Here is a 108,968-nt window from a genome sequence, read left to right as displayed (position 1 = left end):
CCGATCGAGACGTACAGCGACGACATCGACTGGATCGCCGTTCAGCGGGTGGTCTCCGGCGACCTCCCTCGACCCGCCCTCACTCCCCTCGAGCGCAAGACCGCAGCCCTTCTCCTGATGGCCGCAGGACGCACGGGGATCGAGACGGCCGAGCTCGTCGGAGCCGACAAGCGGCAAATCTGGCGGTGGCGAGGCGACGCAGCCGGAAAGCAGGGCCGCCCCTGCACCCTCGACGGCTGCGACAAGCCGGTCAAGGGGCTCGGACTCTGCAGCCGGCACTACCGGGAAGACGCGGAACGGCGGAACCCGGAAACCGCCAAGCCGCCGAAGCCTGCCAAAGCCGCCTGCCGGCGAGGCCACGCCTACCCCGAGAGCCTCGCCCACCGGCCCAGCGGAAAGCCCTACTGCCTGCCCTGCGACCAGGCAACACGCAAGGCCTACCGGCAGCGAGAGCGCGACGCCCGCAACGCCTGCCAGGACGACATGCGAAAGGCCGCCTGATGACCAACCTCTCCCTCTGCTCGGGTGCCGGAACCCTGGACCTGGCCGTCGAACAGATCACCGGCAACAAGACGTTCGTCTACGCCGAGAACGATCCCTCCGCCTCCCAGGTCATGGCCGCCCGCTTCCCCTGGGCCACCAATGCCGGCGACATCACCACCGCCGACTGGGCCGGCATCGCCCAGCAGTACCGCATCGAAAGCCTGTCGGCCGGATTCCCGTGCACCGACATCTCCAACGCCGGACCGAGGATCGGAATCCATGGCAAGCGCTCAGGCATCTGGAAAAACGTCGCTGAAGCTGTTCGCGTCACTCGACCGTCTCTCGTCTTCCTGGAAAACGTGGAGGCGCTCCGGTCGCGGGGGCTCGACGTCGTCCTCCAAGACCTGGCCGAGATCGGGTATGACGCGCGGTGGACTGGCGTACCAGCTAGTGAAGTCGGGGCGCCGCACCTCCGCTGGCGCTGGTTCTGCGTCGCGTATCCCGCTACTCAAGACCCCGACATCGCAGCTTGGCGTGAACGGTGGGCCGCAGCACCCGGACAAGCGGAAGGCCGGGGGCCATGGGCCGACCTTGGAGGACGAGGTCGTGTTCCTGCTCCCGCCCAAACCGTAGACGGCCTGGCGCTCCTGCCCACCCCCGCAGCCCGCGACTGGAAGTCCGGCGCGTCGAACCTGATGGGCAAGAACAGCCGGCCGCTCAACGAGTTCGCCGTCAACTACCTGGCCCGGCGCACCGACTGGGTTGCGACGAACGGCGTCGATTACGGGCCCGCGATCCGCCGCTGGGAGGCCATCACCGGCCGCCCGGCGCCGGAGCCCACCGAGCCCGGGGAGCGGACGAACCGGCGGCTCTCGACACGGTTCACCGAGTGGATGCAGGGCTGCGAAGAGGGCTGGATCACCGGCCTGGCCCTCGGCCGCAAGCCGGAGCTGACCATCCTCGGCAACCTCGCCATGACCCGCCAGGCCGTCGAGGGATACCGCCGGCTCCTGTGCGCAGACCTCGACGCCATGGCCACCGCCGCCTGACCGCGACACCACCACCCGCACCAGCCAGAGAGAAGCCTGCCGTGACCTTGGACGCCATGCACTGGGTGTGGAACCACTCCCAGTCGAGGGGGAACACCCGGCTCGCTCTGCTGTACATCGCGGACCAGGCGCGTACCCCGGCAGCCGAGGCCCGCGTCAGCTACCCGGGGTTCATGCGAGCACTGAACGCCGGGTCGAAGGCGACCATTCGCGGGTTGCTTGAGACGGCCGAGAAGCTCGGAGAGCTGGAAGTAGCTGAGCCGGCAGCTGGCCGCCGACCTCCTCTGTACAGGCTCCCGAAGGCGGCCGGGTACGTCCGCTCCACCGGTACAGAACCTGTACCGCAAGGAATCGCTAGCGGTACAGAACCTGTACCGCAAAGCCCTGAGGCCCCCTCCGCTAGCGGTACAGGTTCTGTACCGCAGGAACCCCGTAGCGGTACAGGTTTTGACCGTAGCGGTACAGGTTCTGACCCCCTTCCCCATTACCCAAAAGAGCTAGCTAGCGAGGAAGCGGGCCGGCCCGACGCTTTCACCCGCTGCCAGCCCCTCGTGAAGGCGATGACCGAAGCAGGCATCGTCGTCAGCTGGAGCATGAAGCCCGACGACTGGCTCGACATCGCCGCCATCGTCGAGCGAGCCGGCAGGGACGCGATGGTCCGCTTCGCCCTCGACACCAAGGCGACTGCCCGGCAGCCCATTCGCTACGCCACGTTCTTCCTCCGCGGCGGCTGGAAGGGCCTCCCTCCGGCCAGCGCAGCCGTACCGCAACCGCGTCCCGCCTCCGGTAAGCCGCCCTACTGCGGTGACCCCGACTGCGACGAGATCAGCCGCACCCGCGAGATCGAAGACGACCGCGGCATCCGCAGCCTCGAACGCTGCCCCGACTGCCACCCCGCCAGCAAAGGACGCGCAGCATGAGTGAACCCGCGTGGGAGTCCGACGCCCTCGTCGAGGCACCGCCCCACAACCGCGACGCCGAGATGGCCGTACTCGGCGCGATGCTCCTCGACCGGCGTGTCATCGAACCCATCGCCGCCGTCATTGCCGGCGCCGACGACTTCTGGCCCGTCCAGCACCGAACGATCTACCGCACCATTACCGACCTCTACGGCGCCACCCGCGACCCGAAGATTGACCCCATCACAGTCGCGGCCGAGCTTCTCGCCACCGGGGAGCTCACGAAGATCGGGGGCGCCAGGTACCTCCACGAGCTCGTCCAGTCCGTACCCACCTCGGCCAACGGCGAGCACTACGCCGGGATCGTCCGTGAGCACGCTCAGCTCCGGGCCGTCCTCACCGCCACCCGACGAGCCACCCAGCGGGCACTCACAGCCGTCGGTACCGCCGCCGAGATCCTCGACTCAGCCATGGCCGACCTCCAGGCCGCAGCCAGCGGGCAGGCCCCAGCCGAAATCCGCCTCGCAGTCTCCGACCGGTGGATGGGCTTCCTCGACGAACTCGAGACCGGCGCCGACCCCAACGCCCTCGACACCCCTTGGCACGACCTCAACGAGGTCATTGAGCTCAAGCCCGGCCAGCTCGTCACCGTTGGCGCCGCGACCGGCGGAGGCAAGTCCCTGTTCGGAATGAACCTGGCCGCACACGTAGCCCTCACCCGGGGCAAGCCCGCCCTCGTCGCCAGCATGGAAATGGGCGGCAGCGAACTCATGGCGCGCCTCACCGCAGCTGAAGCCGGCGTCCCCCTCGACCGGCTCATCCGCCGCAAGCTCGACGACAACGACTGGGCCAAGATTTTCAAGGCGGCCCCGGCCATGCAGAACGCCGCGAACTTCATCCTCGACGACTCCGCGAACCTCACGCTCGGCAAGATCCGGGCCCGAATGCGTTGGATGGCCTCCCGCGGCACCCCGCCCGCCATCGTCGTCGCCGACTACCTCCAGCTCATGACTCCGGAGAAGAGCAAGGCCAACGCCACCCGGGCGAACGAAGTCGCCGAACTGTCCCGCGGACTCAAGCTCCTCGCCATGGAGTTCGAGATCCCGGTCGTGGCCCTCGCCCAGTTCAACCGCAACGCCGCCGGCCGTCAGCCCGTCGTCACCGACTTCAAAGACAGCTCGGCCATCGAGCAGGACTCCAACGTCATCGTCCTCATGCACCGGCCCCTCGCCGAGGACGGCTCCGACACCGGACCCCGCGCCGGCGAGATCGACCTCATCGTCGCCAAGAACCGCAACGGTGCCGCCGGACGGACCGTCGCCCTCACCTTCCAAGGCCACTACGCCCGCCTCCGCTCCATGGGCCGCGAACTCTGAGGGAGCCCTCGTGCAGCACGGCAGCAACGACCCCCGTCAACCGTTCGGCGCCCTCTTCGACACGATCGCCACCGCCGAGGCCCGCGCCAACGACACGGATGCCAGCGGCTTGGCCATCGAGGCCCGGCCGACCGTCTACCGCGGCACCACCTTCCGCTCCGCACTCGAGGCGTCATGGGCGGCCAGCCTCGACAACCTCGCCATTGCCTGGGAGTACGAACCCACCACCGTCACGCTCCCGTCCGGCATCCGCTACATCCCCGACTTCCACCTGCCGGAGACAGGGACCTGGCTCGAAGTCAAAGGCACAGGCGTCCCGCGGATCGAGAAGGCCTACGAGTACGCGGAAGCCCTCGCCTGCAACTGCCCCCGCTTCCGATGTACCTGCCGCTGGCCGGGAGGCGAACTCGTCGTCATAGGCCGCCCTCCCGTCACCATCCGGGACCACGACGAACGCGGCTTCGTCCGCCGCCGCACCCTCTGCCTCGAATGGGCCTCGGCCCGAAACCGTGGCGCCTGGCTCACCCTCTGCCCCGACTGCCTGCAGATCACCTGGTTCGACGCCCCGAGATGCCGAGCCTGCCAGGGGCCGCTGGCCGGCGCCCATGGCCACCAGACCGGATCCACGGCGTTCCAGTTCACCCGCATCACCGGACCTGCAGCACCGACCACCGACAACCCACACCGAAAGGCCGCCTGATGAACACCAACCCGCTTCCCCGCCTCGGCGAATGCCCCGGCTGCACGCAGGAGATCCGGCTCCGTACCGACGGGACTCTGTACCAGCATCCCGGCCTCGGCCGCCCCCACTGCCCCGCTGGCCGGCGTCACGCCGTCCCGCTGGAGCCGACGTTCGTCCGCTGGCTCCACGCCAACGCGCCGCGTCGGGATGGGCGCACAGACCGGGTCACGTCGCTCGCGCAGCAGATGTTCCACGGCTGCACCCGTAGCCCGAACCGCACGCCAGCCGACGTGCCGTGGACCACCGCTGAGGAGCTGCACGACGCGCTGCACCGGCAGCAGCTCCGGCTTACCGGCTCGGAGAACCGGTCCGGGTACGGCGGCACTGAGCGCTGCGACTGGGTGTGCCGCGACGTCGAGACCGCCAGAGCCGCCTACGCCGACCTCCGCACCCGAAAGGCCGCCTGATGCTCCCGCTCCCCGACCGCGAACCGAACGGCCTCACCGTCCTCGACACCTACAGCTGCTCCGGCGGCATGGCCATGGGCTACTACCTCGCCGGCTTCAACGTCGTCGGCGTCGACATCAACCCGCAACCCCACTACCCATTCCCGTTCATCCAGGGCGACGCCATCGAGTACATCCGAGCCCACGGCCACGAGTACGACCTCGGCCACGGCTCCCCGCCCTGCCAGCTGTACACGCCACTGAACGCCTACAACCACAAGGTCTATCCCGACCTGATCGGCCCGACCCGGGAAGCGTTCGAGGCGGTAGGCCTGCCCTACGTCATCGAGAACGTCGAAGCGGCGGCACCCGAACTCCGCGATCCGACCCTCCTGTGTGGGCCGATGTTCGACCTCCGCGTCTACCGGCACCGGCTCTTCGAAACCAACTGGCCACTGACCGCCCCCGCGCACCCGGCGCACTCGGCAATCTGCACCCGCAACGGCTACTTGCCCACCGAGGCCAAGCCGTTCATGACGATCACCGGCGGCCGCCATTCCCGCGCCTGGCAGAACGCCGCCTGCGACGCCATGCGCATGCCGTGGATCAAGGTCCCGGCTGGCGGTGACATCCCCCTCGGCATCCGCGAGGTCTGCGAGGCCATTCCGCCGGCCTACGCGCAGTGGATCGGGCGCCAGGCCGCAGCCCGCATCCCAGCGCGGCTCCCGTCAGCAGCCTGAACGCAGGACGGACGCCCTCGAGGAAAGCGAGGGCGTCCGCACCGAAGAGCATCCCACGAACGGAGAACGACATGGCCAGCACCGTCCTACGGCTGATCGCCACTGCGCGGACCGCCGACATCCTCCGCCGCTACTACGCCGGCCAGCGTCCCGCCGACGCCCTCCAGCGGGCCCTGCTCCTCCTCGCCACCGCCGACGGCCACCTCGACGCCACCGGGACGCCGATCGCGGAGCGGTACCGGAGGCAGCGGTGACCCGGCGCCGCATCCTCACCCGCCGACAGATCGAAGTGCTGACCCTGGCCGCCAACGGCAACACGGCAGCGCAGATAGCCGCCTGGCTATGGGTCACCCCCGACACCGTGAACACGACCCTGCAAAACGCCTACCGCAACCTCGGCGTCCACGACCGGGCCCAAGCCGTCGCCGTCGCCCTCCGACTGCAGCTGATCCCGCTCACCGAAATCCGAATCCCGGACGAACTCTTGGAACGAGTGCGACCGCAGGAGCCCCGAGAAGCCGCGTAAAGGGGGCCAGGAGGCCCGAACGCCCCGAGATAGCCCCTCGGCTTCACCCACGCCTCCGAGCGGCCCACAGGGCGGCACGTGACAGTCCGCCGCAACAACCGACCGAAAGGCCCGACATGACCCAGTCCGAGAGCCAGCCGCCCATCACCCCCGACGAAGGCATCAACGACTTCCGTCAAGGCATCCAGCGCATCCTCACCGTCATCTTCGACCGCGTCCCGCGCGCCGAACTGAACCCCGAGCAGATCGCCGACGACCTGACCGACGCCCTCTCGGACGAACTGGACCGCCTGTACAGCCTCGAAGCGCTCCACGACACGGCTCGCCAGACGGCCCTTCGCGAGGCCAACGACCTGGCCCACAACGAGGGGCACCGGCTCGAAGCCCTCATTGGGATCGAGGCCGCGCGCGGCGCCCGATGCGTAGCCCACCTGATCCGCCGTCTTGCCGAGACCGAACATCGCCCCGGAGAGCTGTCCGAAGCCGACTACGCACGGCTCGCGGAGCAGCGCGTCGCCACCCGCCGCGTGCTCACGCCGAACGAGTACTCGGGCGCCTGGTGGGCCGTTGAGGGCGCCTCCGGTGAGGAAGGCGCCGACCCCGGAAGCGTCCTGAACACGGTGCTCCGCGCGCTCCACATTGACCCGCCCGCCGCCCCGTCCGCCTGACCCGCCCACTGCCGTCGGCCCGCAGGCAGCGCGGGCCGACGGCCACCACGAGCATCCCACCCACCAAGGAGCAGACCGTGAGCCCGACCGAACTGGATGACCTGCCCGTCGAGGTTCACCGCCTCATCCACGCTGTGGACCGGATGCGCGACGACTGGGCGGAGAGCAATGCCGAGCGCCGCGCCGAGCTGTGGACCGGCGTACACGACGCCTGCGACGCCGTATGGAACCGACCGTCCGCGGCCGAGCAGCAGCGCGCCCGTGCCACCGCCGAAGAGGCCAGCCTCGTCCCGCCGTCCGAGCGCCGCGCCCAACTCCTGGGCGAGATCAGCGTGACCTTGGAGACCTGCCTCCGCGACATGGGCCACGGCGCCGCAGCGGACGAGATTGTCGGCCTGCTGTGCGGCATGGCCACCGAGGGGGCCGGGGCATGAGCCAGCAGCCCGCGCCCGCCGCCGAGGAACTCAAGGCCGCAGCGTTCCAACTGCGCAACCCCTCCCGCCATCCCGGCCTGAACATCGGCATCGATGTCGAGCTCGGCTTCCTGCTCGCCGATTGGCTGGAACGCGAAGGCCGCCAGGAGGCGTACACGCTCGCCGAGTTCGGGCACCGCAGCGCCTGCCCCGAAGCCATGGCCGTCGCGCGGGCCATCAACGGGAGCCAGCCCGACGGGAGCAGCCGGTGACCGCCCGACCCCGCAAGCCGTGGCGCGTCACCCTCACCGGACCCGACGTCCACGCCACCGCCGACCACACCAGCGAGCGCAACGCCTACGCCTTCCTGCTGGCCGCCCTTCACGGCGACAGCCCCGCCACCGACGCCCGCGTCGACTACTGGGAGGGAGGCCGGTGGGGCCACTACGAGGACATCCACGGCCGCGACCTACCGCCCCGAGCATGACCGGCCAGCTCGAGCTGTGGTGGCCCGGCTGGGACATCGAGCCCTGCGACACCGCAGCGCCTGCTGTCCCGGCCGGCCGCCACCCCTACGCCAACATCCCCGACGAACCGCGCGCCTACCGGAAGACGATCACCGTCGGATCCGTCGATGCCTACGAACCCGGAGACCTGCCGTGACCGACATCCCCACCCTCCGCGACCAGGCCATCGACGCCGCCAAACAGGCCATCAACACCCTCGGGATGTGGCTGCCACCCGCCGGCCGAGAAGCCGTCGTTGACGCGGTCCTCGCCCTCTCCACCCCCGCAGCGTGCTGCGTTTGCGGCGGTGGGCCGGTCACCTACCGGAACTACCGCGAGCAGCCGTTCTGCTGGCCGTGCGCCGACTGCCAGTGCGGCGAGAACCCGTGCATCCGGACCGGCGGCAACGACCCGGCCGTCAGCGCGGAAGCCACCGGCTACTGCCCGCACTGCGGACGCGGCGACGCCGGACCCACCGCCGACCAGTACGACGCCAGCCAGCGACGCACGGTCCGCATCCAGCGACTCCTCGACGACACCCGCGACCGCTCCCACAAGGACGCCGCCGCCAGCCGTGAGTCCGAACGGCAGCTCCAGCAGCAGATCGACGCGCAAGCCAAGGAGATCGACCGACTGCGGGACGAGCTGGCCGCCCTCCACGAGGGCGAGGAGGAGCCCGCCGGCCCACGGCACCCGGCTCCCACCCCCGCGGAATGGCTCTGGTCCTGGAACCGGGGCACTCCAGCGCAACGCCTCGAGCAGGTCGGGCGGATCATCGACGCAGGCATGCGGGCCGGGACCTGCTTCCAGGCCGATCATGAAAGCGTCATTCAGCGGCTCCGCGCCGACCGGGCCGCAGTCGACCGAGTCCGTACCCAGCTGGACGCCATCGAGTTCGAGGGGCAAGCCAGGAACCCCTACGACCGCGACCCTGTCGCCGAACTTGGTCGCATCCGCTCCGCCCTTCACCAGCCGAGGGAAACGCGCGATGCCTGAGGCGTACCCGGAAGTCCAAGGCCGCTGCCCAGCCTGCGGAGGCGCGTCGCTGTTCCTCGGCGACGGCGGCTACGTCACCTGCTCCCGCATCGACTGCCCCGACCCCGAAGCCGCCACCCGGATCCTCGAGCGGCGCATCGACTACTCGAAGATCCGCGTGATCGGCGTGGGGCCGGAGACGGTCAAGCTCGACAGTCCCGCCATGCCCGCCGCCCTCCGCGGCCCGAACTGGAAGGCCCAGCCGTGACTCTCGACCAGCGCACCCGAACCCACCTCAAGGCCATCGTCGAGGAAATCACCCCGATGACGTCGGACGCGAACAACCCGACAGCGCAGGCGTTCGTCACCGGCCTGATCGCCGGCATCGGCGCCGCCGCCCAGGTCGCCGCCGGCACCAGCGCCGAGGACGCCATGGAGGGGATTCTCACCAACCTCCAGGCCTCCATCGGCCGCGCCTACCTCGACGGCTCACTCACCGGCCAGCCGCCCACCGCCTGACCCACCGCACCGCCGCACAAGGAGCACGCCGTGAACTCGCTTTGCTGCATCTGCACCAGCACCCTGTGGGACGACGAAGCCGGCCGCACCATCTGCCGGCCCTGCGAACGGCGCATCGCCGAAAACCTGCTCGCCCTCTCCGGCCCCGGCGGCCTGTACGCCCGCCTCTGCCTCCGCATCCACCCCAGCGGCAGCGCGAGCAGCGGCCCGGCAGTCTCCGGCACCCGCGGCGCCCCCATCCCGGCCAACCTGCAGATCCTCGACCTCACCGCCAATGGTGGCCTGGTCACCACGCTTGAGCAGTGGGTCGAAGACTGGGCCAGCTACGGACTCGCCCAAGTCGGCATCGGCGGCCGGCTTCAGTACCGGGTCGACCGGGCCGTCGCCACGCTCCGGCTCAACCTGCCGCAGGCCGCGAGCCGGCATCCGGCCCTCGACGAAGCGGCGCGCGAGTTCTGGAGCATCAGGCGGCAGTGCGAAGCCCTCATAGCCGGTGGCCGACCGCCCATCAAGATCCCCGTCAAGTGCCCCTGCGGCAGCACCATCAAAACCAACATCGACACCCACGGCGAAACCTGCCCCGGCTGCGACACCCAGTACGGGAAAGCCGAAGTGCTGCAACTGCCCATGATCGAACGGACTGCGGCGTGAAGAAGGCCCCCACCGTCGAGGTGGGGGCCCTTTCGTGCGTCCGGGGTCAGACTTACTCAGCCGGCGGGATTGGGATCGTGTACGAGAGCGCATATCGATGAGCGGCAACCACGATGTCGCACGTCTCGACTGGCAGCTCGTCAGCGTAGTAGGTGCGCGTGACGACGATCACCGGAACACCAGGCGGAAGCTCCAGGCTCTCTGCCTCTTGAGGCCGCGGCGCTCGGGCGCTCACCTCTTCGATCACCTTGGTGATGTGGAGATCGATGAGGTCGAAGCGTGGCACGACGCCTGTGACAGGGCTGGCTTCGGGGTGCTCAATCGGTGTGCCGCCCGTGAGCGCTAGAGGCTCATACGAGGTCGACATCTTGATCACGTCGGAGTCAGCGAAGAACTTGTAGGTAGTGCGCATGACTTCGTCGCCAGGCTCGATCGCCAGACGCTCAGCGATGGCCTTAGTGGCCACGGTTCGCCGCGTCGTCGCGTCCCATTCGGATCGTCGCCCGCCAGCCTCAGTCGCCGCCTTCACAGGAGAGCTAGTAGGCCGCTTGCCGTAAAGGTCGCCCGAGATTCGCTTCTCCAGACGCCGCTGCTCGCGGACGAACGTCCCTTTCCCCTGCTGCTTGACGATCAGACCCTCGTTCTGAAGAGCTTCTATCGCCCCGCGGACCACGATGCGTGAAACGCCGTACTCGGCCATGAGGGCAGCCTCGGTGGGCAGCTGGTCCTCAGCCTGCAGGGCGCCGTCGTGGATCTGCTGCCTGATGTCGTTGGCGATCTGCTGGTAAGCCGGCTTGCCCTGAGGTGCCATTTTGTCCCTTCCTGGTTATTGGTCACAACAAGTGAACCATGGGACTGACCTGCGGGACTACAGCAGATCGGGTGACGAGTCGCTCACGCCCTTGCGCTCAGACCGACATTCGTCATAACCTTTAGCCATCGGCAACTTCGGCAGAAGCCGCAAGTTCCGCAATGCCCTGGAACGCGCAAAGGCCCCAGCAGGGTGATCCCGGTGCTACCAACACCGGGCCCGCCAGGGCCAGCGCATCAGAGATTGGGTCTCAGCGATGCAGCACAAGCGTACCGTGCCTGCCCCCAGGAAGGGCCAGGACAATCCCCTCCACGTCAAGGTCATCGCCGACGCGCTGCGCCTTGACCGGGCCACCATCTACCGCGAGATCACCGCAGGCCGACTCCCCTCCTACCGAGTTGGCTCCGGCCGCGGAACGATCCGCGTCAGCCGAGTCGCGTTCATGCAGTACCTCGACGACCGGGGCATCCCGGCGAGCGACCTGGCGGTGATGCTGTGAACGCCACGGCCCTCCTCGCGAAGCCCACGCAGCCCACCCTCCGCCTGGTCCCCAGCCAGCGCCCGACCCTCGACTACGTCTTCGAGGCCCCGCTCGCCGAGCTCACCACCGAGCTGCACGTCGAGGTCATCACCTCCACGATCACCGACGCCGACTTCTTCGGCTGCGTGGTAGTCCGGGGCGCCCGCATCGTCGTGATGCTCTCCCCGAATCTCGGTGAGTATGAGACGGACTTCTTCACCCGCTACCTGACGGCGCAGGCGTACAAGCTCGAGATGGAGCCGCTGCCGACACCGTTCGACGTCGAGCTCAGCCCGATGCTCGAAGGGGTGCCCGCATGAGCGCCTCCGCCTCCGCTGCCCCGTCTCGCCTTCGGATCGTCGTGGGTCGCAAGACCGGTTCAGGCCCGCTCGTCCTTGAGCTGCCGCCGATGTCGGACGCCGACCGGGCCGCCCACGTCGAGGCGTCCTACGTCCGCCGCCAGCCGAGCGCCGCCTGATGGCCGCCCTCAGCCTGAGCAGCGGGGCCACCGTCAAGACTGCCCGCGAAACCCTGGCCACGTCCAAGGCCATGACCGGCGCGGCCAGCGACAGCGAAATCTGGCGGACGCTCGGCGCCCTCGAGTACACCGTCGAAGCCCTTCTGCGGGTCATCGACGAACTCGCAGGGACGGAGGAGTGATGACCGCCTCCGCCCAGTCGGGCCACAGCATCATCGACCAGCCGGCGACCGTCGAGCAGTGCGCTGCCGAGTACAAGGCAGCCCAGCCGGACGACGACGACGGGCCCGGCTACGCCCGCGTTCAACTCGGCGGTCTCGGCACCGGCCAGCAGCACACCCACCGCTGAACCCATTCCCGCCTGACCAACGAGGAGCACCGTCATGTCCGGACCCGCCTGCATCAACTGCGACGCCCCCGGCGGTTACCCGTACTGCAGCACCGGCTGCGAGATCGCCGACAACCCCGACGACGAGTTCGCCCCGTCCGCCGCCGACATGGAGTCCGAGCACTACGGCCTCCTCGTCGCCTCCTTCGACCCCGAGGCCGGCGTGGACGGCTGCATCGTCACCGGTACCGGTCTGACCGACCGGCGGGTGCTGGCCGCGATGTCCGCCTACACCCGCCTCACGCTCGGCGCCGACGACCACCACCAGCTCCGTGTCCAGCTCGGCGACGGCAGCGTGACCGTCGCCGTCACCCCGACCGTTTTCACCCGCGACGGCAGCGGCTGGACCGCCCGTCGCCAGGACGGCGCCGAACTCGCCGCCTGGATCTCCTGACCATCCCGCCTGACCACCGGAAGGACCACCGCTATGCGCTTCACCCTGATCAAGACGCCGACCGAGACCGAAGCCGCTTGGGCCGAGCACCAGGCCCGCCAAGGCATCAAGGACCGCTACTTCGCCGCCGTTGCCCTCGGCAACCTCGACACCGCCGCCGAAGTCTGGCTCGAGGCCACCGCCTACGACCGCATGAACCGTCGGTCGTCCAGCCTTCGTGACGAGCTCGACGACCAGCCGGTCGCCATCGCCGCCTGATGGCCGCCAGCTTCATTTCGGGAGGAGAAACGATGAAGTGGATCAAGGGTCTAAAGCCCTTCCCGATCCTCGAGCAGGTCTTGACCGCAGCGGCGCTGGTACTGATGGCTGCGACCCTCGGCGGCCAGCTCGGTCAGATGATCGGCCTGCAGGGCAAGGCCGCCCTCGTTGTCGGCTGGTCCATCGCCATCGCCTACGACGCACTGTGGATCGGCTCCCTGCGCATGTCGGAAGTCGCAATCCGGCAGCGTTCCAAGGTCGGCATGGCCGTCTTCCTCGGACTCGCGGCCATCGCGATCGGGGTGTCGGTAGCAACCCTGCTGCTCCTGGGCCACGCCAAGGTCTACGCCGGCGTCCCCGTGGCCGCAGCGGCGTTCATGGGACTGCGGCTCTTCGCCGACAACATGCTCGCCGACAGTGCCACCGCCGACCTGATCGCCAAACAGTCGGCCTCTGCCCGCAATGCCCGAGCCCTTGCGGCAGCTGACGCCCGCCACCTCCGATCGGAAGCCCGCACCGAGGTCCTCGACGAGACCGCCGGGCACCTTGCCGAACTCGACCGCCAGACCGCTCGTGCTGAAGTCCTGACTGACGCCCAGAAGAAGATCAGCAAGGCGCGAGCCAAGGCCGAGAAGACCCTCGCCGCAGCCGACAGGAAGCACGGAGTGAAGGCCGCCGCGTTCATGTCCCGGGAGCTCCTGGCCGTCGGGCCGCGCCCCGTGGCCACGGGTATTGGCCGCACGCCGCCTGAGCAGGGTGGCCACGCGCTGGCCACGCAGGTCACCCCGGAGATCGAAGCCGTGGCCATCCCGTCCGTGGCCCCTGACGTAACGGACAGCGAAGTTGGAGCGGAACAGGCCTTCGTCAAAGGCGCCATGACCCTTGAGGAACTCGCTGCCGCCGCCGGCGTCGAAGTTCCCGAGCCGAAGACGACCCTCACCGACGAGCAGCTCGAAGTGGTCGTGCGCTGGCTCCGCTATGCGATGGAGCCCCCCCGCTCCTACCGGCAGGCATATGCCGCCTTCAAGGAAGCCGAGTTCCAGGCCCGTGAGAACCGCGTCCGCCGGACTTGGGGCGAGATCGAGACCCGCGAACTCGAAACCGTATCTGTCTAACCGCCCCCGGCACCGCCAGTGAGGCCCAGCCCGCACCCAGCTGGACCTTGCTGAGACTGCCGGAAGCAGTCGGAACCACAAACCCGCAGGCCAGCCGAGGAGTGACCCGGGGAGCGGAACGTTCGCAGACCCGGCAAGCAGACCCGGCGGGCTTCGACCCACCACTACGGCAGGAGGCAGTTCCATGGCGGTCCGGACCAAGCAGGCGCGTACCGCAGCGCAGCAGGCCCGGACCGCCGCCTTCTGGGGAGACCGGCGTAAGCAGGCCGCCCAGCAGGGGCCGGCCGCCGAGTACGCCGCGGCCGCCGATCAGCTCCGCGCCACCATCGCCCGACTCCCCGAAAGTGAACGTCCCGCCGCTACCCGCAAGGCCGTCCAGCTCCTGGATGACCTGCGCCAGTCCCTCGCCGACCAGTAACTCGGCGTGATGGCTCAACGGCTCGGCTCAAGCCGGCCGAGCCAAGCCGGCGAAACCCAAGGCGCGGCCGCGCGTGCACGCGCACGCGAGGAAACCATCAACTCTCCGTAACCGCAAGGGGGAACCCCAAAATGCCCGCCATCGATGCTGGAATCTCCGTCGCCACCGGCGGAACCTGCCTTGGAGCTGCCGGCGTCCTGTACGTCGCCGACCGCCTTCCATGGATCAGCCGCTTTGCCGCGAAGGTGAAGAGCCCACAGATTCAGGTCGTGCTCGTCCTCACCGCGTCCGTCGGGCTGATCTCCACCCCCGTCGGACAGTTCCTCAACCGGACGGTCACGGCCCTCGATGGCGCGGTGTCCGGGCTCGTAGGCCAGTACACGGGCGTCGGCATCAGCTTCGCCCTGGCGCTGGCCGCGATTCTCTGGCTGGTCTCCGACTTCGCCAACGGCGTGCAGCCCCGCACGCTGGTCCTCGCCGTGGCCGCCCCGTTCCTCGTCGTCATGATCCCTGGCTCCATCGGATCAGGAGCCGCGAGCGCGTTGGGATTCATCGCCACCCAGGTCGGATCCTTCGTCGGCTTCCTTCTGGGGGTCTGACGTGCTCGCCCTCATCCTGCTTTTCGCGATCGCCTGGACCAGCGCGAAAGCCATCGACAACGCCCTCGGCGACGTCAGCGACAAGCACAAGAAGCGGTCGGCGAAGGCCGGCAAGAAGAAGGGCCGCAAGCTCGGCGGCAAGATCGCCGCCTACACCGCGACCGGCGCCACCTTCGCCCACACCTTCACCAAGGGCTTCGTGCGCGGCTGGAAGCGCGAATGGCCCAAGGCCCGCAAGCGCGCCGCAGACCGCTTCAACAAGGCCGCCCCGGCAGAGATCGGTGACGACATCAGCACCGACGGCGCCCCTGGGCCCGACCTGGCACCCAAGCCGACGAGCCCCACCCCGCCGCCCGCCCCGGCGGCAAAGCCCGCACTTGTCCTGATCAAGACGCCCGAGAGCACCGACACCACAGGAGACAACGACATGGCCCTCGCCACCATCCCCGAAGTCACCGGCGTCAACACCCTCAAGGCGGCCGTCGCCCGCTTCGCGTCCGAAGCCAACGTCACCGCCGAGGAAGCCGCCGCACTCGCCCAGCGGGCCGCCGAACAGCTCGCCGCCATCGAGTCCGCCATCGAGCAGGCCGGCGCCCTCGAATTCGGCGACGACGGCGGCACCATGCAGGAGCTGTACGCGCTCCGCGACCAGTACACGGCCGCCCTCAACAGTGCCCAGCAGCACCAGAAGGCCGCCCTGGACAGTGCCGCCATCGCCTCGCAGTCCAGCAAGAACATCCACGAACGCCACACCCACATCCAGGAGGCCGTAGCCGCCCAGGGCGGGCGGATGGCTGCCAAGGAGGCCTACACCAACGACGTCTAAGCCCCGCCCGCGGCCCCGGCGAACACCGGGGCCGCCCCTTTTCCCGCAGCGACACACGGAGACACGGCCGCCATGTCGAACACCAGCACAGTCGAGAAGCCCGCTATCGCCGGCACCTCCGCACGGAAGGCGCCCAAGCGTGCCAACAAGCGAGCCCGCCGAACTATGCGTCTCGCCTACCGCACCCGCCGCAGCATGGCCCCTCTCTACGCCACCACTGCCCTCGCTCTTTCCGGCAGCGCACTGTCGATGCCCGTGGACGGCTGGAAGACCGCAGTTGCCGCCACCGTGACCAGCGCGGCCCTTACCGCCGCATGGGGACGCTGGGACGGGCGTGTCGGCAAGCGGCGCCTGCGTAAGCGGCTGCCGGCCCGCCGCGACTTCGTAGCTGGCGTCTCCGCAGTCCTCACCGGCGGATCGCTGCTCACGTCGATGGCGGCCACGGGCGGGCTGCAGCTCGGAGACAGCCCCTATCCGGGACTCCTCGCAGCCTGGGGTCTCGGCCACGGCATCTACTGGTGGCGCCGCGGACGCCGCACCGTAGCCCCCGTCAGTGACCTTGGCGAGCAGATGAAGGCCTGGCAGGAGAACGTCGCCTCCGCTGACGGGTCCCTGCCCGGCTCGAAGCTCGTGGACGTCGTCACCACGGACTACGGCTGGACTGGCGTCATCGTCCTGAAGAAGGGCAACTGGCGCCGCGCGGCCGCCGCAGTCGCCGACATCGCCGGCGACCTCGACCTGCCCGAAGAGATGATCCAGGTCGAGAAGGCGACCGGAAAGTCCGCCCGCCGCGCAATCATCGCGATCTTCGATCACAACCCGCTCGCCGCCGGCACCGACTACCCGGGCCCGCACATCCTCAACGTGAAGCTCGGCCAGGCCGCCGTCGGCATCTTCTACGACGGGGACCCCGCCCACTACGCCTTCTGGAAGCCCTCCGGACCTGTGCACTCCGTGGTCTACGGAGCGACTGACGGCGGCAAGTCCCGCTTCCTCGACATGCTGCTCGGCACCGAACGCCACAACGGCATCGTCAGCTTCGTCTGCGACCCCCAGGGCGGACAGTCCCTGCCGCGCTGGCGTGAGTCCGTCGACTGGTACGAAGACACCGCCCTCGGCGGCATGGCCATGCTCTACGAAGTCCGCAAGATCATGTACGAGCGGTCCGCCCGCTACTCGATGATGCTCTTCACCGACCACAAGGGCCGCACCCTGCGCGGCCGCGACCACTTCGTCGTCGGCGACCCCGACCCGCTGATCTCCGTCACCATCGACGAAGCCCACCGCGTCCTCGCCCTGCCCGGCGCGCCCGCCCTGATGCTCGAGATCGTCCTCATGGCCCGCAAGTGCGGCATCAAGATGCGCCTCGTGTTCCAGGGACCCAAGGCCAACATGTACGGCTCCGGACCCGAATCCACCGACATCCGCGAACAGCTCCAGTCCGGCAACACCGTCATGTTCCGCACCGCCAGCAGCCTCACCGACTCCATTGGCCTCCCCGGCTGGGACGTCAACCCCAGCCAGCTGCCCATGTACTGGCCCGACAAGACCTCCACCGCAGGCCTTGGCTTCATCAAGGGCCCCGACAACCGGCAAGCCCAGTTCCGCGCCCACTTCGACCGCGACCCCGCCCACTGGGCGCTCAGCGGCACCACCCCCACCATCGAAGCCTCAGCCGCCGCCTGCACCGGCAAGGCGTACACCGAACGCCTCGCACGCCTGGCGGCCCGGCTCCGCGGCGAAACCGTCGTGCTTCCCGACGACGCCATCCCCGTCACGCTGCAAGCCGCCTCCGGCGACCCGGTAGCGGCCGCGACAGCCGCGATCGAAGCCGAAGCCCCCGCAGGCAGCGACGACCGGGTGGCCGCCTTCCTGCTCCAGAAGGGGCGCGCCGTCGGCCGCAACGTCATCGCGCAGGAAACCGGCCTCACCGTCAGCGCGGTCAAGAACTCCCTCAGCCGCCTCAAGAAGACCGGCCGAGCCGTCGACGTCGACCGCGGCGTCTGGGCCCACCCCGACCACGCCGACACCCTCGTCGACACACCCGGCATCGCCGAAGCCGCCTAGGAGCCCGCCATGATCGCCGTCCCGCCCAAGTACGAGTTCATCGCCACCAACGCCCAGGAGATCTACACCCTCCTGCAGGCCGCCGAACAGCTCCTCGACGCCCACCTGACCATGCTGAACCCCGGCGGCTCGGGTCTCCGCGTCGAGCTACGCAAGGCGACCCCTGCACACATGACCCTGCGCCTCGACCTCAGTCCCATCCTCGACAAGGTCACCGAGGTTGCCCAGCTGAACGAGCAGCTCAACGCCCTAGCCGCCGAGCACAAGGACTGAACGGAGTTCACCCGCCATGACCAGCCAGCCCGATCCTCAGCTCGTCGCCGCCATCAACGAAGCCATGCAGCAGCCGACCACCTACCGCGACCCGAGCCCGCTGCCCCCGATTGGTTCCACCCCGCCCGTACCGCAGCCCGGCCGGCCACCCATGTCCCAGCGCGCTACCGACGCCAGCGCCCTCATGCTGTGCGCCGGAGCCGCCTCGCTCCCGATCGGAGGGGCGACGTCTCTCGTGCTCTACACCCTCGGCCACGTCGATCCTGCCGCCCTCGCCATCGGGGCAGTCGGCCCCGTAGCCCTGGTCCTCGCCATCGGGGCGCTGATCCGCTCCGCCGGACGTGGCCTACAGGGCATGCACACCGAGAACCACTTCCACGGGAACGTCAACCAGGTGGACCGCAGTACCAGCAGCGAGACCCGCGGCTTCTTCGCCAAGACGATCAACAAGAAGTGAGACCCGCTACCCGCGGCCCTGGCCTTCACTGGCCGGGGCCGTCGGCGTTGGCACGGCCCGCGCGATCCACCGGTCGCCGCACAACTGCGCCGGCAGCAGCGTGACGTCGACGCCCAGCTCGCGGAGCAGCGCCAGACCCTCGGCGCACTCGCGCTGACTGTCGGCCATCACGGCGAAGCGGAGGGTCATGCGCACAGTGTGCCGGGGCGCCGAGCCACGCTGCAGGAGAACTCGATGTCAGTACCCAGGAGGAGGATGAGCGCGTGGTTCGACACATAGGGCAGCTGCCTGAATGGGCACACGAGAATATCGGCGATCGGATACCCCACTCCGACAAGGTCGACCGTGCGGACCCCGCGCGCGCCGACATCCTGATCATGCTTCACCACATGGAACTCGCAGGCGTAGAGATAGACAGCCGTGCCGTCGAGATAGCCGCCAAGCTCTGCCACTTCCGGCGAGACCAGGCCCCTGAACCGATTCCGGATCCAGCCGTCACCCCTGACACCGACCCTGTGGGTCGAAAGCGCTGGGTGTACTACGTCCGATGCGGTCACCTCATAAAGATCGGCACCACGATCAACCTGGTAGGCCGCTTCGAGTCCATCCGGCCAAATGAAGTCCTCGCCCTAGAGCCTGGAGGGCAGGAGTTGGAGACAGCGCGCCATCGGGAGTTCCGCCCACTACGGGCCAGTGGTGAGTACTTCCATCCCGGGCCAGCTCTTCAACTGCACATCGTCGAGATGCGGGATCGCCTAGGCCCTCCCAACTGGGCCGGATCGCTCGTGCCGGATGGCCGGAACTTCTTCCCTGTCAATCAAGCTTGACGGTCTGACCTTGGCGAACGTAAGGTGTCTCTCACTGGACATCTCTGGCTTTGAGGCCCGCCCACCGTGGTGGGCCTCAGTCGTTTCCGGGTGGAGGTGAATATGGCCCTCCGAACAGCCCTCGTCACCGAGGACGCTGCCGCCTATTACGCAGGCCGACCAGGAGTCACCATCCGCCGTTGGGCACACGAAGGCCGCATTCAGCGATACGGATCCGGCCGCGGAAACGTCCGCTACAACGTGTTCGAGCTCAACAAGGCCGACCGTGACGAATGGACCCGCGAGCTCATCGCGCCCGGTGTAGCGCCGTCGATTCCCCAGCGGAACCCCAAGGCCGCCTGAGCCAGACGGAGGTGCCCATGCCGACGATCCTCCGTCCCGAGGACTACGGCGCCACCCTCGGCAAGGACGCGACGTCCGCCTTCCAGCGCATGTTCGCCGACGTCGACAAGAAGGTCCGTGCCGATGCAGGCGGGGGCGTACCGGTGTCGACCGTCGAGGTCCAGCTGGCAGGCTCCTACTCCGTCACCGACACGATCCTCCCGCCCGTAGCTGGCCGAGCCCAGGGCTTGACCATTCGCGGCACCGGCAAGAGGTCTACCGAGATCGTCATGACCGGCAAGACGCCCCTGATGATCAACCAGGACCGTTGGATGGGCGTCCGCTTCTACGACCTGTCCTTCCGCTCCACCAACCCGGCTGCGGTCGCCCTCACCTCCTACGGTGCGGTCGGCGCCCAGGACTGGGGCTGGACGAACTGCGAATGGCGCGGGAGCTGGCTGCGGGGGATCGGCCTTGATGGCGGCGACAAGTCCAACCTGAACTCCGAGTTCACGTTCGACCGCTGCACCGTCACCGGCACCTACGAGGACGCCTGGTTCCACTCGGGACTGTCCCCGCAGTACCCGCAGCAGGACCAGTTCCTGAACTACAGCTTCCGGGACTGCAAGATGGAGGCCCGCTACGGCGACATCCTCCGCTTCGACAAGGGCGGCGCGATCAACGTCTCTGGCGGCAGCTGGATCCACGTCGACAAGCGGCCCGACGGGCGCCCGAGCCGGTTCTTCTACATGCCGGCTGGCACGCACTACGACAGCGTGCAGAGCCTCACCGTAGTCGGCACCCGCTTCGAGCCCCGTGACCCTGCGAACCAGGTCATCGACTCGGCGTGGAAGGGGCAGGTCCAGTTCATCGGCTGCATGGACGACGCCTGGGCCTTCAAGCCCGCCTCGGCCGCCGACGACTACGCCCCCCACCGCTACACCAACGCTGGCGGCGTCCGCTACCAGGGCTGCCAGCTCACCGGCCGGCACCAGTACACGCAGACCGTGGCACCGAGCAGGCAGGCGATCGTCTACGACCAGTGCGGACGGACCGCCGCTTCACGGCGCAGCCGGGCGTTCTACGACCTGCGGGGCGCCTACGCGTCGTCGGTACGGATCGCGCACCGGGACGACCGCGACGGAATCAGCTGACCAGCGAGGAGGTGCACCGTGGCCTTCCCCGCCGGCACCCCCGTCGTCACGTTCACCGGCACGCTGCCGTCCGCAGTCGCCGGAACCCCGTTCAAGGGCAAGGTCGTCCTCACCCCGTCGGCCCGCCTTGTCGACTCCGGGCGCAACGCTGTCTACACCGGCGGCGGAGGTGTGCCCCTCGACGACGCGGCGCACTTCAGCGTGCAGATTCTCCCCTGCGACGCGGCAGGTATCGAGCCCGCCGGCTGGCGCTGGTGGGTCGACGTGCAGCCCTCCCGCGGGCAGCGGTACGGCTTCTGGGCCAACATCACCGGGGCTAGCACGGTCGACCTGGCCGCCCTCACCCCCGTACCGGCCCCTGGTGGTGGCACGGGCAGCGGCACTGCTGGGCCTCAAGGTCCTGCCGGCCCGCAGGGCGCGACCGGTGCGACCGGTGCGACGGGATCGCAAGGCGCAACCGGACCGGCGGGTGCGACCGGCACCCAAGGTCCTGCTGGCGCGACTGGAGCTACCGGGCCTGCCGGGGCCACTGGGCCTCAGGGCGACGCCGGTCCTACCGGAGCGACAGGCAGCCAAGGCCCTCAGGGCACTGCGGGCGCTACGGGTACGGCCGGGGCCACGGGCGCGCAGGGCGCGATGGGCGCCTCGGGCACGGTCGTCACGGCGGCGCAGGCCAACATCACCGACGGCTCCGTCACCGACCTGCCCTCGTCCACGCCGTGGATCATCGTCCAGACGAGCGCGGGCACCCCCCTCCAGTGCTCCATCCCGGCGGCCGTCGGGGACCGCATCGATGTGGACCTCGCCATGATGTACAACGGCGGCCACTACCTGGACGTGGCCCTCCTGACCAGCGCAGGCGCCATCTCCGTCTACGGGTCGTCCAACACCAGCAGCCCACTGACCGAGGGCGCCCCGTGGCTGTACCCCAGCGTGTCCTTCTCCAAGGTCGCGAGCGAGATGTTCACGGTGCAGGCCGGGCACATCGACGGCTCCGGGAACATCACCATCGCGCTCGTACACAGCGGTACGAGCACGGGGAGGGTGTACGCCAACACCCAGTACCCGTGGTGCATGCGCCTGTGGAACTTCGGCTCCGTGAACGGGAGCGCGGCCGGGTCCTGGCTACCCCGCCCGTCCGAGCAAGGGCTGATCACGTGGACCGGCGACCCGAACGATGCCGGGCACGTGACCGCGCAGTCCAACGCGGGCGTCGCGGGCCGGATCACACTCGTCAAGATCCCGATCAGGGAGCAGATCACCTGGTCGAACATCTGGATCGGGCTCAGCGGAATCGACGCGGGCGCGACGTTGGTGAACTGCTACCTCGGCGTGTACGACGCGGCCGGCACCCGGGTGGCCGTCACGGCGGACATTTCGGCGTCTCTGATGACAGGCGCTACCCCGAAGGCCTTGCCGCTGGCCACCCCGTTCGTCGCGGCGCCCGGGTTCTACTACATCGCGATGCTGCTCAACGGCACGTGGACGACCAACAGCCTGACGTTCAAGGGGACCGGCGCCGGGATTTCCGTCAACGCGGGGCTGTCCGCAGGTGCGCTGCGCTACAGCAACATGCTGAGCGCGCAGACATCCCTGCCTTCGTCGCTCACTCTGTCCGGCCAGCTCACCACGATCATCAACACCGGCTGGGGTTCCCAGTGGTACGGCGTCTCCTGACCTGCTCACCACGGCGCCACCTGTTCACTCAGGCTTGCGCTTCCCCCATGGCCTGTCGCCCGGCTCCCACGTCTGCTCGGGCTTCGGGAACTCGACGCGCTCCCCACCGGTGCCGGCTGTGGCCACACCGACGCATAGCAGGATCAGGCCGCCGAGGATCATCGGCAGTAGCAGGAAGCCCAGCACCGCCCCGAAGGTCAACAACGCCAGTCCCACCGCTGCCAGACCGCGCGCCCAGTTCGGCCTCTGCTGCTCCTGCATCCCCACCCCTTGGCTCAGGCGCCACAGGCTAGACCCACGGAGGTGATCACCGTGGCCAGACGGACAGGATGGCGGGTGTGCAGCCAGCCCGGCTGTCCCGAGTACACGGACCAAGGCGGACGCTGCCCTGACCATCGGGCCCAGGCCGAGGCCAAGCGCGGCACGGCGCGGCAGCGCGGCTACGGACGCGGACACGAGCAGCGGTTCAGGCCGGGCGTGCTGGCCCAGCATCCGACGTGCGTGCTCTGCGGCCGGGCGCCCAGCGTCCACGCCGACCACCACCCGCACAGCCGGCGCGAGCTCGTCGCGCAGGGCCTCGACCCTGACGACCCGAAGCACGGGCGTGGCTTGTGCGGCCCTTGCCACAGCAGGGCGACTGCCGACCACCAGCCCGGCGGCTTCAACGCCTGAACTGTCAGTGGAGGTTGCGAGAATGCAGCAACGAGCCCCGGCGAGTGCGTCAACACTCCCGGGGCGTGGCCGATCTGATGGAAGCAGGTCGACATGGTCGAGCGTATATGCAGCGAACCTGAGTGCGGAAAGGCCCACCGCGCCAAGGGCTTGTGCTCCACGCACTACAACCAGCAGAAGCCTGAGAGGCACAAGCCGCAAGCCGCGGCATGCAGCGTTTGCGGTACCGAGTGCAGCAAGGGAAGGAGCCGCGAACGTGTCGTCTGCTCCTACGCCTGCCGCTGGTTCCTGCAGAACGAGCGGTACAGCAGCCCCGTATATTTCCCCACCTGCGACTGGTGTCGCGCCATCTTCGCCGACGGAACCGGTGTGGAGCGTTGGTGCTCTGACCCTTGTCGGAGCGTTGCCACGCGTGAGACCTGGCCGTCGTGGCGCGTGTCCTTCCCGATCTGCACCGTGTGCGGGAACCTCTTCGCCACTCCGTACAACAGGGTCACGTGCTCGCTCAAGTGCGAGATCATCAAGCTCCGTGACGATAAGCGCGAGGCCAAGTACAGGTACCGGGCGCGCAAGCGGAATGCGTTCGTTGCGCCCGTCTTGCCGCGCGCCATCTTCGAGCGCGACCGTTGGCGTTGCCACCTGTGTGGACGGGCGATACGACGAGGGGCCGTCGTGCCGGCGCCGCTCGCTCCAGTGCTGGATCACGTCATCCCGTTGGCCCAGGGTGGAACACATGAGCCGGCCAACGTTCAGGCCGCTCACTACCTGTGCAACTCGATCAAGAGCGACGGCTACGTCGATGGTGGCGAGCAGTTGATGCTGATCGGTTGATCATCACGGTATGTGATGACTACCCACCCCTCTACCCCCCTTCGGTGATCTCCAGCGGACCGCCGGGGAGGTGGCTCGGGGTGTCTACGGGTCTGGCACCCTCCGCGATCTTGAAAGTCATCACAGAACGTGACACCAGCGCGGGCCGCAACGGCCGGCGCCGACGTGCCGCAACGGCGCGAGGGGATGATCACATGTCAGGATTTGGACCGCCTCCCAAGCCGGCCGGGCAGCGACGGCGGAGCAACGCCACGTTCGCGATGACCCAGTTGCCGGCCGAGGGCAGGAAGGCTCCAGCTCCCAGGTACCCGCTGCCGCCAGTTGTCGTGAGTGATGACGAGGTCGGCTCTGAGGTGGCCCGGGAGCGCGAGGCCGAACTCTGGGACTCGCTGTGGGAAACGCCGCAGGCTGTGATGTGGGAGCGGACGCATTCCGAGCTCACTGTCGCCCGCTTCGTTCGCTTCTCGGTGCTGGCGGAAGCGGGCAACATCAAGGCAGCCACGGAAGCCCGTCAGCTCGAGGACCGTCTCGGGCTCAACCCGCAGTCTCTGCTTCGGCTTCGGTGGGAAGTGGCCGCCGACGAGGTTGCCGAGCAACGGCAAGAGCGCAGTTCGCGGTCAGCGCCGAAGTCCGCTCGGCAGCGACTGAAGATCGTAGATGTTGATGCGGCTGGAGGCTCCTGATGGCGCAGATCTTGACTGTAGAGCCGGGCGACGTACTGGTGATCGGCAGGCAGGAAGGCTTTTCAGCCGAGCATTCCCGGCTCGCCATGGAGCAGCTGAAGGACATTCTCGGGCTTTCGATGATCGTCGTCCTTGACGGGCCTGCCGACTTGGCGGTCGTCCGCAGGTCCCTGATTGAAGGCAGCGCCGATGCCGTGGCGGGGCCCTGACCACGCGGGCGAGTTCCCCACCCTTGGCTGGGCTGTCGGAGAGTGGATCGAGGAGTACTGCGTCATCCCGGACGGGGATCGTGTTGGCTCTCCGTACAGGCTCACGGACGAGATGTGGACGTTCCTCGCCCACCACTACCGGCTGAAGCCGACGGCAGATTCGGGGCAGCGTGCTCCGGCGTTCTCCTACCGTCGCAGCCAGCTGGTCAGGCCGCAGAAGTGGGGCAAGGGCCCCTTCTCGGCGGCGCTGATCTGCGCCGAGGCGGTCGGCCCTGTCCTCTTTGACGGTTGGGACGCGGCCGGCGAGCCGGTCGGCCGGGAGTGGCCGACCCCGCTGATCCAGATCGCGGCCAACTCCGAGGACCAGACGGCCAACGTGTACGCGGCGCTCCAACCGATGATCGAGTTGGGACCTCTGGCTGACGTCATCACCGACACCGGCGACACCCGCATCAACCTGCCGAACGGCGGCCGGATCGACCCGGTCACCTCGCGCGCCCGAACCCGCCTGGGGCAGCGCGTCACGTTCGTGGTGCAGGACGAGACAGGCTTGTGGACCGTCACGTCGGGCATGGTCGCGGTCGCCGAGACTCAGCGCCGCGGCCTCGCCGGCATGGGCGGCCGGAGCGTGGAGACCACGAACGCATGGGATCCGTCGGAGGATTCGGTGGCCCAGCGGACGGCGGAGTCGCGGGTCCAGGACATCTACCGCGATCACCGGATGGCGGATCCCCGGCTGCAGTACAAGCTGAAGGCGGACCGCCGCAAGATCCACCGAACCGTGTACGGCGACAGCGCCGGCCGCGGCGGCTGGGTCGACCTCGACGCCATCGAGGGCGAGGCCGCCGAGCTCATCGAGAAGGACATCGCCCAGGCCGAGCGCTTCTTCGGTAACCGGATCACGGCTGGTACCGGCACCTGGCTGGAGCGGGCCGTCTGGGAGACCCGGGCCGCCCCAGAGGAGCTGCCCGACAAGCCGCGGGTGGTGCTGGGTTTCGACGGCTCAGACTCGGATGACTGGACCGGCTTCCGGGCGGAGACACTCGACGGCTACCAGTTCACGCCCACCTACGGCCCCGACAACCTGCCAACGGTGTGGGATCCGGCTGAGTGGGGAGGCCAGGTGCCTCGCCTCGAGGTGAATGCGGCCCTGGATGACCTCATGGCTCGCTACGACGTGGTCCGCATGTACGCAGACCCGCCGTACTGGGAGACGGAAGTCGATACGTGGGCCGACAGGTACGGGGAGAAGAAGGTCGTCCGCTGGTACACGCAGCGGACCGCACAGATGCATTCGGCCGCCGAGCGTCTCCTGACCGACGTCACGAAGGCCGACTCGACCTTTCGGCACGACGGGTGCCCCACGGCGACCGCCCACATCGGCAACGCCCGGAAGGCGGCGCGACCTGGGGGGCGGTACGTCTTGGGGAAGGCGTCTCTCACTCAGAAGATCGACCTCGGCATGTGCTCAATCCTCGCCCACGAGGCCGCTGGTGACGCTATTGCTGCCGGTCAGGCCAAGACCAAGCGCCGTAGGGCGCGCGGATTCTGAGAGGGGGCCGGATGCCTCAGCAGCACGCTGTCCAGTCCCCGGAGTGGTGGCGAGACCGCTTGTACGGAGCTCTGTGTAAGAGGACGGCGGAGACGAACGTCTTCGACGACTACTACGAGTGCGAGCACCCGCTGCCCTTCCTTCACGAGAAGGCCCGTGAGCCGTTCCGCCGTCTGCTGAAGATGTCGCGGGCCAACTACATGGAGCTGGTCGTCGATGCCTTGGTCGGCCGCCTGGAGGTGGCCGGCTTCCAGTCGGATGTTGAAGGCGACTTGGATGATCAGGCGTGGGCACTGTGGCAGGACAACAACCTGGATGGCGGGAGTCAGCTGGGATTCCTTGAGGCCGCAATCCGGGGAACCTCGTACCTGATGGTGTCGCCGCCAGGGGGTGCTCAGGCCGGGTATCGGATCACGCCGGAGCATCCAACGCAGGTCATCACGGAGGCGATGCCCGGGGCGCCCGGCGACCTGGCTGCCGCGCTGAAGCTGTGGATGGACGACTGGACGGGCCGCATGTGCTGCACGGTCTACCTTCCCGGCAACATCTACAAGTTCGACGCCCCGGAGCCGAAGACGGGCGGCAAGCCGGTCTGGGTCCAGCGGGCCGTGGCTGGCGAGGAGTGGGGCGGCAAGAACGCCCTGGGCGCGGTGCCATTCGGTGAGCTTTCGAACCGGCCGCGGATGCTGAAGCCGGGTGCCAGCGAGCTCCGTTCGGTCATCGGTATCCAGGACCGGATCAACAAGACCATCGCCGACCGGATGATGACCCAGGAGTTCGCGGCCTTCCCGCAAAAGTGGGTCACCGGGATGGAGATCCCGGTCGACGAGAACGGCCAGGACATCGAGCCGTTCGACGTCGCCGTGAACAAGATCCTCATAGCTGAGGAGAACGGCGCCAAGTTCGGCCAGTTCGCCGCCGCCGATCTCACCGGCTACCTCAAGGGCAAGGAGGCGGACGTCCATGACATTGCGGCGATCACCTCTACCCCGCCGCATTACCTCCTCGGCTCCATGGTCAATCTCAGCGCCGAGGCCCTCAAGGCCGCCGAGGCGGGGCTGATCCACAAGATCTACCAACGGTGCCGCTTCCTCGAGGAGGGACTAGAGCGGACGATGCGGCTGGCGGGCATCGCATCCTCGCAGGCCCGCATCGTCTGGAAGAGCCCGGAGTGGCGGACGGAGGGTGAACTCACCGACGCACTCGTGAAGATGTCTAGCCTCAGTGTCCCACGTGAGGTGCTGTGGGAGCGCTGGGGGGCTACGCCGCAGGAGATCGAGCGGTGGCGCCTTCTCAACGAGTCCGCTCTGCAGCGGGCCATGGGCGGCGATCTGGCAGCCGAGTACGGGCCCAAGCAGCCTCCCGGGGCCGAGCCTGCTCCCACGGAGGGGTAGTGCCGGCCGCAGAGGACATCGCACTCGCCTTCTATCTGCGGCAGCAGCGGATCGTCCGCCGGTCCGTGAATCAGGCCCAGTCGGTGTGGCGCATGCTCAACCTCTCAAACTGGGAGGCTGCGTGGCAGGGCGCGGTGGCTGCCGGTCTGGTCGGTGCGATCTCGGGCGGGCAAAGCGAGGCGGCGGCTCATGCTGACGCCTACGTCGCGGCAGTCATCGCCGCCGACGGGATGGACTCCGACCCGGGCGGCAAGCTGAATCCGGGTGCCTTCGCTGGCGTGGCAGCCGACGGCCGCCCCCTGAAATCGCTCGTCTACGAGTCAGTCCTCGAATCCCGGTGGCTCCTGGAAGAGGTCGGCCAGAGCGAGATCGACTCCATGATCGGTGGCCTTGAAAAGCTCCTGAAGGCCGTCTCCACGGAAGTCGCGGACGCCGGTCGAGCCGCCACGGGGGCCTCGATCACAGGCAACCGGACGATCAACGGCTACATCCGGGTGGTCAACGCGCCCGCTTGCTCCCGGTGCATCATTCTGGCCGGCAAGGAGTACGGCTGGAACGCCGGCTTTCAAAGACACCCCAAGTGCGACTGCGTCCACATGCCCGCCAAGCTAATCAAACGCGGCCGGCATCACCCCGGCGCTTTCGACGCCAAGGACTACTTCGGCAGTCTGTCGGCGGCCGAGCAGAACCGGATCTTCACCAATGCCGGGGCGCAGGCCATTCGGGATGGCGCCAGCCCCTCAAGTGTCGTCAATGCCCGCCGCGGTATGTACACGGCGGACGCCTACGGCCGCCCGGTCCGCGCCACCCGGGACTCCGCGACGCGCCGTGGCGCCTGGTTCCGCCAGGAGCGCCAGCGGGCCATCCAGCGAGGCCTGGTGCCGCGCTCGGGTGCAGGGTTCCGGCTCATGAGCCCTCGGCTGATGCCGGAGGAGATCTACCGGCTGGCCGGCAGCCGCAGCGAGGCCATCGCCATGCTGCACCGATTCGGCTACCTCACCTGACCACGCGAAACGCGCCGGTCGACCCTCTATCCCGAAACGGGAGTGCCCCATGTCCGAACCCAGTACGGAACCGTCCGCCACCCCGGCCCCGGAGCAGCCCGCAACGGGCTCGGAATCCACGGCGGAGGAACGACTCGCCTCGCTCGAAGCCGAGCGCGACAAGTGGCAGTCCATGTCCCGCAAGCAGGAGGAGCGGGCCAAGGCCAACGCCGAGAAGGCTAGGCGCTTCGACGACCTCGAGGCCGCCTCCAAGACCGAGGCGGAGAAGCTTGCCGAGCGGGCGGCCGCCGCGGAGGGCAAGGCGACCGCCTTGGTGCAGCGCGCCGTGAAGGCCGAGGTGCGGGCCCTTGCCGCGAAGGCCTTCGCCGACCCTTCCGACGCGGCGGCCTTCCTCAACCTCGGTGACTACGTCGACGAGTCGGGCGACATAAACGAGAAGGCCATCGAAAAGGACCTGGCCGATCTCCTGAAACGCAAGCCGCACCTGGCCAAGGAAGGCAACGCGCCGTCGTTCGACGGAGGCGCGAGAACCACTGCGGCTGCATCCACCGACATGAGCTCCCTGATCCGCCAGAAGGCGGGACTGGGCTGATCCCACCCCCGGCTCGGCATGGTCCGACCGGCTTGACTCAAGAAGGGCTGGACCATGGCCTATAACAACCTGACGTCCCGGACGGACTCGGCAGCGCTCATTCCCGAGGAAGTCTCCAAGGAGATGCTCGGCAAGGCGACCGAGCAGTCCGCCGTCCTCAACATGTTCCGCAAGGTGCCGGTCGGCCGCGCCCAGGTGCGATTCCCGGTGCTGAGCGCCCTGCCGGTGGCCTACTTCGTGGGCGGCGACACCGGCCTGAAGCAGACCACCGAGCTGAACTGGCAGAACAAGTTCCTCAACATCGAGGAGATCGCCACGATCATGCCGGTGCCGGACAACGTCCTGGCCGACGTGGACGCGAACATCTGGGACGAGGCGATGCCTCTTCTGACCGAGGCGTTCGGCCGGACCCTGGACGCCGCGGTGTTTTTCGGTACGAACGCTCCGTCCAGCTGGCCGTCGGACATCACGACCGCCGCGGCCGCGGCCGGCAACAGCGTCACGGAAGCTGCGACTGCCGCGCAGGGTGGCTTCTACGGCGACCTCGACAACCTCTACGAGAAGATCGAGCTCGACGGTTTCGAGGTCAACGGTTTCGTCGCCGCTACCTCCGCCAAGAGCAAGCTGCGCAAGGCCCGTGACAGTCAGGGCCGCAAGCTGGACGAGGCCCGCGTCTCCGGAAGCCTCGACATGATCGACGGCTACCCGGTGGCCTACTCGATGCGTGGCCTCTTCCCGGCAACTGGGGGCGCGGGCGCCAACACGCGGCTGTTCGCGGGCGACTGGAACCAGTTCGTGGTCGGCGTCCGCCAGGACATCACCATGAAGGTGCTCACCGAGGCGGTCATCCAGGACAACACCGGGGCGATCATCTTCAACCTCGCCCAGCAGGACATGACCGCCGTGCGCCTGACGTTCAGGGTGGGGTGGCAGGTCGCGAACACCATCAACAACGAACAGTCCGTCGAGGCGAACCGATACCCCGCCGGAATCCTCAAGTACTGATCCGACCCCCACGACGAGAGAGGCAAAATCATGGCAGACACCGCTCCCTACGTGCGGGTCCTCGAAGCAGACGTCCCGGCGGTCTCGACGGCAGGCAACAGCGACGACAGCGTCGTCGCCCAGGCCCCGTTCGACTGCACGGTCACCAGCATCGTCTACGTGCCGGAGGCCGCGATCACCGGTGCCGATACCAACTCACGCACCGTGTCTATGGTCAACAAGGGGCAGGTCGGGTCCGGCTCGATCACGGTCGCAACGCTGGCACTGACCAGCGGCGTGAACGCGGTCGCCAACGACGACAAGGCGATCACTCTGTCGGCCACGGCCGCCAACCTCGTGCTCGCGGCCGGCGACACCCTGCTGTGGAGGTCCGTCGCGGTCGGTACTGGCATCGCGGACCCCGGCGGCCTGCTTCGCATCACCGTCTCCCGGAACTGAGGAAGGAGCCAGCCATGGCTACCCGAAACGAGAAGCCCTCGGTGCCTGCGGACGCGGCGGCTGCCGAGATCCAGAAGGTCGTCGACGAGGCCGAGGAGCGCGGCTTCCTGGGCGTGGAGGTCGACCAGACCCCGAACGAGAACTACACCGTGGCCGGGGTTCTGGCAGGCAAGCCCACCCCGGAGACGAACCCGGAGCACGCCCGGAAGATCCGGCAGCAGCTCGACGACGACGCTCGCTCCCGCTGACGAAGGGAGGTCGTCGTGGCCCTGCCCGCATTCGCGACGGCGGCCGACCTCGCCGCCGCCACCCAACGATCCGACCTCGACGCGGCCTCGGCCGACCTCGCTCTGGCGTCGGCGTCGGCGGTCATCCGTCGCTGGACCCGCCAGTCGATCACGCGAGTGGCCGACGATGTGGCCACGCTGCGGGTACTGCACGACGCCGAGCTGATCCTTCCGCAGCGGCCGGTGGTCTCGGTGTCACAGGTCCGGGTGAACGGCCTGATCCTGTTGGACTGGGTCCTCTCCGGCGACCGGCTCCTCCGCACAGGCGGCTGGCGTCGGCTGCCTGGTACGACGACGTACACGGACCCGGGGTTGGTCGAGGTCACCTACACCCACGGCTACGACGAAGTGCCTGACGAGGTGCGGGCCGTGTGCCTGGACCTGGCGTCGATGAGCCTCACGAACCCGGGCGGCCTTCGAGAGGTCGCCATTGACGATTACCGCCGGGTCTTTGCCTCCGAGACCCTCGGGTCTGGCGTCATGTCGCCGGCCCACCGCGAGATGCTGTCCGGCTACCGGCGCCGCATCGGAACGGTGGGCTTGCGGTGAGCGATCTCGAAGCGACGCTCGCTGCCGCCCGGACGGCGGCGCTGGAACTGCAACGCGAGACGATCACTCTGTTCCGGCCCGGCGGCGACGGCTTCGACTGGGACACCGGCGCCGACACCCCAGCCGCAGCCACGGTCATCTACGCCGGCCCGGCCCGGGTGAAGCCGTCGGCCCAGTCGCGCGGCGAGGAAGTCAACGCCGGCGAGAACCCGACGACGCTCCGCGAGTACACGATCTCCGTCCCCTGGGGAACGGAGGTCGACGTACTGCCCACCGTCGGCGACTTCATCGACGTCACGACCTCACCCGACGCCCGCATGGTCGGCCTGCGTCTTTGGGCGACGGGCATTCAGTACAGCTCGACGGCCACAGCCTGGCGGATCACAGGGGAGGACCGGTCATGACAGCCGACACCCGCGAGCTCAACCAGCTGGCCGTGGCCCTCGAGCAAAACATCCCGGAGGCTGAGCGCGGCATGGTGGCCATCGTGGCCCGCGGCGCCCTGAACGTGAAGAACGACTGGCGGGCGAACGCGATCGCCACCGCCGGCAAGCATGCCCGCCTCTACCCGTACTCGATCTCCTACGACCCGCTGCCCTTCCCCGGTGGCGCCCAGGCGGAGATCGGTCCGGACAAGGGGCGGCCCCAGGGCGCCCTCGGCAACCTGCTTGAGTACGGCTCGTCCAAGAATCGGCCCCACAATGACGGCGGCAGGGCTCTCCTCGCCGAGGCCCCCCGCTTCGCTGCGCAGGTCGAGGCACTCACGGACCGCCTGGGGCGCCTGTAGTGGCGGCCCCCGATATCAAGCCCCACGTCGATGCCGTCGTCACGGCTCTGGCCGGCGCCGGACTGGTAGTCGGCGACGGCGTCGCACCGGCACCCGTGCCGTCCACCGGCATCTACGTGGTCGTGTACTTCGACCCCGGCCAGGCCCTCACCGAGTCCCTGGCCGACGCTCGCACGGACTTCACGCTGTCCTTCCAGGTCACCTGCGTGGGTCCGACGCCGGAGAAGTGCCGCTGGGCTACCCAGCGGACCCGCACGGCCTTGCACGCGCCCTTGGCGGTGGCCGGCCGTACCGCGTGGCGGCCGGAGGAACTGGGCGGCCCGCCGATCCAGCGCGATGACGACGTCTCACCGCCGCTCTACTTCCTGCCGGTGCAGTACCGGCTGCAGTCCACAGCCTGATCGGAGAATTTCCATGGCCCTCCTGGCCCAGCAGGTCGTTTCCCGCGCTGGCCTGACGCCGACCTATTCGGCGGCTGCCGCGTCCACCACGGTCACCACCGGTGACCGAAGCTTCCTCCACGTGAAGAACGCCAACGGAAGCAGCATGACCGTCACGATCACGTCGACAGCGATCGTCGACGGGCAGGCCGTGACCGACCTCGTCATCACGGTCCCCGCGACGACCGGCGACAAGATGATCGGCCCGCTGTCGACGCGTCTCTTCGCGGGCGCCGCGGATGGCGTGAGTGCCGCCATCACCTACTCCTCGACGACGTCCGTCACCGTGGCCAACCTGGTCATCTGACCTTCCTGCCGCTCGTCCATCCCCGCCCCGCCTGGGGCTTTTTTCATGCCCTGAGGAGGGCCCAATGGCTGACCTGATCAGTGATGGCAAGACCCGCGTGGCGTGGCTTGCGACCGTCTCCAACATCAACGCCCCGACCGTGGCTGAGCTGAACGCGGGCGCCGACTACACGCAGCGCATCACCCCGGACGGCCTGAAGGTCGAGCCGAGCACGGCGAGCGTGGACACCGGGTCGCTGGCCTCGACGTTCGATACCTCGACCGTGGGTCGCATCGGCTTCGAGAACGAGATCACCTTCAAGCGGGGTGACACCGGCCCGGACGACGCCCCGTTCACCACGCTGAAGTACGGGGTTTCCGGCTACCTGGTCATCCGTCGAAGCGTGGCGTACACCACCGCGTGGACGATCGGCCAGAAGGTCGAGGTCTACCCGATCACCTGCGGCGAGCCCAAGCACATCCCGCCGGCCGCCAACGAGGTCGCGAAGTTCGCGAGCCCGATGATGGTGACGGCTCAGCCCGCGACCTCCGCGACGGTGGCCTGATGGCCGATATCTCGAAGATCCTCAAGCAGGCGACAAAGCGCCGCCGGTCGGTGTACCTCTGCCTGGCTGGCGACCTCGTTGCCGAACTTGACCGTCTGGAGCACCAGCTCGCAGCACTCGGCGGCAAGGCCTGGGAGCCGAGCAGCCTGGCCGACGAGGACCCCCGCACGGGCCTCGCCAAGAAGGTTGCGGCTGCCCGCAAGGCAGTTCGGGCCGCCGAGACCGAGTTCGTCTTCCAGGCCCTCGATGACAGGGCGTGGTCCGACATTCTGGCTGCTCACCCATCCAAGGATGGAGGCCAGTCATGGGACCCGGAGACGTTCGGGCCGGCTCTCGTCGCGGCCTGCGCGGTCGATCCGGTGATGACGCCGGAGCAGGTCTCCGAGCTGTTCAGCATCGCGAATCACGCCCAGCGTGAGGACCTGTTCAGGGGCGCCTGGGAGGTCAACACGGAGGCCCCCGGGATCCCTTTCTCGTTGACCGACTCCGGGATCCTCGAGTCCCTCATCGCCGCGAAGTAGAGACGGCGCGGGCCTGGGGCGTTCCCCGATCGGTGTTCCTCGGCCGGGTCCTCGCCCCAGGTGAGCCGCTGTGGCTGGACGAGGATCGCGCCTGGGCGCTGGCGCTGGCAGAGGTCGAGGCCGACCAGTGCCCGGACTGCCGTCAGCCCTGGTCGGAGGTCTCTCTCCCCTCGGCGGAGGGCGGCTACGAGCCGCACCTGATGCGCTGCCATGCCTGCTCGGCGGGTGCCAGCAAGCTCGCCGCCTATGAAGGGGCCGGCGGGGACACCCGCGGCCTCCATGTCTCCATCACGAAAGCGGGGTGAGCCGTGACGACTCGCACTGTTCGGGTTCTGCTGACCGGCACTGTCACCCCGTATGTCAGCGCGATGCGCACCGCAGCTGCGACGACCACCTCGACGGCTCGCCGTATCGAGGGGGACATGCGCCGCGCCGCGTCCACCTCCTCGACGGCCCTGTCGGGTATGGCCCGCACGGCGGCCGTCGAGGCTGGGCGCGCCGGGGCCAGTATCCAGCGGATGGCGGCGCGGTCGTCTTCTGATCTGCAGCGACTTGGGGCGACGGGCAGTACGTCGCTAGCGCGCGTCGGCGCATCCGCTTCGGCGGCGGCCACCACGCTCGGGTCGCGCCTGCCCGGCGCCGCCAGTACGGCAAGTTCGGCGCTTTCGGCGCTTGGCGGCCGGGCGACCTCGACGTTCGGCGCGCTCGGCTCGGCCTCGTCCTCAGCCGCGGGTGCCGTGTCTTCGCGCTGGTCGTCGGCCGCTGCCGCCGCCGCTTCCCGCTGGCCTGCGGCGGCTTCTGTCATCCGAGGTTCTCTTACCGCCGCTGCGGCGGCCTCTGGTCCTGCCGCCGCAGCGCTCGCCTCCCGCTGGTCCTCGGCTGGCGCGACAGTCTCTGCGCGCTGGGCTCCGGTGGGGGCCGCCATCGCGAGTTCCCTTTCCGCAGCCGCGACGATCTCCTCGCCTGCCGCTGCTGCAGTGGCTTCTCGATGGGCGGCCGCGGGCACGGCAATCTCCGGTCGGTGGGCTGCCACTGGTGCGCTGATCACGTCCGCGATGGCCGCGGCGTCCGCGTCCGCTTCGGCGACGGCCGGCTTCGTAGCGACCCGGTGGGCCGCTGCAGCGGCTGCCGTCTCGGGTGCTTTCGGATCCATGCGTCTCGCGGCATTCGCCGCCGGTGCCGGAATCCTGGGCGTGGCGACGGATGGACGCAGGAGTCTCGAAGCGATGCGCATGGCCTCGATGGGCCTGGTCGCCGTCTTCGGTCTCGCGGCGTTCGCTGCCGCGCGATTCGACAAGGCCATGTCGGAAGTCCGTGCTGTCACCGACGGCTCGGCATCCGACATGAAGAAGCTGTCGGATGCGGCTCTTCAGGCTGGTCAGGCGACCATCTACTCGGCGACGCAGGCCGCGAATGCTGAGGCGGAGCTGGCTCGAGCGGGTATCTCGACCGCCGACATCATTGGCGGCGCCCTCAAGGGCTCGCTGGACTTGGCGGCGTCCGGGCAGCTGGAACTCGGCGAATCCGCGATCATCTCCGCGCAGGCGATGAACGCCTTCAAGCTGAAGGGCCAGGACGTCGGACACATTGCCGATGTCATCTCCGCCGGTGCGGGCAAGTCGGCCACGAACGTCCACCACATGGGCATGGCTTTTCGGCAGGCGGCACTCCTCGCCAGCCAGACCGGCCTGTCACTTGAGGACACGGTCGGCACCCTGTCCCTCTTTGCACAGAACGCGCTGACCGGCTCTGATGCAGGTACTTCACTCAAGGTGATGCTGCAACGCCTTGTCCCTCAGTCCAACGAGGCCGCGGCGGCCATGGACGCAGTGGGCTTCAGCGCCTACGACGCCAGCGGCAACTTCATCGGACTGTCAGCCCTGTCCGCACAGATGAAGAGCAGCTTCTCCAAGCTCACCCCCGAGGCGCGTAACGCAGCGATGGCAACGATCTTCGGAAGCGACGCCGTTCGTGCCGCCACAATCCTCTACGAAGCCGGCGCCCAGGGTGTCGACGGGTGGGTAAAGGCGGTCAACGACTCGGGCTACGCGACCCGCGTGGCGGCCACGATGACCGACAACCTCGCGGGTGATCTGGAGCGGCTGAAGGGCGCGCTGGAGACGGCTCTGATCAGCTCCGGCAGCTCGGCCAACGGCGTACTCCGCGACATGGCCAAGGCTCTGACCAGCGTCGTCAACTGGTACGGGCAGCTCAACCCGTCCACTCAGTCGACAGTCACGATCATGGCCGGACTGGCGGGCATCGTCGGCGTCGTCGGCACCGGCCTGCTCCTCATGCTGCCCCGCATCATGGCGGTCCGAGCCGAGCTCGTCGCCCTGGGCCTGACGGCCGCGCGCACGAGGGCTTTCATGATGGGCCTCGGTCGGCTGTCCGTCGTAGTGTCCGCGATCGCCGCAATGTCGATGGGCGTCAGCTGGCTGACAGAACGCTTCCGCGACGCACCGCCCAACGTCACCCGGCTGACCAACGCGCTGGTCGACTTCGCCATGAAGGGCAAGGCGACCGGCGAGCTGTCCAAGACGTTCGGCGCAAACCTGGACGGGATCGGCGAAGCCGCCGCACGCCTAGCCCACCCGGGCACCCTGGACCGGATCGGCGACTCCCTCTACGAAATCACCCACCTGGGCATGGGCACCGACGAAGGCCTAGAGAAGGCCCGCGATCAGATCAAGGCCCTCGACGAATCCCTGTCGTCTCTCGTCTCGTCCGGCAACCCGGACATGGCGGCCAAAGCCTTCGAGCGCATGGCAACCGAGTCGGAAAAGCAGGGAGTCTCGACCGAGAAGCTGCGGACCCTGCTGCCCCAGTACTCGGCTGCCCTCACGACCACCGACACAACGACGAAGCTGGCCGCAGATTCGCAGAAGAAGCTGGGTGACGCGACCGCCATGACGGCGGACGAGATCGCGGACACCCGCACCGAGACCGAGAAGTTGAAGGACGCACTGAACGCCCTCAACGGGGTGGCTATCTCGGCAGCCGAGAAGGAGATCAGTTTCCGGTCGAGCCTCAAGGAACTCACCGATGCCGTGAAGGAGAACGGATACTCGCTCGACGTCACCACGGAGAAGGGCCGCGCAGTCAAGGGCGCCTTCCTCGACGCGGCGTCCGCCGCCTTGGCGCACGCCGAGGCGACGGCCCAGCAGAAGGACTCGGTCGCGGCAGGCAATGCTGTCCTCGAGCAGGACATCGCGATCCTCAGGCGCCAGATGCAGGCGGCCGGCTTCTCGAAGCAGTCGATCGACAGTCTGATCGGCGCCTACGCCCAGATCCCGACGAATGTGACCACCGCCGTCACGGCCCCCGGCGCCCGGCAGGCCACAGCGGAGATGGAAGCCCTTAAGCAGAAGATCGCCTCCACGCCCGCGGGTAAAACCGTGATCGTTCAGGCGCCCACCGCCGGCGCTATCAGCGAGCTGGTAAAGCTCGGCTACAAGGTCAATACCCTGCCCGACGGCCGCGTCGAGATCACCGTGCCCACCGCAAACGCGGTCGGGGCGCTGAACGGGCTGCAAGCCCGCATCAACTCCATGCACGGCACGAGCATCGACATCACCACGCACTACAAGACGACCGGCAGCCCCTACGCCCCGTCAGGCGGACGGGCCAACCGTGAGGCCAACGGCGGCTACATCCGCGGGTACGCAGCCGGCGGCGGCGTGCAGTACATGCCCATTGGCGGGCCGGTCTACGGACCGGGAACCCCGACCTCCGACAGCGTGCCCACCTGGCTGTCGACCGGCGAGTATGTCATCAAGGCCGCCTCCGTGCGCAAGTACGGGCACGCGATGTTCGACCGGCTCAACGCCGGCCGATACGCCGGTGGCGGCTCCCCTGGGTACACCCCGTCCGAGCTGCCCGTACTGGGCGGCGCCGGAGAGGCCAGGCGGCGCTACGACGAGCTGACCGGCAAGCTCCGGGATGCCTGGTCCGACTACCGGCGCGCGGTCGACGAGCTCAACCGGTTGAAGGCCGACAAGAAGTCGTCGGCAGGCGACAAGAAGGCCGCAGGCAACGCGGTGAATTCGGCGTTCGCCCTGGTCAAATCCCTGGACCGGACGCTCGGGCTGCCGTCCGGCGCGCAGGCGCCTGGCAGTTTCAATCTGGGTGTCTATCAGCGCATGCTGAACAACTCGCTGGGCGACACCGAGAAGTGGCGTGCGAGCCTGACGAAGATCGGGCAGAGGGGAGGCGAGGAGATCCGTGACCTGCTGGAGGGGATGGGGTCGGAGGGGTACGACCTCGTCAACTCGCTGGCCGGGGCGAGCGACAGCATGTTCAAGGACATCGTTGCCAAGATCAAGAAGACCGGTACGGCAGCAACGGCAACCCTGGGCGACTTCACCCGACAGCTCGGCGCCAGCACCAAGGAATCGAAGCAGTTCGCCTCCGACTTGCAGACCCTGGCGGCCCGCGGGTTCGGCGACCTGGCCCAAGCCCTCGCGGCACAAGGCGGGAGCATAGGCGCGCAGCTCGCACGTCAGGCCGTCACCGGAAATCAGGCTGATACGAAAGCAGCCAACTCCGCCGCCGGGTCAGCGGGCTCGGCGCTCGAGGGTGAGGAGCTCACGCAGTCGCTCGTCATGCTTTCGACACTGCGCTCCGGGCCGAACCGGGGCTTCGCGGAGCTGATCGCTGCGGGGCTGTCGCCGAGCGCGATCAGGTCCCTGGCTCCTCGCATCATGGGCCAGATCAACAGCCTGCCCGCCGAGTTCAAGGGCCACTTCCTGGCACAACTGGTCGGGCAGGCCGGCGGGACCGCGATGGCGAGGGGCGGCATCATTCGCTCCCCTCTGGTTCTGGCCGGCGAGGCCAAGGTGCCGGAGGCGTACATCCCGCTCAACGGATCGGTCCGCTCCCGCGACCTGCTGGCCACCACCGCCCGTCTCATGGGCTACGACGCGCGGCCCGCCGGGCATTTCGGTCCCAGCGGCGGCGGGGCGGGGGCACCCGTCCAGCAGATCACCCGGCACACCGAGGTACACCTCCACGGTGCCAAGCAATCCGCGGCCAGCCAGGCCGCAGACATTGCCCGGCACCTGCAATTCGTGGGTTGAGAGAGGGGCGGGTGAGCCGTGGCCTATGTCCCGAGCACAGACCTCGGCGGCCGGCGGGCCGACCTCGGCAGCGTCCCCCTCGGGGGGGTGGACGCTGCCGGGGTGGCCTGGCATCTCCAAGAGATCGAAGGGTGGGACGGATCAGAAACCCGGTCCGAGTACCAGGCGCGCGCGGCCGATCACGGCGCCTGGTCCGGGCGGGTGTACCTAGGCGAACGGCCCATCGTCCTGGCCGGCAAGATCGAGGCGCCCGACTTGATGGCGCTCGACGATGCGATGGAGCAATTGCGGGCCGCCGCCGCGCTGACCGCGACGACACTGACCGTGTACGAGACGGTGCCAAAGCAGGCCGTGGTGCGCCGATCGGGGAAGCCGCTGATCCGGCCGATCACCGACCGTATCGCGGAGTACTCACTGCTGGTGACCGCGGCAGACCCGCGCCGGTACGCGACCTCATTGCAGTCAGGTACGACTGGCCTGCCGTCCACCACGGGCGGCCTGTCCGTGCCTCTCACACCCCCGCTGACCCTGTCTGCCGTCACCGTCTCCGGTGCCTTCAGTGCGCCGAATGTCGGGACGATCGCAACCAGGCCCGTCTTCGTGGTCTCGGGCCCGGTCACCCAGCCGCAGATCCTCGTCCAGCAGCCGGACGGCACGGTGCAGTCCCTGCTGTACAGCCAGAACCTGACTGCGGGCGAGCAACTGATCATCGACTGCGACTCGCACTCCGTCGTCCTCGACGGCACGGCATCCCGGCGCCGTTGGATCTCCACCCCGGCGGGCTGGCCCGAGATCCCCGCAGGCTCGACGTCCACGATCCAGTTCCAGTCCATCGCCTACGACGCCAGCGCCATGCTCACCGCACAGTGGCGCTCGGCATGGCTCTGACCTCGAGGAGGCACCGTGCCTGATCCGCTGTGGGAGGACTCGCTCACCTACTCCGGGCTGGAACTGCGACAGTCCGACTCCGTTCTGGCGATGTCCGATGGCACCGCCATGGGCTCACGCGCGGGCGTCCGGCCTGGCGACACTGGCCTCACCGTTTCGCTGGCAGGCTCTACCATCAACGTCTCCGCAGGAGTGGCCCTGTTGTACCGGTCCGGGCAGGGCGTGTACCGGGCCGCTATGCCGTCCTCCACCAGCCCCGGCACCGTCAACGCCGCGCACGCCACGCTCGCCCGCATCGACCTGGTCTATCTGCGCGTATGGGATACCGACGTTGATGCCTCGGGCCTTCGCAAAGTGGAGGCGGTCTACCTGGCGGGCACCGCAGCTGGCAGCCCCGTCGCGCCAACGCCGGCCGGTACGGTCATCTACGTGCCGCTGGCCACGATCAGCGTTCCCGCGTCGGGCGGCGGCTCCCCGACGGTGTCGACGACGGTGCGGCCTGTCACTGTGGCACCGGGCGGGATCCTGCCCGACACTGCGCTTGCCTCCGGCTACTACGTCGGCCAGTGGAGGGACAACTCCTCGACGGGCGCCCTGGAGCGCTGGGACGGATCGGCTTGGCGCCCATGGTCATCGGCACTTCGAGGGATCGCGCCTGCCGCCTACGCGACGGGTACGTACACCGGCCAGTACCGAGACAACACGACGACCCTGGTCCCGGACCGGTGGGACGGGTCCGCGTGGACGACGACGGAACAACCGACCGCGGGCCTTTTCAGCGCAACCGTCTCCCTGGCGTCCAGCGCTGGCACGTACTTCGCACTGAGCTTCACCAGCGGCGGTCTGGCCATGTCCAACCGGTCCGGGATGTGGGTCGTAGGCCAGCCCACCAGGCTGGTCATGCCGCTGGCCGGCACTTACGTCCTCGACGGATACATCAACTGGCCGGGCACCCTGGGCGCCGCGGAGGGTCGCGGTGAACTGCGGCTCAACGGGTCCGGGACTGCGTCGACCACGGCGCGTGTCAACATCGCCAAGGGGTCGGTAGGTAACGCCCCGGCGGCGATATCCGGCCGGGTCATCGCGACCGCCCCGAATCAGTACCTGGAGCTCTTCGGCAACCAGGCGTCCGGGTCATCGGTCACCTTGAGCGTCGCCCTCGGCATCACCCGGGTCTCGGCGAACACCACGTGAGCGACCTCCTGGGCGGCAGCGATCCGGATCCGTATGAGCTGGCCTGGTACTCGTGCGACGCCACCACCGGCAACGTCATCGAGGAACTGCGCAGTCTCACGCCCACGCAGGCGCTGTCACGGAAGCTGGGCACGGCCACGACCGCATCCCTCAGCATGCACCTGGGCGGCGCGCCCGCGGACTGGGAGGCATGTACCACTCCGGGCCGCACACTGCTGGTGGCCGTGGACGTTGTCACCGACCTGCCGATCTGGTCGGGAGTCATCCTCACCCGCGAGGGTGGGAGTGACGAGATGCTGAGCCTCGGCGCCATCACGCCCGAGGCGTACCTGGACCGGCGGTACGTCGATGACCACAGCCTGATCCAGCAGGATCAGGCCAACATCATCACGGCGATGATGGCCACCCCACTAGCCGGCGGCCTGCCGTTCGTGATGGACGCTCCCGCTACCGGCGTGCTCATGGACTCGTACATCCTCGCCACGGACGACCGAACGTCGCTGTCCGCGATGCAGCAGGTCATGGCCATGGACGGCGGCCCGGAGTGGACGTGCGACGTCGAGTGGGCGAGCGCGGCGAAAACGGGGTTCATACTCCCGCTGCGCGTCCGGCCAAAGATCGGCCTCACTCTCTCCGACCCTGAGGCGGTCTTCGATCTGCCCGGGTGTATCGCGTCCTACAGGCTCATCGAATCCTACGAGTCGGGTAGCGGCGCCACGGTCGTCACGGCCCGCGGCGAGGGCGAGGGCGCGTCCCGGCTGACGAGCGACTCACAGATCGCCGCCGACCTGGAAGCGTCCGGCTGGCCTCGCTATGTCTACCGGTTCACCCCCGCGTCAGGGATCACCGACCCTACTGAGCTCAACGCCCACGCAGCCAGGGCCCTCGCGCTCATGCGTACCGGTAGCAACGTCTGGTCGGTCGAGGGTGTGGCGTCCCGCAGCCCGCGGCTCGGCCGGGACTGGGCGCTCGGCGACACCGTCCGCGTCGCGATCGAGGAATCCCCGCGGCACCCAAACGGCGCGGACGTCGTCGCGCGTGCCTGGTCGTGGGAGCTCGACGCTGACTCGGACCGCATCCGCCCGATCCTTGTCGAGGAGGACTGATGCCCACTCCCGCCGACAGGCTGCCCCCGGGCGTGAACGGGCTGGCCTTGAAAATCCAGGCCTTGGAACGCGAGGTACGGGAATTGCGGGCGGCCCGCCGGCTGGAGTCGGCGAGCATCTCCTCCGGCCGATTCTCCGTAATCAGACCCGGCGGAACCACGGTCTTCGGCGTCGGCAAGCTGCCCAGCGGACTGTACGGAACGGAACTCCGGCGCGACGACGGCACCCTCGCTGTGTCGGTGTCCGGGCAAGACGCGGGCACCGCGGACACGGTCCGGGTGCTGTCGCGTGACGGGAAGACCCTGATCACTGACGACGAGTACGCGGACGGATTCCTCGGCCGCCCCTGGGTGCCGGTGCCCATGATTCCCGCGGTCACCGTGACGGCCGGGTCCTGGGTGACGACGCACATCGGGGTGTGGCTGGTGCAGCACCGCGTCCTGGACCTTCGCGCCTCGGTGGTTGCCCCCGCCTCGACAACCGGGCAGGTCCGTATCCGGGCGCTCTGGGACAGCGCGTACATCCAGCTCGGGCCGACGATCTCGGCCACGAACGAGGAGACATTCCTCGACTACCGGGCCACGGGCACTGACCTCGCCGGGGTCGAGTACGGCGACCGCGTTGTGATCACCCAGGAATGTCAGCGGACATCCGGCGCGGGCACCGTCAACTCCTGGAGCCACGGCACCTGGGGATCCAACACCTACGACTCAGGCGAGGCCTGACCCACACGCCTTGGAGGCATCATGGCCTGGTATGCAGGCGCCACGAGGATGGAGCTGCAGCCGGAAAGCGACAGCCAGCCGGCCATCGTCCCGACGCAGTTCATCCTCCACTCGATCGCTGCGCCGTGGACCAAGGAGCGCGTGTTCGAGTACTGGCGCGATAGCACGAATCTTGACAGCCACTTCGGGCAGTCCTTCGACGGCAGCATCGCTCAGTACATCGGCACCCAGACCCGGGCCGACGCCAACTACCTGGCGAACAAGCGGGCAGACGGCACGGGCGCCGTGTCGATCGAGACTGCGTCCAACAGCAACCACAGCGACCCGTGGACGGCCGAGCAGGTCGAAGGTCTGATCAGGCTCGGCGTGTGGCTGCACCAGCAGCACGGGATCCCGCTGCGGATCTGCCGCACCGCGTCCGACCCTGGCTTCGGCTATCACCGCCTGCATTCCGACTGGGCCGTGAGCGGCACTGCCTGCCCCGGCGATGCCCGTGTCGCCCAGTTCAGGACCATCGTCTTCCCGGGCATCGTCGCTCGGGCCAATGGCCAGACCGCCCCTACGGAGGAACCCGACATGGACGCCAACCAGGCCAAGCAGCTCGCCGAGATCCACAGGGCAAACGTCCCGTACATGGGCTGGAGCTACAGGGGAGACGGCGCGGACAGGGACGCCTACGGCGACCTCCGTACCGCCGTGGCCTCCGCCGGCGCCGCCGACGCCAAGGCCGCCCAGATCCTCCAGAAGCTCGCCACCGCGCAGCCCGTCGCGCTCACTCCCGAGCAGGTCGCAGCGATCGCGGACAAGCTCGCCGCGTCGCCGGCCCTCGCCGAGCAGATCGCCGAGAAGGTCGCCGCCAAGCTCGCCACCCGCCTCCAGTCCTGAAAGGGAACCCATGAAGCTCTTCAATCGTGAGCCGGCGCTCTGGCTCGGCCTCGTTGCCATCACCGTCAAGCTCGTCGCCGCGTTCGGCGTGGACGTCACTGCCAACCAGCAGGCCGTCATCAACGCGGTCGCCGCAGCCCTCGTCGGCCTCATCCTCGCGATGGTCGCTGGCGATGCGATCGGCGCCGCGGTCCTCGGCTTCGCGCAGGCCGCCCTTGCCCTTGCGGTGGGCTTCGGCCTCGACTGGTCGGCCGAGCAGCAGGCCGTCGTCCTCGCCGCTGCTGCCGCGGTAGTCGCGATGTGGGACCGCACGCAGATCACCGCGCCGGCCCCGGCCCCGGCCCCGTCAGGCATCGCCGTGTCCCGCCCGACGGCCGTCTGATCGGAGCAGCGCGTGCCCGAAGAGCTGAGCGTCGGCGAACTCGGGCGCACAGTGGACGCCTTGAGACACGAGATCCATGCGCTGGGCCAGGGCATCAACGCCCGGCTCGACAGGGTCGTTTCCACCGAGGTGTACTCCCTGCAATCGGCGTACACCGACCAGCGGATCACGGCCCTGTCGCAGGATGTTCAGAAAGTGAGAGACGAGCGTGACGCGTTGGAGACGGCGTTCGAGCAGTATCAGCTGACGGAACGGGATCGCCGGGAGCGGGAACGGCAGGCGCGCCTGTACCAGCTGATCGTGCCGATGCTGCTGGCCCTCCTGTCCGCAGCAGTCGCAATCTGGGCGGTGGTGTCGTGACCCGTGCACGCGCTCGCCGACTGTGGCGGTGGCCGCGCGCCGAATGGCTCGGCGTGCTCACCGGCCTGCTCATGCTTGCGTTCCTGGCGTGGCTGGCAGTACAGGTCGTCACCCTGACCCATGACCTGCGCGGCGCCAACACCGCGCGGGACGCGCTGGCCCGCCAGGTCATGGACATGGGCGGTACCCCCGTGGCCGGCGAACCCGGCTCCCGTGGCGACGTCGGCCCGTCCGGACCTCCCGGCGAGCAGGGAGAACCCGGCTTCACAGGCCCGTCCGGTCCTCCGGGACCGTCCGGTGCGCCGGGCGAGAGCGGCGCTCCGGGCACGCCCGGGGTCGACGCGTCGGGTACGCCAGGCAAGGACGGGGCGTCGGGCCCGGCTGGCCCGGCTGGCCCGCAGGGAGAGGCAGGGCCTGCCGGGCCGCAGGGACCTCAGGGCGAACAGGGACCTCAGGGCGAGCCCGGACCCGCGGGTGAGCCCGGCCAGAGCGGCTCCATGTGCCCGGCGGGCTACACCCTCCAAGCCCCGGCCGACGACCCCGATGCGCTCGTGTGCCGTCGCACTGGGGTGCCGCAGCCGACGGAATCGCCCAAGCCGTCTGCTGCCGCACTGGATCCGGCCCGCCGCCAGTACCCGTAGGGGGCCGTCGGATCAAGCTCACCTCGACCCGAAGCCGAAAGGGAAGCAGCCCCCGCCCTTCTGGGCGGGGGTGTTTTGCTGTCCCAACTCGCCTGCTCTGCCCACGATAAGATGCCATACGGACCTTGCCCCCACTGCTCTCGCAGTGGGGGCTTCTTCGTGTTCGACCTGTTCATCAATCGGTCGGAAGCTGAACATAGGCCCGGGCCCACTCTGAATTAGGCCGACCAGTAGTGCAGTTGTTCAGAAACTCGTTCATCAACCTGCTAGCGTTCAGATAGAACATGAAGCGTTTGATGAACGAAGGGGAGTTGAATGGCCCTCATCGGGCTCGTCCGCGTCAGCACCGACAAGCAGAACACCCAGCGACAGCACGACGCCCTGATTCCGATCTGCCTCAAGGTCTTCGAAGAGAAGATGAGTGGCAAGCTCCGCACCGAGGAGCGCCCCGGGCTCCTGGCCGCAATCGAGTATGTCCGCAACGGCGACATGCTCTGCGTGCAGGAGGTCGACCGGCTCGGCCGCAACCTCCTCGAGGGGCTCATCGTCCTGAACGACCTCTTCGAGCGGGGCATCTCAGTCAAGGTGCTGGAAGGGATCGGGGCCGGCGAACACAAGGAGCGCTCCCTGATCCTGGACCTGGCGCTGGCTCTCGCTGAAGACCGGCGCCGGGACATCGTGCGCAAGACGAAGGACGGCCTCGATGCGGCTCGCAAGCGTGGCCGAGTCGGTGGACGCAAGCCGGTGATGACGGAAGCGCTGACGATCCAGGCCGCGGCCCTGCGCGAGCGCGGCTTCACGATCCGCCAGATTCAGCCCCATCTCCGCATCGCCGAGGGCAAGAGCAAGGGGAGGAACCCAAGCGTCGGCGCCATCTCGCAGGCCCTCAGCGCTCACGACACTCGACAGGAGGAGCAATGACCTTGTCTCCGGCGGAACTCGCCTTGCTGCCGACAGCCCCAACGGTGTCCAGCGCGCTGCGTGAAGCATCCCGCCACGCCGCCCTGGGGCCTATACCCGCACTCTGCAAGGCCGTCTACGGTTCGGCCGACCCGGACGACTACGCCGCCGTCATCAGTCCCGAGCACGTGCTCGCCTGGGGGCTCGCCATCATTGCGTCCGCCCGCGTCATCGATCCGGCTGTCAGCGCGGCCTGGCCCGACCAGTCTTGGCCTGCGGGGCGGACAGCCGACACGGTCGGAACGGCCCACCGACTCCTCACCGAGTGGGCTGAACTCAGGAACAAGCGCGACCTCGCAGCCCTGTTCGCGGCTGCTTCCCGGGAGGTCCGGGAGGCCGAGTAGATCCAGGTTGGTACGCAACGCCCGCCCCTTCCGGAGGCGGGCGTTCGCATGTACGGACAAGCGATTTGTGACATCACCGGTTTCGCATATTCACCTGCCATGCCGCTGTCATACTCGTGAATATCCGGTTAAGTCCTGGCCACGGATCATCCGCAGAACGGATCCGCCATGCCTGAACAGCCTGCGACTCCACCCCGACGCCTCTTCAACGCAAGCGAGCGGGTAGCGCTCTACCTCGCCGCTGACGGCCAGTGCACCAACTGCCGAGCCACGCTCGCTCCCGGCTGGCACGCCGATCACGTCGCTCCGTACTCGCACGGCGGAGCCACCGACGTCATCAACGGGCAGGCGCTCTGCCCAACCTGCAACCTCCAGAAGGGCAACAACGTGGCCAACAGCGCCCGCGAATGGCAGACCCACGCCCGCGACCTGTTCCTGTCCCAGCCCAAGAAGAACTTCACGGTCGCGGCCACACCCGGCGCCGGCAAGACCTGGTTCTCGCTGGCCCTGGCGAAGCTCCTCAAAGAAGAGGGGACGATCGAGCGGATCATCGTGGTCGTCCCCACGGATGCCCTTCGCAGCCAGTGGGCCGACGCGGCCGAGGAGACAGGCCTGTCACTGATGCCCGTCACAGGGCCGGACGACTACGACAAGGCAGGCTACGACGGCTGCGTCGTCACCTACGCGCAAGCCGCCCGAGGAGTCGGCTCGAACCTCCTGCGCCGTATCACCCGTCGGCCAACCATCGCCCTGCTCGACGAAATTCACCACGCCGGCGAGAAGCGAGCCTGGGGCGACGGCCTCACCGACGCCCTCGAACACGCCGTCCACCGCATCTGCCTGACCGGAACACCCTGGCGCAAGGACGCCACCAGCCCCATCCCGTTCGTCAACTACGACAACGACGGCAAGGTCGTGGTCGACTTCGCCTACGAGTACGGCACCGCAGTCTCGGACGGGGTCTGTCGCCGTATCGAGTTCCACGCCTACGACGGCGAAGCCCGCTGGGCCGACTGCGGGAAGATCAGCAGCTCCAGCCTCGGCAACAACCTGGCCGAAGCCGACGTCTCGGCCGCCCTCGACACCGTCCTGCAGCCCAACCAGCCATGGATGCCAGCACTGCTGGCGCAGGCCGACCGGGCCCTCGACGAGCTCCGGCAGGAGATCCCGGATGCAGGAGGGCTCGTCGTCGCCCACGAGATGTACCACGCCCGCGCCTACGCCGAGATCCTCAAGCACGTCACCGGCCAAGAGCCCACCGTCGTCCTGTCCGACGATCCTGAGGCCAAGACGAAGATCGATACCTTCAGGGGTTCCAGCACCAAGTGGCTCGTTGCCGTCCGCATGGTCTCGGAAGGCGTCGACATCAAGCGCCTTGCCGTCGGCGTATACGCGACGAAGATCCGGACCCCCCTCTTCTTCCGCCAGGTAGTTGGCCGCTTCGTCCGGACCCGCAAGGACGAGGAGTTCAACGCCCGCCTGTACATCCCGGCCGTGCCAGCCCTCATGGACCACGCCCGTGAGATCGAGGAGGAACTCCGCCACCAGCTGGCCATCGAATTCGAGCGGGAGCGGAAGGCCCGCGAAGACGCCGGCTACAGCCAGGGGGCCTTCGACTTCGACCGGCAGCCCCTGTCGGCCACCGAGGCCACCTTCGACAGGGCCATCCTCAACGGCGACGAGGTGACGCCCGAAGAGATCGGCCGCGCAGAGATCTGGTGCAGGGCAAATGACATCCCGATGACGTTCGCCACCAGGGTTGCCCGCGGCCATCGATCGATGCAGCAGGACGGCATCGAAGTCATCTCACCTGAAGCCGTGCCTGTGGTGGCGATCCCGCGGCACCGCAGGGAGCGGATGCTGCGTGGCGAGGTCGACACCCTGGTCGGTAAGGCCGCGTACAAGATGGGCATTCCGAAGAAGGACTTCAACTACCAGCTCCGCAAGGAAGGGTTCCCGCCCCGGGCCAAGGCCACGATCGAAGAGCTCGAGCGGATCCAGGCGTTCCTGCTGAAGCGGCTCGGTGAGCTGTGACGAACCTGAAGAAGAACGCCAACCTGGTCGAGGCCCTCGGGTCCTCGCTTCGGAGCGGCGATCACGGCCTGAAGGCGGTGCCCGGCCTGGTGAAGCGGGTGCTCGCCGAGGGGGCCTGGCGGAGTTTCGTCACGCAGCGCGGCGAGCTGGTCGAGTACGACCAGTTCGAGGAATTCGTCACCACGCCGCCGCTGAAGGGCCTTGGCGCGTCCATGGCCCTGGTACGCACCCTGGTTCGGGACGACGCTGTGGCGCTCGATCTGTTCGACGACGCCATACAGCTGGCCAACGGCGGAGACAGAAGGTCCGAGGATTTCAGTTTGCATAACATACAAACTGAAACGGCGGCTGCCCCCTCCGGGACATCTCGCGAAGCTGGCCTCCGGCGTCTTCGCAAGGACCGCCCCGACCTCCACGCCGAAGTCCTCGCTGGCACCCTCACCACCCACGCCGCCATGGTCAAGGCCGGCTTCCGGCGTCGCATGGTCAACATCCCCGTCGACGAACCTCAAGCCGCCGCCATGGCGCTCCGCCGTAACCTGCCGCCCGACGCCGTCGCCGAGCTGGCCAAGCTACTCGCCGCCGAGACCTGAGCATTGCACCTGGTCAAAGTGCTGGACGTGCGTAACGCACGTCCAGCCCCAGACTGTTCCTACCGCCCGCCTCCGCATCCCGCGGGGGCGGGCGTTTCCGTATCCGGAATCTCCCCTGTCATATGCCTACCGACCAGCGGCGACCCGTGCATATGGTGTGGCTCCGGACCATCCCGGGCGCATCACCCTCCCGGCTCCCCACGGGAGGGTTGCCGCGCGCCCGGTCAAATGTCGGCCGACCACACCTCGGGCCCGCCGCCTTCCCAGCGGATCGGCCCCGCATCCGACAGGTCGACGTCCTCGAGGCCTGCCCGGCGGAGGAACTCGGACACGTCCGCCGGCGTGAAGGCGCGGCCGAGGTCGGCGTCGACCCCGTGGACGTGCGCGGTGACTTTCCGCCCGCCCGTCCGTGACACGGGATGGATGACGATCTCTGTCTCATCGGCCATGCATCCAGGGTGCGACGTGCCAGGCGGCACGGCATCCCGAGCGCCCGGCGTTGTCAGCGCCCACCGCTAGCCTGTTCGGTATCCCATTCACGGGTTGAGGCGGGCTGCCTCAGTGCGATCGGTTCCGCCCTACCGGACCCCGGCCCCGGGGACAGCGCCCGGTGGGGCGGACGCGCGTCAGCCCTCGACCGGCTCCTTCGCCGCCTGCTTTACGGCCTGGCCGACCTCGTACCGGTTCTCACCCGCAGTCTTCGCGTACTCCGTCACCGCGGCCTGCAGAGTGTCGACTGCGTCCAGCCACGGCCGCCACACCTCCGGGGTGTACGGATGGGACCGCGCTTCCGCACCGGCCGCGTTCGCCGCACGCTGGAGCTGGACGAGTTCGTCAGGGGGTTCGATTGCCACCGGCGGATCCTATGCTGCCGGCGCGACCTCAGCACGCACCGCCGCAGCCCACTCGACGAGCAGCTCCTGATACGCCTGCGTGCCCACGCCGCCGGCGCCGACGAGCGCGCGGATCGCGTCGTTCACCTCGGCCGCAGAACGTGCGGGAGCCGGGTTGGGAGGGGTGGGGGACATGTCGCACAGGATATCGGGCGCCGCCCACAACGGGGCGCGCCAGTCATAGGGTTAGCCCATGATTCGAGCTGTTGTTTTCGACGTCGGCGAGTGCCTCGTAGACGAGACCCGCGAGTACGGCACCTGGGCTGACTGGCTCGGCGTACCCCGCCACACCTTCGCCGCCATGTTCGGCGCCGTCATCGCCCAAGGGCGGGACTACCGCGAGGTCTTTCAGCCGTTCAAGCCCGGCTTCGACCTTACCGCCGAGCGGGAAGCCCGGGCCGAGGCCGGCAAGCCGGAGCACTTTGACGAAGGGGACCTGTACCCGGACGTCCGGCCCGCACTCGCCAATCTGCGCGCCGACGGCCTATGGCTCGGCATCGCCGGCAACCAGACCGTGCGCGCCGGCGGCATCCTCCGCGGCCTGTTCACCGACGACGTCGACCTGATCGGTACCTCCGACGACTGGGGCGCCAGCAAGCCCGACCCCGAGTTCTTCGTCCGGGTCGCCGAGGTCGTTCCGTTCGCTGCGGAGGAGATCCTCTACGTCGGCGACCGCGTCGACAACGACCTCCGCCCCGCCGTTGCCGCCGGCATGCCGACCGCGCTCATCCGCCGCGGCCCCTGGGGCACCATCCAGTGGGACACCGAGGAAGCGAAGAAGCTGCCGACCTTCAGGGTCGACAGCCTCCTCGAGCTCCCCGCGCTGATCAGCGACGTCAATTCGCGAGAGCGCTGAGCATCGCTCCCCAGCTGTACAGCCGGTCGTCGAGGTCGCGGACGCACTGCTCGCCCTGCCACGGGGCGAGCTCGCGCCGCACCTCGCGGACCCGCTCCATGCCCGTCGCGTACCAGTGCGTCTCCAGCAGATCCAGGGCCCGGATTGCGTAGGAGCAGGCCGCCTCCGGCTGGCCGGCCGCAGCCTCGACCGCGGCCAGGTCGCCGAGGACAACCGTCCGCTGCTTGTCCGCGTCGCCAGGCAGGCCCTCCAGAACTCCGAGGAGCGTCTCGCGGGCCTGCGGCAGATGCCCGGCCCGTAGCTGGGTGTTCCCCTTGAACGCGGCCAGGCGCACACTGCTGAACCAGTCCATCCAGTCCGGGCTGGGAGTGTCCCCTCCGGCGGCCAGGATGTCCTCGCCGTGCCCGATCAGGTTCAGGGCCGCGCGGGTGTTCCCGCAGCGCGTCTCGCACTCGGCCTCGACCGCGTCCAGCCACGCCAGCAGCTCGGCAGAGGCGGCGCCTCGGCGGGCGGAGGTGCGGGCCATTGCCATCCGCTCCGAGGCTCCCGCCCGGTCTCCGGCCCAGCCCGGCACAAAAGCGGTGTGCGCGAGGATCGCAGCCCCGAGCAGCGCGTCATCAGCGTCCCCGGCCGCCTGCAGCGCGCGCAGCCAGGTCTCGCGGGCACGGGCCGGCTCTGTCAGGTCGAAGAACTCGATGCGGCCGGCGAGCAGCCACGACTCGGCGAGAGCAGAGGCCACGGCCTGGCGTACCCCGCCCGTCGTCGCAGGCAACAGAGCAGCCCCCAGGCCGGCGTGCGCGACCACGGACGGGTGCAGGGTGCCGGGTGCCACCGTCCAGTACAGGCGCCGGTGGGCGCGCGTGACCGCGGCGAACGCCGACGCCGCACTCGGAGGCTGCACGGCGTTGGGCACAGTCATCGGAGCAGCCGGCGGGGTCCGGAGCACCCGGCCCGCGTCGACTCCGGTCGTTGCGGGGAAGCCGAGGTCCTCGATCGCGGCGACGTTGAGGAGTTCCACCAGGGCGCGCTGCTGGTCCGAGTACGGTGGGCGCGGATCGGCGGACTCCCAGCGTCGGACCTGGCGGGCACTGACGCTCAAACCGCGCGCGGTCAGCGCATCGGCGAGGGCCTGCTGCGAGCGGAATCCCGCTGCCTGACGGGCCGCCCTGAGGCGGACATTGCCTAGCGGCTGGGACATCCCAACCTCCATATGTCGTAGGGGCGGTGGCCAGTCTGGCAGCCCGGCCGACACCAGGCCACGCATCACCCACACGAGACCTTAGACGTCCGCTTTACGGCCCGGAAGAGTCCGCTTCATGTCCTCGCCATACGTCCGCAATGAGGCCACGCTGATCACCACCACCCGCTGAGACCGGCAGGGAGCACCCCGTGGCACCACCCATCACACCACCCCGCAAGCACGTCTTACCTCCACTGTCGGAACTGTCCGAGCAGCAGGTCCGCGGGACCGCCTGCGTCCACTGCGGGATCCACCTCGACAACGGGGACGCCGTAGACCTCGGCGAACGCCCAGTCGTCCGAGCCGGGCAGCGCAGCCGCTGGTTCCCCCGGGCCTGCCCGCCCTGCGGGTCCGCCTCGTGAGCGCCGGCCGGATCTGCTGCGAGTGCCAGCAAGCCATCGTCGGGGAAGCCAAGAAGATCACGCGCCACAGTGCGAGCGGCGTTCGCCCCGACGACTACGCGCACCCCAGCCAGTGCCCAGACGTGCGTCGACGCCGGTCATCCGTAGCCCGGCACCTGCCTCGGCTCCCCTAGACCCCCGCCCCTCCTGGTGCGGCGGCGCCGGGAGGGGCGGGAACTGTCCGCCATCCGGATAAGTGGACCCGCGAACTCCTGTTGGCTGATTTGCGCCCACGAATCTGGGGCACACGACAGGAGCGTGAGAGCCGTAAGTCCTGGCCAGAGGTGGCTGGTTGGTGACGGAATCACACTGGGTGCGAACGCTGCGTGTGCATACGTGCAGGTGCCACCCTTCCACTCACGGCCATTGCCAGGCAGGATGGCACTCGATCGCGTGACCGAAAATAGTCATGCACTCAGCGTTACGGCAGCAGGTCCCGCACTGGGAGGCGCAGTGCTCGAGCGAGACGAAGGAGCTGGCTGAATTTGGGATCGGTCTTGCCGGCCTCAGTGTTCTGCAGGGTGGTCCGGTCGACCCCGGCCATCTCGGCGAGCTTTTCCTGCGTCAGGTCGGCGTGAAGCCGGGCGTCGCGGATCCGATTGCCCAGCTCGATGCGGGCTTTCTGGATCCATTGAGGTGTAGCGGGTTGCACCCACTAGACATTCAGACATCAAGATCGTTTTGTCTGCGGGATACATCCCGCACTTTGTGATCAGCGTCGATCGGTCGGCCGAGAAGGCGACCGCCTCAAGCTCCGGCGCGACTGGATCAGGACCAGTCGCGCCGGAGGGGACACCGCGAGTCGGAGCACCCCATGTGCTGACTCCGGATGACCCCAACAGCTACCCGTCAAGGAGCGACGGGTAGCAATCCCGACGAGTGAACCGCACATCAGCACCATGTGCGAGGCGCTCGTTGGCCTAGATGCCGGGCCCGGATCTGCCATCGCCTTCGAGGACGAAGATCCGGGCCCGGTCTTTCTCTTGTCCGACAGGTGGGGGGAGTGGGAAACGAATGGGAGATGATCATGGGTTCTGGTGTCCACTCAAGTCCTTTCATGTCCACTGGATCGGCAAGCGGTGCAGGTGAAAGGCCTGGTGGGTGACGTCGTCCCAGATGAGGAAAGCAAGTTGGACAGTCATTGCAACATCATGTGCATGTTGAGCGGCACGTCCTGCCCGCCCGAGGCGGCCTTGATGTCGGCCTTGAACTGTTCCATCTTCGGGTTCGTCGACTCGAACGGCTCGAACTGCAGCAGGACGTGCACGCCGTCGAGGGCCTGCTTGGTGGCGTCCTTGGCGAGCAGGCCCGGGTCGTAGTCGGTCGGGTCGGAGAGCAGCCCCTTGTACCCGCTGCGCTTGAGCGAGGTGAACAGCCCGATGTTGTTGGGGGTCTGCATGACGGAGACGACCGCGTCCGGGGCCTTGCCGTCGTTGCTTTCGAGGATCTCCTTGACGTACGCCGACCAGTCGCTGGGCACGGCGGTGCCGGGTACCGAGGCCTTGGCGTAGGCGACCTTGAACCCGGCGCTGGTGAACCCCTGCTGGAAGGTGCGCACACCGAACTTTCCGGCGTCGCTGTCGTTGGCGATGATCGCGACCGACTTGCCCCGGGCGCCGCCGAGGACCTGTCCGATGCCCTCGGGCCAGGTCTGGTTGATGGTGCCGCCGGGGGTGGGCACGAGGCAGCCGTTGAATCCGTAGATGTACTTGGGGCCACAGAAGGAGGGGAGGGTGCCCCAGCCGAAGGTGGGTACCTTCTCCTGCTCCAGGAAGTCGGCGCCGGTGAAGGTGACCGAGCTCATGGGGGAGACCGCGAAGACCTTGTCCTGCTGGACGAGTTTGCGGGCCGCGGCCAGGTTCTTGGCGGGGTCCTGCCCGTCGTCCTCGGCGCCGATGTAGTCGATCTTGCGGCCGTTGATCCCGCCCTCGGCGTTGGCTCTCATGTAGCGGGCCTTCGCCCCGAGGTCGGTGTCCTTCTTGCTGTAGCCGCTGGCGCTGGTCATCGACACGATGCCGCCGACCTTGATCGAGTCGGCGCTCACCCCGCGGGCGTTGCCGGCGGTTCCCGGCTTGTCGGCGGAGCTGTTGTTGGAGGCGGAGTTGCAGGCGGAGACGAGCGCGAGCGTCGCCGCCGCGGCGGCCAAGGTGCGGATCGGTCGCAACATGTGTGGATCCCCTCCGGTCGGAATCCCCGCATTCTGTGCGCGACCTGACGCATCGTCAATATCAACGGCCAGTAAAGTGACGGCCCGTCAGGTAACGGTTCGGGCCGTGGAAGTGATCACCGGGCAACCCCGTCAGGACTGGTAGAGGGCCGCCACCTCCTTCGCGTAGGCCTTCTCTATCGCCCGCCGCTTCAGCTTCAGCGAGGGAGTCAGCAGCCCCCGCTCCTCGGAGAACTGCTCGGCCAGGACGCGGAACGTCCGGATCGACTCGGCCTGGGACACCAGGGTGTTGGCCGCCACCACCGCCCGTCGGACCTCCGCCGTCAGATCGGGGTCGAGCACCAGGTCGGCCGCCGGCAGCTGCGGCCGGCCGCGCATCGCCAACCAGTGCGCGACCCCTTCCATGTCCAGGGTGAGCAGGGCCGCGATGAACGGCCTGTCGTTGCCCACCAGGACGCACTGGGACACGAGCGGATGCGAGCGGACCCGCTCCTCCAGGCCGGCCGGCGCGACGCTCTTGCCGTTGGAGGTCACCAGGATCTCCTTCTTGCGCCCGGTGATGGTGAGGTAGCCGTCCGCGTCGAGGCGCCCCAGGTCCCCGGTGGCCAGCCAGCCGTCCCGCAGAACGGCCTCTGTGGCGTGCGGGTCGTTCAGGTACCCGGCGAACACGTTGGCGCCGTACAGCCAGATCTCCCCGTCCTCGGCGATGTGCACCGTACTGCCGGGGATCGGGCGCCCGACGGTGCCGTACTTCGTGGCCCCGGGCGGGTTCGCGGTGGCCGCCGCGCACGACTCCGTCAGCCCGTACCCCTCGAAGACCGTCACTCCGGCGCCGTCGAAGAACAGCCCGAGCCGGCGCGACATCGCGGAGCCGCCCGACATGGCGTGCCGCACCCGGCCGCCCAGCGCCTCACGCACCTTCCCGTACACCAGCTTCTCGAACAGCTGGTGCTCCATGCGCAGCTTCGCCGAAGGCCCGGGCCCGGTGCCGAACGCCTTCTGCTCGCGCGCCTCCGCGTACCGTACGGCCGTCTCCACCGCCCGGTCGAAGGGCCCGGTCCGGCCCTCGGTCTCGGCCTTGCGGCGGGCGGCGGCGTAGACCTTCTCGAAGACGTACGGAACCCCGAGCACGAAGGTCGGCCGGAACGCGGCGAGGTCCGGCAGGAGTTCGGCCGCCGCCAGCACCGGCTGGTGCCCGAGCTTCACCCGGGCGCGGACGGCCGCCACCTCCACCATCCGCCCGAAGACGTGCGCGAGCGGCAGAAACAGCAGGGTGGACGGCTGTTCACCGGGCCCGGCCTGGAAGACGGACTCCCAGCGCGTCACCATCGTGTCGGCCTCGAACATGAAATTGCCGTGGGTCAGCACACAGCCCTTGGGTCGTCCGGTGGTCCCCGAGGTGTAGATGACGGTGGCCGTCGCATCCGGCGTCACGGCGCTCCGGTGACGGTGCACGACGTCCTCGGCGACCTGGAGGCCGTCCTGCACGAGCCCGTCCACGGCGCCCGCGTCCAGCTGCCACAGCCGGCGCAGCCCCGGCAGCCGCTCGATGACCGACCCGACGGTCATGGCCTGGTTCTCGTCCTCCACCACGCAGGCCGTGCACTCGGAGTCGTACAGGATCCAGTGCACCTGGTCGGCGGAGGACGAGGGATAGACGGGGACGGGCTGGGCGCCGATCGCCCACAGGGCGAAGTCGAAGAGCGTCCACTCGTACCGGGTACGGGACATGATCGCGACCCGGTCCCCGAACCGGATGCCCTGCGCCAACAGTCCCTTGGCGAGCCCGAGCACCTCCGAGGCCAGCTCGCCGGAGGTCACGTCCCGCCAGACTCCGTCGACCTTGCGGCCGAGGACGACCCGCCCGGGATCCTCCCGGGCGTGCAGGAAAACGGCATCGGCCAGACCACCGACGGGTGAGCCCTCGACGACCGGTGGGACGGTGATCTCGTGCAAGGCCCAGCTCCTCTCCGCACAGCGCGGCGACGCTATCCCACCCCTACCCGCAAGTGATCACTGAAGGGAGACCTCCACAAGACCTCCCCAGCGCGTCCAGGGCCTTGGCCTGGCAGGTTCGCCGTGCCGGGCGGCCACGACACCGCAATCCCTTCCGGTCGGCCCCGGACCGCGACCGCGGCGAGGTCGAAGTCCACCGGGCCGAGCATCCCGCCCCGGAGCGGGGCTCCGGCCGGGCACCCCGGGACGGGCCTACGCGGCCCGCGTGAGCCGATCCGCGCCGGAGAGGATCGCCGCGGCCAGCGCGTCACCGGCAGCCGACCCCCGAGCCCCCCGAAGCAGTGCGAACTCCACCGCCCCCAGATCCGGCAGGCCCGCCACCCGCACCAGCCCCGCGGGGATCAGCCCCCGTGTATGGGCCATCACGCCCAGCCCCGCCCGCGCCGCCGCGATCAGGCCGCTCAGGCTGCCGCTGGTACAGGCGATCCGCCACGGCCGCCCGTCGGCCTGCAATGCGTCCAACGCCCGCGCCCGCGTGATCCCCGGCGGTGGGAAGACGATCAGCGGCACCGGCCGGTCCGGGTGCACCCGCAGCCCCTCCGCCCCGATCCACACCATCCGGTCCCGCCACACCAGCCGGCCCCGCTCGTCCCCGTCCCCGCGCCGTTTGGCGAGTACGAGGTCCAGCCGCCCCGCGTCCAGCCGCTCGTGCAGGGTTCCGGAGAGCTCCACGGACAGCTCCAGCTCCACCTCGGGGTGCTCGTGCCGGAAGGCCTCCAGGATCTCCGGCAGCCGGGTCAGCACGAAGTCCTCCGAGGCGCCGAAGCGCAGTCGGCCCCGGATCCGCGTCCCCGTGAAGAAGGCGGCGGCGCGCTCGTGCGCCTCCAGGATCGAGCGGGCGAAGCCGAGCATCGCCTCGCCGTCCTCCGTGAGTTCCACGCTGTGCGTGTCGCGCAGGAAGAGCGGCCGGCCCGTGGCCTCCTCGAGCCGGCGCACGTGCTGGCTGACCGTGGACTGGCGGACACCGAGCCGGGCGGCGGCCTGCGTGAAGCTCAGGGTCTGGGCGACGGTGAGGAAGGTGCGCAGCTGAACGGGTTCGTACACACCGCCCACCCTACGCTCGCCCATCGCGTTCCGTGATGACAGTGAGAGCGGTGTACGGGTTTCCCGATCACCACCCCACCCCCGAAGATGGGAGGGAACCCCGCCGCCCTCCCCCCGACCTCAGCAAGTGAGCATCCCCATGCGCCGCCCGCACCTCCCCGCCCGGCTCCCCGTGGACCCGTTCATCATGGGCCTGCTCGCCACCGTCGGCCTCGCCGCCCTGCTCCCCGCCCGCGGCGCGGCCGCCTCCGGCGCCGGGGCCGCGTCCACCGCGGCGGTGGCCCTGCTCTTCTTCCTCTACGGCGCCCGGCTCTCCACCCGCGAGGCCCTCGACGGCATGCGCCACTGGCGGCTCCACCTCACCGTGCTCGCCTCCACCTTCGCCCTCTTCCCCCTCCTGGGCCTCGCCGCGCACACCCTGGTCCCCACCGTCCTCACGCCTCCCCTCTACAGCGGACTGCTCTTCCTCTGCCTGGTCCCCTCCACCATCCAGTCCTCCATCGCCTTCACCTCGATCGCCCGCGGCAACGTCCCCGCCGCGATCTGCGCGGGCTCCTTCTCCAGCCTCATCGGCATCTTCCTGACACCCCTCCTCGCCGCCGGCCTCCTCGGCAACAGCGCGGGCGGCCTCTCCCTCGACTCGCTGGTGAAGATCGTCCTCCAACTGCTCCTGCCCTTCCTCCTCGGCCAGGCCCTGCGCCCCTGGGCCGGCGGCTTCCTCGTCCGCAACAGATCAGTCCTCGGCTACGTCGACCGCGGCTCGATCCTGCTCGTGGTCTACACCGCCTTCAGCGCGGGCATGGTCGCCGGGATCTGGCACCAGGTCAGCCTCCCGCGGCTCGGCGGGCTGATGGCCGTGGAGGCGGTCATCCTCGCCGTGATGCTGCTGGTCACCTGGTACGGGGCCAAGCGCCTCGGATTCACCCGCGAGGACCGGATCGCCATCCAGTTCGCGGGGTCGAAGAAGAGTCTGGCCGCCGGACTCCCCATGGCCAGCGTGCTGTTCGGCGCACAGGCGAGCCTCGCCGTGCTGCCGCTGATGCTCTTCCACCAGATGCAGCTGATGGTCTGCGCGGTCCTGGCCCGCCGCCGCGCGCGGGACCCGCACACTCCGCAGGACCCGCAAGGCCCGCACGTCCCGCAGGACCCGCAAGCCTTGCGAGGCCCGCACGCCCCGCAGGACCCGCAAGCCTTGCGAGGCCCGCACGCCCCGCAGGACCCGCAAGCCTTGCAAGGCCCGCACACCCCGCAGGACCCGTACGCCCCGCAGACCGCGGAACGGCCCGAACTCGCCGCCGAGCATGTGGCGGAGGTCTCGCAGACCCCTCAACACCCGGTCCCGCAGGCCCGGTAACGTGCGGCGGTGACCTGGATACGCCCGCTCTCCGCCCATGCCCCGCGCCCCTGCACCCTGGTGGTCTGCCGGGGCTGCTGCTGCGGCGACCCCCGCAAGAACCCCGGTACCGACCATGCGGGACAGCTGGCCCGGCTGCGCGAGGCCGCGGCCGCCTCCGACGGGCGCCTGGCCGTCCGTACGACCGACTGCCTCGGCCCCTGCGCGCAGGCCAACGTCATCGTGGTCCAGCCCACCACGGAGGCCCGCCGCCGGGGAGCCCGCGCGGTCTGGTTCGGCTGGGCCCTGGACGACACCGCCACCGACGAGATCATCGCCTGGGCCGGATCGGGCGGCCCCGGCGCCCTCCCGCTCCCGCCTGCCCTCGACCTGCACCGGATCGACCCGCCGGACCCGAAACCGGCCGCGCCCGCCTCCCGCCGCGGCCGCCGGGGACGCTGATCGGGACGGCGTAAAGGCGCGAGGGGCTCGGGGGTGGAAACCGTTAGAGCGCGGAAATGTCCGGTTCTTCTAGTTTCTGGGTGTCAGCAAGAAACCCCGAAGCACAGGGAGCCCCTCATGAAGCTCAGCAAGCGCCTCGTCGCCACCTCCGCCGCCGTCCTGCTCGGCACCCTCGCCTTCGGCGGCGCCGCCCAGGCCGCGGACAACGGCGGCGGCGCCGCCGACCGCGCCTCCTCGCCCAGCCACACGATCGAGGCCCCGAAGGGCACCCCGCACGTGCCCGCCAAGAAGGTCCGGACCGCGTCGAAGGACAACTCCTACAGCCAGACGATCGAGGCCCCGGCGGGCACCGAGCACGTCCGGCCGGCGGTACCGGCCGGCAAGTGACCCGTAGCGGGACAGGGGCGGGGGTCGCACGACGGCCCCCGCCGCCCCGCGCCTCACCCCGTCAGGTCGATCCGCTCCCCGCCCGCGTAGATGTTCATGTCCCCGCCCCGCAGGAACCCGACCAGTGTCAGCCCCGACTCCAGCGCCAGGTCCACCGCGAGCGAGGACGGAGCGGACACGGCGGCCAGCACGGGGATGCCCGCCATCACCGCCTTCTGCGCCAGCTCGAAGGAGGCCCGCCCCGACACCAGCAGGACCGCGCCCCTCAGCGGCAGCCGCCCGGCCTGCAGCGCCCGCCCGACGATCTTGTCCACCGCGTTGTGCCGGCCCACGTCCTCCCGTACGTCGATCAGCTCGCCCGCCGCCGAGAACAGCCCGGCGCCGTGCAGGGCGCCCGTGCGGTCGAAGACCTTCTGCTCCGCGCGCAGCCGGTCCGGCAGTTCCCCGAGGAGCCGGGCGCCCACCCGTACGGGATCGTCCGCGAGGCCCGGGAACCGGGTCGCCGTACGCACCGCATCCAGACTGGCCTTCCCGCACAGGCCGCACGAGGAGGTGGTGTAGACGTTCCGCTCCAGTGTGATGTCCGGCACCGGAACCCCCGGGGCGAGCTGCACGTTCACCACGTTGTAGGTGTTCGTTCCGTCCTCGGTGGCGCCCTCGCAGTAGGTCACGGCACGGACGTCCGACGCCGAGCCCAGTACGCCCTCACTGGTCAGGAAGCCCACGGCCAGCGAGAAATCATCGCCCGGGGTGCGCATCGTGATGGCCAGCGGTTTGCCGTTCAGCCTTATCTCGAGGGGCTCTTCGGCCACCAGCGTGTCCGCCCGGGTGGACACCACGCCGTTGCGGATCCGGACGACGCGGCGGCGTTCGGTGACCCGTCCCATGTGTTCAGCACACCCGTTCTGTCCTCGTCACGCACCTGGACCATCCATTCTCCCGGATCCGTTCAGGCACCGTTCCCGGCTGGAGGATCCTCGGGAAGCTCCAAAGTCCGGGCACTGAATCCTGTCGGGTCACGCGCCCCTGTACCCATCAGTAGCAGGCGAAGCTGATAAATCCTGACTGCCTTACAAGGGGGGACCCCGCCCATGACCGGTTCACGCGTGGTGGCGCTAGGGCACTACCAGCCTTCGAAGGTGCTCACCAATGAGGACCTCGCCGCCATGGTGGACACGAACGACGAGTGGATCCGATCCCGCGTCGGGATCAAGACCCGGCACATCGCCGGACCCGACGAACCGGTCGACGAGCTGGCCTACCAGGCCGCCGGCAAGGCACTCGCGAACGCCGGTCTGACTCCGGACGACATCGACCTCGTCCTCGTCGCCACCTCCACCGCGATCGACCGTTCCCCGAACATGGCGGCCCGTGTGGCCGCCAAGCTCGGCATGGGCGCCAGCCCCGCCGTCATGGACATCAACGTCGTCTGCTCGGGCTTCACCCACGCCCTGGCCACCGCCGACCACGCGATCCGGGCCGGCGCCGCCACCCGGGCCCTGGTCATCGGCGCCGACAAGATGACCGCGATCACCGACTGGACCGACCGCACCACCTGCGTCCTGACCGGTGACGGCGCCGGCGCGGCCGTCGTCGAGGCCTGCGAAGAGCCCGGAATCGGCCCGGTCCTGTGGGGCTCCGTGCCCGAGATGGGCCACGCGGTCCGCATCGAAGGCTCGCCGCCGGTGTTCGCCCAGGAGGGCCAGTCCGTCTACCGCTGGACCACCAGCCAGCTCCCGCCGCTCGCCCGCAAGGTCTGCGAGAAGGCCGGGGTCGCCCCCGAGGAGCTGGCCGCCGTCGTCCTCCACCAGGCGAACCTGCGGATCATCGAGCCGCTCGCCGCCAAGATCGGCGCCGTCAACGCCGTCGTCGCCCGCGATGTCGTCGACTCCGGCAACACCTCGGCCGGCTCCATCCCGATGGCCCTGTCCAAGCTGATCGAGCGCGGCGAGATCCCCTCCGGGGCCCCCGTCCTCCTCTTCGGCTTCGGCGGCAACCTCTCCTACGCCGGCCAGGTCATCCGCTGCCCGTAGCACCCGCACCCGACCCGGCGCCCGCGGCGGCTCTTCAGCCGCCGCGAGCCCGGCCGCGGTGGCAGAGCCTGAGCCGCGAGCCCGGCCCGGTCGGCTGCGGCCATGCGCCGCAAGAACCTCATCGTGGCCACCGCCGGAAGGCGGCGAGCGCCTCCTGAAGGCCACTCTCCCGGACGGCAAGCTCCCGGCGGACTGGTTCCCGAAGGATGCCCGCGGCAAGCCCTCCCTCCGCTGCGGCACGTACGACGCCCACGCCTACACGGAAGGTGAAACCTTCTACGCCTGGCAGGCAAGGACGACCTGGCGGAGGGGGAGCGGGTCAACGCCGCCCACTGACCGCGAGACGCCTCGTCTCGCCCGCCCTGCGGGTTCGCCCCGGGGTATGCCTGCAGGTCAGCGCGGCGCGTCGGACTCGGCCCGGCCGAAATACCTGGTCGGAACCCCGCCGAACCTTTGCTATTGTTGTCCATGTCGCCGCGGGAAACCGGGGGCGATCACCTGGTCCGGGTGGCGGAATGGCAGACGCGCTAGCTTGAGGTGCTAGTGCCCTTCGGGGCGTGGGGGTTCAAGTCCCCCCTCGGACACACAAAGAAACGGTCGTCATCGTAATCACGATGGCGGCCGTTTTGCTTTGCCGGCCATGAGCCCCGACTGTGTTCCTTGCGGAGGCCGTGGAGCGGGCTGTGGCGGAGCAGTTGGCGGGGGTCGATCCGGACGAGTACGGAACCTGGGCCCGGTATCCGTGCTCTGGGCGGCTGGTGCACCTGCTGCCGCCTGAGGAGTTCCGCCTCGTGCGCACCGACCGCAACCGCGGACGGATCGACCGTGCCCAGCAGCGCCGACTGCTGGGCCGCCCGCGAGCACGCCCGGGCGCTCGGCATCCCCCTTGTGATGGACGCGAACGACCGCGGCCTGCTCGACGTCGAGCGGTTCGACCTCGAACCCGACCGGCCCCCGCTGCACGGTCTGCTCGGTGGGACCACGTCCGGCGACTTGGCGGACCTCACCCACGATGAGATGGTCGACGTCATCCTCACCATGGTCGACCGGGAACGGATCAGCCCGGAACTGAGCGCCTCCATGGCGGAGATCGGCACCACGCTCAGCAGCTGGCCACAGCTCGCCTCGGCCGTCGCGCTGGGCGCGGCGCTCACCGCCGAGGCCGCCCGCCGCATCCTGCTGGGCCAGCCTCGCCCGTCCGGACGCTTCTACACCGACCTGGAAACCCTCACCGCTGCCGATCGGAACACCCTCGCGCGACCCCGACCCGGAAACCCTCCGGTCAGCCCCACCACCCCGCCGGCCCCCAACGAGGGAACTCTCCCATGACCACAGCTGTTGACACGCGGCGATCCCGCCCGCCCGCCGGCCGGCGCGGGCATTGCGTTCGTGTCGGGGGGCGGGTGAAGATCGGTGGCGGGAGAGTTCGATCTCGGGAGGGTGCGTGTGTCCGAAGTCAAGGCAGAGCTGGATCAGTTGATGCGGGTCTTTCTCGGTGCGTTCACCAACGCGGGAGGCGGGCGGCCGGATCTGGGAGCCGTTCGTGAGGTGTTCATTCCACAGGGGATGATCATCAAGAATGTCGGGGACAAGCTCGTCGTCTACGACCTCGACGGGTTCATCGAGCCACGGGAGAAGATCCTCACCGACGGGACGCTGACCGAGTTCCGCGAATGGGAGGTCGCCGAGCGGACCGAGGTGTTCGGTTCGATCGCGCACCGGTTCAGCGAGTACGGCAAGTCCGGGTTCCTCGACGGAGTGTGGTTCGAGGGCTCCGGCCACAAGACCACCCAGTTCGTCCGGACGCCCGCCGGCTGGCGGATGAGCGCGATGGCCTGGGACGACGTTCTATAGGGCCGGGCCGTAGGGCGGTCCGGTCGTAGGCCGGCGTATGGCGATCCGGTCCCCCGCGGGCAGCGGGGGACCGGACCTGTGGGGGAGCGGTTACGGGAGCGGCTGCTGCTGGGTCACACCGTGGATGCCGCCGCCGCCCGCGCCGAGGCTGTCGGTGTTGAGCTGCACGACGGTCCGGCCGGGGAAGGCCCGCTGGAGGGTGACCTCGGCCGCGGCGTCCGCGGTGGAGTCACCGAACTGCCGTGGACACGCCCGCCTCGGTGGCGAGCTCCTCCACGCGCAGGCCGCGGACGCCCCGCCGGGCGATGACCCGCGCGGCGCCTTCCATGATTGCCGTTCGACGATCAGCCACGGTTCGACACCCTACCCGGAGCGCGATCACGCCGGCGGATCCGGATTGACCGAATGCCTGGTCAGGGCGTCGATCTCGAACCCCGGCAGGGTGGGCATCCCCTCCAAGGGGGAGAAGTCGAGGTTTCCGATCTTGGCGGTTTCCCCCGTGAACAGGCAGGACCGGAGGTTCGGGAAGGTCTGCGGCAGCCGGTCGATGGCGGACTGCGTGCTGTGTGCGTTGCCGTAGCTCCAGAGCCGGAGACCGGTGATCTGCCCCAGGGCCGTGCCGGCGGGGACGGCCTCGAAAGAGGACGTGTCCAAGTCGAGTGTGTCGAGAGCGGACAGGCCGGACATCCCCCGCCAGTCCTCGGCGGCCCTCGAAGCTTGGAACTCCAGCCTTCGGATCTCAAGCCTCCGGATCGGCAACCCGGCGAGAGGGGAGAGGTCGGCGAGGGCGGGACAGTCGAGGGCCGTGAGCGAGGCGAGCCTCGTCTGGCCGGCCAGGAAACCGAGGTCCGACACCGGGTGGAGGGTGAGGCTGAGCTTTGTCAGCAGGTTCCGGGCGAGGAACGAGCTGAGCGCGGACACGGACACGGCGGCCCGGACGTCCAGCGAGTCCACGGGCACTCCCAGCCGTTCGAGTTGGTGCAGCTGCTCGTCGGACGAGACGGTGTAGTCCAATCCGTCGGGGTCCAGCAGTGCGACGACCTCTTCTGCGTACCGGGCCGTGTCGAAGCGCGACCAGGACCATATGAGCTGGCTTCGCAGCGTGAGGTCCGGTTCGGCGGCGTACCTGGCCAGCAGGGGCATCGCGGCGTCGTACGCGACCCAGGACGCCGCGATGAGCACGTAGCGCCGGTGCAGTGGATCGACGGCTTCCGGGCCGGGCAGGAGGTCCAGTACCAGTGGGCCCACTTCCGCCAGGGCGCGGGCATCGGCCTCGCTGCCCGGCGGGATCAACAGGGCGGTGCGCTCCTCCACGGCCTCTCGGACGGAGGGATCCAGTGTCGTGGCGTGCTCCAGGCAGGCGGCGGCGAGGAGGTAGACGCGGTGGCGGGCACGCCTCTCCCCGGCGCGGTCGCCGCGCCTCAGCAGGTCCTCGAAGAGCGCGACGCGTTCGCGGGGGCGGGCCAGTGCGACCGCCATGCGGATGACGTCCTCCCACTGGTCGTCGTCGGCGTGCGCGGCGAGCAGGCCGAAGTCGCCCTCCTCCACCGCCGCGCGGGCTCCCAGGAAGTCCTGGAAGGTGCGGTGGATGAAGTCCACGGCCCCCGGAGCCGGTTCGCGGAGCAGGCCGCTGCGCTGGAGGAAGTGCTCGAAGACGGTCGGCGCGTCGCCCAGTGCCGCAGCCTCCGGGACGGCGGGTAGGGCCCGGCCGATGATGTCCTCGGCCTGCGAGCGGTCCATTGCCGTACGGCCGTTCTTGATCAGCCAGTACGCGAGCCGTTGGAGCAGCTCGAGCTGCGGCTCCTCGCGGAGGTCGGGGACCTTCATGTCCCGTTCTCGGTCCCGGCGGCTGATCAGCATGGACAGCGCGGCCTCGTACAAGTCCTTCCGGCCGTGAGGGAGATAGCCCCTGCGGTCGCGGTGAAGTGCGCAGATCAGTCCGCACATCAGCGGGTTGGTGGCCAGTCGTCCCAGATCGCCCTTGGTGCGGACCGCGCTGAGGAGCTGAGCCTCGTAGGCGTCGAGTTCGCTACCGGTGTCGGCCCCGGTGCGGGCTGCCGCGTGCCAGCGCCTGATGAAGGTGGCGACGTCGGCGGGCCCCATGGAGGACAGCGTCAGTTCGTCGAACCCGTCCTCCGTGAGCCAGTCCTGGCCGACGGCCGACGGGCGGGAGGTGACCAGCCAGCGGTTGTCGCCGTCGTAGGTCTCGATCAGGTCCCGCAGCCAGCGGCGGGTGCGCTCCCGCTCCGGCTCGGGCACCTCGTCGATGCCGTCCACCAGCACCAGCCCCCGCCCGGCGGTGAGGACCCGGTGCTCCCAGCCCGCCGGCTGGGAGCCCACGAGAGGGCAGCCGGTGGAGGCGAGGAAGTCCTTGGGGGCGGGCAACTGCTGGCCGTGCCGGGTGAGCGTGCGCAGGGGGAGGACGAAGGGGATCCGGTCGTGGAGGTAGGCCGGCCGCTCCGCTCGGTTCCGCTGCGCCGCGGTGACCGCCAGCCACTGGACAAGCGTGGTCTTGCCCGAACCGGCTTCGCCCCGCAGGAGAACACGGGGGCTGTGGGTCAACGCCTGGTCCGCGGGCTGGGGCCGCAGCAGGATCCGCTGGGCCTCCAGGAAGTCGTCTGCGGTTTCGTACGTGTCGAGGGGAATTCCCGTGTCCCCCAGCGGCGTTGCCTCCAGGCTCAGGTACGCCACGTCCAGCGGCCAGCGCGCCGGCGAATTGTTCAGGTCGATCCCGTAGATGGTGAGCTTGGCGTGCTTCCTCGCCACGTACGACAGGTACGTCACCTCGAACGTGGCGTCCGCCGCGTCGGGCAGCGGGCTGCGACGGATCAACTCATCTGTCTTCGAAGTCAGTTCGTCGACAGCCCGGGTCTGGCTGACCAGTGCGTGGGCCGTGAAGGTCTTGCGCTGGGTGAAGAACTCCAGGATGTGCAGCGCGGCGGCGCCGAGCAGGGCCTCGTAGACGTACGCGGCGTCGGCGGAGAGGTGCCGCTCGGGATGGTCGCCCGCGCGGCGCAGCTCGCGGGCGAAGGCCTGCGGGCCCAGCCGGACGGCGTCGACGTCCGTGATCGTGAGGTCGCCGAGGGCGTGCAGGGTGGTGGCGAGGGCGTCGGTGACGGCCTCCTGTTCGTCCGCCGGGATACGGCGCTCGCCCGTGCTGAGGGCCTGTTCGACGAGGGCGGCGGCCAGGGCGCGCACGTCGGACTCGGTGAGGGTGCGCTTCTCGCCCTTGAAGGAGACGTATCCGGAGAGCCGCACCGGTTTGTCGACCAGCCCCGCCCCCGGGGCGTCGGAGACGAAGAACTTCCTGACGAGCGGGCCGATCACGGCCGATGCCAACTTGATCCCGATGGCTGTGGGTTCCACGTGTGCCCTCCCCGTAGAGCTGGGACCGGTGCCGCCGTGATTCTAGAGTGCGCGGTGCCCGCGCCGCCGGGGCGGCGGGCTGCGGCATCATGGCCCGGGGAACGGGTGAGGGGGAGAGCGGTGGCACAGGACGAGGTGCGGGGCGGCGTCGTGGTGGCCGGGCGGTACCGCCTGGAAGGCCGGTTGGGCCGGGGCGGGATGGGCACCGTCTGGCGGGCGACCGACGAACTCCTCGGGCGTCCGGTCGCGATCAAGGAACTGCACCTGGGTGAGGGCGACGGGGACGGTGTCGCCGCAGGGGCGCTGCGCGAGGCGCGTGCCGTGGCACACGTGCGCCACCCCCACGTCGTCGTGGTCCACGACGTCGTCGAGCACGACGGACGCCCCTGCATCGTGATGGAACTGGTCGACGGCGGTTCGCTCGCCGACCTGATCTCCGCGGGGAAGACCCTCACCCCGGTCGAGGCGGCCAGGACCGGACTGGCCCTGCTCGGCGCCCTGACCGCGGCGCACGGCCGGGGGGTGCTCCACCGGGACGTCAAACCGGCCAACGTCCTCATGGAGTCGGGGACCGGCCGGGTGGTGCTCACCGATTTCGGGATCGCCCGGTTCTCCGGGGCCACCACCATCAGCCAGACGGGCGCCTTCGTCGGCTCGCCGGAGTACACCGCTCCCGAGCGGATGCAGGGAGCCGCGGCCGGGCCGGCCGCCGATCTGTGGTCGCTCGGCACGCTCCTGTGCGCCGTGCTGACCGGGGAGTCCCCCTTCCGCCGCGATTCGCTGGGCGGCATCCTGCACGCCGTCGTCTCGGCGGAGATCCGCCCGCCGGTCCAGGCCGGGCCGCTCCTGCCGGTCATCCGGGGGCTGCTGGAACGCGATCCGGAGCGGAGGATGACGGCGCCGGAGGCGGATCAGCTGCTGTCGGCGTACCTGGCCGGTGGCAACCTCGGCCCCGCCGGCGGCGGCCCCTCACCCGCCGACCGCGTGCCCGCATCAGCCGCCGGCGCCGCGCCGGCGCCAGTGGCCAGCCACGCTCACGGCTCCGCGCCCGCTCACGGATCCCCGTCGGCCCCGGCGTCCGAGGGGCTGACGGCCCCGGCCCTGGCTCCGCGTCCGACGGCCAGGCAGTTCGCCGCCACCCGGCCGGGCCCGCGCTTCGGGCTGATCGTGGCCGCCGCCGTCCTGCTGGCCGGTGGGGGATGGGTGGGCGCCGACCGGCTGTTCGGCGTGGAGGAGCCGGGGGAGGGGGCGCGGAGCGCGCCGGTGTCCGCGGCTCCCGGGGCTTCGGCGGCCCCGCCCTCGACCTGGCCCTCCCTTGCCCCGACTCCGGTGGGCGGCGTGACCCGGGGCGGGCCGCCCACCGGATACCGGAACTTCGCCGACCCGCAGGGCTTCACCGTCGCCGTGCCCGAGGGGTACCAGCGGGCCACCGACGACCAGCGGGTCTTCTACATGTCCCCGGACGGGGCCTTCCGCATCGGGATCCGGGTGAAGATGCCGGTGCCCGGCGGCCCGCTCGGAGTGATGCGGCAGGCCCACACCAACGGCCCTGAAACCAACGCCGGTTACCGCGACGGCACGGTCGCGCCGATGATCCACCACGAGCTTCCGTCAGCGCTGTGGGAGTTCACCTGGAATGGTTTCGACCCGGCCGAGGGGGCCCGGCACACTTACGACCTCTACTGGGACGAGAACGGCCGGATGTACGACATCTGGGTCTCCGCCCCCGTCGGTGAACTCGCCGAAGCGAAGCGCTACTTCGACACCGCCGTGGCCACTTTCGTCCCCGGCGCACCCGGATCCGTCGCCCCCTGACCCGATGCTCTGACCCCGATGCTCTGACCCGATGCCTCGCCCCGTCGGCTCCCTTCAGGGACGCAGCACCACCAGCCCGTCGGCCGTCCGCAGGCTGCCCGGTACCAGCGGGCCGTAGGTGCGCGGGAGCACCAGGCCCGGGGCTCCGTCGTCCTGCTGGGCGTCGAAGAGGTACGCGGCCTCCGAGGCGCTGTCGCTGACCAGGTGCGGGCCGTCCGCCCCGGCCGTGGCCCGGGTCAGCGGGGTCCGGAAGAGGATGCGCAGCTGGCGCAGGGTCTCCGCGGTGACCGGTACCGGCGTCGGCTGTGGTTCCGCCGGGAGCCGCGGCCCGTCGACCGGGACCCGCGCGGACTCCGGCCCGCCGGCCCCGGCCGCCACGTCCGTGCCGTCGGCGGCGTCGGTGCCCTCCGCGCAGTCCGCGCCGTCCGGCGGGATCGCCCCCGCCAACAGCAGCGCCAGCAGCACCGGAACCGCCTTGTGCCGGAGCGCCTCGGCGGCCCGGCCCAGCCGGTGCGCGTGCCCGCCGGGCAGTGACAGTGCGAGGCTGCCCGCCGCGTCGCCGAGCGTGAGGGGGACCGGCGCGCACACCACACCGGGGGCGTACTCGCGCAGGTCGAAGACGGGGGCCCCCGGTGCCACCGCGTCGAGCGCGCTGAACAGGGCCCGGCTGTCGGTGATGGTCCGCTCGGTGAGCCGGGCGGGGCGGTGGCGGGCCACGTGGTCGGCGCGGCCGTCGTGGTCGAGCTGGCTCAGCAGGCACTTGCCCACCGCGCTGGCGTGGGCGGCGTCCCGGAAGTCCACCCACTCCCGCACGGGCGGGGCGCCGGGCCCGTCCGCCATCTGGGTGATCCGGACCTCCCCCTCCGCGTACCGGCTCAGGTACACGGCCGCGCCCGCGCTGTCCCGGGCCAGGGCCAGCGTGCGCTGCAACTGGCCCGCCAGGCCCCGGCCGCCCGGGGCCAGCCGGTCGAGCGCCGGGCCGGGGGCGTAGACCCCGACGCCGGGCCGGTACGCGTATTCCTCCTCGCAGAGCATCGACAGCAGCGGCCCGAGCTCCGCTTCGGCGAGGCCCGTCTCCCGCCCGAGCCGCCCGGCCCGTACGCCGAGCGGCCGCCGCTGCAGGACCCGTACGACGGCCAGGGCGCGCCGCGCGGCCGCCAGGTCCTCGCTCCCGCCGGGCTGGACGACGGTCCCGCGGGCCGCCGCCGTCAGCGCGGGGTGGCGCAGCGGGCCCGGCCCCAGCGGGGGCGGCCGTACCGGAGCGGCGGGCGGCCGGAACGCGTCCAGCGCCCGGGACACCCCCGGCCTGGGCAGCGGCACCGTGCCCAGGTCGGGGTCGTCGAGCTGGTCGACGTAGCGCAGGACGGCCGCCTGCGTGCACAGCCGTACCTCCCGGAGTTCCCGGCGCCCGCTCGGCCGGAAACGGCGCCGGCCCAACTCCCGCGCCCAGAGCCGGGCGTCGTGGTGCTCGCCGCGCCGCGAGTGGTCGAGGAAGAGGCAGTACGCGGCATGCGTGGTCCGGCTGCGCCCGGACCCGGCGGCGAACTGCCACCAGAACCGGGCCCCTTCGCGGAGTCCGGCCAGGTGCAGCAGGCAGCCGAAGACGACGGCTCCGGGCAGGTCGGCGTGGCCGTCGCTCTCGAACGCGTCGAGCCGCTCCCGGGCCCCCGTGGCGCATACGGAGGACAGGCAGGCGGCCTTGAGGTCGCGCCCGGCCCGCTCCGCGTCCAGCGGCAGGTCGCGCAGGGGATCGCTCCAGCCGGGCGGGCGGCGCCGGCCGTGGGGTACACCGCGCCCGAGTGCCGGGGCGGTGAGCGGTTTCGAAGCGGGAGCATTGGCATCGGCGGCCCGCAGCAGCCGGGCCTCCGCCGCACCCAGGTCGTAGCGCGGATAGCGGTCGCGCACGCTCGCCCGGGCCAGGAACTGCTCCAGGGAACGCGGGAGCCCGCCGTCCTCGCGCCGGGTTCCGCGGCTCGATTCGCGGCTCATGACTCGGCGGACGCGTCGAGGAGCCGGGCCAGTCGCCGCTGCGCCTGGCCGAGCTGTGCGCGGACCGTGGCCTCGTCCACACCCATGATCGCGGCTGCTTCGCCGGGGGAGCACTGGAGTCCGTACCGCAGCAGCACGGCGTCGCGCTGCCGTTCGGCGAGCCGGGAGAGGGCGGAGTAGAAGCGGATGGTGTCGGTGAGCACCTCGTACTGGTCGGCTTCCGCGTGGGCCTCCTTGAGCGCTGCTTCGAAGGCACTGGTGTCCATCGGCTCCGGCCAGGGGCTGCGGCGGAACTGGCGGTCGATCAGCCGCTGTTTGAGTACGGTCCACGCGTAGGCGTCGAGGCGGTCCATGTGCAGCATCCGCAGCCATTCGCCCATGATCGAGTCGAAGGCGGCGTCGACCGCTTCCTCGGCCGCCGCGTCCGAGCCCAACTGCAGGTACGCGAACCGCATGTAGGCCGGGCGCCGGTCGGCGTGGAAGGCCCAGTACGACAGGCGCGCCGTCGAATTCCACTGGCTCATGGGCGTCGGCCTCCGTCGCCGGCTCGGCAGCCCCACGGCCCCGCCACCGGACTCCTCCGCACCAGTGCCATCGCTCACCGCTCCACCCCATCCCGTGTGCGGGGCAAGGAAATCAGCGCGGGCGCACTCGGAGGGCGCAGAGACGAAAGCTGGAGAGATTACGGTCGGTGATGATCGCGTGCTGATCGAAGTCGATCGAGCACACGCTCAACCAGCGCAAACGCATATGCCATTCTCCTGTGCGTCCGTTTTGCGCCCCGTCGGACCACACGACGTGTGACCATCCCAAGATTCACTCGTTTGTCGGAGAGTGGGTACAACACAGCGATTCGGTTCCACCGCCGTGGAGCAGGCCGAGGCCGTCCTCGTCGAGCACTACCCCCAGTTGGTACGCCTCGCCTACGTGACGCTCCCCGTCACCCTGGGCCGCCATACCCGGGTACTGCGCGCGCACAAGGCGGTCCAGAGGGCACTCCCGCGCGGCGGGCGCGGCAGTACGCACGCACCGGCCGGGCCCGACGGGCCGGGCGGCCCCTTGGCGCAGGTGCGCGTACGGGTCCTGCGTGCGAGCCTCGCTCCGTCCGGCCGGGCCCGCCTCACCGCGGCCGGGCTCGGGTGGCCACCGGTGCCACCGTTCGTCTGGGGGCTGCGGCTGTGGCCTCCGGCGGGCGGTATCGACGAGGCCGCCCGGGCTCTGGGCGCGGCGCCGGGGCCGGTCCGGGCCGCCTTCGTGCTGCACGGCCTGGACGGACTGCCCGAGGAGGCGGTGGCCCGGCTGCTCGCCGCGGCCGGGGTGGCGGACCCGGCGGACGCGGTGCGGGAGGCGCTGGCCGCCTGGGGAGGGTGGGCCGACGGGGGCGGTTTCCCGGGGACGGGTCCGGGGTCGAGGGCGGTGGCGGTGGCGGTGCCCGTGCGGGTGCCAGTGCCGGTACCGGTGCCCGTGCTTCTACGGGTGCGGGAGCCGGCGCCCGTGCCGGCTCCGGTGTCGACGGCGGCGCCGGGGGGATCGACGGGGAAACGCTCCTGCGGGCCCCGGGCGGTGTCGAGTTCGATGCCGCCGTAGTCAGCGCCCGCCCCACCGACCTGCTGCGCCGCCGCCGCCGTACCCGGGCCGGCTGGACCGCCGCGGTCGCGTTGGCCCTGGCCGCCGGCATCCTCGCGGCCGACGGGTCAGCGCCCCGCCCCGAGGCGTCCCCGCTCGCCGGACCGGCCGTCGCCGGGGCGCTGGACCCCGCCCGGCTGGTCCGCGTTCCTGCCGAGGCCTGGGCGGACACCGCCCGCGTCGACTTCACCACCTGGCCCGCCCGGGGCAGCCGCAGCGCCGACCGGGGCCTGCTCGCCCGCGCCCTGGCGGCCTGGGCCTCCCGGCCCCGGGAGGTGGCGGCGACGGCCGCGCCGGGGACGGCCACCGACGCACCGCTGCGCGCGCCGCAGCTGCTGTACGCGGGGAACGTCGCCGGGCGGGCGCTCGTCCTGCTGCTCGACGGGGACCGGGTGGTGCGCTACGGCGAAGCCGCCGGGGGACCGCGCGGCCGGGAGCTCGCGTTCGCCCGTACCGACGAGGCGAACGTGACCACCGCCGCCGCGCTGACGCTGAGCCGGTCCGGCGGGGACGGAGGCGGAAGCGGGGACGGAAGCGGGGGCGGAGGGCGGGCCCGGTACCTGCTCGCGCCGTGGATCGCCAAGGCAGGCACCCGCGACCTGCTCCGGACCGGGGACGCGGCCAAGCCGCTTGCCGTCTCCGCCGACGGGGTCACCGAGGAGACCGCGGTGCCCCGTACCGACGGTGGCGGCGGAGCATGCGCGGCGTGGCCCGTGCTGGAGCTGACCTCCTCCGCCCGCATCGTGGAGAAGCACGCCTTCGTCCTCGCCGACCTGGGCGCGCTGGCCCCCGTACACCTGACCTACACGCCGCTGCCCGACGGCCCGGCCGCGGTGGCCGCGCGCCAGCCGCGCGAGGCCACCGGCCCGGCCGCGCGGGCGGCGTGGGCGCCGGTCGCCTGCAGGCTGCGGGAGTACCGGGCCGGCGGGGTACGGGCCGTCAACGTCTGGGACTTCGCCGAGTCCGAACTCCCCGACCGTGCGGGCCGGGCCGTCTGGACCTGCACCCGGGCCTCCGGCTGGGCCGGTTCGGGTGAGGTCCTGGTCCAGCTGCGGCTGCCCGCCGGACCCCCGCAGGACGTGGCACGGTCCCGCGAGACCGCCGCGTGCGGCCGCTTCGGGCAACACCTGCTCGCGGGCACCCGGTGGCGTTCGCCGGCCGGCCGCTGGTACCTGCTGGCGGCGGGCAGCCGCGAGGTCGTGGGCATCACGGCTGCCGGTGCCGTCCGCGCGGAGGCCACCGGCCGGACCCTGGCCGCCCCCGCCCCGGCCCCCGCACCCGTCTCCGCCGCCGGTCCGCAGGGGCCCGCGGCCACCCTGACGGGCAGGCTGGCGAGCGGTGTCCGGATCACCGCCGTCGACGGCGCCCGGGGCGGCCGCGACTGACCGCCCGCCGTCGCCACCGCCCGCCGGAGCACCGTCCGTGGCCGCCACGGACGGTGTCCCGCCGGGGCGGACGGCGGTTCGGGTGCTCCCCGGCCCGCTGTACCATGGCGGCAACGCGAGGGCCGTGACGGAGAGGTCACAGTCCTCGCTTTTGCGTTACACCCCTCACGTCCACCCCGAAGAAATGCGGCGCGTGGCGTTTAGCCGGTTCGATACGATGAACCGCACGTCACGTAGTACCGGCATATATGAAATGGAGCATCCGAGGATGGCTCGACACCTGATCACCAGCGCGCTTCCCTACATCAACGGGATCAAGCACCTGGGCAACATGGTCGGGTCGATGCTTCCGGCGGATGTGTACTCCCGGTACCTCCGCCAGCGCGGCCACGACGTCCTCTACATCTGCGCCACCGACGAGCACGGCACCCCCGCCGAGCTCGCCGCGAAGGCGGCCGGCCTCTCGGTCGCCGAGTTCTGCGCGCAGGCCCACGACGCCCAGAAGGCGGTCTACGACGGCTTCGAGCTGTCCTTCGACTACTTCGGCCGCAGCTCCTCGGAGCAGAACCGCGAGATCACCCAGCACTTCGCGCGCCAGCTCCAGAAGAACGGCTTCATCGAGGAGCGCGCGATCCGGCAGGTCTACTCGCCGGTCGACGGCCGCTTCCTGCCGGACCGCTACGTAGAGGGCACCTGTCCGCACTGCGGCTACGACAAGGCCCGCGGCGACCAGTGCGAGAACTGCACCCGCGTCCTGGACCCCACGGACCTGATCGAGCCCCGCTCGGCCATCTCCGGCTCCACCGAGCTGGAGGTCCGCGAGACCACGCACCTCTTCCTCCTCCAGTCCAAGCTCCAGCACGAGGTCGAGGCCTGGGTCGCGGAGCACGAGGAGGAGTGGCCGCAGCTGGCTTCCTCCATCGCCCGCAAGTGGCTGACCGAGGGCCTGCACGACCGCGCCATCACGCGCGACCTCGACTGGGGCGTCCCGGTACCGGCCGACACGTGGCCCGATCTGGCCGCCGCCGGCAAGGTGTTCTACGTCTGGTTCGACGCCCCGATCGAGTACATCGCCTCCACCAAGGAATGGGCGGACGCCGACCCGGCGAACCGCGACTACAAGTCCTGGTGGTACGAGGCCGAGGACGTCCGCTACACCCAGTTCATGGCCAAGGACAACGTCCCGTTCCACACGGTGATGTTCCCCGCCACCGAGCTCGGCGTCCGTGAGCCGTGGAAGATGGTCGACTACGTCAAGGCCTTCAACTGGCTGACGTACTACGGCGGCAAGTTCTCCACCTCGCAGAAGCGCGGCGTCTTCACCGACCAGGCGCTGGAGATCCTCCCGGCCGACTACTGGCGCTACTTCCTCATCGCCAACGCGCCCGAGTCCGACGACTCCTCCTTCACGTGGGAGCACTTCACCGCCACGGTGAACAAGGACCTCGGCGGCACCCTCGGCAACTTCGTCAACCGCGTGCTGACCTTCTCCCGCAAGCGCTTCGGCGACGAGGTCCCGGCGGGCAACGCCGCCGGTGAGGCCGAGGCCAAGCTGGGCGCGCAGATCGCCGCGCTGCTCGCCGAGTACGAGGACCACATGGAGGCGCTCCAGTACCGCAAGGCCGCCGCCGCGCTGCGCGCCCTGTGGTCCGCCGGAAACGCCTACCTCGACGAGAAGGCGCCCTGGCTCGAGGTCAAGACCGACCTGGAGGGCGCGGCGCTCACCCTGCGCACGGCGATGAACCTCATCCACCTCTACTCGGTGGTCTCCGAGCCGTTCATCCCGGCCTCGGCGCGCGCCATGCGCTCCTCGTTCGACCTCGCCGACGACACGGCCACCTGGATCACCCCGGAGCAGGCCGCGTCCCTCGACGCGGTACCGGCGGGCACGCCGTTCACCGTTCCGCCGGTGCTCTTCGCGAAGATCACCGAAGAGGACCTGGAGTCGTACCGCGAGCGCTTCGGCGGCAACCCGGACGCCTGAGCCGGACCTGCCCGCCGGCCTGGCCGGGGCGGGCCTTCCAGTCGATGAGGCAGGCCGTCCAGCCGACCGGGCAGGCCTTCCGCCGATGAACCGACGCAGGGGCGCGACCCGTTGGGGTCGCGCCCCCGCGCGCGTGGGTCACGGCCGTACGCCCCCGAAGGCCCGCGGGTTGAACCGGGTCAGCGCGTGCTCCTCGCGCAGGAATTCCAGCCGCCGCAGCGCCGACGCACCGTAGAAGTCCTCCAGCAGCTCCGCGTCCAGCTCGTGGTGGCCGTACAGGTACGGGCGCCCCTTCGCTTGCGCGCAGGCCGCCAGCAGCCGGCGCAGCACCCCCTGCGGCACGGGTTCGACGAAACGGTCCGGGCCGATGTGCCCGAACTCCCCTTCGAGGACGAGTCGTTCGACGTGGTCGCGGCGGGACAGTGCCTGGAGCACGTACCGGACCCCTACGGAGTCGTGGCGGAGGCGTGCCGGGTCCTGCGTCCCGGAGGGACGCTGATCATCGACACCATCGCCGATACGAAGCTGGCCCGACTGGTCTCCATCACCCTCGGCGAGAACCTTCCCCTCCCCGGCCGGCCGCCCCGCGGCACCCATGACCACCGGCTCGAATGGGCCGGGCGGGTGAACACCGGCCACGGCGCACCCGGGTGCGGGGGCACCTTGGGCGGGGGAGTGCGGAGAGCGGCTCCGCCGCCCGGTACGGGGCCGGGGCCGGGCCGGTGACTCCTGTGGCCCGAAGGGGGCCGCCGAGGGCGGATCTTGACCTGTCTGGCGCGTATCGAAGCACCGCCGTGATCGTTTCTTCAGACGTAGCCTCATCCCTGCTGCGGAATCGGGAGAACGCGCGGTGACCGCTTGGCAGTACTTCGCCGGGGCCGGCCTGGTGGCGGCGCTCTGCCCGCTGCACGGCCACGTGGAGGTCGCCGGAGACGGCCACGGCCGCGGGGCCAGGGTCGACCTGTGCGTTCCGGCCGGGCAGCCGCAGCCGCACCCGCACCCGCAGCCGCGGCCGTCCGGGGGCCGGCCCCCCGCGCCGGCCGGGCCGACCTCCGGGGTACTGCTGCCCGGCCCGGCCGGGCCGACGGGGCGCCACCCGGGGCTGGGGCCGTTCGCTCCCGCGCAGCCCGGCGCCCGGGCGGCGGAGCCCGCGCCGGGGCCGACGGCGCAGGCAAGGCCCGCTGCGGCGCAGCCGCGGGCGGCCGCGCCGCAGGAGGCCGGGGTCACGAAGCCGGCTCCGGGCGGAGCGGTGGCTCCGCGGCGGGTCGCAGCGGGGGCCGGGGCGGCGGGGCGGTTCCACGTGCGCCCGTACCACTCCGCGGCCCTGGCTCGGCGCGGCCCGGACGGGATGTCCACCCTGATGCTCATGGTCGTCGTCACGACCCCGGCGGTGCTCGCGGCCGTCGCGCTGCGGCCCCGTTCCAGGAGCCGCGGCTAACGTTCAGTCCGCTCATTTCGACCTACGGAGAACCCTCGTGTCCGAATGGCTGGTCCTGGCCATCGCCATGGCGCTCGTCTGCGCCCTCGTCCTCGCCTTCACCGCGATCCGGCACCGCCGGGTCGCCGACGACGAGGACACCAGCGAAACCCCCGATGTCCTCGAGTACATGGTGATGATGGTCGGTGTGGTCTACGCGATCGTGCTCGGCCTTGCCATCGCGGGCGTCTGGGAGGCGCGCGGCGCCGCCGAGGACAGCGTGCGCCGCGAGGCCCAGTCCCTGTACGAGGTCACCCAGCGGGCCGATGTCTACCCGGTCGCAGTCCGCGACCGGATCCGCGGCGAGGTGGACGCGTACGTGTCCCACACGGTCAGCGTGGACTGGCCGCGGCTGACCTCCGGGGCGCCGGTGTCCGCGGAGGGCGGCGAGCTGCTCGGGAAACTGCGCAGCGACGTGACCCACCAGAGCCCGGGCAACGAGCTGCAGGCGCAGGCCTACCAGCCGCTGCTGGACCACATCGCGGCCGCCGACGACGCCCGCCACGAGCGGACGCAGAGCGACGAGTCGACGCTGCCCGGGGTGGTCTGGCTGGGTCTGGCGGCGGGCGGGCTGGTCACCGTCGGCTTGATCTTCACCCTGCAGATCCGGCGGTCGGGGCGGGAACTGCTGCTCGCGGGGATGTTCAGCGCGCTGATCGTGTTCCTGCTGTTCATGGTGTGGAGCTTCGACGCGCCCTTCGGGCGGGACGGAATCGATTCGGCGGCGCCGTTCCAGGACCTCTTCCCGTCCCTGTCCCTGTCCGTGGCCGCCGGACGCTGATCTCCGGCGGCTGATCGCCGGTTGCTGGTCTCCGGCGGCTGATCGCCGGCCGCCGGACGCCGACGGCCGGCCCCGGCTCAGCTCCCCGACAGGGACGACTGCCGTCGGCATTCGGCCACCACCGGCGAGTTCCGCAGGGCGTGCGAGATCCGCAGGAGGTCGCGCGGACCGTCGGTGGCCGGCGGGGCCCCCTCTTCGCTGGCCCCGATGACCCGCCCCTCGGGATCGGCGGCCCGGGCGCGTACGGCGGCCGCGACCATGGCCGCGTCGGCGACGGCCCGTGCGGTCTCCTCGTCGGCGCCGGCCCCGAGGGCCCGCGTGAGGGCGTCGTCCCGGTGGCCCTGGTCGAAGTACGGGCCGAGGTGCAGGAAGCTGTCGTGGATGTCGGACTCGCGCTGGATCATCCGCAGCTCCGCGGCGGACCACCACGCCATCCGCACGCTCGGGGCGCCTTCGGGCCCGCAGCTGCGCACCTCGCGCCAGAGCGTGCCCAGACGCCGGTACGTGGACCAGTTCTGCCAGTTGTCGGACAGCCGCTGGCACACCAGCGGGAGCACGAAGCCGACGGCGCTGATGTTGCCTCCGATGGAGGCGACGGGCGGCGCGACGGAGGTGCTCAGCCAGTCCAGGTCGTGGCCGGACCAGCGGGCCACGACGGCGGTCATCTTGGTCGCGTCGTAGCAGAGGTTGAAGACGTACCCCATGACGATGATCATGAGGCCGGCGCGGAGCCAGCCGCGCACCTGGAGGGACCAGCGCCAGCACATCGCGACCATGACGATGGCGGCCGCGTTGTGGGCCACCAGGTAGAGGGCGATCATCTCCCGGATGAAGGGGGTGTTGGCGTAGTAGGTGTCGAAGTCCCGCAGCCGCTCCACCGGGGCGTCACCGAGGGCGAACAGCACCATCAGTGCCACGATCACGGCGGAGTAGCCGAGGATCCAGGTCCGCGAGACGCGCCGGGTCTCCTCCGGGGGGCCGCCGCGCCAGTTGACGATCAGTACGAGGCAGGCGGCGCTGAAGGCGGTGATCAGGCAGTAGACGAACGGGGCCGAGAAGTTGGGTATGCCGGTCCAGCGGTTGACGGCCGCGATCGTGGGAGGGGCGGCGAAGGTGAAGACGGCGCCCGCCAGGGTGAGCAGGGCGCAGACCGACCGCACGAGCGGATCGCGCCAGTTGTTCCGTAGCGTCGGCAGTTTGAAGGCGAGTGCGATCGCCATCGCGGCTGCCGGTGTGTAGTAGTCCTGGCCTTTCAACGGTCGTTCCTGTGCCCCCGGTATCCGAGCGCGGCCTCGATGCGGCCGGCCAGCTGATCCCGCTGTGCCGGGGCCCGGTGGCTGGCCGATCCGGCCAGCCAGGTTCGACACCGGCTGCCCAGCAGCAGACCGAAGGTTTCCGCCTCGGTCTCCTCCTGGACGTCGGCGCGCGTGCGCGCGGCGACGCGGCGTACGGTCTCGCCGATGTCCGCCTCGTCCGACAGCAGCCGGGCGGCGACGGCGGCGCCGTCGACGTGGTGGCTGCAATGGCCGGCCTTCATGTGCCACAGCTCGTGCCCGAGGATCACCAGTTGGTGGTCGGGTGCGGTGCGTTCCTCGATGACCACCAGATCGCGGTCCGCCATGTCGAGCCACAGTCCGCTGGCCGTCCCCGGCGGGAACGAGGCCATCCGGAATTCCACCGGGCGGCCGCGGTACTTGCTCATGCCCTCGCAGAGGGCGGCGTAGAGGTCCTCAGGTTCCACGGGCGCCGACAGGTTGATACCTGCCACCAGCTCCCCGCACAACCGCCGCTGCTCTCTGCCTATGCTCACCGTTCTCCCCGTCGGCGCGGATCCGGATCAGGACTCAAGGTTCAGACCCAGACTTTCGACTGGGTCAGGATTCGTTCGGTTTGACGCTTTCGAGAAGCATGTCCAGCCATTCGGTCACCTTGTCCCGGTGCTTGTCGCTGGGCAGTTGGGCGGCTCTCCAGGCGATGCCCCGTACGCCGTGGTTCTGGAGAAGTCTTGCCAGTGGATCGCCCGTCGAAGCGGCCGGGGTGGGTGAGGTTTCCCGTGCGCGGCCCGCGAAGTCCTGGAGCAGCTGTTGCTCGGTGCGCTGGAGGGCGTCCGTGAGCGCGTCGGCGTCGTTCGCGGTGAGGAATCCGGCGTGCACTCCGAAGAAGCGCTGGATCGCGTCACAGTGTTCCATGGTCGGCCGTCGGTCGCCGTTGATCAGGGCCCCGGCCTGCTGGCGCGACATGGCGGCGCCGTCGGCGATCTCCTGCTGCGTGTAGCGGCGGCCGTTGGGCTTGACGCGGGTGCGCCGCAGGAGGTCGAGGCGCTGGAGGAACCGGGTCTGGAGGTCGAGTTCACCGGCGGGCCGGCCGTCCAACAAGCTCCGCACCACGTCGGCGGGGACACCCGAGGCCTCGGAGAGTCGGCGCAGGTCGAAGACCTGGTTCAGGTCACGGCCCAGCTTGCCGGCGAGTTCTGCGACCCGCGTGACGGTGGCTGCCAGGAGCGTGTTGGCCACCGCGACGGGAGCCGGGAAGCCGTCTGTCACCAGTGGTTCTCCTAGATCGCGCGAGGTCGGGGTACGGGCACGTGGTCGGCCCCCGCAATCTATCCGCTCTCCCCCTGTACGGCTAGAACTTGCCACATCTGTGGCGGGAAGGAGCTGTCAAGAGGCTGGAATTGCCACAATAGTTGACACTCGAATGAAGTCGGTAGCAGGATCGCCACACGGAAATGAAGATCCAGACCGTAATAAAGAGGGGGAGCTCTCGGTGCCACATCTCGCAGCGGTGAGCCCGTCCGATGGCCTCGCCCACATTGTTGGGGAGCGCCTCGCGGGCGAGGAGTCCGCACGCGGCGCCGTGCGGTCGGAGCGACGCAAGGAGATTTTGCGCCAGCGCCGGGAGGAACTGGGGCTGAGCCAGGAAGACCTGGCGGCGCGGCTGCGCATCAGCGTGCGCGCCTACGGGAACTGGGAGCGCGGCCTGGTCAAGGAGTGGACGGACCGCAAACTGCTCGCCCTGGCCGAGGCCCTGGAGATGAGCGAGCGTCAGTGCTTCTGGCTCTTCCGGGTCATGGTCGACCGCGACCCGCCGCCCACCTGGCGCGCGGCCGAGGAGAACCGGCTGCCCGACGATCCGGCGCAGCGCGACTACTTGTGCGACTACGCGGCCCTCATGGAGGCCGTGCCCTACCCGAGCTTCCTGGTGGACCACCGCTGGGACGTGGCCCTGACCAACTCGGCGTTCGACCGGCTCTTCCAGTCGGTGCGCCCGCATCCGACCGCCCTCCCGGACGACAACTTCCTGCGCTTCGTGCTGTTCCACCCGGACGCCGCGGCCGTGCTGGAGGACCACGAACCGGCCTGGTGCGTACCCCTGCTGGCCCGCTTCGCGACCGCGCTGGCCGCGGCCCCCGAGGACGAGGGGCTGCGCAGCATCCGTCAGGAGGTGGCCCGTGACCCGTTCATGGAGGCCGCCTACCGGTACGGAGTGCCGCACTGGCTGACGACCCACGGGGCCGAGGCCGCCGAACAGGACGGTGCCGTACGCACCGTGCGCCACCCGGACCCGGGCTGGGGCCTGGTGCGCTGCCGGATGGTGGCGGAATCCGGCCCGATGCTCGACGGCATGGGCCTGACCCGCATGACGCTGGTCCTCTCGATGCCGCAGGGCCGGCCGACGGGGCCGCTGCAGGGTGGTCCGGGCGCGCAGCCGCACCAGGCGCCGCGGCTGCGGGCCGTGCCGTCGCCGGTGGACTGACCCGGCGGGGCAGACTGGTGCCACGAAACGTGGCACTGCGAAGGGCGGGATGGACGTGCGGCTGACGATCCTCGGCGGGGGCGGTTTCCGGGTACCGCTGGTCTACGGAGCCCTGCTCGGCGATCACGCCGAGGGCAGGGTGTCGCACGTGACCCTGTACGACGAGGACTCCGGCCGGCTCCGGGCCATGGCCCGGGTCCTCGCGGACCAGGCCGCCGGGATCGCGGACGCCCCGGCCGTCACGGCCACCACCGACCTCGACGAGGCCTTGCGCGGCGCCGACTTCGTGTTTTCGGCCATTCGCGTCGGCGGGCTGGAGGGACGGGCCGCCGACGAGCGGATCGCCCTGGCCGAGGGAGTGCTGGGCCAGGAGACGGTGGGCGCGGGCGGGATCGCGTACGGCCTGCGGACCGTGCCGGTGGCCCGCGAGATCGCGCGCAGGGTGGCGCGTACCGCCCCGGAGGCCTGGGTGATCAACTTCACCAATCCGGCCGGGGTGGTCACGGAGGCCATGGCCGAGGAACTCGGCGACCGGGTCATCGGCATCTGCGATTCGCCGGTCGGGCTCGGGCGTCGCATCGCCCGGCTGCTCGGCGCCCGGCCCGAGGACGCCTGGATCGACTACGTCGGCCTCAACCACCTGGGCTGGGTGCGCGGGCTGCGGATCGGCGGGCGCGACGAACTGCCGCGGCTGCTGGCGGACGACCGGGCGCTGGAATCCTTCGAGGAGGGCCGGCTGTTCGGGGCCGAGTGGCTGCGCTCGCTCGGGGCGATCCCGAACGAGTACCTGCACTACTACTACTTCAACCGCGACACGGTCCGGGCCTACCAGGAGGCGAAGCAGACGCGCGGGGCGTTCCTGCGCGACCAGCAGCGCGGGTTCTACGCCGAGGCCGGGCGGCCGGACCCGGCGCCCGGGACGGCGCTGGCCGCCTGGGACCGGACCAGGGCCGAGCGCGAGGCGACGTACATGGCCGAGAACCGCGAGGTCGCGGGGGTCGGCGAGCGCGAGGAGAGCGACCTCGAATCGGGCGGGTACGAGAAGGTGGCCCTCGCCCTGATGCGCGCCATCGCCCGTGACGAGCGCGCCACCCTGATCCTGAACGTTCGCAATCGCGGGACGCTGTCCGTGCTCGACGCCGAGGCCGTCATCGAGGTGCCCTGCCTCGTCGACGCCAATGGGGCCCACCCCGTCGCCGTGGATCCGCTGCCGCTGCACGCGGTGGGCCTGGTGACCTCGGTCAAGGCCGCCGAGCGGGAGGTCCTCGCCGCCGCGGCGAGCGGGTCGCGGGCCGACGCGGTCAAGGCCTTTGCGCTGCATCCGCTGGTGGACTCGGTCAAAGTGGCCCGGCGGCTGCTGGACGGGTACGCGGCGGAGCATCCGGGGCTGGGCTACCTGCGCTGAGGCCGGGCCGGCCCCGGCCGTTGCGGGCCCTGCCGTGCGGGCCCCGGCCGGCTCACCCGTACGGTCCAGTGCGGCATGCGGCGGCGGGGGCGCGCTGTGAGAGTGCGAGATGTGACTACCGCATCCGCCATACCCGCGACGGCGCCCCCCGTACTCGACCGGCGGAGCCGCAACGTCGTCTTCGGCACGATCATGCTGGGCGTGCTGCTCGCGGCCCTCGACCAGACGATCGTGGGCACCGCACTGCCGACGATCGTGGCGGATCTGGGCGGCGGGGACCACATGTCGTGGGTGGTGACCGCCTACCTGCTCACGGAGACCGTCGCGACCGTGCTGGTCGGCAAGTTCGGCGACCTCTTCGGCCGGAAACTGGTCTTCCAGGTCTCCGCCATCGTCTTCATCACGGGTTCGTTCCTGTGCGGCCTCGCGAGCAACATGACCCTGCTCATCGTGTGGCGGGGCCTGCAGGGCATCGGCGCCGGCGGTCTGATGGTCACCGCCATGGCGCTCATCGCCGACGTGGTCCCGCTGCGCGAACGGGGCAAGTACCAGGGCGCTATCGGCGCCGTCTTCGGCGTCGCGACGGTGATCGGGCCGCTCCTCGGCGGACTCTTCACCGACCACCTGACCTGGCGCTGGGCCTTCTACGTCAACGTCCCGATCGCGATCCTCGTGGTCGTGGCGGCCGCGCGGACCATCCCCTCGGTACGGGTCTCGGGGAAGCCGTCCATCGACTACCTCGGCATCGCGCTGGTCGCGGCCGGCGCGAGTTCGCTGATCCTGGCCACGAGCCTGGGCGGCAACGAGTACGCCTGGAGCTCGCCGATGATCATCGGGCTCTTCGCGGCCGGCGTCTTGTCCCTGGCGCTCTTCTGCGTGGCGGAGTCGCGGGCCGCCGAACCGATGCTGCCGATGCGGCTGTTCAAGAACCCCGTCTTCACGGTCTGTTCCGTCCTCAGCTTCATCGTCGGCTTCGCCATGCTGGGCGCGATGACGTTCCTGCCGACGTACTTGCAGTACGTGGACGGGGATTCGGCCACCGTTTCGGGCGTGCGGACGCTGCCGCTGGTCATCGGCCTGCTCATCGCCTCCGTGTTCAGCGGCAACGTCACCAGCAAGACCGGCCACTACCGCATCTTCCCGATCGTGGGCTCCGCCGTGATGGGCCTCGGCCTCTACCTGCTGTCGCGGATGGGTCCCGAGAGCAGCGCCTGGCTGGAATCCCTCTACATGTTCGTCCTCGGCGTCGGCATCGGCCTGAGCATGCAGGTGCTCACGATCGCCGTCCAGAACACCGTGGACTACACCGACCTCGGCACCGCGACCTCGGGCGTCACCTTCTTCCGTACGCTCGGCAGCGCCTTCGGCACCGCGGTCTTCGGCACGATCTACGGCAACACCCTGGGGCCCCGGCTGAAGACCGCGGTCGCCGAGGCGGCGCGCGCCACCGGGCAGGATCCGGCCGTACTGGCCAAGGCGGCCCAGAGCCCACAGGGCGTGCACGGGCTCGACCCGGCCGCCGCCGGGCCGATCGTCGGGGCGTACGCGGACACCCTGCACACGGTGTTCCTGTGGACCGTGCCGGTGGCGGTGGTCGGCTTCGTCGTCGCACTGTTCCTCAAGCAGGTGCGGCTGCGCGACAGCGCCCGGGCCGGTTCCACGGACATGGGCGACGGCTTCGGTTCCCCCGCGACGGCCTCCGGGGACTCGGCGAAGCTGCTGGAGCTGGCGGTCGGCAAGCTGGTGCGGAGCATGGGGCCGGAGACGGCGCGCGGGATCGTGAACGCCTCGGACACCCGGCTGGACATGGCGGGCGCGTGGGCGGTGATGCAGGTGGACCTGATGACCCGCACGGTCGGATACGCGAGCTTGGGCCTCATCGCATCGCGCCGGCACCTGCCCCCGGAGGTACTGCTGCCCGTCTTCGAACGGATGACAGAAGAGGGCTACCTGACAAGGGAGAACGGCTTCTACACGCACACCCCGGCGGGGGAGCGGGAAGCGGGCGTCATCTCGGGCGCGTGGGCCCAGTGGCTCGGTGACCAGCTGGAGAAGGACCGGGGCCGTCCGCGCAGCGCGGAGCTGCGGGCCGCGGCGGACGCGATCGCCAAGCGCCTGCTGGCGGAGGACTTGGGAGACGGGAACTTCGCCCCCCGCGCCATGGCGGGGCGGCCGTAGGGGAGCGGGGGAACCTCCCGGCTGCCGCGGACGTCTTGTCGGGAGAAGGCGTCAGGCAGCAGGCAGGACTGGGGGGCGGGGTGCCGGGTATGCGGATCACACTGGCGGAGGAGATCACGCTGCTGTCGCTGGACGACGAGTCCGGTGCGGTCAAGCAGCGGCAGTCGGTGGGCTGGGCCGTGGCGGGCGCGCTCCTGATCGAACTGGTCCTCGCGAAGCGGGTACGGGTCTCGGGCACGTACCTGGAACTGGTCGACTCCCCGCCCATCGGGGAGGAACTGCTCGACGGCCGGGCCGAGTCCATACGGACCTGGATGCGCGGCCGGAGCAAGCGCCGGGTGTCCGACTGGCTGGCGAAGGACCAGGCCAAGGCCATCGGCGCGGCGGTGGAGCGGCTGAGCGGGCGCGGCGTGGTCGTGGAGGAGCGGCGCAAGGCCCTCGGGATGTTCCCGGTACGACGCTTTCCGGAGGCCGACGGCACGGTCGAACGCGAACTGCGCGAGCGCCTCGCCGCAGCGGTCCTCAAGGGCGCGGAGCCGGACGAGCGCACCGCGAGCCTCATCGCGGTGATCCACGCGGCCGGCTTGCACGGCCTGGCCTTCCCGGGATCCCCGGGCAAGGAGATCAAGGCGCGCACGGCGGAGCTGGCCGACGGGCAGTGGGCGGCCGAGAGCATCCGCAGTGCCATCCGCGACATGCGGCTGGCGATGGCCGCGGTCACCGCGGCGACGGTGACCTAGGTGGCCTGGTGACCTCGCGACCTTGTGACCTCGTGACCGGAAAGGCCTTCCGGTCATCCTTCTAGGGCGCTGTCGTCGGGTAGTCGTGCGAAGGCACGTCCGGGAGGGTCCGGGTGAGCTCGGGCTTCCAGGCGCGCAGGGCCGCCACGGACGGGGCGAAGAGGAGCTCCGGCAGCTCGGCCGGGGCGAACCAGGACCAGCGGGCGATCTTGTGGGGCTCGGTGACCGTGGCGGTGCCCTCGGCGGCCGAGGTGACGGCTGCGGCGGTCAGCCGGGTCGGGCCGGAGCCCGAGCCCGAGCCCGCGGCGAGCATGACCGACACGATCCGGATCTCCCCGGGTGCGGTCCGCATCCCGGTCTCCTCGGCCAGTTCGCGGGCGGCGGCCTGCTCGAAGCCCTCCCCGGGGTCGACCTTCCCGCCGGGCAGTTCCCAGCGCCCGTCGTGCGCCTGGCCGAGCAGCACCCTGCCGTCGGGGCCCACCACGATCACGCCGACTCCGACGACGGCGTGCGGGTGGGGGACGGCGCGGGGTTCGTGGGGTCCGGGCCGCGCGGCGGGCTGCGTACTCATGGGCGTCCTTCGGCGGATCGAGATGCTCGGGCGGGGCGCTTGGCCGCGGCGGCGGGGCGCCGGGGCGGCGGGCGGTGCGCCCCGGCTGCGACCTTACGGCCGGCCGGCCGCGGATCAGCCGGTGGGCCCCAGCACAGCGGCGAGGTCGTAGCCGACGACCTCCTCCAACTGGGCATACGTACAGCTCCCCGGAGCCCGGTCCGGCCGCATGCGGCGGAACTGCGCGGTGTGCCGGAAGCGGTCGCCCTCCATGTGGTCGTAGGCCACCTCGCAGACCCACTCGGGGCGCAGCGGTACCCAGGACAGGTCCTTCTTCCCGGTCCAGCGGCTCTGCGCCCCGGGCAGCCGGGCGCTCTCGTGGGCCGCCCCCTCGGCCCAGGCCGCCCAGGGGTGCCCCTGGGGATCGGGCATCCGGAGCGGTTCGAGCTCGTCGATCAGCTCGGCGCGGCGTTTCATCGGGAAGGCGGCACAGACACCCACGTGCTGCAGGGTGCCCTGGGCGTCGTACAGCCCCAGCAGCAGCGATCCGACAATCGGACCGCTCTTGTGGAAACGGAATCCCGCGATGACGGCGTCGGCCGTACGCTCGTGCTTGATCTTGAACATGAGGCGGGCGTCGGGCCGGTAGGGGAGATCGAGGGGTTTGGCGACGACCCCGTCGAGCCCGGCGCCCTCGAATCGTTCGAACCACTCCTGCGCGAGTGCGGGGTCGGTGGTCGCGGGTGCGAGGTGTACGGGGGGCCGAGCGGTGGAGAGCATGCGGGTCAGGGCGGCGCGGCGATCGGTGAGCGGGGTGTCGAGGAGGGATTCGTCGCCCAGCGCGAGCAGATCGAAGGCCACGAACGAGGCGGGGGTCGTCTCGGCGAGCAGTTTCACGCGGGACGTGGCGGGATGGATCCGCTCGCTGAGCCGGTCGAAATCGAGCCGCCCGCCATGGATGACGACGATCTCGCCGTCGACGACGCAGCGGTCGGGCAGATTGGCCGTCAGGGCCTCCACCAGCTCGGGAAAATACCTGGTCAGGCTCTTTCCGCTGCGGCTGCCGATCTCGATCTCGGCCCCGTCCCGGTGGATGACCGCGCGGAAGCCGTCCCACTTGGCCTCGTACTGCATGCCCGGTGGGATCTTGGACACGGATTTGGCGAGCATCGGCTTCACGGGTGGCGTGACCGGCAGATCCATGTCTCCGATTCTGGAGCGGTACGCCCGGGCCCGCTCGGTGTGCGGGCCCGGGCGGGTCCGCCTACCGTGGCGGACATGGGTGCAGCGGGCAATGCGATCGAGCTGGAGGCGGGCGGCAGGGCCGTCCGGCTGTCCAGCCCGGACAAGGTGTACTTCCCGGAGCGCGGCCTCACCAAGGGGGACGTGGCCGCCTACTACCTCGCGGTCGCGGACGGGATCACCCGCGCCCTGCGCAACCGGCCCACGACCCTGGAACGGTTCCCGGACGGGGTGGAGGGCGAGTCCTTCTTCCAGAAGCGGGCCCCGAAGAACCTGCCCGACTGGATCCCCACCGCCCACATCGCCTTCCCGAGCGGACGCACCGCCGACGAGATCTGCCCGACCGAGCCGGCCGCCGTCCTGTGGGCCGCCAACCTGGGCTGCCTCACCTTCCACCCCTGGCCGGTCCGGCGGGAGGACACCGACCACCCCGACGAGCTCCGCATCGACCTGGACCCGCAGCCGGGCACCGACTACCACCACGCGGTCGCGGTCGCCCACGAACTGCGCGCACTACTGGAGGAGTTGGGGCTGCGCGGCTGGCCCAAGACCTCGGGCGGCCGCGGCCTGCACGTGTTCGTGCCGATCGCGCCGAACTGGACCTTCACGGAGGTCCGCAGGTGCGCCATCGCGATCGGCCGGGACCTGGAGCGCCGGATGCCGGGGAAGGTCACCACCGCCTGGTGGAAGGAGGAACGCGGCGAGCGGATCTTCGTCGACTACAACCAGACGGCCCGCGACCGCACCATCGCCTCGGCCTACTCCGTCCGCCCACGCCCCCACGCCCCGGTCTCGGCGCCGCTGCGCTGGGACGAGCTGGACGAGGCGGAACCGCGCGACTTCGACATTGTGACGATGCCGGCCCGCTTCGCGGAACTGGGCGACCTGCACGCGGACATGGACGAGCACGCCTTCACCCTGGACGCCGCCCTGGAACTGGCAGACCGCCACGAACGGGACCACGGCCTCGGTGACATGCCGTACCCCCCGGACTACCCGAAGATGCCGGGCGAGCCCAAGCGCGTCCAGCCGAGCCGAGCGAAGCACGAGGACTGACGGGGCCCCCGCGGGGCCGGAAGTGCCAGGATGCGCCGACACCAACCGTGGCATGATCGGCAGCATGATCGAATCCTCCGTACGGAAGGGCGGCCACCGCCCCGCACCGTGAAGTGGCTGGACGAGGCCGTGGCCACCGGCGACGCCCACACGCCCGCCCATCCTTCGCGCATCGCGGTGCTGAACGCGGTGCGCGCCGACCGATCCTCCCCCGAGGCCGTCCGGCTGCTCCGGCTGGCCCGCTCGGCCGACTCCGCCGTACGCCTCGGCGCCTTCGACCTCCTCCTGAGCCTCGTGCACGACGGGCCCTGGCCCGAGGCGGGCCGGGCCGCGCTGCGAGGGCTCTGCGACCCCGAGGAGCCGGTACGGCGCCTGGCCGCGCGGCTCCTCGTGTACGCCGGGCAGCGTGAGCGCGCCCTCAGGGCGCTCGCCGAACTCACCGACCCGGTGGTGCGCACCGTCCTCGCCGAATGCCTCGGCGACGACATCGCGCCCCTGTGCGACGACCCCCTCGCGGCCGTGCGCTTCCTCGCCCACCTGGCCGCGTTGAAGGCGGCCCCTGCCACGCGCCGCCCGGACCTCGACGCGGCGCTGCTCGCCGACGCGCGGGAAGCCGGCGCCCATCTCGCGGACATCGGGGAGCGTTGGGGGTGGGTGCTGTCCCGGCTGGGGCGCGACCAGCACGCGTACGAGGTGGTGGCCCACCTCCTGGCTGACCGCCAGACCCGGGACATCGGCGCCGGACTCGCCCGCGCGGCGTGCCACGCCTGGCGGGCGGCGCCGGCCGAGCTGCTCCCCCTGCTCGTCCGCCACCGCGGACGGGAGCTCGGCCCGGCCATGGCCGCGGCCCTCACCACGGCGTCGATATCGGAGCAGGCCTTGAGCACGCACGGCGACCTGCTTGCCGCGATCGAGTTCACTCCGTACCCGAGGGCCCGCGCACCCTGGAGAGACAGAGCCCCGTCGTACGACGCCGCGGCCGCCGCCGAACTCCTGGCAGCCCGGCCCGTGGGGATCGGCAGGCTCGGCCGCGCCCCGGAGATCTTCGGCGCCCTGCTGGACGAGGGACCGCTGACCTTCCGGCAGGCCGCCCAGCTCTACGGCCTCACCTTCGAACGGCCGGGCCGCATGCAAGGCGTGTGCGCCCCGCTCTGGCTTCGCCACGCGGGACCCTCGGCCCTGCCACGGCTCCTCGCCTTCATGACCCCGTGCCTGGGCGACTACGTGATCGGCGAGTTCTACCTCGAAGGGCTCGCCCGGATGGGCGGGCACGCCCTGCCCGCGCTGCCGGCCGTGACGGCAATGATCGAAAGGCGTACGCGTATCCCCGCCAACGACTCCACGCCGGACGGCGAGATGTGGCTGGACGAGCGCCTGCTGAAGGCCGCGCTCGAGGCCCGCGACGCGATCCTCGAGGACGGGGGCGAAACGACACGGACTCCGGCTCACCTGGTTGCCGAGGCCCTGGTGCGCGGGGTGGCGGCCGGGCAGGCTAGTTTGCTCGGATGAGTCTCCTTGATGATGTGGCCGAGCGCGACAGCTGGCGGTGCTGGGTGTGCGACGAGCCGGTCGACCCCGACAAGTCGGTGAACGACCAGCAGGGGCCCAGCGTCGACAGCCGTACAGCCGACCGGAAGGCCAAGGTCGCCGAGCGGCTCGCGCACCGCGGGTGCAACAGCCGCAAGGGCGCCGTGAAGGTGGTCATCGCCTGGCCGGACAGCCTGTACGTGGTCGAACCCGCACCGCTGGTCGCCGTCGCCGCACGGCTGGAGCGCAAGGGGGGCCGCGAGATGGTGGGCCGTTGTCCGACCAAGAAGGACGCCCAGGAAGCGGCGGACTGGCTGGTGGACCGGTTCTCCCGACTGGTACCGGGTCTGCCGGTGACCGCCGACGTCGAGACGGGCGGCGGCCAGTTCCTCGTCGTCCTGGCCACCGGCCGCCGCTGACCTGGTCGCACCACGCCTGAGTCTCCCAACGGTCAGGGCGGCCCGGTCGAGAGCCCCGGGGTCAGTCGGTCCTGCCGATGGCGCCCCGGGCCGCGAGGCGGAAGTCCTTGACTGCTTTGTAGAGGATGCGCTCGCGTTCGGCGGCGAGGGCGGTGTCTTCGGCCTTGTGGGTGGTGTCTCCCGCGTGGGCCCGCTCGGCCATCCTTCGCATGACGTGCGAGAGCTCGCTGGAGGCGTGGGTGACGCGGTCGGCGACTTCCGCGACGGACGCCGGCCCTTCGAGGATGACGATTTCGCAAGCGCGGTGGACCTCGCGGGCCAGGGTGATGAAACGGCCTGTGCTTTCGTCGATGCCGGGCAGATCGGGTCGGTCTGAACGCAGGGCATCGAGGACGGTGTCCATGGCGATGTCGCGGTCATGGAGAGCGCTGAGGTAGCCGGCGTATGCGTCGCGGCGATGCTGCCGGTTCAAGTGGGAGTGCTGGGACCGTGCTTGCGCACGGCCGTTCACGATCGCGGCCCCGAGGGTGGTGGCGGAGCCGACGGCGGCGCCCAGCAGTGCGGCGAGTCCTGAGTCCATGGGTCCCAGTCTGCCGTTCTGGTCCTTCATCCGGTGCGGCGGGGCTTCATGCGTCTGAGCACTGCTCCAGCGAACGCGACCGCGAGGAACACCGGCTTCGAGAACGGTCGTCGCCGCTGGAGTGGCCCTCTTCGCGAGGCATGTCGGTCCGTCAACTCCTTCGAGCCATCGGCTGGTACAGAGATCAGGAACGATGTGAGCGGCACGTGCCTGGGCCGTACGAAGAACGGCAGCGTCGACGTACAACCTGGAACACCCGGACCTGATCAGGCGATTCGTGCAGGCGCTGCTGCGCGAAGGGAGAGCCGGCCGAAGTGAGCGTGCTGCCGTAGCCCAAAAAGAACACGAACGATCGTGCTAATATCTCCTCATCGTCCTGCCGCCAGCCTCGTCTGGCCACTCTGAGGAGATCCGGAGAACCGGGCATGCACCCCATGGCTTCACTCCTGAGCACGACCCTCAACATCACCGCCCGGCTCGCCCCGGGCCCGGTCGGGCGGGTGGCGTTCGCGCTGTTCGTGCGGCCGCTCGGCCGGCCGGAGGTGAAGCCGGGCGAGGCGGAGGTCATGGCCCGGGCCGTGACCGGCCGGCTCGTCGTGGACGGGATACCCGTGACCACGTACCGCTGGGGCGACGGCGGCCGGCCGGTCCTCATCGTGCACGGCTGGACCTCGCGCGCTTCGCGCTTCGCCGGGTTCGTCGAGGCGCTGAGGGCCGAGGGCCGGACCGTGGTCTCCTTCGACGCTCCCGGTCACGGGGAGTCCGGCGGCCGGGCCACCACCATCCTCCGGCAGCGCGAGATCATCCGCCAACTCCACGCGCACCACGGGGGGTTCTCGGACGTCCTGGCCCATTCCTTCGGAGTGGTGTCCACCTTCTTCGCGCTGAGGGACGGGATCCGGGCCGACCGGATCGTCGGCATCGGCGCCATCGCGGACTTCGACTTCCTCGCCAAGAGGTTCCGCGGGCTGCTGGGGGTGAACCAGGCCGTCGAGGACGCCATGCGGCGCCACGTGCAGCGCCGGCTCTTCCCCGCCGAGCCCGACATCTGGCCCCGCCTCGACGCGTGCCACCGCCCCGAGGCGATCCCCTCGGAGATCCTGCTCGTCCACGACGCGGACGATGACACCTCGGCCCCCGCCCAGTCCCGCGCCATCGCGGAGGCCTACGGGGAGCGGGCCCGTCTGATCGAAACGAGCGGGCTCGGCCACCGCCGGATCCTCGTCGACCCGGAGGTCATCGCCATCACCGTCGATTTCCTGAGCAAAACCCTGCCGCGGACCGCTACGGCGCCCCCGGCCGCATCCCTGGGAGCCACCCGATGACCGCCACCCGCCCCGAACCCACCGCGCCCGCGCCGGGGTTCGTCGCCGACTCCGTGCCCGGGCAGACAAGAGCGGCCGGGAGTGGGTGGGTGCTAGGGCTGGCCAGCGCCGTCACCTTTCTCGCCTTCCTCGACGCCACCGTCGTCAACGTCGCCTTCCCCGACCTGCGGCGAGCCTTCCCCGAGGTGCCGTTGGCCCGACTGACCTGGGTCGTCAGCGCCTACGCCGTACTGTTCGCGGCGCTGCTCGCCGGCGCCGGCCGGCTCGCGGACACGCTGGGCCGCCGGACCCTCTTCATCGGGTCGACCCTCGCCTTCACGCTGACCTCCCTCGCCGCCAGCGCGGCCCCTACCGCCGACCTGCTCATCCTGGCCCGTGCCCTCCAGGGGGCGGCCGCCGCCGGGATGATCCCCGCCGCACTGGGCCTCGTACTCGCCCACACCCCGCCCGCCCGGCGGGCCGCCGCCCTCGGCGTCTGGGCGGCGGCGGGCGGACTGGCCGCCGCCGTCGGGCCGAGCGTCGGCGGACTGCTCGTCGAGTGGTGGGACTGGCGCGCGATCTTCCTCGTCAACGTTCCGCTCGGCCTGGCGGTCGGCTGGGCCGCCGCCCGCGTCATCCCCCGGGAGCCGCGCACCGGACGTCAACTCCCCGACCCCGTCGGTACGACGGCCCTCGCACTGGGCATCGGGGGAGTGGTGGCCGGGCTCTCCCAGGGCGCGGACTGGGGCTGGACCGACCCGAAGGTGCTCGTGCTGGTCATCGGCGGCGCCCTGGCGGGCGCCCTCGCGCTGCACCGCTCAGGCGGCCACCCCGCCCCGGCCGTGGACCGGGACCTGTGGCGCGACCCGCTGTTCGCCCGCGCCAACACCGGCGCCCTGCTCTTCGGCGGCGCCATGTACGCGTGGCTGCTGAGCGGCCCGTCCTACCTCATCGAGCGCTGGGACTACTCGGTCCTGCAAGCGGGCTTCGGCGTCACACCGGGCGCCGTCCTCGCCGTGGCCGGTGCGCTCCTGGTCGGCCGCCGGGTCCCCGCCCGCCTCCAATGGGCCGCCGTCACCGTCGGATCGTTGCTCTTCGCGGCCAACGCGCTGCTGCTGTGGGGCTGGGCCGGGCAGTCCACCTCGTACGCCCAGATCTTCCTGCCCGCCGGACTCCTCGGCGGCCTCGGCATCGGAGTCGTGGTGACCGCGCTCTCCACGGTGGCCTCGGCCGGCCTCCCGCCGCAGCGCTTCGCGGCCGGCACCGGTCTGCTGATGACGGCCCGGCAGCTCGGCGGAGCGCTGGGCATCGCCGGCACGGCGGCCCTGCTCACCGGGTCCGGTCAGGGGGAGCAGTGGCGCGGAGTCTTCCTGCTGACCGCGATCAGCGCGCTGGGCGCGGCGGTCGCGGGCGCCACGATGCGGGTCAACGGCCAGGCGAAGCCGGCGCGGCCGGGAGGCTGACGGCCGTGGTGTCGCCGGCGGAAAGACCGGCGACCGTGAACGCGAGTACGGGCGGCCGCTCCGGGAGTTCCTCCGGGGCGGCCGCCGCCGCGCGCAGCCGGGCGAGGATGCCCCGCGCGGCCCGGTCGTAGGCCGTGGTGTCCCGGTGCAGCACGGAGTGCGCGTTGGCCTGCTCCATCAACGCCGTGATCTCGAAGGTGAGCTGCTCCACGTCGACGTCGACGTCGACGTCCACGCCCGCGGACTCGCGGAATCCGCCGGCCAGCCGGGCCTCGTCGAGCAGCCGCACGACGTACCGCGTCCAGTCGCGGCGGATCTTGGCGATCTCGTCGTGGACGGGCCCGGGGCGCGAATCGAACTCGGCGGAGGCGGAGTAGAAGAAGCAGCCGCCGGGGAAGACCCGGCGCCCGGAGTAGCCGAGCCAGATCTCGCACAGCCGCCACACCTTCGGGAGGCCGGCGGGCTCGTCCAGTACGGGCCGTACGACCTGGTCGACGAAGACGGCCCGGGCAGCATGCACGGTGGCGAGCTGCAACTCCTCCTTGGAGCCGAAGAGGGCGAACACGCCGCTCTTGCTCAGCCCCAGATCCGTGGCGATCTTCCCCAGGGACAGCCCTTCCAGGCCGTCCACCGAGGCGATGCTCATCGTCCGTTCCAGGACGGTCCGCCGCGTCTGGTTTCCGCGCTCCACGCGTCCGTCTGCCATGTCCCCATGGTACCGATTCATCGCACGCACGGTCGTGCACCCTGTGGCTGTTGATCAGGCGTTGATCGGACGTCCATCTCCGGCGGACAGGCTCTGCGGCATGTCGATGAACACCACCGCTACCTATGCCGATACCGCCGCCCCGGCCTGGTACGAGCTCGCCCTCTGCGCCCAGACGGGCCCGGGCTTCTTCTTCCCGGAGCCCGGCTCCTCACTGCGCGACGCGAAGCGGCTGTGCGGGGCCTGTGAGGGCCGCAAGCCCTGCCTGGACTACGCACTGGACAACGACGAACGCTTCGGCGTCTGGGGCGGCCTCTCCGAAGCCGAACGCCAGGCCCTGAGATCGAGCCGCCCCTGACCGCCCGGCCCCTGACCGCCCGCTCCCCGCCCCGCCGCCCCCGACCGGGCGGCGGCGTCATCACCCCAGCACTTCCAGGATCCGCGAAGCCGCGCCGCCACCCGGCGGCGCGGGCGGCCGGGGCCTGGGATCGGAGAAGCCGATCGTGTGCGCGACCGCCTCCAGGATGGCCGTGTACCCGTCGGCGTGCTCGGTGGCCGCGCTCGTGAGGTCGAGCAGGAGCAGGTGGCGGCCCCCGGGATGCGTCGTGACGGCCCTGGCCTGGAACAGGCCGCGGTCGATGCCGGGGACACGGACGACCCCGGCGACCAGGGCGCACGGGAGCCCCGAGGCCAAGTCCAGGAACCGGCGGGTCGAGCCGCTCCAGAGGGCGGACCGGGCCAGAGCCAGGGCCACCCGTGCCACACCGGCCCCGGGAGCGGCGTCTTCCGCGGGCCGGACGGCGAGGGAGAACAACGAGGTGGAGACCGCCTCCGGGCCGTCGGGGTGGAGGCCGACCGCGGTGTGGACCAGGTGCTGGCCGGGCCGGGCGGCGAGTTCGTCGAGGCAGTCCATCAGCCGGGCGAGCTGCGGCCCCGCGCCGGCCTCCGTACCGTCGCCGGTCCCCGCACCGTCGCCGGCCCCCACCCCGTCGCCGGCCCCCACCCCGTCGCCGGTCCCCGCACCGTCATCGGTGCGGCCCAGGGACGCGAGCGCCCCGGCGACCGCCTCCAGGGCGCCCCGGTCTTCGGGGCCGATGTCGTGGAACCCGGGCGGAAGCCGGAACCAGACGGGTGGGACGGGGTGCGTCACGGCTGCACCAGCGTCCAGAGCCGGGCCGATTTCGCGGCCGTGGACGGTCCGTCGTCCAGGACGAGACGGGTGCCGTCCACGCCGGTGGACCCGCGGTCGACGGCTTCGTCGTCACCGGTGTAGTCGGCGACGGCCGTGGCCGCTCCCGTGCCGGCCACGGCCACTCCCACCCGCTCTCTGACCTCGGGTGTCGACGACCGCAGCGCCCACGCGGCGAGCGGACTCTCCACCTTGCGCAGTTCGTCCGCCGTGTGCCACGTCGTGCGGGCGAAGGCACCCGCGCCCGGCGAGACACCCGCCAGGGCGCCGGCCTCCGGTACGGCCATGGCCGCGCGGGCCGCGACCGTACCGGCCTTCGCGCCCGAGGCGACCGCTGCCACGCCCGGGACGGCGCCGAGGCCGTCGCCGAGCAGCGTCACGCCGTTCTTCCAGAACGCGGCGTCGAACTTGCCCCGGGTGAAGCCCTCGGTCAGCGGCCGCCGGAAGCCGGGGTCCGCGAGGTGCGCGGTGAGCGCCGCCAGCGACAGCCCGCCCGCGACCAGCATGACCGCCATCCCGGCCGGCGGGAAGAACAGGGCGACGGCCGCACCGGCCGCTCCCAGTACGGCCGCGGCGTTCGAGAGGGCGTCCGCCGGATCGTCGACGATCTTGTTCCAGACGGACTCCAGCCAACCGGGCTCCTTCGGCGCCAGCCGCTTCGCCGTCGCGGTCAGTGAGTCCGCCACCCGGCGGGCTGCCGCCGAATGGTCCGAGGCCAGCTCACGGGCCAGGCGGCGGACGTCGGCGAGGGCCTCGTCCGTGGTGGCCGCGGCGGCCTGGGAGGCGTAGCCGGAGGCCAGGGCGCGGTGGGAGGTCAGGGTGTCGTGCCAGCCGGTCAGCCGGCCCGCCGCCTCCGCCAGGGAGGTGTGGGCCGCATGGAGGTGGCGGGGGAGCTCCTGCGACAGCGAGGCGCGGAAGGCGGTGGCGGCCTCGCCCTGCCAGGCCGAGCTGTGGGAGACCAGGGCGTCGATGACGCGGGAGGTCTCCGCGAGGCAGTCCGCGGAGGAGCGGAGCTTCTTCGCCAGGGCCCGGACCGCCTCAGGGTTCCCCGGGGCAGGGTCGAAGCCGAGCGCGGCGGAACCGGCAGCGGGGGAACCGGCAGCGGGGGAGCCGGGCGCGGGGGAGTCAGTCACGGGCGGTCGCCGCCTGCCGGAATGCCGCGCGGATGGCCTCTTCGAGCTCCGCGTACTCGGCGGCGCTGCGGCGCACGCCCTCGCGTACGGCCTTGATCCGCCCGGCGAGCTCCTTGGTGCCGTGGCCCCATCTGTCCTGGAAGCCGTCGCACGCCGCGTCGAGGTCCGCGGTGCCCAGCTGGTCGGCCCGGACGTGGTCGAGCTCCCGCCGGGCCTCTCGCAGGGCGGCCAGGGAGGTGTCCAGGGCGTTGGTGAGGCGGGCCAGCTGGTCGATCTCGACCTGGAGCGGCGTCATGGCGGTCATGACGCGAAACCCTGGCAGAGCGAGGCTCTGCCAGGGCAATCGCCGTCACCCGCCCGAGCGAGCGGAAACCGGTCAGGCCTTGCGGGCCGCGATGCGCGCCGCGCGGGCGGCGAGCCGCTCGTCGAACTTGCGGGCCTCGGAGTCCAGGCCGTTCATGAAGAGGCCGAGCTCCTCCTGGGCCTTCTGGCCGTCCGGGCCGAGGCCGTCGATGTCCATGATCTTCAGGAAGCGGATCACGGGGCTCAGCACGTCGTCGTGGTGGATCCGCAGGTTGTAGACCCCGCCGATCGCCATCTGCGCGGCCATCCGCTCGAAGCCGGGCATGCCGTGGCCGGGCATCCGGAAGTCGACCACGACGTCCCGTACGGCCTGCATCGTCATGTCCGGGGCGATCTCGAAGGCCGCGCCCAGCAGGTTGCGGTAGAAGATCATGTGCAGGTTCTCGTCCTGCGCGATGCGTGCCAGCATCCGGTCGCAGACCGGGTCACCGGACTGGTGGCCGGTGTTGCGGTGGGAGATGCGGGTCGCGAGCTCCTGGAAGGCCACGTACGCCACGGAGTGGAGCATCGAGTGGCGGTTGTCGGACTCGAACCCCTCCGACATGTGCTGCATCCGGAATGCTTCGAGCTTGTCCGGGTCCACGGCGCGCGAGGCCAGCAGGTAGTCGCGCATCACGATGCCGTGGCGGCCCTCCTCGGCGGTCCAGCGGTGCACCCAGGTGCCCCACGCGCCGTTGCGGCCGAAAAGCGAGGCGATCTCGTGGTGGTAGCTGGGGAGGTTGTCCTCGGTCAGCAGGTTGACGACGAGCGCGATCTTGCCGATCTCGGTGACCTTGGACTGCTGCGGGTCCCAGGCTTCGCCGTCCTCGAAGAAGCCGGGGAAGTTGCGTCCGTCGCTCCACGGGACGTACTCGTGGGGCATCCAGTCCTTGGTGACCGTCAGATGGCGGTTGAGCTCCTTCTCGACCACCTCTTCCAGCGCGAACAGCAGCTTGGCGTCCGTCCACGCCTCCGAGCTGCCGAGGTGGGGAGAGGTGATCGTCACGGGTACTCCTGAGTGCAAAGCGAATTACCTACGGTTCCGTAGCCTACGGAGTCGTAGGTTAAGCGCGACATCAAGACCAGCCAAGCCCCACAGGGCGGTCTATCTGGTTACATCCCGTTATCTGTGCAGTTTGCGGGGGGTCTGACGTGGCTCGAAGGGGCCAAAGTCACGCCAGCAGGTGATCCGCCGCTCCCACCTTGACGGCCGAGATCAGCGCACGGAGCGCGTCGGCCGAGTCGGTCACGTAGGCGGCGGACCCGGTGGTTCCGATGTAAGCCTTCCCCTCGGCATCCCGCCCGAAGCGGAAACAGTTCGCTCCTTCGCTGCAGAACGCCTCGTCCCACGCGATGCCGGCCGCCGGTGGCGGGGTCGTGGGAGTGGTCGCTGTCGTGGTCGTGGCGCCCATGTCGCTCTCTCGTCTCCTCGTCGGATCCGGTCAGGTGGTCAGTCGGCCGGTCGGCCGGTCGGCCCGGTCAGAGGATCCGTGCGATGGCGCGGATGAAATCGCGGGCCGGCAGTGCGCAGGGAGCGCAGCCGTTCCAGCAGCCCGCGGTAGCGGAGCAGCTTCATCTGCGAATTCAGCAACATCGAGCCGTGCGAACTGTCCAGCTGCACGGTGTCCAGCTCGCTGATCGCGGCGGCCGCGTACGTGAAGGACTGGCCGGCGCCGGGGAAGCCGCCGGCGGTGAACGGAATCACGCGCACGGTCGTACGCGCCCGCTCCGACTGCTCCAGGATGTGGTCGAGCTGTGCCCGCGCCACCTTCGGGCCGCCGAAATGCATGCGCAGCGCCGCCTCGTGCACGACCGCCCCGTACAGCGGCGGCGCCTCGCGGGCGAACACCTGCCGGCGGTGCATCCGCAGGGCGAGCCGCGCCTGCGGGTCGGGCTCGGGCAGCGGGGGGTCGGCGGTGTCGAAGACGGCCCGCGCGTGCGCCTCGGTCTGCGGCAGCCCGGGTGTGTGGGTGGTCACGGCGGTGTGCAACTCGACCGAGTGGTGCTCCAGTTCGCAGATGTCCAAAAGGGCGGGCGGCAGCATCCCCCGGTGCTGCTCCCACCACCCCTTGTCGCGCGAGTTCCGGCAGGCCCCGCCGGGGGGCGGAGGAACTGAGCTACTCCATAGGCCTGCCGGGCGGCGCCGCGGGATGTGGCTGCTCGCGGCGGTGGTCGAGTCCTGCGGCGGGGACTGGGGGCTCACTCCGGTACTCATCCCGGTGGGCGGTACCAAGTCCTGGGCCTTACTGCCGTTGCCGTTGCCGCGCTAGCGCCCCTCACTCGTGCCACAGCGACCGGCGGACCTCCTCGGCTGTCGTCGGCCGCAGCCCGTCGTCGAGCAGCAGCCACCGGGTGATGCCGATCGACTCCAGGAACGGCACGTCATGGCTCGCCACCATGAGCGCCCCTTCATAGGAATCCAGGGCGTCGGTCAACTGCCTTACGCTCGACAGGTCCAGGTTGTTCGTAGGCTCGTCCAGCATGAGCAGCTGCGGGGCCGGCTCCGCCAGCAGCAGCGCCGCCAGCGTGGCCCGGAACCGCTCGCCGCCCGACAGCGTGCCGGACGGCTGGTCCGCCCGCGCGCCCCGGAACAGGAAGTGCGCGAGCCGCGCCCGGATCAGGTTGTTCGTCGCGTGCGGGGCGAACCGCGCCACGTTCTCGACGACCGAGCGGTCGTCGTCCAGTACGTCCAGGCGCTGTGGCAGGAACCGGGTCGGCACGTGTGTCACCGACTCGCCCGACAGGGCGGCCAGTTCCCCCGCGATCGTGCGCAGCAGCGTGGTCTTGCCCGAGCCGTTGGCTCCCACCAGCGCGATCCGCTCCGGACCGCGCAGCTCCCACTCGCCCGCGATCGCGGCCCCGTACGCCGGGTGCAGCCCGCTCAGGGTGAGCACGCGGCGGCCCGGCGGGACCTGGGTGGCGGGCAGTTTGATGCGGATCTCGGCGTCGTCGCGTACCGCCAGCTCCGCCTGGTCGAGGCGTTCCTCCGCCTCCGCCAGTTTCTCGGTGTGCATGATGCGGTGCTTGCCCGCCGACTCCTGCGCCGCGCGCTTGCGGGCACCCATGACGATCTTCGGCTCGCGCTTGGTGTCGTACATCTTCTGGCCGTACCGCTTGCGCCGGGCCAGTTTGGCGTGGGCCTGCGCCAGTTCGCGTTTCTGGCGCTGTACGTCGCCCTCCGCGACCCGGACCATCCGCTCGGCCGCCTCCTGCTCGGCCGCGAGCATCTCCTCGTAGTCGGTGAAGTTACCGCCGTACCAGTGCAGTTCGCCGTCGCGCAGGTCACCGATCTGGTCGACCCGATCCAGCAGCTCGCGGTCGTGGCTGACCAGGACCATCACCCCGGACCAGGAATCGACGGCCGCGTACAGCCGGCGCCGGGCCCGCAGATCGAGGTTGTTGGTGGGCTCGTCCAGCAGTAGTACGTCCGGACGGTTGAGCAGCAGAGCGGCCAGCCGGAGCAACACGCATTCTCCGCCCGACAGTTCGCCGGTGGTGCGGTCCAGTCCGATCCGGCCGAGCCCGAGCTGGTCGAGCGTGGCCAGTGAGCGCTCCTCCACGTCCCAGTCGTCGCCGACCGCCGCGAAGTTCGCCTCGGTCGCCTCGCCCGCCTCGATGGCGTGCAGTGCGGCCCGGGCGGTGTGGACACCGAGCGCCTCGTCGACCCGTAGAGAGGTGTCGAAGGCGACGGTCTGCGGAAGCTGGCCGACCGTGCCGGCGACGGTCAACTGGCCGTCGGTCGGGGTCAGTTCACCAGCGATGAGTTTCAGAAGGGTGGATTTCCCGCAGCCGTTGCGCCCGATCAGGCCGGTGCGGCCGGGACCGACGGTCAGCTGGAACCCGTCGAAGACGGATGTTCCGTCGGGCCAGTCGAAGGAAAGGTCGGAGCAGGTGATGAAGGTGGGAGCAGGACTCATGGAGGCCTCCAGGTTGCGTGAGTGGTGAGTGCAACGCGGGGGAGACAGCGGACCGCGACAGAGGCGGTGGTCGGTGTCTCGGACCTCAGAAAAGCAATGTCCTGCTCCGTTTCGACGGCGATGGGGCGTCCACGAAGCTACGGGGCCGGCGGAGGCACCGGCAAACGAATTAAGGCGGAGCGAACGGGGCGGCGCGGCGGGGGAGGGTCAGCAGGAGCCGCGCATCAGCTCGTCGAGGCTCTGGTCCATGTCGAGGTACAGGTGCTCCAGGCCGGGTGGCACGATCGTGGAGGCCCGCTCCAGGAAGCGCTGCAGCTCGGCCGTCACCATCAGGACGATGGCGACCCCCTCGGGGGCGTGGAACTCCACGCTGGTCCGCTCGACGTCGTACGGGCGCACGCGCACGTCCCCGCAACCGGACGGGCGGTTCAGCCCGGACTCCAGAAGCTCCCGCGAGAACGTCCAGGAGACCTCGACGCCCTCCAGGGTCGCGAGTGCGGGGAAGGCCATCCGGACGGCGAAGGGATCCGACCGGTCGTAGCAGAACGTGACCGGTACGGTGTCGACCTTCGGCGCGGTGGCAACCAGTCGGGCCTGCACGGCCTGCTCGATGACAGTGATCAAGGCTCGCTCCCTTGCGGCGGATCTCGTGCCGGGCCGTGGGGTGGGGGCCCGGCATCGGGATAGACGCGCGATTTGGCGAATCCGTGCACGCGAAGGGGAGTGAGCTGTGTCACCGAATGGCCGGAACCCGCCTGTGTGATCGCACAGGGTGACGGTGGGGCGGGGACGGCGCGGGACTCCCCGCCCCGCCCACGGGACTCGGAGCGGTCGCAAGTACGGCCGGTTCCCGATCACTCGACAGGCCCAAGGCGAGGACCCGGCCGCCCCGAACGGGCCCGTACCCGGCCCCCGGTACGGGGCTATGCCTAGGCGACCGGGTTCTCCCGTACGGTCGCCAGGTCCGCCGACGTCTTCGTCGCGATGAACTCCGTGATGCGGTAGGCGCAGACGCCGGCCGTCGTGAAGGGGTCCTCGGAGGCGATCTTCTCGATCTCCGCGCGGGAGACCCCGCCGGCCAGGATCACGCCGCCGTCGCGCGGGACCTTGCGGCCCGAGGCCAGGAAGATGCCGGCGGCGTAGTAGCCGTCCAGCCAGGCGATGTGCGCGTCCATCTCTTCTTCGACGGCTTCGACGGGCGCGGTGTAGGTGAGCTCCATGACGAACATGATCGCCAGGCTACTCTCGCACCACTATGACGAGTGCGAAGACCCCCGCCGACGAGGCCGAGGCCGAGGCGATACAGGACGAACTGCGCGGCCGGGTCATCCTGGCCGAAACTGGGCCCCCGCCCGGCGAAGGGCTGATCGCGGGGGTGGACGTGGCCTACGACGACGAGCGCGACCTGGTGGCCGCCGCGGCCGTCGTCCTCGACGCCGCCACCCTCCGGGTCGTCGAGGAGGCCACCTCCGTCGGCCGCGTCAGCTTCCCCTACGTACCCGGACTGCTCGCCTTCCGCGAGCTGCCGACCGTGCTCGCCGCGCTGGAGTCGCTGAGCGTCACGCCCGGTCTGGTCGTCTGCGACGGCTACGGGCTGGCCCACCCGCGCCGCTTCGGGCTCGCCTGCCACCTCGGCGTGGTCACCGGGCTGCCCGCCATCGGCGTCGCGAAGAACCCGTTCGCCTTCACCTATGAGGAACCGGGGGCCCGGCGCGGGGACGTCTCTGCGCTCCGCGCGCCCGGCGGCGAGCTCGTCGGGCGGGCGCTGCGCACGCAGGACGGGATCAAGCCCGTGTACGTATCGGTGGGACACCGGGTGTCCCTGGACAACGCCTGCGCGCACGCACTGGCGCTGAGCCCCCGCTTCCGGATCCCGGAGACCACCCGGCACGCCGACTCGCTGTGCCGGCGGGCCCTGCGCGAAGCCACCGCGTAGGGCCGGCGGCTCAGTCGCGGGCCGCCACCCGGAAGCGGATGCCCGCCTTCTGGAGCCGGTCCAGCAGGGCATCGCCCATCGCCACGGCAGTGGTCAGCTGGCCGGAAAGCTCGGGCAGGGCGTCGTAGGCGAGGCAGAGCGCGGACTCGGCCAGCATCTTCGCGGTCTCCCCGTACCCCGGGTCGCCGCCCGAGACCTCGGTGAAGACCCGGCGGCCGCCGCCCTCGCCCACGAACCGTACGCTGAACCAGCTGCGCGCCCGCCGCTCCGCGTCCGGGCCCTGGCCCGGCTCCCAGCGGGCCGCGAGCCACCGGCGCACCGGCGGGATCTGCGCGAGCGCGGCCACCCCGCCCACCGCCGCCGTACCGCCCACCGCGACGGGCAGGTGCCGTACGGAGGCGTAGTGCCGGTAGCGGAAGTCCGGGCCGTACCGCTCCAGCGCGGCCGCGGACCGGGAGACGATCTGGACGTCCAGGACGGGCAGCGGGAGGGCCCAGGTGCCGGTCTCCCGGCTGAAGCGCGGGGCGCTCAGGGGCGTCCGTACCCGCCGTGCCGGCAGCCGGGGCTCGTGCAGCCGGCGGGCGCGGGCGGCGGCCAGGTTCTGCGGTCCGCGGCCCAGCGCGGTGAGCACGGTGGTGAAGGTGCCGCCCGAGAACAGGGCGTTGGAGCGCAGGAAACCGTCGACGGTCAGGGGGACCCCGGCCGGCAGCTGACCGACCGTGAAGTACGCGCCGAGGTCGGCCGGGATGGAGTCGAAGCCGCAGGCGTGGACGATCCGGGCGCCGCTCTCGCGGGCCCGTGCGTCGTGCTCTACGTACATCCGGTCCACGAACTCCGGCTCGCCGGTGAGGTCCACGTAGTCGGTGCCGGACTCGGCGCAGGCGGCCACCAGCGAGGCCCCGTACCAGACGTACGGCCCCACGGTCGTGGCCAGCACCCGGGTGGAGGCGGCGAGTTCGCGGGTCGCCGCGGCGTCCTGGGCGTCCGCGCGGAGCAGCGGCAGGTCCGCGCAGCGCGGGTCGAGGGCGGTGAGCCGCTCGCGCAGCCGCTCGAGCTTCGCGAGGTCGCGCCCCGCGAGGGCCCAGCGGCAGTCCGCGGGGGCGTGCGCCGCGAGGTACTCGGCGGTCAGCGCCCCCACGAACCCGGTCGCGCCGAAGAGCACGAGGTCGTACTCCCGTTCCGCGGTGCGCGGTTCGTGCTGGACAGCTGCGTTCATCGGGAGCCTCCCAGACGGTGTCGGTGGTGGCTGAGGCTAGCGCGTTCCCGCCGTACGGGGCCGGGCGGGTGCCCCGCCCCGTACGGCGGTTCGGCTCTGCCGGCGGCGCCGATGGGGCGATCACCGCGTTGGCGACGCCCTGGCCGCCGGAGAGCCGGCCGCTCCCGGCAGGTCTGGTGCCGTGTCCGGGAAGGTCTGCCGGGCGCCGCGACACGGTGAACCTTTCCGGTCACCGCACTAGCGTGAGGAGCGACGGTCCGTGCGAGCGGGTGCGGACCGCGGTGAGTGGAGGTCGGCGTGAAGGCTGGGGTGCGCAAGTGGCAGGCGGTTCGGGAGTTCGCCTTGGGGCTGCCGCATGCCCGGGAGGAGTTCCCCTGGGGCCCCGAGGACTGCGTGGTGAAGGTCAACAAGAAGATCTTCGTCTTCCTCGGGACCACCGACGGCCCCCAGGGGCCCGGGTTCTCCGTGAAGCTCAAGGACGAGGCGCTGCACGGCCACGCCATGGCCGCGCCCGGCGCGGAGCCGACCGGATACGGGCTGGGGAAGGCCGGCTGGGTCTTCGTGCCGCTGGGGGTGAAGGGGGCGCCCTCCGTGGAGGTGCTGTGCGAGTGGGTGGAGGAGAGCTACCGGACCGTCGCCCTGAAGCGGGACCTCAAGGAGCTCGACGCGCGGATGGCCGACAGCGTCGCCGGACCCGGTGCCGGGCGAAACGCGCCAACCGGCTAAGCGCTTGCTCTTGTGCTGAGTGGAACAGGTTCCTAGCATCGCTGGTGTTACATCAGTTGTGTCACACAGTGGCGGCAGTGGTGCCACCGGATGCTGGGGGCTCGATGGCAGTGACAGGGAACATGCCCGGGAGCGGCGGGGGCCCGCTCACGGGCGTGCGCGTCGTCGAGCTGGCGGGAATCGGGCCGGGCCCGTTCGCCGCCATGCTCCTCGCCGACCTGGGGGCCGACGTCGTCCGGGTGGACCGCCCCGGCGGCGGCGGGCTCGCGGTCAACCCGGCCTACGACATCACCAACCGGAACAAGCGCTCCGTCCTCGTCGACCTGAAGTCCGCCGACGGCCCCGCCCGCGTACTGGACCTGGTCGAGCGCGCCGACGTCCTCATCGAGGGCTTCCGCCCCGGGGTCGCCGAGCGGCTCGGCGTGGGCCCGGCGAACTGCCACGCACGCAACCCCCGGCTCGTCTACGGCCGGATGACCGGCTGGGGCCAGGACGGCCCGCTCGCCCACACCGCCGGGCACGACATCGCGTACATCGCCGTGACCGGCGCCCTCGGGATGATCGGCAACCCGGGCGAGCCCCCGTCCGTCCCCGCCAACCTGGTCGGTGACTACGCGGGCGGCTCGCTCTACCTCGTCATCGGCGTCCTCGCCGCCCTCCAGCACGCCCGCACCCCCGATGGCGCGGGCCAGGTCGTCGACGCGGCCATCGTCGACGGGACCGCCCACCTCACCTCGATGATCCACGGAATGATGGCGGCCGGCGGCTGGCAGGACCGGCGCGGGGCCAACCTCCTCGACGGCGGCTGCCCCTTCTACGGCAGCTACGAGACCTCCGACGGCGGGTACATGGCGGTCGGGGCGCTGGAGCAGCAGTTCTACGACACCTTCGTGGAGCTCCTCGGCATCAAGGACCAGGCCCCCGCCCGCAAGGACCTGGCCCGCTGGGGCGAGCTCCGCGAGGCCGTCGCCGCGCGCTTCAAGTCCCGTACCCGCGAGGAGTGGACGGCGGTCTTCGCCGGGACCGACGCCTGCGTGGCGCCCGTACTCTCGCTGCGCGAGGCCCCCCACCACCCGCACCTGGCCGCCCGGGGCACCTTCGTCGAAGCCGCCGGGATCACCCAGCCCGCCCCCGCGCCCCGTTTCTCCGCGACCCCGGCCACGGCCGTGGGCGGCCCCGCGCTGCCGGGCGCGCACACGGAGTCGGTGGCGGCCGACTGGGGAGTGCCGGCGTTGCTCGGGAAGGAGGGCTGATGGAACTCTCGATGATGCTGGACTACTCCGCGGACCCGCGCCGGGCCGCCGACGCGGCGGCGGAGCTGGAGACGGCCGGGTTCGACGCGGTCTGGGTGGCCGAGGCCTGGGGCTTCGACGCCCCGACGATCATGGGGTACCTGGCCGCCCGCACCGAACGGATGAAGATCGGCTCGGCCATCCTCAACGTCTACTCGCGGACCCCCGCCCTCATCGCCCGGACCGCGGCGGGCCTGGACGCGATGTCCGGCGGCCGGGCGATGCTCGGCCTCGGCGCCTCCGGCCCGCAGGTGGTCGAGGGCTGGCACGGGAAGCCGTACGACAAGCCGATCGGCCGGACCCGCGAGACGGTCGAGCTGTGCCGCCGCATCTGGCGCCGCGAGACCATCGACCACCACGGCATCACCGATATGCCGCTCCCGCCCGAGAAGGGCGGCCGCCACGGCAAGCCGCTGAAGATGCTGACCCGGCCGGTCCGCGCGGACATCCCCGTCTCAAGAACTGGCTCCAGGGGGCCCACGAAATGAAACGCCAGCTCTTCGACGCCGACCACGAGGCGTTCCGCGAGACCGTGCGCACCTTCCTCACCAAGGAGGTGCTGCCGCACTACGAGCAGTGGGAGAAGGACGGGATCGTCAGCCGGGAGGCCTGGCGCGCCGCCGGCCGCCAGGGGCTGCTGGGCCTGGCCGTCCCGGAGGAGTACGGGGGCGGCGGGAACACCGACTTCCGGTACGCGGCGGTGATCGCCGAGGAGTTCACCCGGGCGGGCGCCTCCGGTCTCGCGATCGGCCTGCACAACGACATCATCGGGCCGTACCTGACCTCACTGGCCACCGAGGAACAGAAGCGCCGCTGGCTGCCCGGCTTCTGCTCCGGCGAGATCATCACCGCGATCGCGATGACCGAGCCGGGCGCCGGCTCCGACCTCCAGGGCATCCGGACCACCGCCGAGGATGCGGGCGACCACTGGGTGCTCAACGGCTCCAAGACCTTCATCTCCAACGGCATCCTCGCCGATCTGGTGGTCGTCGTCGCGAAGACCACCCCCGAGGGCGGGGCGCACGGCATGTCGCTGCTGGTCGTGGAGCGCGGCACGGAGGGCTTCGAGCGCGGCCGCAACCTCGACAAGATCGGCCAGAAGGCCCAGGACACCGCCGAGTTGTTCTTCAACGACGTGCGCGTGCCCAAGGAGAACCTGCTCGGCGAGCTGAACGGCGCCTTCGTCCACCTGATGACCAATCTCGCGCAGGAGCGGATGGGCATCGCCATGGCCGGCATCGCCGCCGCCGAATACCTGCTGGAGATCACCACGCAGTACGTGAAGGAGCGCGAGGCCTTCGGACGGCCGCTCTCCAAGCTCCAGCACATCCGCTTCGAGATCGCGGAGATGGCCACCGAGTGCGCGGTCACCCGTACCTTCCTCGACCGCTGCATCACCGACCACTCCAACGGGGAGCTGGACCACGTCCATGCCTCGATGGCGAAGTGGTGGGCCACCGAACTCCAGAAGCGGGTCGCCGACCGCTGCCTGCAACTGCACGGCGGATACGGATACATGACCGAATACCGGGTCGCGCGGGCCTTCACCGACGGCCGCATCCAGACCATCTACGGCGGCACGACCGAGATCATGAAGGAGATCATCGGCCGTTCCCTGCTGGGCTGACCTCCACCGCCGAGGCGCCCCGCCCCCCCCGCCC

At 70.5% G+C, this 108,968-nt stretch carries 128 protein-coding genes, 1 tRNA gene and 4 pseudogenes (1 of these 133 running past the window's edge); 98 read left to right on the top strand and 35 right to left on the bottom strand.

The window, feature by feature from the left end; genetic code table 11:
• The 18 genes from OTB20_RS19570 to OTB20_RS19485 form a co-directional block, all read left to right on the top strand.
• A protein-coding gene (locus OTB20_RS19570) for a hypothetical protein (protein WP_267819182.1) crosses the window boundary here: on the top strand, positions 1 to 501 show its 3' portion. 51 nt of this gene lie to the left of the window's left edge; only the last 501 of its 552 coding nucleotides appear in the window; its start codon lies beyond the left edge, outside the window; the stop codon is at positions 499 to 501.
• Positions 501 to 1,532 (top strand): DNA cytosine methyltransferase, encoded by a 1,032-nt coding sequence (locus OTB20_RS19565; protein WP_267819181.1) that lies wholly within the window; start codon positions 501 to 503, stop codon positions 1,530 to 1,532. The genes OTB20_RS19570 and OTB20_RS19565 overlap by 1 nt, the downstream gene beginning before the upstream one ends.
• Before the next feature lie 560 nt (positions 1,533 to 2,092).
• Positions 2,093 to 2,452: a hypothetical protein gene (locus OTB20_RS19560; protein WP_267819180.1), complete on the top strand. Its 360-nt coding sequence runs from the start codon at positions 2,093 to 2,095 to the stop codon at positions 2,450 to 2,452.
• Entirely contained in the window at positions 2,449 to 3,807 is a 1,359-nt protein-coding gene (locus OTB20_RS19555; protein WP_267819178.1) for a replicative DNA helicase, read from the top strand. Before OTB20_RS19560 ends, OTB20_RS19555 begins: the two co-directional genes overlap by 4 nt.
• A 10-nt stretch (positions 3,808 to 3,817) precedes the next feature.
• On the top strand, positions 3,818 to 4,507 hold the full coding sequence (locus OTB20_RS19550; RefSeq protein ID WP_267819176.1) for a hypothetical protein: 690 nt from the start codon (positions 3,818 to 3,820) through the stop codon (positions 4,505 to 4,507).
• Complete coding sequence (locus tag OTB20_RS19545; RefSeq protein WP_267819175.1) at positions 4,507 to 4,956, top strand: hypothetical protein; 450 nt, start codon at positions 4,507 to 4,509, stop codon at positions 4,954 to 4,956. Before OTB20_RS19550 ends, OTB20_RS19545 begins: the two co-directional genes overlap by 1 nt.
• Positions 4,956 to 5,675 (top strand): SAM-dependent methyltransferase, encoded by a 720-nt coding sequence (locus OTB20_RS19540; RefSeq protein WP_267819174.1) that lies wholly within the window; start codon positions 4,956 to 4,958, stop codon positions 5,673 to 5,675. Before OTB20_RS19545 ends, OTB20_RS19540 begins: the two co-directional genes overlap by 1 nt.
• 71 nt (positions 5,676 to 5,746) lie before the next feature.
• A complete protein-coding gene (locus OTB20_RS19535) occupies positions 5,747 to 5,929 on the top strand; it encodes a hypothetical protein (RefSeq protein ID WP_267819172.1) in 183 nt (60 codons plus the stop codon).
• Positions 5,926 to 6,201 carry a response regulator transcription factor gene (locus OTB20_RS19530; protein ID WP_267819170.1) on the top strand — a complete coding sequence of 92 codons (276 nt, stop codon included), beginning with the start codon at positions 5,926 to 5,928 and terminating at the stop codon, positions 6,199 to 6,201. Before OTB20_RS19535 ends, OTB20_RS19530 begins: the two co-directional genes overlap by 4 nt.
• Positions 6,202 to 6,317: 116 nt before the next feature.
• Entirely contained in the window at positions 6,318 to 6,869 is a 552-nt protein-coding gene (locus tag OTB20_RS19525; protein WP_267819168.1) for a hypothetical protein, read from the top strand.
• Positions 6,870 to 6,946: 77 nt separating this feature from the next.
• Complete coding sequence (locus OTB20_RS19520) at positions 6,947 to 7,303, top strand: hypothetical protein (protein WP_267819166.1); 357 nt, start codon at positions 6,947 to 6,949, stop codon at positions 7,301 to 7,303.
• Positions 7,300 to 7,554, top strand: coding sequence for a hypothetical protein (locus OTB20_RS19515; protein ID WP_267819164.1), 255 nt, complete (start codon positions 7,300 to 7,302; stop codon positions 7,552 to 7,554). The genes OTB20_RS19520 and OTB20_RS19515 overlap by 4 nt, the downstream gene beginning before the upstream one ends.
• The gene (locus OTB20_RS19510; protein ID WP_267819163.1) at positions 7,551 to 7,769 is read left to right on the top strand and encodes a hypothetical protein; all 219 of its coding nucleotides are present in this window, start codon (positions 7,551 to 7,553) and stop codon (positions 7,767 to 7,769) included. The genes OTB20_RS19515 and OTB20_RS19510 overlap by 4 nt, the downstream gene beginning before the upstream one ends.
• Positions 7,766 to 7,945, top strand: coding sequence for a hypothetical protein (locus OTB20_RS19505; RefSeq protein ID WP_267819162.1), 180 nt, complete (start codon positions 7,766 to 7,768; stop codon positions 7,943 to 7,945). Before OTB20_RS19510 ends, OTB20_RS19505 begins: the two co-directional genes overlap by 4 nt.
• Entirely contained in the window at positions 7,942 to 8,784 is an 843-nt protein-coding gene (locus OTB20_RS19500; RefSeq protein WP_267819161.1) for a hypothetical protein, read from the top strand. The genes OTB20_RS19505 and OTB20_RS19500 overlap by 4 nt, the downstream gene beginning before the upstream one ends.
• Positions 8,777 to 9,031, top strand: coding sequence for a DUF6085 family protein (locus tag OTB20_RS19495; RefSeq protein ID WP_267819160.1), 255 nt, complete (start codon positions 8,777 to 8,779; stop codon positions 9,029 to 9,031). Before OTB20_RS19500 ends, OTB20_RS19495 begins: the two co-directional genes overlap by 8 nt.
• Entirely contained in the window at positions 9,028 to 9,282 is a 255-nt protein-coding gene (locus tag OTB20_RS19490) for a hypothetical protein (RefSeq protein WP_267819159.1), read from the top strand. The genes OTB20_RS19495 and OTB20_RS19490 overlap by 4 nt, the downstream gene beginning before the upstream one ends.
• A 30-nt stretch (positions 9,283 to 9,312) precedes the next feature.
• The gene (locus OTB20_RS19485; RefSeq protein WP_267819158.1) at positions 9,313 to 9,933 is read left to right on the top strand and encodes a hypothetical protein; all 621 of its coding nucleotides are present in this window, start codon (positions 9,313 to 9,315) and stop codon (positions 9,931 to 9,933) included.
• A gap of 52 nt (positions 9,934 to 9,985) precedes the next feature.
• On the opposite strand, the gene OTB20_RS19480 is transcribed toward OTB20_RS19485, so the two are convergent.
• Positions 9,986 to 10,744, bottom strand: coding sequence for a GntR family transcriptional regulator (locus OTB20_RS19480; RefSeq protein WP_267819156.1), 759 nt, complete (start codon positions 10,742 to 10,744; stop codon positions 9,986 to 9,988).
• 274 nt (positions 10,745 to 11,018) lie between these two features.
• Between OTB20_RS19480 and OTB20_RS19475 the strand changes: the two genes are divergently transcribed.
• The 14 genes from OTB20_RS19475 to OTB20_RS19410 all read left to right on the top strand — a co-directional run bounded on the left by OTB20_RS19475 (position 11,019) and on the right by OTB20_RS19410 (position 18,537).
• Positions 11,019 to 11,243, top strand: a complete 225-nt coding sequence (locus tag OTB20_RS19475) for a helix-turn-helix domain-containing protein (protein WP_267819155.1) — start codon at positions 11,019 to 11,021, stop codon at positions 11,241 to 11,243.
• On the top strand, positions 11,240 to 11,584 hold the full coding sequence (locus OTB20_RS19470; protein WP_267819154.1) for a hypothetical protein: 345 nt from the start codon (positions 11,240 to 11,242) through the stop codon (positions 11,582 to 11,584). The genes OTB20_RS19475 and OTB20_RS19470 overlap by 4 nt, the downstream gene beginning before the upstream one ends.
• Complete coding sequence (locus OTB20_RS19465; protein WP_267819153.1) at positions 11,581 to 11,742, top strand: hypothetical protein; 162 nt, start codon at positions 11,581 to 11,583, stop codon at positions 11,740 to 11,742. The genes OTB20_RS19470 and OTB20_RS19465 overlap by 4 nt, the downstream gene beginning before the upstream one ends.
• The gene (locus OTB20_RS19460; protein ID WP_267819152.1) at positions 11,742 to 11,924 is read left to right on the top strand and encodes a hypothetical protein; all 183 of its coding nucleotides are present in this window, start codon (positions 11,742 to 11,744) and stop codon (positions 11,922 to 11,924) included. The genes OTB20_RS19465 and OTB20_RS19460 overlap by 1 nt, the downstream gene beginning before the upstream one ends.
• Positions 11,924 to 12,091, top strand: a complete 168-nt coding sequence (locus tag OTB20_RS19455; protein ID WP_267819151.1) for a hypothetical protein — start codon at positions 11,924 to 11,926, stop codon at positions 12,089 to 12,091. The genes OTB20_RS19460 and OTB20_RS19455 overlap by 1 nt, the downstream gene beginning before the upstream one ends.
• Positions 12,092 to 12,125: 34 nt before the next feature.
• Complete coding sequence (locus OTB20_RS19450; protein ID WP_267819149.1) at positions 12,126 to 12,524, top strand: hypothetical protein; 399 nt, start codon at positions 12,126 to 12,128, stop codon at positions 12,522 to 12,524.
• 33 nt (positions 12,525 to 12,557) lie between these two features.
• Positions 12,558 to 12,782 (top strand): hypothetical protein, encoded by a 225-nt coding sequence (locus OTB20_RS19445; RefSeq protein WP_267819148.1) that lies wholly within the window; start codon positions 12,558 to 12,560, stop codon positions 12,780 to 12,782.
• A 32-nt stretch (positions 12,783 to 12,814) separates the two neighbouring features.
• Positions 12,815 to 13,897, top strand: coding sequence for a hypothetical protein (locus OTB20_RS19440; RefSeq protein ID WP_267819147.1), 1,083 nt, complete (start codon positions 12,815 to 12,817; stop codon positions 13,895 to 13,897).
• 184 nt (positions 13,898 to 14,081) lie between these two features.
• Positions 14,082 to 14,315, top strand: coding sequence for a hypothetical protein (locus tag OTB20_RS19435; RefSeq protein WP_267819145.1), 234 nt, complete (start codon positions 14,082 to 14,084; stop codon positions 14,313 to 14,315).
• A 131-nt stretch (positions 14,316 to 14,446) separates the two neighbouring features.
• Entirely contained in the window at positions 14,447 to 14,914 is a 468-nt protein-coding gene (locus OTB20_RS19430; protein WP_267819143.1) for a hypothetical protein, read from the top strand.
• A 1-nt stretch (position 14,915) separates the two neighbouring features.
• Positions 14,916 to 15,740, top strand: coding sequence for a hypothetical protein (locus OTB20_RS19425; protein ID WP_267819142.1), 825 nt, complete (start codon positions 14,916 to 14,918; stop codon positions 15,738 to 15,740).
• A 72-nt stretch (positions 15,741 to 15,812) separates the two neighbouring features.
• Positions 15,813 to 17,807, top strand: coding sequence for a hypothetical protein (locus tag OTB20_RS19420; RefSeq protein WP_267819141.1), 1,995 nt, complete (start codon positions 15,813 to 15,815; stop codon positions 17,805 to 17,807).
• 9 nt (positions 17,808 to 17,816) lie between these two features.
• Positions 17,817 to 18,080 (top strand): hypothetical protein, encoded by a 264-nt coding sequence (locus OTB20_RS19415; protein WP_267819140.1) that lies wholly within the window; start codon positions 17,817 to 17,819, stop codon positions 18,078 to 18,080.
• 16 nt (positions 18,081 to 18,096) lie between these two features.
• Entirely contained in the window at positions 18,097 to 18,537 is a 441-nt protein-coding gene (locus OTB20_RS19410; protein ID WP_267819138.1) for a hypothetical protein, read from the top strand.
• 6 nt (positions 18,538 to 18,543) lie between these two features.
• Here the strand turns inward: OTB20_RS19410 and OTB20_RS19405 are convergent, their stop codons facing one another.
• Both OTB20_RS19405 and OTB20_RS19400 read right to left on the bottom strand, forming a co-directional pair.
• Positions 18,544 to 18,726 carry a hypothetical protein gene (locus tag OTB20_RS19405; protein WP_267819136.1) on the bottom strand — a complete coding sequence of 61 codons (183 nt, stop codon included), beginning with the start codon at positions 18,724 to 18,726 and terminating at the stop codon, positions 18,544 to 18,546.
• Entirely contained in the window at positions 18,723 to 18,989 is a 267-nt protein-coding gene (locus tag OTB20_RS19400) for a hypothetical protein (protein WP_267819134.1), read from the bottom strand. Before OTB20_RS19400 ends, OTB20_RS19405 begins: the two co-directional genes overlap by 4 nt.
• Before the next feature lie 477 nt (positions 18,990 to 19,466).
• Here OTB20_RS19400 and OTB20_RS19395 point away from each other — a divergent pair, with 477 nt between their 5' ends.
• The 3 genes from OTB20_RS19395 to OTB20_RS19385 are packed head-to-tail and all read left to right on the top strand — an operon-like array spanning position 19,467 to position 22,516.
• Positions 19,467 to 19,706 carry a DNA-binding protein gene (locus OTB20_RS19395; RefSeq protein WP_267819133.1) on the top strand — a complete coding sequence of 80 codons (240 nt, stop codon included), beginning with the start codon at positions 19,467 to 19,469 and terminating at the stop codon, positions 19,704 to 19,706.
• A gap of 17 nt (positions 19,707 to 19,723) precedes the next feature.
• Positions 19,724 to 20,839 (top strand): hypothetical protein, encoded by a 1,116-nt coding sequence (locus tag OTB20_RS19390; protein ID WP_267819131.1) that lies wholly within the window; start codon positions 19,724 to 19,726, stop codon positions 20,837 to 20,839.
• An 18-nt stretch (positions 20,840 to 20,857) separates the two neighbouring features.
• The gene (locus tag OTB20_RS19385; protein ID WP_267819129.1) at positions 20,858 to 22,516 is read left to right on the top strand and encodes a hypothetical protein; all 1,659 of its coding nucleotides are present in this window, start codon (positions 20,858 to 20,860) and stop codon (positions 22,514 to 22,516) included.
• Positions 22,517 to 22,540: 24 nt separating this feature from the next.
• On the opposite strand, the gene OTB20_RS19380 is transcribed toward OTB20_RS19385, so the two are convergent.
• The gene (locus tag OTB20_RS19380; protein WP_267819127.1) at positions 22,541 to 22,777 is read right to left on the bottom strand and encodes a hypothetical protein; all 237 of its coding nucleotides are present in this window, start codon (positions 22,775 to 22,777) and stop codon (positions 22,541 to 22,543) included.
• A 51-nt stretch (positions 22,778 to 22,828) separates the two neighbouring features.
• Here OTB20_RS19380 and OTB20_RS19375 point away from each other — a divergent pair, with 51 nt between their 5' ends.
• The 32 genes from OTB20_RS19375 to OTB20_RS19220 all read left to right on the top strand — a co-directional run bounded on the left by OTB20_RS19375 (position 22,829) and on the right by OTB20_RS19220 (position 49,521).
• Positions 22,829 to 23,188, top strand: coding sequence for a holin (locus OTB20_RS19375; RefSeq protein WP_267819125.1), 360 nt, complete (start codon positions 22,829 to 22,831; stop codon positions 23,186 to 23,188).
• Positions 23,189 to 23,281: 93 nt separating this feature from the next.
• Complete coding sequence (locus OTB20_RS19370) at positions 23,282 to 24,019, top strand: HNH endonuclease (protein WP_267819123.1); 738 nt, start codon at positions 23,282 to 23,284, stop codon at positions 24,017 to 24,019.
• Between the two features lie 326 nt (positions 24,020 to 24,345).
• A complete protein-coding gene (locus OTB20_RS19365) occupies positions 24,346 to 24,702 on the top strand; it encodes a hypothetical protein (RefSeq protein ID WP_267819121.1) in 357 nt (118 codons plus the stop codon).
• Positions 24,702 to 24,911 carry a hypothetical protein gene (locus OTB20_RS19360; protein WP_267819119.1) on the top strand — a complete coding sequence of 70 codons (210 nt, stop codon included), beginning with the start codon at positions 24,702 to 24,704 and terminating at the stop codon, positions 24,909 to 24,911. Before OTB20_RS19365 ends, OTB20_RS19360 begins: the two co-directional genes overlap by 1 nt.
• Positions 24,892 to 26,463 (top strand): hypothetical protein, encoded by a 1,572-nt coding sequence (locus OTB20_RS19355; protein WP_267819117.1) that lies wholly within the window; start codon positions 24,892 to 24,894, stop codon positions 26,461 to 26,463. Before OTB20_RS19360 ends, OTB20_RS19355 begins: the two co-directional genes overlap by 20 nt.
• Before the next feature lie 11 nt (positions 26,464 to 26,474).
• The gene (locus OTB20_RS19350) at positions 26,475 to 27,857 is read left to right on the top strand and encodes a phage portal protein (protein WP_267819116.1); all 1,383 of its coding nucleotides are present in this window, start codon (positions 26,475 to 26,477) and stop codon (positions 27,855 to 27,857) included.
• A gap of 92 nt (positions 27,858 to 27,949) precedes the next feature.
• The gene (locus OTB20_RS19345; protein ID WP_267819313.1) at positions 27,950 to 28,861 is read left to right on the top strand and encodes a hypothetical protein; all 912 of its coding nucleotides are present in this window, start codon (positions 27,950 to 27,952) and stop codon (positions 28,859 to 28,861) included.
• A gap of 49 nt (positions 28,862 to 28,910) precedes the next feature.
• The gene (locus OTB20_RS19340; RefSeq protein WP_267819114.1) at positions 28,911 to 29,453 is read left to right on the top strand and encodes a hypothetical protein; all 543 of its coding nucleotides are present in this window, start codon (positions 28,911 to 28,913) and stop codon (positions 29,451 to 29,453) included.
• 54 nt (positions 29,454 to 29,507) lie between these two features.
• Positions 29,508 to 30,458 carry a phage major capsid protein gene (locus tag OTB20_RS19335; protein WP_267819112.1) on the top strand — a complete coding sequence of 317 codons (951 nt, stop codon included), beginning with the start codon at positions 29,508 to 29,510 and terminating at the stop codon, positions 30,456 to 30,458.
• 30 nt (positions 30,459 to 30,488) lie between these two features.
• The gene (locus OTB20_RS19330) at positions 30,489 to 30,896 is read left to right on the top strand and encodes a hypothetical protein (protein ID WP_267819110.1); all 408 of its coding nucleotides are present in this window, start codon (positions 30,489 to 30,491) and stop codon (positions 30,894 to 30,896) included.
• A gap of 14 nt (positions 30,897 to 30,910) precedes the next feature.
• On the top strand, positions 30,911 to 31,144 hold the full coding sequence (locus tag OTB20_RS19325) for a hypothetical protein (protein WP_267819108.1): 234 nt from the start codon (positions 30,911 to 30,913) through the stop codon (positions 31,142 to 31,144).
• Positions 31,145 to 31,159: 15 nt separating this feature from the next.
• Positions 31,160 to 31,732 (top strand): hypothetical protein, encoded by a 573-nt coding sequence (locus tag OTB20_RS19320; protein WP_267819107.1) that lies wholly within the window; start codon positions 31,160 to 31,162, stop codon positions 31,730 to 31,732.
• Positions 31,729 to 32,136 (top strand): DUF6093 family protein, encoded by a 408-nt coding sequence (locus OTB20_RS19315; protein WP_267819106.1) that lies wholly within the window; start codon positions 31,729 to 31,731, stop codon positions 32,134 to 32,136. The genes OTB20_RS19320 and OTB20_RS19315 overlap by 4 nt, the downstream gene beginning before the upstream one ends.
• A complete protein-coding gene (locus tag OTB20_RS19310) occupies positions 32,133 to 32,519 on the top strand; it encodes a hypothetical protein (protein ID WP_267819105.1) in 387 nt (128 codons plus the stop codon). The genes OTB20_RS19315 and OTB20_RS19310 overlap by 4 nt, the downstream gene beginning before the upstream one ends.
• Entirely contained in the window at positions 32,519 to 32,920 is a 402-nt protein-coding gene (locus OTB20_RS19305; protein WP_267819104.1) for a hypothetical protein, read from the top strand. The genes OTB20_RS19310 and OTB20_RS19305 overlap by 1 nt, the downstream gene beginning before the upstream one ends.
• 13 nt (positions 32,921 to 32,933) lie before the next feature.
• Positions 32,934 to 33,266, top strand: a complete 333-nt coding sequence (locus OTB20_RS19300; RefSeq protein ID WP_267819102.1) for a hypothetical protein — start codon at positions 32,934 to 32,936, stop codon at positions 33,264 to 33,266.
• Positions 33,267 to 33,330: 64 nt separating this feature from the next.
• A complete protein-coding gene (locus OTB20_RS19295) occupies positions 33,331 to 33,810 on the top strand; it encodes a hypothetical protein (RefSeq protein WP_267819100.1) in 480 nt (159 codons plus the stop codon).
• Positions 33,810 to 34,331, top strand: a complete 522-nt coding sequence (locus tag OTB20_RS19290; RefSeq protein WP_267819098.1) for a hypothetical protein — start codon at positions 33,810 to 33,812, stop codon at positions 34,329 to 34,331. Before OTB20_RS19295 ends, OTB20_RS19290 begins: the two co-directional genes overlap by 1 nt.
• Before the next feature lie 32 nt (positions 34,332 to 34,363).
• Positions 34,364 to 34,636: a hypothetical protein gene (locus OTB20_RS19285; RefSeq protein ID WP_267819097.1), complete on the top strand. Its 273-nt coding sequence runs from the start codon at positions 34,364 to 34,366 to the stop codon at positions 34,634 to 34,636.
• 3 nt (positions 34,637 to 34,639) lie between these two features.
• Positions 34,640 to 39,409 (top strand): phage tail tape measure protein, encoded by a 4,770-nt coding sequence (locus tag OTB20_RS19280; protein ID WP_267819095.1) that lies wholly within the window; start codon positions 34,640 to 34,642, stop codon positions 39,407 to 39,409.
• An 18-nt stretch (positions 39,410 to 39,427) separates the two neighbouring features.
• A complete protein-coding gene (locus OTB20_RS19275) occupies positions 39,428 to 40,297 on the top strand; it encodes a phage distal tail protein (RefSeq protein ID WP_267819093.1) in 870 nt (289 codons plus the stop codon).
• A 15-nt stretch (positions 40,298 to 40,312) separates the two neighbouring features.
• A complete protein-coding gene (locus OTB20_RS19270; RefSeq protein ID WP_267819092.1) occupies positions 40,313 to 41,491 on the top strand; it encodes a hypothetical protein in 1,179 nt (392 codons plus the stop codon).
• Positions 41,488 to 42,597 (top strand): hypothetical protein, encoded by a 1,110-nt coding sequence (locus OTB20_RS19265; RefSeq protein WP_267819090.1) that lies wholly within the window; start codon positions 41,488 to 41,490, stop codon positions 42,595 to 42,597. The genes OTB20_RS19270 and OTB20_RS19265 overlap by 4 nt, the downstream gene beginning before the upstream one ends.
• Entirely contained in the window at positions 42,597 to 43,322 is a 726-nt protein-coding gene (locus OTB20_RS19260) for a hypothetical protein (protein WP_267819089.1), read from the top strand. Before OTB20_RS19265 ends, OTB20_RS19260 begins: the two co-directional genes overlap by 1 nt.
• Positions 43,323 to 43,343: 21 nt before the next feature.
• The gene (locus OTB20_RS19255) at positions 43,344 to 44,207 is read left to right on the top strand and encodes an N-acetylmuramoyl-L-alanine amidase (protein ID WP_267819087.1); all 864 of its coding nucleotides are present in this window, start codon (positions 43,344 to 43,346) and stop codon (positions 44,205 to 44,207) included.
• A gap of 10 nt (positions 44,208 to 44,217) precedes the next feature.
• Positions 44,218 to 44,589 (top strand): hypothetical protein, encoded by a 372-nt coding sequence (locus OTB20_RS19250; protein ID WP_267819086.1) that lies wholly within the window; start codon positions 44,218 to 44,220, stop codon positions 44,587 to 44,589.
• Positions 44,590 to 44,601: 12 nt separating this feature from the next.
• The gene (locus OTB20_RS19245) at positions 44,602 to 44,949 is read left to right on the top strand and encodes a hypothetical protein (RefSeq protein ID WP_267819085.1); all 348 of its coding nucleotides are present in this window, start codon (positions 44,602 to 44,604) and stop codon (positions 44,947 to 44,949) included.
• Positions 44,946 to 45,590 (top strand): collagen-like protein, encoded by a 645-nt coding sequence (locus OTB20_RS19240; protein ID WP_267819083.1) that lies wholly within the window; start codon positions 44,946 to 44,948, stop codon positions 45,588 to 45,590. The genes OTB20_RS19245 and OTB20_RS19240 overlap by 4 nt, the downstream gene beginning before the upstream one ends.
• Before the next feature lie 315 nt (positions 45,591 to 45,905).
• Positions 45,906 to 46,511: a recombinase family protein gene (locus tag OTB20_RS19235; protein ID WP_267819081.1), complete on the top strand. Its 606-nt coding sequence runs from the start codon at positions 45,906 to 45,908 to the stop codon at positions 46,509 to 46,511.
• Complete coding sequence (locus tag OTB20_RS19230) at positions 46,508 to 46,894, top strand: hypothetical protein (protein ID WP_267819079.1); 387 nt, start codon at positions 46,508 to 46,510, stop codon at positions 46,892 to 46,894. The genes OTB20_RS19235 and OTB20_RS19230 overlap by 4 nt, the downstream gene beginning before the upstream one ends.
• 168 nt (positions 46,895 to 47,062) lie before the next feature.
• Positions 47,063 to 48,928: a DEAD/DEAH box helicase family protein gene (locus OTB20_RS19225; RefSeq protein ID WP_267819078.1), complete on the top strand. Its 1,866-nt coding sequence runs from the start codon at positions 47,063 to 47,065 to the stop codon at positions 48,926 to 48,928.
• Entirely contained in the window at positions 48,925 to 49,521 is a 597-nt protein-coding gene (locus tag OTB20_RS19220; RefSeq protein WP_267819076.1) for a hypothetical protein, read from the top strand. The genes OTB20_RS19225 and OTB20_RS19220 overlap by 4 nt, the downstream gene beginning before the upstream one ends.
• A 224-nt stretch (positions 49,522 to 49,745) precedes the next feature.
• On the opposite strand, the gene OTB20_RS19215 is transcribed toward OTB20_RS19220, so the two are convergent.
• The 3 genes from OTB20_RS19215 to OTB20_RS19205 all read right to left on the bottom strand — a co-directional run bounded on the left by OTB20_RS19215 (position 49,746) and on the right by OTB20_RS19205 (position 50,549).
• Positions 49,746 to 49,970, bottom strand: coding sequence for a hypothetical protein (locus tag OTB20_RS19215; RefSeq protein WP_267819075.1), 225 nt, complete (start codon positions 49,968 to 49,970; stop codon positions 49,746 to 49,748).
• Between the two features lie 177 nt (positions 49,971 to 50,147).
• Complete coding sequence (locus OTB20_RS19210; RefSeq protein WP_267819073.1) at positions 50,148 to 50,375, bottom strand: hypothetical protein; 228 nt, start codon at positions 50,373 to 50,375, stop codon at positions 50,148 to 50,150.
• Positions 50,376 to 50,384: 9 nt separating this feature from the next.
• Positions 50,385 to 50,549: a hypothetical protein gene (locus OTB20_RS19205; RefSeq protein ID WP_267819071.1), complete on the bottom strand. Its 165-nt coding sequence runs from the start codon at positions 50,547 to 50,549 to the stop codon at positions 50,385 to 50,387.
• A 58-nt stretch (positions 50,550 to 50,607) separates the two neighbouring features.
• Between OTB20_RS19205 and OTB20_RS19200 the strand changes: the two genes are divergently transcribed.
• A complete protein-coding gene (locus tag OTB20_RS19200; protein ID WP_267819070.1) occupies positions 50,608 to 51,270 on the top strand; it encodes an HAD family hydrolase in 663 nt (220 codons plus the stop codon).
• Here the strand turns inward: OTB20_RS19200 and OTB20_RS19195 are convergent.
• On the bottom strand, positions 51,251 to 52,468 hold the full coding sequence (locus OTB20_RS19195) for a helix-turn-helix domain-containing protein (RefSeq protein ID WP_267819068.1): 1,218 nt from the start codon (positions 52,466 to 52,468) through the stop codon (positions 51,251 to 51,253). The two genes, OTB20_RS19200 and OTB20_RS19195, sit on opposite strands and share 20 nt — an antisense overlap.
• Positions 52,469 to 52,659: 191 nt before the next feature.
• Here OTB20_RS19195 and OTB20_RS19190 point away from each other — a divergent pair, with 191 nt between their 5' ends.
• Positions 52,660 to 52,872 (top strand): hypothetical protein, encoded by a 213-nt coding sequence (locus OTB20_RS19190; RefSeq protein WP_267819066.1) that lies wholly within the window; start codon positions 52,660 to 52,662, stop codon positions 52,870 to 52,872.
• 460 nt (positions 52,873 to 53,332) lie between these two features.
• Here OTB20_RS19190 and OTB20_RS19185 read toward each other — a convergent pair whose 3' ends face one another.
• From OTB20_RS19185 to OTB20_RS19170, 4 genes are all read right to left on the bottom strand, one after another.
• Positions 53,333 to 53,563, bottom strand: coding sequence for a helix-turn-helix transcriptional regulator (locus tag OTB20_RS19185; RefSeq protein ID WP_267819064.1), 231 nt, complete (start codon positions 53,561 to 53,563; stop codon positions 53,333 to 53,335).
• Positions 53,564 to 54,049: 486 nt separating this feature from the next.
• Positions 54,050 to 55,078, bottom strand: coding sequence for an ABC transporter substrate-binding protein (locus tag OTB20_RS19180; protein WP_267819063.1), 1,029 nt, complete (start codon positions 55,076 to 55,078; stop codon positions 54,050 to 54,052).
• A 132-nt stretch (positions 55,079 to 55,210) separates the two neighbouring features.
• Complete coding sequence (locus tag OTB20_RS19175; RefSeq protein ID WP_267819061.1) at positions 55,211 to 57,034, bottom strand: AMP-dependent synthetase/ligase; 1,824 nt, start codon at positions 57,032 to 57,034, stop codon at positions 55,211 to 55,213.
• A 252-nt stretch (positions 57,035 to 57,286) separates the two neighbouring features.
• Positions 57,287 to 58,138 (bottom strand): LysR substrate-binding domain-containing protein, encoded by an 852-nt coding sequence (locus tag OTB20_RS19170; protein ID WP_267819059.1) that lies wholly within the window; start codon positions 58,136 to 58,138, stop codon positions 57,287 to 57,289.
• Positions 58,139 to 58,277: 139 nt separating this feature from the next.
• Here OTB20_RS19170 and OTB20_RS19165 point away from each other — a divergent pair, with 139 nt between their 5' ends.
• The 3 genes from OTB20_RS19165 (at position 58,278) to OTB20_RS19155 (ending at position 60,320) form a co-directional block, all read left to right on the top strand.
• Positions 58,278 to 59,492, top strand: coding sequence for a bile acid:sodium symporter family protein (locus OTB20_RS19165; RefSeq protein ID WP_267819311.1), 1,215 nt, complete (start codon positions 58,278 to 58,280; stop codon positions 59,490 to 59,492).
• A 9-nt stretch (positions 59,493 to 59,501) separates the two neighbouring features.
• Positions 59,502 to 59,933 carry a (2Fe-2S) ferredoxin domain-containing protein gene (locus OTB20_RS19160; protein WP_267819057.1) on the top strand — a complete coding sequence of 144 codons (432 nt, stop codon included), beginning with the start codon at positions 59,502 to 59,504 and terminating at the stop codon, positions 59,931 to 59,933.
• A 117-nt stretch (positions 59,934 to 60,050) separates the two neighbouring features.
• Positions 60,051 to 60,320, top strand: a complete 270-nt coding sequence (locus OTB20_RS19155) for a hypothetical protein (protein WP_267819055.1) — start codon at positions 60,051 to 60,053, stop codon at positions 60,318 to 60,320.
• Between the two features lie 53 nt (positions 60,321 to 60,373).
• Here OTB20_RS19155 and fdhD read toward each other — a convergent pair whose 3' ends face one another.
• Positions 60,374 to 61,207, bottom strand: a complete 834-nt coding sequence (gene fdhD, locus OTB20_RS19150) for a formate dehydrogenase accessory sulfurtransferase FdhD (RefSeq protein WP_267819053.1) — start codon at positions 61,205 to 61,207, stop codon at positions 60,374 to 60,376.
• Positions 61,208 to 61,411: 204 nt separating this feature from the next.
• Between fdhD and OTB20_RS19145 the strand changes: the two genes are divergently transcribed.
• From OTB20_RS19145 to OTB20_RS19130, 4 genes are all read left to right on the top strand, one after another.
• Entirely contained in the window at positions 61,412 to 62,353 is a 942-nt protein-coding gene (locus OTB20_RS19145) for a beta-ketoacyl-ACP synthase III (protein ID WP_267819051.1), read from the top strand.
• 501 nt (positions 62,354 to 62,854) lie between these two features.
• Positions 62,855 to 62,937, top strand: a tRNA-Leu gene (locus tag OTB20_RS19140).
• 241 nt (positions 62,938 to 63,178) lie between these two features.
• Positions 63,179 to 63,682, top strand: a complete 504-nt coding sequence (locus OTB20_RS19135) for a hypothetical protein (RefSeq protein ID WP_267819050.1) — start codon at positions 63,179 to 63,181, stop codon at positions 63,680 to 63,682.
• 237 nt (positions 63,683 to 63,919) lie between these two features.
• Positions 63,920 to 64,207, top strand: coding sequence for a hypothetical protein (locus tag OTB20_RS19130; RefSeq protein WP_267758795.1), 288 nt, complete (start codon positions 63,920 to 63,922; stop codon positions 64,205 to 64,207).
• 90 nt (positions 64,208 to 64,297) lie between these two features.
• Here the strand turns inward: OTB20_RS19130 and OTB20_RS19125 are convergent.
• From OTB20_RS19125 to OTB20_RS19115, 3 genes and pseudogenes are all read right to left on the bottom strand, one after another.
• Positions 64,298 to 64,387, bottom strand: a pseudogene (locus OTB20_RS19125) (hypothetical protein); the annotation flags it as partial.
• 55 nt (positions 64,388 to 64,442) lie between these two features.
• Positions 64,443 to 64,535: pseudogene (locus OTB20_RS19120) on the bottom strand (TetR family transcriptional regulator); the annotation flags it as partial.
• A gap of 50 nt (positions 64,536 to 64,585) precedes the next feature.
• Complete coding sequence (locus tag OTB20_RS19115; RefSeq protein WP_267819048.1) at positions 64,586 to 67,573, bottom strand: NACHT domain-containing protein; 2,988 nt, start codon at positions 67,571 to 67,573, stop codon at positions 64,586 to 64,588.
• A 120-nt stretch (positions 67,574 to 67,693) separates the two neighbouring features.
• On the opposite strand from OTB20_RS19115, the gene OTB20_RS19110 reads away from it, so the two are divergent.
• On the top strand, positions 67,694 to 69,388 hold the full coding sequence (locus OTB20_RS19110; RefSeq protein WP_267819046.1) for a serine/threonine-protein kinase: 1,695 nt from the start codon (positions 67,694 to 67,696) through the stop codon (positions 69,386 to 69,388).
• A 444-nt stretch (positions 69,389 to 69,832) separates the two neighbouring features.
• Here the strand turns inward: OTB20_RS19110 and OTB20_RS42815 are convergent.
• Both OTB20_RS42815 and OTB20_RS19100 read right to left on the bottom strand, forming a co-directional pair.
• Positions 69,833 to 70,549, bottom strand: a pseudogene (locus OTB20_RS42815) (IclR family transcriptional regulator domain-containing protein); the annotation flags it as partial.
• Between the two features lie 824 nt (positions 70,550 to 71,373).
• Positions 71,374 to 71,901, bottom strand: coding sequence for an RNA polymerase sigma factor (locus tag OTB20_RS19100; protein ID WP_267819043.1), 528 nt, complete (start codon positions 71,899 to 71,901; stop codon positions 71,374 to 71,376).
• Positions 71,902 to 72,211: 310 nt separating this feature from the next.
• Between OTB20_RS19100 and OTB20_RS19095 the strand changes: the two genes are divergently transcribed.
• The 6 genes from OTB20_RS19095 (at position 72,212) to OTB20_RS19070 (ending at position 78,630) form a co-directional block, all read left to right on the top strand.
• Positions 72,212 to 72,964 carry a hypothetical protein gene (locus tag OTB20_RS19095; protein ID WP_267819041.1) on the top strand — a complete coding sequence of 251 codons (753 nt, stop codon included), beginning with the start codon at positions 72,212 to 72,214 and terminating at the stop codon, positions 72,962 to 72,964.
• A 71-nt stretch (positions 72,965 to 73,035) separates the two neighbouring features.
• Entirely contained in the window at positions 73,036 to 74,388 is a 1,353-nt protein-coding gene (locus tag OTB20_RS19090) for a hypothetical protein (RefSeq protein WP_267819039.1), read from the top strand.
• Positions 74,389 to 74,656: 268 nt separating this feature from the next.
• The gene (metG, locus tag OTB20_RS19085; RefSeq protein ID WP_267819037.1) at positions 74,657 to 76,372 is read left to right on the top strand and encodes a methionine--tRNA ligase; all 1,716 of its coding nucleotides are present in this window, start codon (positions 74,657 to 74,659) and stop codon (positions 76,370 to 76,372) included.
• A gap of 186 nt (positions 76,373 to 76,558) precedes the next feature.
• Complete coding sequence (locus tag OTB20_RS19080; RefSeq protein WP_324290395.1) at positions 76,559 to 77,098, top strand: class I SAM-dependent methyltransferase; 540 nt, start codon at positions 76,559 to 76,561, stop codon at positions 77,096 to 77,098.
• Positions 77,099 to 77,222: 124 nt separating this feature from the next.
• Positions 77,223 to 77,810 (top strand): hypothetical protein, encoded by a 588-nt coding sequence (locus OTB20_RS19075; RefSeq protein ID WP_267819035.1) that lies wholly within the window; start codon positions 77,223 to 77,225, stop codon positions 77,808 to 77,810.
• A 37-nt stretch (positions 77,811 to 77,847) separates the two neighbouring features.
• Positions 77,848 to 78,630 carry a DUF4239 domain-containing protein gene (locus tag OTB20_RS19070; protein WP_267819034.1) on the top strand — a complete coding sequence of 261 codons (783 nt, stop codon included), beginning with the start codon at positions 77,848 to 77,850 and terminating at the stop codon, positions 78,628 to 78,630.
• 77 nt (positions 78,631 to 78,707) lie between these two features.
• On the opposite strand, the gene OTB20_RS19065 is transcribed toward OTB20_RS19070, so the two are convergent.
• The 3 genes from OTB20_RS19065 to OTB20_RS19055 all read right to left on the bottom strand — a co-directional run bounded on the left by OTB20_RS19065 (position 78,708) and on the right by OTB20_RS19055 (position 81,173).
• On the bottom strand, positions 78,708 to 79,886 hold the full coding sequence (locus OTB20_RS19065; protein ID WP_267819032.1) for an MAB_1171c family putative transporter: 1,179 nt from the start codon (positions 79,884 to 79,886) through the stop codon (positions 78,708 to 78,710).
• Positions 79,883 to 80,440 carry a toxin-antitoxin system, toxin component gene (locus tag OTB20_RS19060; RefSeq protein ID WP_267755144.1) on the bottom strand — a complete coding sequence of 186 codons (558 nt, stop codon included), beginning with the start codon at positions 80,438 to 80,440 and terminating at the stop codon, positions 79,883 to 79,885. Before OTB20_RS19060 ends, OTB20_RS19065 begins: the two co-directional genes overlap by 4 nt.
• Before the next feature lie 64 nt (positions 80,441 to 80,504).
• Positions 80,505 to 81,173 (bottom strand): helix-turn-helix domain-containing protein, encoded by a 669-nt coding sequence (locus OTB20_RS19055; RefSeq protein ID WP_267755147.1) that lies wholly within the window; start codon positions 81,171 to 81,173, stop codon positions 80,505 to 80,507.
• A gap of 241 nt (positions 81,174 to 81,414) precedes the next feature.
• On the opposite strand from OTB20_RS19055, the gene OTB20_RS19050 reads away from it, so the two are divergent.
• The 4 genes from OTB20_RS19050 to OTB20_RS19035 all read left to right on the top strand — a co-directional run bounded on the left by OTB20_RS19050 (position 81,415) and on the right by OTB20_RS19035 (position 86,709).
• Positions 81,415 to 82,386 carry a helix-turn-helix domain-containing protein gene (locus OTB20_RS19050; protein WP_267819030.1) on the top strand — a complete coding sequence of 324 codons (972 nt, stop codon included), beginning with the start codon at positions 81,415 to 81,417 and terminating at the stop codon, positions 82,384 to 82,386.
• A 55-nt stretch (positions 82,387 to 82,441) separates the two neighbouring features.
• The gene (locus OTB20_RS19045; protein ID WP_267819307.1) at positions 82,442 to 83,791 is read left to right on the top strand and encodes a 6-phospho-beta-glucosidase; all 1,350 of its coding nucleotides are present in this window, start codon (positions 82,442 to 82,444) and stop codon (positions 83,789 to 83,791) included.
• A gap of 75 nt (positions 83,792 to 83,866) precedes the next feature.
• A complete protein-coding gene (locus OTB20_RS19040; protein WP_420716440.1) occupies positions 83,867 to 85,969 on the top strand; it encodes an MDR family MFS transporter in 2,103 nt (700 codons plus the stop codon).
• An 89-nt stretch (positions 85,970 to 86,058) separates the two neighbouring features.
• A complete protein-coding gene (locus OTB20_RS19035) occupies positions 86,059 to 86,709 on the top strand; it encodes a GOLPH3/VPS74 family protein (protein ID WP_267819028.1) in 651 nt (216 codons plus the stop codon).
• 61 nt (positions 86,710 to 86,770) lie between these two features.
• Here OTB20_RS19035 and OTB20_RS19030 read toward each other — a convergent pair whose 3' ends face one another.
• Positions 86,771 to 87,280 carry a nucleotide triphosphate diphosphatase NUDT15 gene (locus tag OTB20_RS19030; protein ID WP_267819026.1) on the bottom strand — a complete coding sequence of 170 codons (510 nt, stop codon included), beginning with the start codon at positions 87,278 to 87,280 and terminating at the stop codon, positions 86,771 to 86,773.
• Positions 87,281 to 87,394: 114 nt separating this feature from the next.
• Entirely contained in the window at positions 87,395 to 88,462 is a 1,068-nt protein-coding gene (locus OTB20_RS19025) for an ATP-dependent DNA ligase (protein ID WP_267819024.1), read from the bottom strand.
• A gap of 75 nt (positions 88,463 to 88,537) precedes the next feature.
• Between OTB20_RS19025 and ligD the strand changes: the two genes are divergently transcribed.
• The 3 genes from ligD to OTB20_RS19010 all read left to right on the top strand — a co-directional run bounded on the left by ligD (position 88,538) and on the right by OTB20_RS19010 (position 91,503).
• Positions 88,538 to 89,557 carry a non-homologous end-joining DNA ligase gene (gene ligD, locus OTB20_RS19020; RefSeq protein ID WP_267819022.1) on the top strand — a complete coding sequence of 340 codons (1,020 nt, stop codon included), beginning with the start codon at positions 88,538 to 88,540 and terminating at the stop codon, positions 89,555 to 89,557.
• A 108-nt stretch (positions 89,558 to 89,665) separates the two neighbouring features.
• On the top strand, positions 89,666 to 91,066 hold the full coding sequence (locus tag OTB20_RS19015) for a hypothetical protein (RefSeq protein ID WP_267819021.1): 1,401 nt from the start codon (positions 89,666 to 89,668) through the stop codon (positions 91,064 to 91,066).
• Positions 91,063 to 91,503, top strand: coding sequence for a hypothetical protein (locus OTB20_RS19010; RefSeq protein WP_267755160.1), 441 nt, complete (start codon positions 91,063 to 91,065; stop codon positions 91,501 to 91,503). Before OTB20_RS19015 ends, OTB20_RS19010 begins: the two co-directional genes overlap by 4 nt.
• Before the next feature lie 61 nt (positions 91,504 to 91,564).
• On the opposite strand, the gene OTB20_RS19005 is transcribed toward OTB20_RS19010, so the two are convergent.
• A complete protein-coding gene (locus OTB20_RS19005; protein WP_267819019.1) occupies positions 91,565 to 92,083 on the bottom strand; it encodes a proline dehydrogenase in 519 nt (172 codons plus the stop codon).
• Between the two features lie 434 nt (positions 92,084 to 92,517).
• On the opposite strand from OTB20_RS19005, the gene OTB20_RS19000 reads away from it, so the two are divergent.
• The gene (locus tag OTB20_RS19000; protein WP_267819017.1) at positions 92,518 to 93,408 is read left to right on the top strand and encodes an alpha/beta fold hydrolase; all 891 of its coding nucleotides are present in this window, start codon (positions 92,518 to 92,520) and stop codon (positions 93,406 to 93,408) included.
• Positions 93,405 to 94,850 (top strand): MFS transporter, encoded by a 1,446-nt coding sequence (locus tag OTB20_RS18995; protein WP_267819016.1) that lies wholly within the window; start codon positions 93,405 to 93,407, stop codon positions 94,848 to 94,850. The genes OTB20_RS19000 and OTB20_RS18995 overlap by 4 nt, the downstream gene beginning before the upstream one ends.
• On the opposite strand, the gene OTB20_RS18990 is transcribed toward OTB20_RS18995, so the two are convergent.
• Positions 94,813 to 95,556 (bottom strand): TetR/AcrR family transcriptional regulator, encoded by a 744-nt coding sequence (locus OTB20_RS18990; RefSeq protein WP_267819015.1) that lies wholly within the window; start codon positions 95,554 to 95,556, stop codon positions 94,813 to 94,815. The two genes, OTB20_RS18995 and OTB20_RS18990, sit on opposite strands and share 38 nt — an antisense overlap.
• A 100-nt stretch (positions 95,557 to 95,656) precedes the next feature.
• On the opposite strand from OTB20_RS18990, the gene OTB20_RS18985 reads away from it, so the two are divergent.
• Positions 95,657 to 95,914 (top strand): WhiB family transcriptional regulator, encoded by a 258-nt coding sequence (locus OTB20_RS18985; protein ID WP_267819014.1) that lies wholly within the window; start codon positions 95,657 to 95,659, stop codon positions 95,912 to 95,914.
• Positions 95,915 to 95,974: 60 nt separating this feature from the next.
• Here OTB20_RS18985 and OTB20_RS18980 read toward each other — a convergent pair whose 3' ends face one another.
• The 9 genes from OTB20_RS18980 to OTB20_RS18940 all read right to left on the bottom strand — a co-directional run bounded on the left by OTB20_RS18980 (position 95,975) and on the right by OTB20_RS18940 (position 103,366).
• Positions 95,975 to 96,706: a hypothetical protein gene (locus tag OTB20_RS18980; protein ID WP_267819013.1), complete on the bottom strand. Its 732-nt coding sequence runs from the start codon at positions 96,704 to 96,706 to the stop codon at positions 95,975 to 95,977.
• A complete protein-coding gene (locus OTB20_RS18975; protein ID WP_267819012.1) occupies positions 96,703 to 97,878 on the bottom strand; it encodes a putative T7SS-secreted protein in 1,176 nt (391 codons plus the stop codon). Before OTB20_RS18975 ends, OTB20_RS18980 begins: the two co-directional genes overlap by 4 nt.
• On the bottom strand, positions 97,871 to 98,182 hold the full coding sequence (locus tag OTB20_RS18970; RefSeq protein WP_267819011.1) for a hypothetical protein: 312 nt from the start codon (positions 98,180 to 98,182) through the stop codon (positions 97,871 to 97,873). Before OTB20_RS18970 ends, OTB20_RS18975 begins: the two co-directional genes overlap by 8 nt.
• A 72-nt stretch (positions 98,183 to 98,254) precedes the next feature.
• Positions 98,255 to 99,226: an acyl-ACP desaturase gene (locus OTB20_RS18965; protein ID WP_267755177.1), complete on the bottom strand. Its 972-nt coding sequence runs from the start codon at positions 99,224 to 99,226 to the stop codon at positions 98,255 to 98,257.
• A gap of 166 nt (positions 99,227 to 99,392) precedes the next feature.
• Positions 99,393 to 99,632, bottom strand: coding sequence for a hypothetical protein (locus OTB20_RS18960; RefSeq protein ID WP_324290394.1), 240 nt, complete (start codon positions 99,630 to 99,632; stop codon positions 99,393 to 99,395).
• 38 nt (positions 99,633 to 99,670) lie between these two features.
• A complete protein-coding gene (locus OTB20_RS18955) occupies positions 99,671 to 100,264 on the bottom strand; it encodes a DUF5753 domain-containing protein (RefSeq protein ID WP_267819010.1) in 594 nt (197 codons plus the stop codon).
• A gap of 232 nt (positions 100,265 to 100,496) precedes the next feature.
• Complete coding sequence (locus tag OTB20_RS18950) at positions 100,497 to 102,137, bottom strand: ABC-F family ATP-binding cassette domain-containing protein (protein ID WP_267819009.1); 1,641 nt, start codon at positions 102,135 to 102,137, stop codon at positions 100,497 to 100,499.
• 207 nt (positions 102,138 to 102,344) lie between these two features.
• Positions 102,345 to 102,761 (bottom strand): SsgA family sporulation/cell division regulator, encoded by a 417-nt coding sequence (locus OTB20_RS18945; RefSeq protein ID WP_267755185.1) that lies wholly within the window; start codon positions 102,759 to 102,761, stop codon positions 102,345 to 102,347.
• A 305-nt stretch (positions 102,762 to 103,066) separates the two neighbouring features.
• Positions 103,067 to 103,366 (bottom strand): YciI family protein, encoded by a 300-nt coding sequence (locus OTB20_RS18940; protein ID WP_267819007.1) that lies wholly within the window; start codon positions 103,364 to 103,366, stop codon positions 103,067 to 103,069.
• A 26-nt stretch (positions 103,367 to 103,392) separates the two neighbouring features.
• Between OTB20_RS18940 and OTB20_RS18935 the strand changes: the two genes are divergently transcribed.
• Entirely contained in the window at positions 103,393 to 104,073 is a 681-nt protein-coding gene (locus OTB20_RS18935) for an endonuclease V (protein ID WP_267819005.1), read from the top strand.
• A 10-nt stretch (positions 104,074 to 104,083) separates the two neighbouring features.
• Here OTB20_RS18935 and OTB20_RS18930 read toward each other — a convergent pair whose 3' ends face one another.
• Positions 104,084 to 105,289 (bottom strand): saccharopine dehydrogenase family protein, encoded by a 1,206-nt coding sequence (locus tag OTB20_RS18930; RefSeq protein ID WP_267819004.1) that lies wholly within the window; start codon positions 105,287 to 105,289, stop codon positions 104,084 to 104,086.
• Between the two features lie 285 nt (positions 105,290 to 105,574).
• Here OTB20_RS18930 and OTB20_RS18925 point away from each other — a divergent pair, with 285 nt between their 5' ends.
• The 4 genes and pseudogenes from OTB20_RS18925 to OTB20_RS18910 all read left to right on the top strand — a co-directional run bounded on the left by OTB20_RS18925 (position 105,575) and on the right by OTB20_RS18910 (position 108,934).
• A complete protein-coding gene (locus OTB20_RS18925) occupies positions 105,575 to 106,015 on the top strand; it encodes an MmcQ/YjbR family DNA-binding protein (protein ID WP_267819003.1) in 441 nt (146 codons plus the stop codon).
• A gap of 104 nt (positions 106,016 to 106,119) precedes the next feature.
• Positions 106,120 to 107,268 carry a CaiB/BaiF CoA transferase family protein gene (locus OTB20_RS18920; protein WP_267819001.1) on the top strand — a complete coding sequence of 383 codons (1,149 nt, stop codon included), beginning with the start codon at positions 106,120 to 106,122 and terminating at the stop codon, positions 107,266 to 107,268.
• Positions 107,268 to 107,762 (top strand): annotated as a pseudogene (locus tag OTB20_RS18915) (LLM class flavin-dependent oxidoreductase); the annotation flags it as partial. The gene OTB20_RS18920 and the pseudogene OTB20_RS18915, both read left to right, overlap by 1 nt.
• 29 nt (positions 107,763 to 107,791) lie before the next feature.
• Positions 107,792 to 108,934 carry an acyl-CoA dehydrogenase family protein gene (locus OTB20_RS18910; protein WP_267818999.1) on the top strand — a complete coding sequence of 381 codons (1,143 nt, stop codon included), beginning with the start codon at positions 107,792 to 107,794 and terminating at the stop codon, positions 108,932 to 108,934.
• Positions 108,935 to 108,968: the final 34 nt, after the last annotated feature.

It is taken from the genome of Streptomyces sp. H27-H1 (assembly GCF_026627445.1).
In the GTDB taxonomy this organism is placed as follows: domain Bacteria; phylum Actinomycetota; class Actinomycetes; order Streptomycetales; family Streptomycetaceae; genus Streptomyces.
This window is presented reverse-complemented; position numbering and strand designations above follow the sequence as displayed.

Excerpts from the sequence above, each read along its gene's own strand:
- OTB20_RS19565 (WP_267819181.1), top strand. The coding sequence starts at position 501 with ATGACCAACCTCTCCCTCTGCTCGGGTGCCGGAACCCTGGACCTGGCC.
- OTB20_RS19560 (WP_267819180.1), top strand. The coding sequence starts at position 2,093 with ATGACCGAAGCAGGCATCGTCGTCAGCTGGAGCATGAAGCCCGACGAC.
- OTB20_RS19555 (WP_267819178.1), top strand. The coding sequence starts at position 2,449 with ATGAGTGAACCCGCGTGGGAGTCCGACGCCCTCGTCGAGGCACCGCCC.
- OTB20_RS19545 (WP_267819175.1), top strand. The coding sequence starts at position 4,507 with ATGAACACCAACCCGCTTCCCCGCCTCGGCGAATGCCCCGGCTGCACG.
- OTB20_RS19540 (WP_267819174.1), top strand. The coding sequence starts at position 4,956 with ATGCTCCCGCTCCCCGACCGCGAACCGAACGGCCTCACCGTCCTCGAC.
- OTB20_RS19535 (WP_267819172.1), top strand. The coding sequence starts at position 5,747 with ATGGCCAGCACCGTCCTACGGCTGATCGCCACTGCGCGGACCGCCGAC.
- OTB20_RS19525 (WP_267819168.1), top strand. The coding sequence starts at position 6,318 with ATGACCCAGTCCGAGAGCCAGCCGCCCATCACCCCCGACGAAGGCATC.
- OTB20_RS19515 (WP_267819164.1), top strand. The coding sequence starts at position 7,300 with ATGAGCCAGCAGCCCGCGCCCGCCGCCGAGGAACTCAAGGCCGCAGCG.
- OTB20_RS19505 (WP_267819162.1), top strand. The coding sequence starts at position 7,766 with ATGACCGGCCAGCTCGAGCTGTGGTGGCCCGGCTGGGACATCGAGCCC.
- OTB20_RS19495 (WP_267819160.1), top strand. The coding sequence starts at position 8,777 with ATGCCTGAGGCGTACCCGGAAGTCCAAGGCCGCTGCCCAGCCTGCGGA.
- OTB20_RS19480 (WP_267819156.1), bottom strand. The coding sequence starts at position 10,744 with ATGGCACCTCAGGGCAAGCCGGCTTACCAGCAGATCGCCAACGACATC.
- OTB20_RS19465 (WP_267819153.1), top strand. The coding sequence starts at position 11,581 with ATGAGCGCCTCCGCCTCCGCTGCCCCGTCTCGCCTTCGGATCGTCGTG.
- OTB20_RS19460 (WP_267819152.1), top strand. The coding sequence starts at position 11,742 with ATGGCCGCCCTCAGCCTGAGCAGCGGGGCCACCGTCAAGACTGCCCGC.
- OTB20_RS19455 (WP_267819151.1), top strand. The coding sequence starts at position 11,924 with ATGACCGCCTCCGCCCAGTCGGGCCACAGCATCATCGACCAGCCGGCG.
- OTB20_RS19450 (WP_267819149.1), top strand. The coding sequence starts at position 12,126 with ATGTCCGGACCCGCCTGCATCAACTGCGACGCCCCCGGCGGTTACCCG.
- OTB20_RS19445 (WP_267819148.1), top strand. The coding sequence starts at position 12,558 with ATGCGCTTCACCCTGATCAAGACGCCGACCGAGACCGAAGCCGCTTGG.
- OTB20_RS19440 (WP_267819147.1), top strand. The coding sequence starts at position 12,815 with ATGAAGTGGATCAAGGGTCTAAAGCCCTTCCCGATCCTCGAGCAGGTC.
- OTB20_RS19435 (WP_267819145.1), top strand. The coding sequence starts at position 14,082 with ATGGCGGTCCGGACCAAGCAGGCGCGTACCGCAGCGCAGCAGGCCCGG.
- OTB20_RS19430 (WP_267819143.1), top strand. The coding sequence starts at position 14,447 with ATGCCCGCCATCGATGCTGGAATCTCCGTCGCCACCGGCGGAACCTGC.
- OTB20_RS19420 (WP_267819141.1), top strand. The coding sequence starts at position 15,813 with ATGTCGAACACCAGCACAGTCGAGAAGCCCGCTATCGCCGGCACCTCC.
- OTB20_RS19415 (WP_267819140.1), top strand. The coding sequence starts at position 17,817 with ATGATCGCCGTCCCGCCCAAGTACGAGTTCATCGCCACCAACGCCCAG.
- OTB20_RS19410 (WP_267819138.1), top strand. The coding sequence starts at position 18,097 with ATGACCAGCCAGCCCGATCCTCAGCTCGTCGCCGCCATCAACGAAGCC.
- OTB20_RS19405 (WP_267819136.1), bottom strand. The coding sequence starts at position 18,726 with ATGACCCTCCGCTTCGCCGTGATGGCCGACAGTCAGCGCGAGTGCGCC.
- OTB20_RS19395 (WP_267819133.1), top strand. The coding sequence starts at position 19,467 with ATGGCCCTCCGAACAGCCCTCGTCACCGAGGACGCTGCCGCCTATTAC.
- OTB20_RS19390 (WP_267819131.1), top strand. The coding sequence starts at position 19,724 with ATGCCGACGATCCTCCGTCCCGAGGACTACGGCGCCACCCTCGGCAAG.
- OTB20_RS19380 (WP_267819127.1), bottom strand. The coding sequence starts at position 22,777 with ATGCAGGAGCAGCAGAGGCCGAACTGGGCGCGCGGTCTGGCAGCGGTG.
- OTB20_RS19370 (WP_267819123.1), top strand. The coding sequence starts at position 23,282 with ATGGTCGAGCGTATATGCAGCGAACCTGAGTGCGGAAAGGCCCACCGC.
- OTB20_RS19360 (WP_267819119.1), top strand. The coding sequence starts at position 24,702 with ATGGCGCAGATCTTGACTGTAGAGCCGGGCGACGTACTGGTGATCGGC.
- OTB20_RS19355 (WP_267819117.1), top strand. The coding sequence starts at position 24,892 with ATGCCGTGGCGGGGCCCTGACCACGCGGGCGAGTTCCCCACCCTTGGC.
- OTB20_RS19350 (WP_267819116.1), top strand. The coding sequence starts at position 26,475 with ATGCCTCAGCAGCACGCTGTCCAGTCCCCGGAGTGGTGGCGAGACCGC.
- OTB20_RS19345 (WP_267819313.1), top strand. The coding sequence starts at position 27,950 with ATGCTCAACCTCTCAAACTGGGAGGCTGCGTGGCAGGGCGCGGTGGCT.
- OTB20_RS19340 (WP_267819114.1), top strand. The coding sequence starts at position 28,911 with ATGTCCGAACCCAGTACGGAACCGTCCGCCACCCCGGCCCCGGAGCAG.
- OTB20_RS19335 (WP_267819112.1), top strand. The coding sequence starts at position 29,508 with ATGGCCTATAACAACCTGACGTCCCGGACGGACTCGGCAGCGCTCATT.
- OTB20_RS19330 (WP_267819110.1), top strand. The coding sequence starts at position 30,489 with ATGGCAGACACCGCTCCCTACGTGCGGGTCCTCGAAGCAGACGTCCCG.
- OTB20_RS19325 (WP_267819108.1), top strand. The coding sequence starts at position 30,911 with ATGGCTACCCGAAACGAGAAGCCCTCGGTGCCTGCGGACGCGGCGGCT.
- OTB20_RS19310 (WP_267819105.1), top strand. The coding sequence starts at position 32,133 with ATGACAGCCGACACCCGCGAGCTCAACCAGCTGGCCGTGGCCCTCGAG.
- OTB20_RS19300 (WP_267819102.1), top strand. The coding sequence starts at position 32,934 with ATGGCCCTCCTGGCCCAGCAGGTCGTTTCCCGCGCTGGCCTGACGCCG.
- OTB20_RS19295 (WP_267819100.1), top strand. The coding sequence starts at position 33,331 with ATGGCTGACCTGATCAGTGATGGCAAGACCCGCGTGGCGTGGCTTGCG.
- OTB20_RS19290 (WP_267819098.1), top strand. The coding sequence starts at position 33,810 with ATGGCCGATATCTCGAAGATCCTCAAGCAGGCGACAAAGCGCCGCCGG.
- OTB20_RS19260 (WP_267819089.1), top strand. The coding sequence starts at position 42,597 with ATGCCCACTCCCGCCGACAGGCTGCCCCCGGGCGTGAACGGGCTGGCC.
- OTB20_RS19255 (WP_267819087.1), top strand. The coding sequence starts at position 43,344 with ATGGCCTGGTATGCAGGCGCCACGAGGATGGAGCTGCAGCCGGAAAGC.
- OTB20_RS19250 (WP_267819086.1), top strand. The coding sequence starts at position 44,218 with ATGAAGCTCTTCAATCGTGAGCCGGCGCTCTGGCTCGGCCTCGTTGCC.
- OTB20_RS19235 (WP_267819081.1), top strand. The coding sequence starts at position 45,906 with ATGGCCCTCATCGGGCTCGTCCGCGTCAGCACCGACAAGCAGAACACC.
- OTB20_RS19230 (WP_267819079.1), top strand. The coding sequence starts at position 46,508 with ATGACCTTGTCTCCGGCGGAACTCGCCTTGCTGCCGACAGCCCCAACG.
- OTB20_RS19225 (WP_267819078.1), top strand. The coding sequence starts at position 47,063 with ATGCCTGAACAGCCTGCGACTCCACCCCGACGCCTCTTCAACGCAAGC.
- OTB20_RS19215 (WP_267819075.1), bottom strand. The coding sequence starts at position 49,970 with ATGGCCGATGAGACAGAGATCGTCATCCATCCCGTGTCACGGACGGGC.
- OTB20_RS19205 (WP_267819071.1), bottom strand. The coding sequence starts at position 50,549 with ATGTCCCCCACCCCTCCCAACCCGGCTCCCGCACGTTCTGCGGCCGAG.
- OTB20_RS19200 (WP_267819070.1), top strand. The coding sequence starts at position 50,608 with ATGATTCGAGCTGTTGTTTTCGACGTCGGCGAGTGCCTCGTAGACGAG.
- OTB20_RS19195 (WP_267819068.1), bottom strand. The coding sequence starts at position 52,468 with ATGTCCCAGCCGCTAGGCAATGTCCGCCTCAGGGCGGCCCGTCAGGCA.
- OTB20_RS19180 (WP_267819063.1), bottom strand. The coding sequence starts at position 55,078 with ATGTTGCGACCGATCCGCACCTTGGCCGCCGCGGCGGCGACGCTCGCG.
- OTB20_RS19165 (WP_267819311.1), top strand. The coding sequence starts at position 58,278 with ATGCGCCGCCCGCACCTCCCCGCCCGGCTCCCCGTGGACCCGTTCATC.
- OTB20_RS19155 (WP_267819055.1), top strand. The coding sequence starts at position 60,051 with ATGAAGCTCAGCAAGCGCCTCGTCGCCACCTCCGCCGCCGTCCTGCTC.
- fdhD (WP_267819053.1), bottom strand. The coding sequence starts at position 61,207 with ATGGGACGGGTCACCGAACGCCGCCGCGTCGTCCGGATCCGCAACGGC.
- OTB20_RS19145 (WP_267819051.1), top strand. The coding sequence starts at position 61,412 with ATGACCGGTTCACGCGTGGTGGCGCTAGGGCACTACCAGCCTTCGAAG.
- OTB20_RS19130 (WP_267758795.1), top strand. The coding sequence starts at position 63,920 with ATGATCATCAAGAATGTCGGGGACAAGCTCGTCGTCTACGACCTCGAC.
- OTB20_RS19100 (WP_267819043.1), bottom strand. The coding sequence starts at position 71,901 with ATGAGCCAGTGGAATTCGACGGCGCGCCTGTCGTACTGGGCCTTCCAC.
- metG (WP_267819037.1), top strand. The coding sequence starts at position 74,657 with ATGGCTCGACACCTGATCACCAGCGCGCTTCCCTACATCAACGGGATC.
- OTB20_RS19040 (WP_420716440.1), top strand. The coding sequence starts at position 83,867 with ATGCGGCGGCGGGGGCGCGCTGTGAGAGTGCGAGATGTGACTACCGCA.
- OTB20_RS19035 (WP_267819028.1), top strand. The coding sequence starts at position 86,059 with ATGCGGATCACACTGGCGGAGGAGATCACGCTGCTGTCGCTGGACGAC.
- OTB20_RS19030 (WP_267819026.1), bottom strand. The coding sequence starts at position 87,280 with ATGAGTACGCAGCCCGCCGCGCGGCCCGGACCCCACGAACCCCGCGCC.
- OTB20_RS19025 (WP_267819024.1), bottom strand. The coding sequence starts at position 88,462 with ATGGATCTGCCGGTCACGCCACCCGTGAAGCCGATGCTCGCCAAATCC.
- ligD (WP_267819022.1), top strand. The coding sequence starts at position 88,538 with ATGGGTGCAGCGGGCAATGCGATCGAGCTGGAGGCGGGCGGCAGGGCC.
- OTB20_RS19010 (WP_267755160.1), top strand. The coding sequence starts at position 91,063 with ATGAGTCTCCTTGATGATGTGGCCGAGCGCGACAGCTGGCGGTGCTGG.
- OTB20_RS19005 (WP_267819019.1), bottom strand. The coding sequence starts at position 92,083 with ATGGACTCAGGACTCGCCGCACTGCTGGGCGCCGCCGTCGGCTCCGCC.
- OTB20_RS19000 (WP_267819017.1), top strand. The coding sequence starts at position 92,518 with ATGGCTTCACTCCTGAGCACGACCCTCAACATCACCGCCCGGCTCGCC.
- OTB20_RS18995 (WP_267819016.1), top strand. The coding sequence starts at position 93,405 with ATGACCGCCACCCGCCCCGAACCCACCGCGCCCGCGCCGGGGTTCGTC.
- OTB20_RS18990 (WP_267819015.1), bottom strand. The coding sequence starts at position 95,556 with ATGGCAGACGGACGCGTGGAGCGCGGAAACCAGACGCGGCGGACCGTC.
- OTB20_RS18985 (WP_267819014.1), top strand. The coding sequence starts at position 95,657 with ATGTCGATGAACACCACCGCTACCTATGCCGATACCGCCGCCCCGGCC.
- OTB20_RS18970 (WP_267819011.1), bottom strand. The coding sequence starts at position 98,182 with ATGACCGCCATGACGCCGCTCCAGGTCGAGATCGACCAGCTGGCCCGC.
- OTB20_RS18960 (WP_324290394.1), bottom strand. The coding sequence starts at position 99,632 with ATGGGCGCCACGACCACGACAGCGACCACTCCCACGACCCCGCCACCG.
- OTB20_RS18955 (WP_267819010.1), bottom strand. The coding sequence starts at position 100,264 with ATGCTGCCGCCCGCCCTTTTGGACATCTGCGAACTGGAGCACCACTCG.
- OTB20_RS18950 (WP_267819009.1), bottom strand. The coding sequence starts at position 102,137 with ATGAGTCCTGCTCCCACCTTCATCACCTGCTCCGACCTTTCCTTCGAC.
- OTB20_RS18940 (WP_267819007.1), bottom strand. The coding sequence starts at position 103,366 with ATGTTCGTCATGGAGCTCACCTACACCGCGCCCGTCGAAGCCGTCGAA.
- OTB20_RS18935 (WP_267819005.1), top strand. The coding sequence starts at position 103,393 with ATGACGAGTGCGAAGACCCCCGCCGACGAGGCCGAGGCCGAGGCGATA.
- OTB20_RS18930 (WP_267819004.1), bottom strand. The coding sequence starts at position 105,289 with ATGAACGCAGCTGTCCAGCACGAACCGCGCACCGCGGAACGGGAGTAC.
- OTB20_RS18920 (WP_267819001.1), top strand. The coding sequence starts at position 106,120 with ATGGCAGTGACAGGGAACATGCCCGGGAGCGGCGGGGGCCCGCTCACG.
- OTB20_RS18910 (WP_267818999.1), top strand. The coding sequence starts at position 107,792 with ATGAAACGCCAGCTCTTCGACGCCGACCACGAGGCGTTCCGCGAGACC.